Annotated in this window: 102 protein-coding genes and 6 pseudogenes (2 of these 108 only partly in view); 58 read left to right on the top strand and 50 right to left on the bottom strand. The window is 64.6% G+C overall.

Annotation, left to right across the window (positions count from 1 at the left end):
* The 8 genes from OG203_RS11225 to OG203_RS11190 all read left to right on the top strand — a co-directional run.
* A protein-coding gene (locus OG203_RS11225; protein ID WP_405165604.1) for an ATP/GTP-binding protein crosses the window boundary here: on the top strand, positions 1–222 show its 3' end. 1005 nt of this gene lie to the left of the window's left edge; 222 of the gene's 1227 nt are visible here — the last part of the coding sequence; the start codon falls outside the window, past its left edge; it ends in the stop codon at positions 220–222.
* Positions 223–694: 472 nt separating this feature from the next.
* Positions 695–1693 carry a type IV secretory system conjugative DNA transfer family protein gene (locus tag OG203_RS11220; protein WP_405165603.1) on the top strand — a complete coding sequence of 333 codons (999 nt, stop codon included), beginning with the start codon at positions 695–697 and terminating at the stop codon, positions 1691–1693.
* A 42-nt stretch (positions 1694–1735) separates the two neighbouring features.
* Entirely contained in the window at positions 1736–2083 is a 348-nt protein-coding gene (locus OG203_RS11215; RefSeq protein ID WP_405165602.1) for a hypothetical protein, read from the top strand.
* Complete coding sequence (locus tag OG203_RS11210; protein ID WP_405165601.1) at positions 2080–2538, top strand: hypothetical protein; 459 nt, start codon at positions 2080–2082, stop codon at positions 2536–2538. The genes OG203_RS11215 and OG203_RS11210 overlap by 4 nt, the downstream gene beginning before the upstream one ends.
* 105 nt (positions 2539–2643) lie before the next feature.
* Entirely contained in the window at positions 2644–4200 is a 1557-nt protein-coding gene (locus OG203_RS11205; protein WP_405165600.1) for a hypothetical protein, read from the top strand.
* Complete coding sequence (locus tag OG203_RS11200; RefSeq protein ID WP_405165599.1) at positions 4088–5662, top strand: hypothetical protein; 1575 nt, start codon at positions 4088–4090, stop codon at positions 5660–5662. The genes OG203_RS11205 and OG203_RS11200 overlap by 113 nt, the downstream gene beginning before the upstream one ends.
* A 490-nt stretch (positions 5663–6152) precedes the next feature.
* Complete coding sequence (locus OG203_RS11195) at positions 6153–6635, top strand: NUDIX domain-containing protein (RefSeq protein WP_405165598.1); 483 nt, start codon at positions 6153–6155, stop codon at positions 6633–6635.
* Between the two features lie 314 nt (positions 6636–6949).
* A complete protein-coding gene (locus tag OG203_RS11190) occupies positions 6950–7756 on the top strand; it encodes an SDR family NAD(P)-dependent oxidoreductase (RefSeq protein WP_405165597.1) in 807 nt (268 codons plus the stop codon).
* 379 nt (positions 7757–8135) lie between these two features.
* On the opposite strand, the gene OG203_RS11185 is transcribed toward OG203_RS11190, so the two are convergent.
* The 3 genes and pseudogenes from OG203_RS11185 to OG203_RS11175 all read right to left on the bottom strand — a co-directional run bounded on the left by OG203_RS11185 (position 8136) and on the right by OG203_RS11175 (position 10422).
* A complete protein-coding gene (locus OG203_RS11185; protein WP_405165596.1) occupies positions 8136–8540 on the bottom strand; it encodes a hypothetical protein in 405 nt (134 codons plus the stop codon).
* Positions 8541–8705: 165 nt separating this feature from the next.
* Positions 8706–9185 (bottom strand): hypothetical protein, encoded by a 480-nt coding sequence (locus tag OG203_RS11180; RefSeq protein ID WP_405165595.1) that lies wholly within the window; start codon positions 9183–9185, stop codon positions 8706–8708.
* A pseudogene (locus tag OG203_RS11175) lies at positions 9185–10422 on the bottom strand (IS256 family transposase). The gene OG203_RS11180 and the pseudogene OG203_RS11175 overlap by 1 nt, the downstream one beginning before the upstream one ends.
* Before the next feature lie 1099 nt (positions 10423–11521).
* Between OG203_RS11175 and OG203_RS11170 the strand changes: the two are divergent.
* Both OG203_RS11170 and OG203_RS11165 read left to right on the top strand, forming a co-directional pair.
* The gene (locus tag OG203_RS11170) at positions 11522–18157 is read left to right on the top strand and encodes a PA14 domain-containing protein (RefSeq protein WP_405165594.1); all 6636 of its coding nucleotides are present in this window, start codon (positions 11522–11524) and stop codon (positions 18155–18157) included.
* A complete protein-coding gene (locus tag OG203_RS11165; protein WP_405165593.1) occupies positions 18154–18693 on the top strand; it encodes a hypothetical protein in 540 nt (179 codons plus the stop codon). The genes OG203_RS11170 and OG203_RS11165 overlap by 4 nt, the downstream gene beginning before the upstream one ends.
* Positions 18694–18822: 129 nt before the next feature.
* On the opposite strand, the gene OG203_RS11160 is transcribed toward OG203_RS11165, so the two are convergent.
* Positions 18823–19041, bottom strand: a complete 219-nt coding sequence (locus tag OG203_RS11160; RefSeq protein ID WP_405167829.1) for a zinc-binding dehydrogenase — start codon at positions 19039–19041, stop codon at positions 18823–18825.
* On the opposite strand from OG203_RS11160, the pseudogene OG203_RS11155 reads away from it, so the two are divergent.
* The 3 genes and pseudogenes from OG203_RS11155 to OG203_RS11145 all read left to right on the top strand — a co-directional run.
* Positions 19042–19281, top strand: a pseudogene (locus OG203_RS11155) (transposase); the annotation flags it as partial. It lies immediately after the preceding gene.
* Between the two features lie 183 nt (positions 19282–19464).
* Positions 19465–22518 carry a BTAD domain-containing putative transcriptional regulator gene (locus tag OG203_RS11150; RefSeq protein ID WP_405165592.1) on the top strand — a complete coding sequence of 1018 codons (3054 nt, stop codon included), beginning with the start codon at positions 19465–19467 and terminating at the stop codon, positions 22516–22518.
* A gap of 45 nt (positions 22519–22563) precedes the next feature.
* Entirely contained in the window at positions 22564–23778 is a 1215-nt protein-coding gene (locus OG203_RS11145; RefSeq protein ID WP_405165591.1) for an FAD-dependent monooxygenase, read from the top strand.
* Between the two features lie 27 nt (positions 23779–23805).
* Here OG203_RS11145 and OG203_RS11140 read toward each other — a convergent pair whose 3' ends face one another.
* The 3 genes from OG203_RS11140 to OG203_RS11130 all read right to left on the bottom strand — a co-directional run bounded on the left by OG203_RS11140 (position 23806) and on the right by OG203_RS11130 (position 25219).
* Entirely contained in the window at positions 23806–24012 is a 207-nt protein-coding gene (locus OG203_RS11140) for a hypothetical protein (RefSeq protein ID WP_405165590.1), read from the bottom strand.
* A 54-nt stretch (positions 24013–24066) separates the two neighbouring features.
* A complete protein-coding gene (locus OG203_RS11135) occupies positions 24067–24336 on the bottom strand; it encodes a hypothetical protein (RefSeq protein ID WP_405165589.1) in 270 nt (89 codons plus the stop codon).
* A 142-nt stretch (positions 24337–24478) separates the two neighbouring features.
* The gene (locus OG203_RS11130) at positions 24479–25219 is read right to left on the bottom strand and encodes a VOC family protein (protein ID WP_405165588.1); all 741 of its coding nucleotides are present in this window, start codon (positions 25217–25219) and stop codon (positions 24479–24481) included.
* A gap of 414 nt (positions 25220–25633) precedes the next feature.
* Between OG203_RS11130 and OG203_RS11125 the strand changes: the two genes are divergently transcribed.
* Positions 25634–26122, top strand: coding sequence for a DUF4279 domain-containing protein (locus OG203_RS11125; protein ID WP_405165587.1), 489 nt, complete (start codon positions 25634–25636; stop codon positions 26120–26122).
* Positions 26123–26463: 341 nt separating this feature from the next.
* Here the strand turns inward: OG203_RS11125 and OG203_RS11120 are convergent, their stop codons facing one another.
* Together OG203_RS11120 and OG203_RS11115 are read right to left on the bottom strand one after the other, a co-directional pair.
* Positions 26464–26670, bottom strand: a complete 207-nt coding sequence (locus OG203_RS11120; protein WP_405165586.1) for a DUF397 domain-containing protein — start codon at positions 26668–26670, stop codon at positions 26464–26466.
* A complete protein-coding gene (locus OG203_RS11115) occupies positions 26667–27545 on the bottom strand; it encodes a helix-turn-helix domain-containing protein (RefSeq protein ID WP_405165585.1) in 879 nt (292 codons plus the stop codon). Before OG203_RS11115 ends, OG203_RS11120 begins: the two co-directional genes overlap by 4 nt.
* Before the next feature lie 884 nt (positions 27546–28429).
* Here OG203_RS11115 and OG203_RS11110 point away from each other — a divergent pair.
* From OG203_RS11110 to OG203_RS11095, 4 genes are all read left to right on the top strand, one after another.
* Positions 28430–28669 carry a hypothetical protein gene (locus OG203_RS11110; protein WP_405165584.1) on the top strand — a complete coding sequence of 80 codons (240 nt, stop codon included), beginning with the start codon at positions 28430–28432 and terminating at the stop codon, positions 28667–28669.
* A 224-nt stretch (positions 28670–28893) separates the two neighbouring features.
* Positions 28894–29346: a hypothetical protein gene (locus OG203_RS11105; protein WP_405165583.1), complete on the top strand. Its 453-nt coding sequence runs from the start codon at positions 28894–28896 to the stop codon at positions 29344–29346.
* Between the two features lie 285 nt (positions 29347–29631).
* Entirely contained in the window at positions 29632–30423 is a 792-nt protein-coding gene (locus OG203_RS11100; protein WP_405165582.1) for an SAM-dependent methyltransferase, read from the top strand.
* 52 nt (positions 30424–30475) lie between these two features.
* A complete protein-coding gene (locus OG203_RS11095) occupies positions 30476–30949 on the top strand; it encodes a hypothetical protein (RefSeq protein WP_405165581.1) in 474 nt (157 codons plus the stop codon).
* Positions 30950–31069: 120 nt separating this feature from the next.
* Here OG203_RS11095 and OG203_RS11090 read toward each other — a convergent pair.
* A protein-coding gene (locus OG203_RS11090; protein ID WP_405162070.1) for an IS3 family transposase occupies positions 31070–32328 on the bottom strand; the annotation gives its coding sequence in 2 pieces (ribosomal slippage) (positions 31070–32055 and positions 32055–32328; 1260 coding nt in all).
* Between the two features lie 132 nt (positions 32329–32460).
* Here OG203_RS11090 and OG203_RS11085 point away from each other — a divergent pair.
* The 15 genes and pseudogenes from OG203_RS11085 (at position 32461) to OG203_RS11015 (ending at position 48805) form a co-directional block, all read left to right on the top strand.
* A complete protein-coding gene (locus OG203_RS11085; RefSeq protein WP_405165580.1) occupies positions 32461–32892 on the top strand; it encodes a DUF4254 domain-containing protein in 432 nt (143 codons plus the stop codon).
* 338 nt (positions 32893–33230) lie between these two features.
* Positions 33231–33809 (top strand): DUF3558 domain-containing protein, encoded by a 579-nt coding sequence (locus OG203_RS11080; protein ID WP_405165579.1) that lies wholly within the window; start codon positions 33231–33233, stop codon positions 33807–33809.
* A 44-nt stretch (positions 33810–33853) separates the two neighbouring features.
* Positions 33854–34330 (top strand): hypothetical protein, encoded by a 477-nt coding sequence (locus tag OG203_RS11075; RefSeq protein WP_405165578.1) that lies wholly within the window; start codon positions 33854–33856, stop codon positions 34328–34330.
* Positions 34331–34340: 10 nt separating this feature from the next.
* Positions 34341–35546 carry a hypothetical protein gene (locus OG203_RS11070; protein WP_405165577.1) on the top strand — a complete coding sequence of 402 codons (1206 nt, stop codon included), beginning with the start codon at positions 34341–34343 and terminating at the stop codon, positions 35544–35546.
* Positions 35547–35688: 142 nt separating this feature from the next.
* Positions 35689–36462: an ESX secretion-associated protein EspG gene (locus OG203_RS11065; RefSeq protein WP_405165576.1), complete on the top strand. Its 774-nt coding sequence runs from the start codon at positions 35689–35691 to the stop codon at positions 36460–36462.
* A gap of 142 nt (positions 36463–36604) precedes the next feature.
* Positions 36605–37123: a YbaB/EbfC family nucleoid-associated protein gene (locus OG203_RS11060; RefSeq protein ID WP_405165575.1), complete on the top strand. Its 519-nt coding sequence runs from the start codon at positions 36605–36607 to the stop codon at positions 37121–37123.
* The gene (locus OG203_RS11055) at positions 37120–37431 is read left to right on the top strand and encodes a WXG100 family type VII secretion target (protein ID WP_405165574.1); all 312 of its coding nucleotides are present in this window, start codon (positions 37120–37122) and stop codon (positions 37429–37431) included. Before OG203_RS11060 ends, OG203_RS11055 begins: the two co-directional genes overlap by 4 nt.
* 1050 nt (positions 37432–38481) lie before the next feature.
* A pseudogene (locus OG203_RS11050) lies at positions 38482–41268 on the top strand (toxin glutamine deamidase domain-containing protein); the annotation flags it as partial.
* 148 nt (positions 41269–41416) lie between these two features.
* Complete coding sequence (locus tag OG203_RS11045) at positions 41417–41947, top strand: hypothetical protein (protein WP_405168219.1); 531 nt, start codon at positions 41417–41419, stop codon at positions 41945–41947.
* A gap of 242 nt (positions 41948–42189) precedes the next feature.
* Positions 42190–44388: a hypothetical protein gene (locus OG203_RS11040; protein WP_405168218.1), complete on the top strand. Its 2199-nt coding sequence runs from the start codon at positions 42190–42192 to the stop codon at positions 44386–44388.
* Positions 44389–44667: 279 nt separating this feature from the next.
* On the top strand, positions 44668–45159 hold the full coding sequence (locus OG203_RS11035) for a DUF6301 family protein (RefSeq protein ID WP_405165573.1): 492 nt from the start codon (positions 44668–44670) through the stop codon (positions 45157–45159).
* Positions 45156–45605, top strand: coding sequence for a TY-Chap domain-containing protein (locus tag OG203_RS11030; RefSeq protein ID WP_405165572.1), 450 nt, complete (start codon positions 45156–45158; stop codon positions 45603–45605). Before OG203_RS11035 ends, OG203_RS11030 begins: the two co-directional genes overlap by 4 nt.
* 2 nt (positions 45606–45607) lie before the next feature.
* Entirely contained in the window at positions 45608–46135 is a 528-nt protein-coding gene (locus OG203_RS11025; protein WP_405165571.1) for a DUF6301 family protein, read from the top strand.
* A 319-nt stretch (positions 46136–46454) separates the two neighbouring features.
* The gene (gene istA / locus OG203_RS11020; RefSeq protein WP_405160805.1) at positions 46455–48008 is read left to right on the top strand and encodes an IS21 family transposase; all 1554 of its coding nucleotides are present in this window, start codon (positions 46455–46457) and stop codon (positions 48006–48008) included.
* Positions 48005–48805 (top strand): ATP-binding protein, encoded by an 801-nt coding sequence (locus tag OG203_RS11015; RefSeq protein WP_405160806.1) that lies wholly within the window; start codon positions 48005–48007, stop codon positions 48803–48805. Before istA (OG203_RS11020) ends, OG203_RS11015 begins: the two co-directional genes overlap by 4 nt.
* Before the next feature lie 242 nt (positions 48806–49047).
* On the opposite strand, the gene OG203_RS11010 is transcribed toward OG203_RS11015, so the two are convergent.
* Entirely contained in the window at positions 49048–49590 is a 543-nt protein-coding gene (locus OG203_RS11010) for a hypothetical protein (RefSeq protein WP_405165570.1), read from the bottom strand.
* A 73-nt stretch (positions 49591–49663) separates the two neighbouring features.
* On the opposite strand from OG203_RS11010, the gene OG203_RS11005 reads away from it, so the two are divergent.
* Positions 49664–49888 (top strand): hypothetical protein, encoded by a 225-nt coding sequence (locus OG203_RS11005; protein WP_405165569.1) that lies wholly within the window; start codon positions 49664–49666, stop codon positions 49886–49888.
* Between the two features lie 359 nt (positions 49889–50247).
* On the opposite strand, the gene istB is transcribed toward OG203_RS11005, so the two are convergent.
* The 6 genes from istB to OG203_RS10975 all read right to left on the bottom strand — a co-directional run bounded on the left by istB (position 50248) and on the right by OG203_RS10975 (position 58887).
* Complete coding sequence (gene istB, locus OG203_RS11000) at positions 50248–51003, bottom strand: IS21-like element helper ATPase IstB (protein ID WP_405159506.1); 756 nt, start codon at positions 51001–51003, stop codon at positions 50248–50250.
* A gap of 64 nt (positions 51004–51067) precedes the next feature.
* On the bottom strand, positions 51068–52609 hold the full coding sequence (gene istA / locus OG203_RS10995) for an IS21 family transposase (protein WP_405159507.1): 1542 nt from the start codon (positions 52607–52609) through the stop codon (positions 51068–51070).
* A 174-nt stretch (positions 52610–52783) separates the two neighbouring features.
* The gene (gene mobF, locus OG203_RS10990) at positions 52784–57274 is read right to left on the bottom strand and encodes a MobF family relaxase (RefSeq protein WP_405167828.1); all 4491 of its coding nucleotides are present in this window, start codon (positions 57272–57274) and stop codon (positions 52784–52786) included.
* A 644-nt stretch (positions 57275–57918) separates the two neighbouring features.
* The gene (locus tag OG203_RS10985) at positions 57919–58224 is read right to left on the bottom strand and encodes a hypothetical protein (RefSeq protein WP_405165568.1); all 306 of its coding nucleotides are present in this window, start codon (positions 58222–58224) and stop codon (positions 57919–57921) included.
* A gap of 39 nt (positions 58225–58263) precedes the next feature.
* On the bottom strand, positions 58264–58638 hold the full coding sequence (locus OG203_RS10980) for a hypothetical protein (RefSeq protein ID WP_405165567.1): 375 nt from the start codon (positions 58636–58638) through the stop codon (positions 58264–58266).
* Positions 58639–58749: 111 nt separating this feature from the next.
* Complete coding sequence (locus OG203_RS10975) at positions 58750–58887, bottom strand: hypothetical protein (protein WP_405165566.1); 138 nt, start codon at positions 58885–58887, stop codon at positions 58750–58752.
* A 179-nt stretch (positions 58888–59066) separates the two neighbouring features.
* Between OG203_RS10975 and OG203_RS10970 the strand changes: the two genes are divergently transcribed.
* From OG203_RS10970 to OG203_RS10960, 3 genes are all read left to right on the top strand, one after another.
* Positions 59067–60146, top strand: coding sequence for a tyrosine-type recombinase/integrase (locus OG203_RS10970; RefSeq protein WP_405165565.1), 1080 nt, complete (start codon positions 59067–59069; stop codon positions 60144–60146).
* A 4-nt stretch (positions 60147–60150) separates the two neighbouring features.
* Positions 60151–60474 (top strand): helix-turn-helix domain-containing protein, encoded by a 324-nt coding sequence (locus OG203_RS10965; protein WP_405165564.1) that lies wholly within the window; start codon positions 60151–60153, stop codon positions 60472–60474.
* Between the two features lie 422 nt (positions 60475–60896).
* On the top strand, positions 60897–62198 hold the full coding sequence (locus OG203_RS10960; RefSeq protein ID WP_405165563.1) for a hypothetical protein: 1302 nt from the start codon (positions 60897–60899) through the stop codon (positions 62196–62198).
* A gap of 52 nt (positions 62199–62250) precedes the next feature.
* Here the strand turns inward: OG203_RS10960 and OG203_RS10955 are convergent, their stop codons facing one another.
* Positions 62251–62619 carry a hypothetical protein gene (locus tag OG203_RS10955; protein ID WP_405165562.1) on the bottom strand — a complete coding sequence of 123 codons (369 nt, stop codon included), beginning with the start codon at positions 62617–62619 and terminating at the stop codon, positions 62251–62253.
* Between the two features lie 124 nt (positions 62620–62743).
* Between OG203_RS10955 and OG203_RS10950 the strand changes: the two genes are divergently transcribed.
* Positions 62744–63628 carry an IS5 family transposase gene (locus OG203_RS10950; protein ID WP_405165561.1) on the top strand — a complete coding sequence of 295 codons (885 nt, stop codon included), beginning with the start codon at positions 62744–62746 and terminating at the stop codon, positions 63626–63628.
* 353 nt (positions 63629–63981) lie between these two features.
* Here the strand turns inward: OG203_RS10950 and OG203_RS10945 are convergent, their stop codons facing one another.
* Positions 63982–64614, bottom strand: a complete 633-nt coding sequence (locus tag OG203_RS10945; RefSeq protein WP_405165560.1) for a TetR/AcrR family transcriptional regulator — start codon at positions 64612–64614, stop codon at positions 63982–63984.
* Positions 64615–64740: 126 nt separating this feature from the next.
* On the opposite strand from OG203_RS10945, the gene OG203_RS10940 reads away from it, so the two are divergent.
* On the top strand, positions 64741–66375 hold the full coding sequence (locus OG203_RS10940) for an FAD-dependent oxidoreductase (protein WP_405165559.1): 1635 nt from the start codon (positions 64741–64743) through the stop codon (positions 66373–66375).
* 139 nt (positions 66376–66514) lie between these two features.
* Here OG203_RS10940 and ssb read toward each other — a convergent pair whose 3' ends face one another.
* The 8 genes and pseudogenes from ssb to OG203_RS10900 form a co-directional block, all read right to left on the bottom strand.
* Positions 66515–66955: a single-stranded DNA-binding protein gene (gene ssb, locus OG203_RS10935; RefSeq protein WP_405165558.1), complete on the bottom strand. Its 441-nt coding sequence runs from the start codon at positions 66953–66955 to the stop codon at positions 66515–66517.
* A 286-nt stretch (positions 66956–67241) separates the two neighbouring features.
* On the bottom strand, positions 67242–67598 hold the full coding sequence (locus OG203_RS10930; protein ID WP_405165557.1) for a YraN family protein: 357 nt from the start codon (positions 67596–67598) through the stop codon (positions 67242–67244).
* 69 nt (positions 67599–67667) lie between these two features.
* Positions 67668–68027: a hypothetical protein gene (locus OG203_RS10925; RefSeq protein WP_405165556.1), complete on the bottom strand. Its 360-nt coding sequence runs from the start codon at positions 68025–68027 to the stop codon at positions 67668–67670.
* Between the two features lie 3 nt (positions 68028–68030).
* Positions 68031–68207 (bottom strand): annotated as a pseudogene (locus tag OG203_RS10920) (bifunctional DNA primase/polymerase); the annotation flags it as partial.
* Between the two features lie 59 nt (positions 68208–68266).
* The gene (locus OG203_RS10915) at positions 68267–69064 is read right to left on the bottom strand and encodes a hypothetical protein (RefSeq protein WP_405165555.1); all 798 of its coding nucleotides are present in this window, start codon (positions 69062–69064) and stop codon (positions 68267–68269) included.
* 127 nt (positions 69065–69191) lie between these two features.
* Positions 69192–69620: a DUF6262 family protein gene (locus OG203_RS10910; RefSeq protein WP_405165554.1), complete on the bottom strand. Its 429-nt coding sequence runs from the start codon at positions 69618–69620 to the stop codon at positions 69192–69194.
* 544 nt (positions 69621–70164) lie between these two features.
* Positions 70165–70302: pseudogene (locus tag OG203_RS10905) on the bottom strand (hypothetical protein); the annotation flags it as partial.
* 411 nt (positions 70303–70713) lie between these two features.
* Entirely contained in the window at positions 70714–71334 is a 621-nt protein-coding gene (locus OG203_RS10900; protein ID WP_405165553.1) for a TetR/AcrR family transcriptional regulator, read from the bottom strand.
* 83 nt (positions 71335–71417) lie between these two features.
* On the opposite strand from OG203_RS10900, the gene OG203_RS10895 reads away from it, so the two are divergent.
* The 5 genes from OG203_RS10895 to OG203_RS10875 all read left to right on the top strand — a co-directional run bounded on the left by OG203_RS10895 (position 71418) and on the right by OG203_RS10875 (position 77647).
* A complete protein-coding gene (locus OG203_RS10895) occupies positions 71418–72926 on the top strand; it encodes an FAD-dependent monooxygenase (protein WP_405165552.1) in 1509 nt (502 codons plus the stop codon).
* Positions 72927–73168: 242 nt separating this feature from the next.
* The gene (locus tag OG203_RS10890) at positions 73169–74806 is read left to right on the top strand and encodes a flavin-containing monooxygenase (protein ID WP_405165551.1); all 1638 of its coding nucleotides are present in this window, start codon (positions 73169–73171) and stop codon (positions 74804–74806) included.
* A gap of 33 nt (positions 74807–74839) precedes the next feature.
* Positions 74840–75880: an NAD(P)-dependent alcohol dehydrogenase gene (locus OG203_RS10885; RefSeq protein WP_405165550.1), complete on the top strand. Its 1041-nt coding sequence runs from the start codon at positions 74840–74842 to the stop codon at positions 75878–75880.
* Positions 75881–75991: 111 nt separating this feature from the next.
* A complete protein-coding gene (locus OG203_RS10880; protein WP_405165549.1) occupies positions 75992–76861 on the top strand; it encodes an LLM class flavin-dependent oxidoreductase in 870 nt (289 codons plus the stop codon).
* A gap of 177 nt (positions 76862–77038) precedes the next feature.
* A complete protein-coding gene (locus tag OG203_RS10875; RefSeq protein WP_405167827.1) occupies positions 77039–77647 on the top strand; it encodes an alpha/beta hydrolase fold domain-containing protein in 609 nt (202 codons plus the stop codon).
* A gap of 51 nt (positions 77648–77698) precedes the next feature.
* Here OG203_RS10875 and OG203_RS10870 read toward each other — a convergent pair whose 3' ends face one another.
* The 3 genes and pseudogenes from OG203_RS10870 to OG203_RS10860 all read right to left on the bottom strand — a co-directional run bounded on the left by OG203_RS10870 (position 77699) and on the right by OG203_RS10860 (position 80633).
* Positions 77699–78943: a bifunctional DNA primase/polymerase gene (locus OG203_RS10870; protein WP_405165548.1), complete on the bottom strand. Its 1245-nt coding sequence runs from the start codon at positions 78941–78943 to the stop codon at positions 77699–77701.
* 1 nt (position 78944) lies between these two features.
* Positions 78945–79028: pseudogene (locus tag OG203_RS10865) on the bottom strand (hypothetical protein); the annotation flags it as partial.
* Between the two features lie 129 nt (positions 79029–79157).
* A complete protein-coding gene (locus OG203_RS10860) occupies positions 79158–80633 on the bottom strand; it encodes a hypothetical protein (RefSeq protein ID WP_405165547.1) in 1476 nt (491 codons plus the stop codon).
* Positions 80634–80870: 237 nt separating this feature from the next.
* Here OG203_RS10860 and OG203_RS10855 point away from each other — a divergent pair, with 237 nt between their 5' ends.
* Genes OG203_RS10855 through OG203_RS10845 form a run of 3 tightly spaced genes read left to right on the top strand, consistent with a single transcriptional unit; the run spans position 80871 to position 83975 of the window.
* A complete protein-coding gene (locus OG203_RS10855; RefSeq protein WP_405165546.1) occupies positions 80871–81944 on the top strand; it encodes a tyrosine-type recombinase/integrase in 1074 nt (357 codons plus the stop codon).
* The gene (locus tag OG203_RS10850) at positions 81945–82268 is read left to right on the top strand and encodes a helix-turn-helix domain-containing protein (RefSeq protein WP_405165545.1); all 324 of its coding nucleotides are present in this window, start codon (positions 81945–81947) and stop codon (positions 82266–82268) included.
* A gap of 45 nt (positions 82269–82313) precedes the next feature.
* Positions 82314–83975 (top strand): tyrosine-type recombinase/integrase, encoded by a 1662-nt coding sequence (locus OG203_RS10845; protein ID WP_405165544.1) that lies wholly within the window; start codon positions 82314–82316, stop codon positions 83973–83975.
* 278 nt (positions 83976–84253) lie between these two features.
* Here the strand turns inward: OG203_RS10845 and OG203_RS10840 are convergent, their stop codons facing one another.
* The 11 genes from OG203_RS10840 to OG203_RS10790 form a co-directional block, all read right to left on the bottom strand.
* The gene (locus OG203_RS10840) at positions 84254–84562 is read right to left on the bottom strand and encodes a hypothetical protein (protein ID WP_405165543.1); all 309 of its coding nucleotides are present in this window, start codon (positions 84560–84562) and stop codon (positions 84254–84256) included.
* A gap of 236 nt (positions 84563–84798) precedes the next feature.
* Positions 84799–85017, bottom strand: a complete 219-nt coding sequence (locus tag OG203_RS10835) for a hypothetical protein (RefSeq protein ID WP_405165542.1) — start codon at positions 85015–85017, stop codon at positions 84799–84801.
* A 55-nt stretch (positions 85018–85072) separates the two neighbouring features.
* Positions 85073–85834: a hypothetical protein gene (locus OG203_RS10830; RefSeq protein ID WP_405165541.1), complete on the bottom strand. Its 762-nt coding sequence runs from the start codon at positions 85832–85834 to the stop codon at positions 85073–85075.
* A gap of 90 nt (positions 85835–85924) precedes the next feature.
* A complete protein-coding gene (locus tag OG203_RS10825) occupies positions 85925–88204 on the bottom strand; it encodes an XRE family transcriptional regulator (RefSeq protein ID WP_405161545.1) in 2280 nt (759 codons plus the stop codon).
* Positions 88201–88527, bottom strand: coding sequence for a helix-turn-helix domain-containing protein (locus OG203_RS10820; RefSeq protein ID WP_405161546.1), 327 nt, complete (start codon positions 88525–88527; stop codon positions 88201–88203). The genes OG203_RS10825 and OG203_RS10820 overlap by 4 nt, the downstream gene beginning before the upstream one ends.
* Positions 88524–89603: a tyrosine-type recombinase/integrase gene (locus tag OG203_RS10815; RefSeq protein ID WP_405167826.1), complete on the bottom strand. Its 1080-nt coding sequence runs from the start codon at positions 89601–89603 to the stop codon at positions 88524–88526. The genes OG203_RS10820 and OG203_RS10815 overlap by 4 nt, the downstream gene beginning before the upstream one ends.
* A gap of 575 nt (positions 89604–90178) precedes the next feature.
* On the bottom strand, positions 90179–90934 hold the full coding sequence (locus OG203_RS10810) for a magnesium chelatase domain-containing protein (protein WP_405165540.1): 756 nt from the start codon (positions 90932–90934) through the stop codon (positions 90179–90181).
* Entirely contained in the window at positions 90931–91896 is a 966-nt protein-coding gene (gene dprA / locus OG203_RS10805) for a DNA-processing protein DprA (protein ID WP_405165539.1), read from the bottom strand. Before dprA ends, OG203_RS10810 begins: the two co-directional genes overlap by 4 nt.
* Positions 91893–92069 carry a hypothetical protein gene (locus tag OG203_RS10800; protein ID WP_405165538.1) on the bottom strand — a complete coding sequence of 59 codons (177 nt, stop codon included), beginning with the start codon at positions 92067–92069 and terminating at the stop codon, positions 91893–91895. The genes dprA and OG203_RS10800 overlap by 4 nt, the downstream gene beginning before the upstream one ends.
* 377 nt (positions 92070–92446) lie before the next feature.
* Positions 92447–92755 (bottom strand): hypothetical protein, encoded by a 309-nt coding sequence (locus OG203_RS10795; RefSeq protein WP_405165537.1) that lies wholly within the window; start codon positions 92753–92755, stop codon positions 92447–92449.
* Positions 92752–93855: a DUF4192 domain-containing protein gene (locus OG203_RS10790; protein WP_405165536.1), complete on the bottom strand. Its 1104-nt coding sequence runs from the start codon at positions 93853–93855 to the stop codon at positions 92752–92754. The genes OG203_RS10795 and OG203_RS10790 overlap by 4 nt, the downstream gene beginning before the upstream one ends.
* A gap of 482 nt (positions 93856–94337) precedes the next feature.
* On the opposite strand from OG203_RS10790, the gene OG203_RS10785 reads away from it, so the two are divergent.
* Together OG203_RS10785 and OG203_RS10780 are read left to right on the top strand one after the other, a co-directional pair.
* Positions 94338–95156, top strand: a complete 819-nt coding sequence (locus tag OG203_RS10785) for a serine/threonine-protein kinase (protein ID WP_405165535.1) — start codon at positions 94338–94340, stop codon at positions 95154–95156.
* Positions 95153–96553, top strand: a complete 1401-nt coding sequence (locus tag OG203_RS10780) for a hypothetical protein (RefSeq protein WP_405165534.1) — start codon at positions 95153–95155, stop codon at positions 96551–96553. The genes OG203_RS10785 and OG203_RS10780 overlap by 4 nt, the downstream gene beginning before the upstream one ends.
* Here OG203_RS10780 and OG203_RS10775 read toward each other — a convergent pair.
* The gene (locus OG203_RS10775; RefSeq protein ID WP_405165533.1) at positions 96510–97244 is read right to left on the bottom strand and encodes a hypothetical protein; all 735 of its coding nucleotides are present in this window, start codon (positions 97242–97244) and stop codon (positions 96510–96512) included. The two genes, OG203_RS10780 and OG203_RS10775, sit on opposite strands and share 44 nt — an antisense overlap.
* Before the next feature lie 359 nt (positions 97245–97603).
* Here OG203_RS10775 and OG203_RS10770 point away from each other — a divergent pair, with 359 nt between their 5' ends.
* Both OG203_RS10770 and OG203_RS10765 read left to right on the top strand, forming a co-directional pair.
* Complete coding sequence (locus OG203_RS10770; protein WP_405165532.1) at positions 97604–97864, top strand: hypothetical protein; 261 nt, start codon at positions 97604–97606, stop codon at positions 97862–97864.
* A 152-nt stretch (positions 97865–98016) separates the two neighbouring features.
* The gene (locus tag OG203_RS10765) at positions 98017–99345 is read left to right on the top strand and encodes a tyrosine-type recombinase/integrase (RefSeq protein WP_405165531.1); all 1329 of its coding nucleotides are present in this window, start codon (positions 98017–98019) and stop codon (positions 99343–99345) included.
* 53 nt (positions 99346–99398) lie between these two features.
* Here the strand turns inward: OG203_RS10765 and msrB are convergent, their stop codons facing one another.
* The 4 genes from msrB to OG203_RS10745 all read right to left on the bottom strand — a co-directional run bounded on the left by msrB (position 99399) and on the right by OG203_RS10745 (position 103587).
* Positions 99399–99842: a peptide-methionine (R)-S-oxide reductase MsrB gene (gene msrB / locus OG203_RS10760; RefSeq protein WP_405165530.1), complete on the bottom strand. Its 444-nt coding sequence runs from the start codon at positions 99840–99842 to the stop codon at positions 99399–99401.
* Entirely contained in the window at positions 99842–101152 is a 1311-nt protein-coding gene (locus OG203_RS10755) for a glycosyltransferase family 87 protein (RefSeq protein ID WP_405165529.1), read from the bottom strand. The genes msrB and OG203_RS10755 overlap by 1 nt, the downstream gene beginning before the upstream one ends.
* Positions 101153–101236: 84 nt before the next feature.
* A complete protein-coding gene (locus tag OG203_RS10750) occupies positions 101237–102793 on the bottom strand; it encodes an alpha/beta hydrolase (protein WP_405165528.1) in 1557 nt (518 codons plus the stop codon).
* A 32-nt stretch (positions 102794–102825) separates the two neighbouring features.
* Positions 102826–103587, bottom strand: a complete 762-nt coding sequence (locus OG203_RS10745) for a pyrimidine reductase family protein (protein WP_405167825.1) — start codon at positions 103585–103587, stop codon at positions 102826–102828.
* Positions 103588–103622: 35 nt separating this feature from the next.
* Between OG203_RS10745 and zapE the strand changes: the two genes are divergently transcribed.
* The 3 genes from zapE to OG203_RS10730 all read left to right on the top strand — a co-directional run bounded on the left by zapE (position 103623) and on the right by OG203_RS10730 (position 106347).
* Positions 103623–104639, top strand: coding sequence for a cell division protein ZapE (zapE, locus tag OG203_RS10740; RefSeq protein ID WP_405165527.1), 1017 nt, complete (start codon positions 103623–103625; stop codon positions 104637–104639).
* Between the two features lie 76 nt (positions 104640–104715).
* Positions 104716–105504, top strand: a complete 789-nt coding sequence (locus OG203_RS10735; RefSeq protein WP_405165526.1) for a tyrosine-protein phosphatase — start codon at positions 104716–104718, stop codon at positions 105502–105504.
* A gap of 90 nt (positions 105505–105594) precedes the next feature.
* Positions 105595–106347 (top strand): alpha/beta fold hydrolase, encoded by a 753-nt coding sequence (locus tag OG203_RS10730; RefSeq protein ID WP_405165525.1) that lies wholly within the window; start codon positions 105595–105597, stop codon positions 106345–106347.
* Here the strand turns inward: OG203_RS10730 and OG203_RS10725 are convergent.
* Together OG203_RS10725 and OG203_RS10720 are read right to left on the bottom strand one after the other, a co-directional pair.
* On the bottom strand, positions 106344–106883 hold the full coding sequence (locus tag OG203_RS10725) for a GNAT family N-acetyltransferase (RefSeq protein ID WP_405165524.1): 540 nt from the start codon (positions 106881–106883) through the stop codon (positions 106344–106346). The two genes, OG203_RS10730 and OG203_RS10725, sit on opposite strands and share 4 nt — an antisense overlap.
* Positions 106880–108136, bottom strand: a complete 1257-nt coding sequence (locus OG203_RS10720; protein ID WP_405167824.1) for an MFS transporter — start codon at positions 108134–108136, stop codon at positions 106880–106882. Before OG203_RS10720 ends, OG203_RS10725 begins: the two co-directional genes overlap by 4 nt.
* Positions 108137–108363: 227 nt before the next feature.
* On the opposite strand from OG203_RS10720, the gene OG203_RS10715 reads away from it, so the two are divergent.
* The 3 genes from OG203_RS10715 (at position 108364) to OG203_RS10705 (ending at position 112510) form a co-directional block, all read left to right on the top strand.
* Positions 108364–109587: a cytochrome P450 gene (locus OG203_RS10715; RefSeq protein ID WP_405165523.1), complete on the top strand. Its 1224-nt coding sequence runs from the start codon at positions 108364–108366 to the stop codon at positions 109585–109587.
* Positions 109588–109645: 58 nt separating this feature from the next.
* Positions 109646–111337, top strand: a complete 1692-nt coding sequence (locus OG203_RS10710) for a flavin-containing monooxygenase (protein ID WP_405165522.1) — start codon at positions 109646–109648, stop codon at positions 111335–111337.
* Positions 111338–111601: 264 nt separating this feature from the next.
* A complete protein-coding gene (locus OG203_RS10705; protein WP_405165521.1) occupies positions 111602–112510 on the top strand; it encodes a LysR family transcriptional regulator in 909 nt (302 codons plus the stop codon).
* Here the strand turns inward: OG203_RS10705 and OG203_RS10700 are convergent.
* Positions 112503–113636 carry a hypothetical protein gene (locus OG203_RS10700; protein WP_405165520.1) on the bottom strand — a complete coding sequence of 378 codons (1134 nt, stop codon included), beginning with the start codon at positions 113634–113636 and terminating at the stop codon, positions 112503–112505. The genes OG203_RS10705 and OG203_RS10700 overlap by 8 nt on opposite strands.
* Positions 113637–114192: 556 nt before the next feature.
* Between OG203_RS10700 and OG203_RS10695 the strand changes: the two genes are divergently transcribed.
* Entirely contained in the window at positions 114193–115140 is a 948-nt protein-coding gene (locus OG203_RS10695; protein ID WP_405165519.1) for a hypothetical protein, read from the top strand.
* Here the strand turns inward: OG203_RS10695 and OG203_RS10690 are convergent.
* A protein-coding gene (locus OG203_RS10690; protein WP_405165518.1) for a sigma factor-like helix-turn-helix DNA-binding protein crosses the window boundary here: on the bottom strand, positions 115106–115343 show its 3' end. It continues 992 nt past the right edge of the window; 238 of the gene's 1230 nt are visible here — the last part of the coding sequence; its start codon lies beyond the right edge, outside the window — the gene reads right to left on this strand; it ends in the stop codon at positions 115106–115108. The genes OG203_RS10695 and OG203_RS10690 overlap by 35 nt on opposite strands.

The raw sequence follows: 115343 nt of genomic DNA, 5'->3' as shown, positions 1-115343 counted from the left end.
GAGACTGTGCGCCTGTACCGGCTGCCCGCCGGTACCGAGGACACGTTGATGCGGTTGGGGCGCGGGCAGTGCCTGGTCAAGATCGGTACCCGGGATCCGTTCCTGCTCACCCACATCCGCTCACCCCAGGAGGTCCTGCTCACCGACACCGACGCGGCGATCACCGGACGACAAACACCCGATGACACCAACACCGGCATGGTCGAGGAGACAGCGTCATGACCGGGCGCCGACTACCGAATCCGGTTCGCGGCGAACCGGTCCTACCCGCCGGAGCTGTCCTGGCGGTCTATGCGGTGACCACGATCGTGGCCGGTGTGTTCGGCGGCGGCGCGGCCTCAGCCGCGCTCGCCGGGCATGGGATCGGGTTCGTCGCACCCGCGCAGATGATTCCGACACTGGGACTGCTGGTGCGCGGTCCTGGTGACCCCGCTGCGGCGTGGCCTGGCGACCCGGGACCGGGACCAGCTTGGTTGACCTGGATGTGCATCGTTGTGGTCGGCACGTTGTGGTGTGCGGTTGCGGTCATTGGCAGTGACGAGATCGATAGCCGATGCCGTCACCGCCACCGGCCCGGTCTGGCAACCAGGTCCGACCTGCGACGTGCCGGTCTGAACCGGGACGCCGCTCTCATTCGCGCCCGACACGAATTCCCCAGCCTAGTCCGGCGATCAGGGCTTAGGAGGTGGCGGCGATGAGGCATCGGTACTGGTCGTGCACTCGCTTCGCTGATCCGTCGCGGGCAGCGGTCGACCTCGGTGTCCTGGCCGAGCGACACAGCGAGCATGTCTATCTCCAGCACCGCGATGGCGTGATCGTGCATGGGCCTACGGGGGCGGGCAAGACCTGGCGGGTGGCCTACCAACGCGTCTGTGACGCACCAGGATTCGCCCTGGTCACCACGACCAAAGCCGACCTCGTCGCCGCGACTATCACCCACCGTGCTCAACTGGGTCGGGTGGCGGTGTTCGATCCGGAAGGGTTGACTGGCTGGCCCGCCGGGTTGCGCTGGTCGTTCCTGGCAGGGTGCACCGATCCCGACACCGCGATCCGGCGCGCGGACGCCGCAGCGCGTGCGATGCCCCTGGAGGGCACCCGCAACGGCGCCTACTTCGAGCAGAAAGCCGCCACGGTTCTGCGCTGTTGCCTGCATGCCGCGGCGACGGCGAACTACTCGATCCGCGACGTCCGGGTATGGATCTCGGCGCGCACCAACCGAACCCCCGTCGACATCCTGGCCCAGACCCTGCCCGACTGGGCCAGCGAACTCGACCAAATCCTCGCCTCGGGCAGCGAATCCACCGACGACGTCCTCGCCGCCGCCTCACGGCTGCTCGAACCCCTGGCATCGCCGAAACTACTGGCCGCCATCGACGTTGATCTGTCGGAGTCCTTCGATGTGGAACGGTTCGTGCTCTCCGGTGCGAACACCCTGTATCTGGTGTCGCGGGGCAGCACCCGATCCATGGCACCGTTCGTTGCCGCGCTAGCCGCCGAAGTCCATCACGTCGCCGACCGCGCCTCCCAACGGATGCCAGGCAAACGCCTGGATCCACCCGTCCGGCTGGTTTTGGATGAAACCAACAACGTCGCTCCGATCCCGGATCTGCCTCAGATCATGACCGACTCGGGCGGTAAAGGGATCTGTGTGTGGGCCTTCGCCCACAACCAGGATCAGAACGAATTGCGGTGAGGGAGCGAAGGTGGACGCGTCCTAGCTCAGTCCGCGCCGGCGATGCTGATCCTGCCCGGCCTTCGTGGCACCGAGGAACTGGCCGCGATCTCACGGCTGATCGGGGAACGCCGCGGTTGGGAAGCCAGTCTGCACCAAGGCGGACGCACCTACCAACTCCACGACGACACCGTGCTGCGCGCCGATGAAATCCGTGAACTGCCCAGCGACCACGGGCTACTGCTCTACCGCAACGCCCCCGCCTGCCTGCTACGGCTGCCCAGCGTGTGGGAGGTCCCACGCTGGCGCCACGAAGCCCTGTCTTCGACGGCGCTGTTCGACGAAATCGTTGCCAGCGGAACAGTTCCCGAACATCTGCGCCCAACCAGTGAACACGGAGGCTCGCGATGAACATACCGGCCGCCTCGGATGCGGAACCTTCAGTGCCGCAGTATTATCCGTGCCGCTACAGCTGGCGCCACCTGGACCGGGACGAAGCCGCAGCGTTGTGGGAGGAGCTGATCGACTGGGTCGGCTGGCTGCGACAGATCTACCAGCTAGGCTCACGCATCCCCTCCTGCTGGTTCCAGCACGATGGGGTCCGCGAGGAACTGACCGCCCTGATGGCTGCACACACCGCCGCCTATTGGTGCGAGCAGGAAACCGCCGAGCTGCCCCGCGAAGACATGACCGCCTGGCATACCCAATGGTTATGGCCGACCGTCGAACGCCTCACCAAAATCTCGGACTTCTCCGGATGTCAACCCCGCCACTGTCGCTACGTCCGGCAGCCACAACCCACACAGGCCGGTCTCACGGAATACATCGCCACCGACCTCGACCAACGCAACGACGGCACACAGTGACCAGCGGTGACGGCCACCGGCCTCGAGCCCACTGAGATAGATCGATATGAGCAACGAAAGGAGCTGGTACGCAACTAATTTCGTGACCGAGAAGGAGGCGATTTCATGGACGATAAGGAGGCCCGGAACTCGGGACGACCCGAGTTCAGCGAATCGGGGATGCGGTGGGCGTACGAGGATTTCTACCGACTCCGTCAAGACGCCATCACCACCGAGTCCGCTACCGAATACCTAGCGCTCAATAATGAAGCGGCCCAACTGGAACGGGCTTGGCTGACGGGCCCACCCCAATGGGCCTTACGGTGGCGCTCCCTCGACGCCGCGGTCGAGGGATGGGCCAACGACCCAGACTTGGCCCGTCGGATCCACGATGAAGCCGTCCTCGGCTCCGTGGACTACCCGCCCAATCTGAACAAGATCGAACGCGACAGCCTGCATCAAGCCGCATGGCTGGTCCGGCGCAGCACTCTGGCCGAACCCACCGAGACCAGCGCGCTGGCCTACATCGCCACCTACACCCACACCGCAAGCGCCACCGGTGATCTCGGCGTGCACACCAGCTGGTGGAAAACCCGGGAATGGGTGCGCGAGCGCGCGGTAGCCGACGGCGAGGCCGCGGTGGATTTGACCATCGCCGCCCATGACGTCCTCAGCGGACGACGACGCCTGCTGAGCACTGCCACGGCGATTCCCGCGGCTGATTTGGTCACTGAGCTCGACCGCCTGACCACGGTGCTCGGCGGTGCCCGCGAACCCGACGGAAAACCCTTCGTCGACGACCTGCACTACGAGGTCCTCTGCGATGACTACCAGGCCGCGATGGTCGCGGCCAGCCATCCCGACGCCGCGGTCCTGCGCATCGAGCACAAACTGTTGGCCGATGACCTGCGCGACCAGACCCTCGACTTCGCGGCCAGTATCGGTAGACAAGACGCCGTCGCGCAACTGGCCGGCATCGACCGCACCGCACGCCAGGACGGAGCCGACGTCGCTGCGCCGGGCTCGAGCTGGCTCGATCAGATCACCGACCACGCCGAACGCACTCGCGAACAGGTGCGCGGGCAGGGCATCGAGGTCCACTACCCCCACGCCCACGACCCCACCCTGATCGTTCGCGTCGGTCGCAGCCCCGTGCACCAGCTCGACCCCTGGTACAGCGAACAGCTCCGGCTGACACAACTCGGCGGTGAACACACCGGCGAGATACACCCGATCGGGCGATACAGCTCGTGTGAAGAACTGCTCACCGCGCTGGAAAACCACACCACCACAACAAGTCCCGGCCGTGACGCACACCCCGGCGCGGTGCCTGCCGAGGTCGTGGCACGGCTCCGCGAATACGACCGGCAACTGCGCGAACTCGACACCAACCTGGCTACCAGCACCAGCATCCGGACCGCGATCCGATCCGGACAACCGATCGGGTGGACGCGATCGGGACAACACTCGAACACAACAGGATCCGGCTCTCCAGGCGAGCGAGACCCGGCCCAAGGACTCACTGTGCCGGTCACCACTGACAGTCAGCGCTACCGCGAAGGTACCGACAATGCGCGAACACCACCATCGGGGACTGACCCAACCCGTGATGCCGGAAGGCGGCGCCGCGAGCGAATGGCACGCCAACCCAAACGAACTCGGCCTCACCGCCGCCACCCATGACCCAGTGTCGAGGAGGTCTCCTATGGCGCAACCACACCACGACAACACCGCCGGACCGGCCTCCGCCGCGGGCGCGGGCGAAGCAATCCAAACGATCCGAGCCCTGGTCGAGGCCCGCGACATTCGCACAGCCAAACAACAACTCCGGCGAACCCAAACCCACCTCGACGACCCCACCTGGGCCATGATCGGCGAAATCGCCAACACCCTGCGCTACAAAACCCACGACGTCGCGATAACCAAACTCCGCAAACTCTGGCGAGACAACGAACAACACCGCGCACTTATCGAGGCATGCGTACCGAAAACCGATCAACACCAATACATCCCCGACACCCGACCCGCCGCGACAAGGCGAACTGACCCGGCGTGGCGTCGACCTGGACTCGTCGCGCGTCGAGTCGAGGAGACCAAGCGCACCGACCCGCGTCAACGCACCGGAAGCGGGGGCGCTAGCCGCGTGGATGCCTACGAAGACCAACTCACTACCGAAGAACGCCGAGAGCCAGGCACACCCCGCCCCGAACTGATCGTTGATCGCCGCGACTACGACCGCGACGCCGCCGCCAAGGTCACCGATCCCTTGTGCGTGTCATGCCGACTCGAACGCGCCTGCATCGACCGCTGGACCGGCCAAATCACCACCGGCCACGGCGACGACGGCCTGTGCGGAACCTGCCGCGAAGAAGGACGGCCAGGCATCCCCGAACTCCCGCTCGAACACACTCGAAGCCAAGCGATCCAAGTCCGCCTCGACACCATCGCCGCGAACTTCGACAGCCATTCCCCGGAGCTATTCCGTCAGGAGTGGCGCTACGGCGACCGCCTGACCAAGGCAGTCACCGAAGATTGGGTCAGACAACACAACCGGCGAGTAGTCGCAAGGGCGACCCCCACCAAATCAGTCGACCTCAACGGCGAATGCGGCGGATGCCGCGAGTGGAGACAACTGCGTGACGAGCTGTGTGTGGATTGCCACGAAGGCTTGAACGGCGAGGTAGTCATCGCCGGGACACTGGAGCCGCTCACCATCAAAGGACCATTAGCCAGGATCGTCAATGACGACGCCACGCTCCAGACGCCGACGCACCCGCCAGCAGATACTGCTGCAGCAAACAATGCTTGGGACCGAACGGTATTCATGCAGCGACTAAAAACCGGGCCAACAAGCGAGGACTCAATGACCGCGTCGCCTCAAGACCACTCCAAAACCGTGGCAATCGGCGATGACCAGCTACATGAGCCAACTGCACCGCGGACGAAGAGCGCGGACCAGACTCGCACGCGCTTCAACACGTCGACGCCGAACCTGAAGCAACGCAACCAGAAACCCGCCATGGCAACGTCAAACGACCCCAAGACCGCCATATCCGAGCCCGCGAAGGACCCAGCTGTCCGTCGACGGCAGCAACTTCGCAAGCGAGCGACAGTAGCCACAGCGAGTCATAGAAGACGGATCTGACTTAGTAGGGATGAGGAATCGTTGTCCGTAGCGGGTGCGCACTGTTGTGGGTTGCCGCGGTCGCTGCTGCAGACCGGTGTCGAGCCATTTCCGCAGAAGGATCTGTTTGACAGCGATTCCAGGACCGTATCGAACCCACCAGCGGGCCGCGACGAGCAGCACAGGCCACGGTGGCGGCCTCAACACGGTCCTTTGCCACAGTGGGAGGGTCGAGAGGGTGCACCGCTGTGACGATATCGATGCCCCAGGGGAGCCGTCGAGCAATTTCCGCACGAGTCAGTTCTCGACGCGCGACTGCTCACCGATCGAAGTTCGCCGTACCTCAACAAGTCGAGTATCCGGAAATCAGCGTAAGACGTTCTGCATCCCACCTATCCATGTTGAGTTCAGTCAGAGCGAGTGAGTGGTAATGGCAGCCGCATATCGTGCTGACCGGACCGGCCAGCACGAGCCCGGCCGCGGCGCGCGGAAGTGGATAGTGTTGTGTCCCATGGAGTCCGAACGAGCTGAACACATTGCCAGGCTGCCTCGTAAGCGGATGGGGGCGGGGGCACTATTCGTCGATGAGCTGTGCCGCGTGTTGCTAGTTGAACCGACGTACAAGGACTATTGGGAACTGCCCGGTGGCGTTGTGGAGGGCGGCGAGTCGCCGGGCACCGCCGCTGTCAGGGAGGTCCGGGAAGAGCTGGGTATCGGCGTGCCTCTCGGACGGCTGTTGGTGGTCGACTGGGTCCCGCCGGGTCTCTATCCCGATGATGGCCTGATGCTGATCTTCGACGGCGGAGAACTGGATATTGCGCAGACGTCGGCGATCGTCCTTCAGGCCGAGGAGCTTCGAAGTTGGGCTTGGTGTGATGAGACCGAGGCTGCCGAGCGGCTGCCGGATGCGATGGCTCGACGAGTGGCGGCAGCGGTGCAAGCTCGCACCGAGGGCAGGACTGTCTATCTGGAGGACGGGCTCGCGATGGTATGACGCCAGCGCACTACGTCGAGCCGCCGCCGAACGCACTCATCTGCCGCGTTCCGGGCGTTCGAGCAGGCCATAGCTGTTGACCGGCAGTCGATCTCGCGAATGTCTGCCTCTGCCGACGAGCGGATGTTGACGCTGGCAGATTCTGTCCTCCTATAAGGAGATGTACTCGACGGCCGGAGAAAAGCTCGACCGTTACTCCATAAACGGACCCCTGACAGTCACGCGGATTCACATTCACACCGAGTGCCTATCCAACCAACGCAACGGCTGTAATCCGCCAGCGCCGGGGCTGCCCGGGCGGAAGGCTGTGGTGCATGGATCTGGGTTTGCACGACATGGTCGCGGTGGTGACGGGCGCGTCGAAGGGCATCGGGCTCGCCACCGCTCGGACGCTGAATGCCGAAGGCGCACTGGTGGTTGCCGCATCAAGACGCTCCACCCCGGAACTCGACGCACTGGCGGGCGAGCGATTGGTCCATGTCGCCGTTGATCTCGCGACACCAGAGGGCCCGGCTCAGGCGATCGCGAAGGCGAAGGACGCCTTCGGTGGGCTCGACATCCTCGTCAACAACGCAGGCGGACCGCCGCCCGGCGCGGTCCTGCCGCGCTTCTCGTTCACCGCACTCACCGACGCGGACTGGGCCGCGATGCTGGATTTCAACCTCATGTCTGCGGTCCGGGCGGTTCGCGCGGCGATACCGTTACTACTCGCGCGTGGCGCAGGCTCCATCGTCAACATCACCTCGACCCATGCCCTCGTGCCCAGCGGTGTCAACGTCGACTACGGGGCGGCGAAAGCAGCGGTCGGCAACCTGACCCAGGCATTGTCAGAAGAGTTCGGCCCGCAAGGCATTCGGGTCAACACGGTCGTTCCGGGGCCGGTGCGCACACCGTGGTGGACCGATGAGGGCGGGGCAGCCGACATCTTGGCCGCAGCCACCGGCACCGACCGCGATACGATCTTGAACCAGAAGGCCGCCGAGATGATGCGATTGACCACCGGGCGACTCATCGACCCACAGGAAGTCGCCGACGCCATCGTGTTGCTGTCCTCGCCACGCTCGGCAAGCGTCACGGGCTCAGCGGTTCTCGTCGATGCGGGCCTGAGCAAATCCGTCTGACTCTCACCTGGTCGTCTTGGCGATTCCGTCTGGCCGGGCCGGTGTTCAACAACGATTGATTTATCGACACAGCCTTTACGCTCGGACCCCCTAATCGACCCTGCCCCTCTGCGAGTGCCGGAAAAACGCTTTGAGAGGTACGGCGGTTCAGCGCCGTGACCACACTCAAACGAACGTCCGGTCTATGCCGCGGGGCGGGCGTTCTGCGCGGGGAGATCGACTGCGGCGCAGAACGTCCGATATTGCCGATTACCGTGCACTTTTACCCCTCACTCCGCCGCCTCGGGGACAAGCAGCCAGATGTTGCCCGACCAGATGTTGCCCGACCAGGTGCAGCCTGGCGTTCAGTGGTCGTCGTTCAACGCAACTACTCGTGCGATCAGTGCTGCTGGGCCGTGATGTTAAACATCCAGCTGATCCCGAACTGGTCCACGAGCGAGCCCGCCTCGTCGCCCCACACCTGCTCTTCGAGGGGCAGCGTCACGGTGCCGCCGACCGAAAGCTTCTCGAAATAGCCACGGAGTTCGTCGTCGTCGCCACCGACGAAGACCGCAACGTTGTTGTTACCTGGCTGATAGGGCGGGTGGCCGGGCCGGTCGTCGGGGAAGTCCCATCCGATCAGCGTGTAGCCGGCCTGCGTGTCGAGCCGGGCGTGCGTGACGTTGTCAGCGTTGGCGCTTCGGGTGAGCCGAAGTCCGCGACCGTCGCGACCGCCAACTCGCCGCCGAAGACCTCCCGATAGAACTCCAGCGCTTGCCGCGCATTGCCGTTGAACACGATGCACGGATTGACTCCAGAACTCACTTGACACTCCTTCATGACGCGACCGATCGGGCCGTCCGACGGTCGCCAAGTCAGCCTTTCAAATAAATCACGACACCTCCTGCCGTGATTATTTGTAGAACATGGAGAGAGTAATTGTCAATTCCTGTGGATGGGGTTTTTCAGGTCATTTGTTCTTGGTGTTGAGGTTTTGTTTGGCGACGTTGCGGACTCGCCGGGTTCGTCCGGCCTCGGCGAGGATCGTGAGGGCTTGCGGGGAGGTCCTGCTTTGGGATACCTTGCGCTGCAACCAGTCCGACGAATTCAGGAGTGCGTCGGGGTTCCATGGCTCGGCCAGTGTGATAGCGCGCAACAGCGACCACTCGCGGATTCGCTGCACGATGAAGGGATACCCTTCTACCGCGTCCGTCATTGCCTGTGCCCACGCCGAGTATTGAGGTTCGTCGAGCAGGGCCGCCGCCCGCCGGTCGATGTGCCAGACCACTGCCGACTGCGCCATTACCTGGTCCGGGTCCTCGAGAACGGTTGCTACCAGCGCGAGTTCGCCGGCATCGGGAACCATGGTGAAGGCGTGCTGATAATGCATCCAGCGGGCGTGCTCGGCGGCGGGGAGGTCCGGGCTGTCGTCCGATGGGGAAGGGCTCATCATGCGACCTGGTTTCCAGGGGTGACCTCGGATGTGGCGTTGTCCGACTCGGTAGATGTGGTTTTGGCCGTGATGTCGCAGGGTCGTTCGAGCAGCTTGCCCTTGTGGAAGAGCGCCCCGGTGCGGACGAGGGCGACCAGTTCGGGTGCGTTGACCTTGCGCCAGCGGGCCTGGGCGGCCTCGATCAGCTTGTAGGCCATGGCGATTCCGGCCGCGCGCGAGCACGGCCCCTTGGTGACTTTCATCCTCAATCGCACTGTGGCGAAGGTGGATTCGATCGGGTTGATGGTGCGCAGGTGGATCCAGTGCTCGGCCGGGTATTTGAAGAACTCGAGCAACACGTCGAGATCGCCGGTGATTTTCGCGACCGCTTTGGGATACTTTGCGCCGTAGTCAATTTCGAATGCTCTCACCGCAAGTTGCGCCTTGTCGATGTCCTCGGCGTTGTAGATCTCCTTCATCGCTGCGATCGCGCCCGGGTGCGCTGATTTCGGCAGCACGGCAAGCACATTCGCAGATTTATGGAACCAGCAGCGCTGCTCTTTCGTCTCCGGGAACACCTCCCGCAGCGCTTTCCAGAAGCCGAGCGCGCCGTCACCGACCCCGAGCACCGGGTCGGTCATGCCGCGGCGGCGACATGACCGCAGCAGATCCGCCCATGACTCGGTCGATTCGCGGTAGCCGTCGGCGAGCGCGACCAGCTCCTTGCGGCCGTCGGCACGCACGCCGATCATCACCAGCAGGCACAGCTTTTCCTGCTCGAGGCGGACTTTGGTGTGGATGCCGTGTCGACCCACAGATACACGTAATCGGTGCCCGAGAGGTCTCGCTGCGCGAACGCGCGGGCTTCGTCCTGCCACTGACCGGTCAACCGGGTGATCGACGCTGGTGAGAGTCCAGCGCCGGAGCCAAGGAACTGTTCCATGGCCGGACCGAAGTCACCGGTGGACAACCCGTGCAGATACAGCAGCGGCAACACTTCGGTGACTTGCGATGACTTACGTGCCCAAGCGGGCAGGATCGCCGAGGAAAACCGTTGACGCTCACCGGATTAGGCATCGATGCATTTGTCGTTGACCCGTGGCGCTTTCACCGTTACTGCGCCGGCGGCGGTCAATACCTGGCGTTCGTTGTGGTAACCGTGGCGTACCGCCAGCTTTCGCCCGTTCTCGTCGACCTGGTCGGCGAACCTCTCGACATACACGGCGACCTCGGCCCGCAAGGAGGCTTCGAGCATCCGGCGGGCGCCTTCGCGCACGATCTCATCGATCGGTGAACGCGACACCCCGCCCGGCGTTGGCGCGCCGGACTGATCAGCTCCTGGAATCGAAGATCATCCGGGAAGGTACTCCTTCCCGGTCGTCCACAGGTTCTGATCATTGCTCGGTCGTAGTCATCGATGAGGCCGAGCGGACACACACCAATCGGTGCGAATCCGCAGGGATACGCGTCTAGTGAAAGGCGTACGCCGAGCGGTGGCAAGCACCACAGTGAAGAACAACTGACCGCGGAGTCGATTCACACCGTCAGAGCGCAGTCCGTCTGGATGGAAGAATTCATCGCAGATCGCGCATTGCCGTCGTCGTGCCGTCGTCGGCGATGGAGGTACGTCATGCAATGCCCTGTGCCGTAAGACTGTTCTGCTTTCACGGAACTTTCAGTGCCAACGATCTGGGGAGCTTTGGGGAGTACCACCCCATGATCATCTTGAGGCAACATCTTCGATACGACCGGTCAGCTGAGGGATCTCGAGCATGACCTGTCACGAAGCTCGCTGCAGGCGATAGCCATGGCAGAGGTTCCACGTGTCCGATGAGTGACATGTAGGGATAGGAACGAGGGGGGTCTCGATGACGAAGAGCGCATGGTCTATGAGGGGTGCGAAGAGGATTCGCGAGCTGCGGCGACGGTTTGGCCCCGCGCGATGGGGGCGCTTACTGGCGCCCTTACGGGAGATGCGTCGAATCACATTGGGCAACAGGGCTTCTCGCTACGGCGTCTCTCTACTGCCTAACTCCCGATCGCGGTTGTGGTGGCAGGTGGTTGTGGCCGCGGTGGCTGTGGTGTTGGTGGCGACGTTGACACAGGTGATCGTGTCGCACGTCGGTTCGGGGTCCAAATCGCATGAGGTGCCGATGCTTTCGCCGGCGAGTGGGCCCACACTCGAATCCCCTCCCGCGCCTGCGGCTGATTTCGGACCGTTGGTCGGTGCCGCTGGGCGGCGTACGGGTTTTGATCCGAAGACGTCGAAGGAGTCGGGTCGGTCGGCGCGTTCGGTCGAGTACGCCAATGGCGATGGCACGCGGTCGGTGGTGTTGTCCCAGGTTCCGGTGAGCGTGCCTGATACGCGGGGCGGTTGGGTTCCTGGCGATACTCGGGTTGTCGAGGACAAGGGTTCGAAGACGGCGACGGCGGTAACTGCCGGTGGCAGTGTGGGTTTCGCCGAATCCGGTGATGACTCGTCGCTGGTGCGCATCGACCGGAACAACACCGCGGTCACCGTTGCGTTGCAGGGGGCCAACAGGTCTCACCGCACGGTGACGGATTCGACCGTATCGTACGCGGATGTGTTGTCGGGCACGGATCTGACCTACGCAGTGTCGCAGGGCGAGGTCAAAGAGTCGTTGATCGTGAAGTCGTCGGCCGCGGTCGGTGAGGGGCGGTGGGTGTTCAGGATGAACACCGGCGCGCTGACACCGCGGGTGCAGGGCGACACGGTCGTGTTCATTGACGCGTCCGGAAGCGTGATGGCGGGGTTGCCGCCGGTGTCGGTGTGGGATTCCGGCCGTGACGATAAGCCGTCAGCGCGTACCGGCGGCACGTACACGCTTGCAGCCCAGGGTGATTCGTGGCTGATAACAATATTGGTGGACAAGCGGTGGTTGACCGATGCGGGGCGACGGTTCCCGGTCACGGTCGACCCGACCTACACCTATGGGTTCGACACACAGCCGTCGACGATCGCGTATCGATCCGACGGTGCTGCCGAATGTGCGAATACGTGCGGTATCGCGGTGGGTAATTCCCGGCCGAATAACCAGGACTTGGTGTGGCGCTCAGCCTTCCGATTCGATTTCACGCCGGTGGCGGGGAAGACGGTGGTCGGGGCACGGCTGGATTTCCAGCGCAGCGGCACTGACGGGACCTCGAAGTCGTTCACGTCGAACGTATCTGGGGCAGCTAGCCCGCTCGGCTTCGGCGCGACCGGTGACGTCTTGGCATCCGCGCCGATCGGGGACGGCGGGGCAATGCAGTCCAAGGCATTGACCGATTTCATCGCAGGTCGGGTGGCGGCGAACGACAACAACGCCTGGTTCATGCTGACCGGCAGCGAAACCAGCGAGCTGTCCTATAAGAAACTGCAGGTGCGGCTGATCGTCGATTACGGCACCGCACCACCGGGATCGGCGATGGTCGGCCCGGTCGATGACGCGGTGGTCTCAACTCTCACCCCGACGTTGCAGACCACTGCGGTATCGAATCCGTCGGGCGATGCGACACAGTACTGCTTCAAGGTCTCCACCGGGCAGGACGGCCGATCGGGCAGTGTGGTCGACTCGGGATGCCTGGAATCGCCTTCATGGACCATCCCGAAATACGTGCTGCACGACGGTGGGCGGTACACCTGGACGGTCGACACAGCGATCAAGGGCGGGGTGACCGTGACCCCGGCTCGGTGGGTCGGGCATTTCAAGGTGGATCAGCGGATCGGTGAACCGGGCCCGGTGCCGAAAGACACGATGGGCCCGGTGCAGGTGAACCTGTTCAACGGTAACGCTCACACCGAGGTCGGGGGCCCCAGCTTTGCCGCGGTCGGCGGCAGCGCGGGGGTGAAGTTCGTGTACAACTCCCAGGCGGGTGAGGGGCACGGGATGCGGGCGTCGTATTTCAACGATTCCCGCCATAACGGAACCCCCGATGACGCACCGGTGTTGGTGCGCTCCGAGTCGCAGGTGAATTTGAACTGGTCGAACTTCTTACAGAACCAGAACGGGTCGTTGGTTCCGGGGGCGTGGGAATCGCGAACTCGCCCATCGGCGTTGGCACCGGACTGGTATGTGGTCCGGTGGGAGGGCTATTTTCAAGCCGACTATGCCGGGGATTTCCAGTTCACCGGCGCGCATATTGATGGCGCGAAGATCTGGGTCGGTGACAAGCTGATCTATGACCACCCGGACCGCTTCAACGCTGATCAGATCAAGCTCGGATTAGACGGCTGGACCGACAAGATCTCGCTCAAGCGGAACCAGCGTGTCCCGGTGAAGGTGGAGTTGTATCACCGAAGCCTGGATCCGGCGCTGATGCAGTTGTGGGTGCGGACCAACCCGGCCAGGCCGGAGCTGATCAAAACCGATTCGCTGTTCCCGCAAGATGTTTCCCCGCTCCCACCGGGCTGGCTGCTCGCCGCGCACGCCAGCGGCTACACCCACGCGGAGCTGCTCGACGGGGCGGTGGTGTTGACCGACACCGCGGGCGGTGCGCATTCCTGGGTCAAGACCGCCGGTGGCTACGCACCGCCGCCGGACGAGGACGGAGTGCTGGCCTTCGACGCGGACGGCCGGATCTCGGTGACCGAGAACGGTGTGGTGTCGCTGTTCAACACCGATGGCGCCCTGGCCGCGGTGTCCTCGGTGCTCGACAGTAAGAAACCCGCTGCGCTGCAATACCTTTACTTCGGTAGCCCGTCACGGTTGATGCAGATCAAAGACCCGGTGTCCGGTCGCGCGCACACCTTGTTCTACAACACCGATGACAGCGATAGCTGTTACGGCGGCGCGGCCAAACCGACGGGCGCGACGAAAGCACCGCAGGGAAAACTGTGCCGGATCGCCTACTGGGACGGCACCGAAACCCGCCTCTGGTACGACCGGCTCACCTTGCAACGGATCGAGAACCCCGGCGGGGCGCGATCCGACTTCGCCTACCTGCGGATCCTGGAGAAGAAGGTCTGCCACCCCAACCCCACGCCCGGCAAACCGGATATTTGTGAGACCCAAGACCCTGAGGAAGACCGCGACGGCCCGCACGGTCCGATATCGAAGATCCGCACCCCGCTCGGCAACGACTGGGTAGCGGCTCAACCCCCGTTCTCCCTGCACTCCGAGGCTGTGACCAATGTCAGCTACACCCTGACCCCCGATATTCCGGGCGACCTGGATTCGGAGCGGGAGAAGAAGTTCCGAGCGGTGAAGGTGGAACTACCGTCAGTAGGGTCGTTGCAGATCCCCACCCCTGAGCAACACTCCTACGGCTACGACTTTCCCCACAAGCAGGCGGTTGTGCTCGTGGCGGGGTTGAACCCGAAGATCGGGTTCGCCCGCAAAGTAACCTGGGACGACGCGGGCCGCGCACTGGTCAGCACCGACGGCCTAGGTGCCAGTACTACCGCGGAATGGAACCCGAAGAAAGACCTGCCGCTCGCCACCGTCGATGCGGCGGGCCGACGGTCCACGACCGTCTACGACCACGCTGATCGCCCGATCGACAAATACGGTCCGGCACCGGGCTCGTGTTTCACCGGGCAGACACCGACCGCTGCGTGCACAGAGTCGATGCCGCACAACCACACCGATTACGACCAAGGCCTAACCGGGCTGCAGGCGGTCTTCTACGACAACCGGTTCCTGTCGGGAGTACCGAAGGTGTGGGCGACCGGTGTCGGCGCTGCCGACGGGTCACTGTCGGGAGCTTGGGCGAACAGTCCACCGGTGCCGAATTCAGATGGCTGGTCGGGCCGTTTCACCGGTGAGATCCAATTCCCCGCCACCGGCGACTACGGAATCGGGGCCACCGTGGTCGATGGGGTTCGATTGTGGATCGATGACGTACTTCTGATCGACTCTTGGAACGACAAGACAGCTACCGCCGTTCCCGCCAAGTACGCGAATGCGGTTGCGGGGAGCTGGCATCGAGTCCGGGTCGACTACTACAACCGCTCCGGCACCTCGGGAGCGCTCAACCTCACCTGGACCCCGCCGGGCGCGTCGGCACCGATCACGGTGCCCGGACAGTATCTTGCCCCACGCTACGGGTTGGCGACCGGTTTACTCACCGACGACACGTCCGGCGGCAGCGTTGAACGTGCCCCGTCCGGCCATAGCGCGACGAGCTTCTCGGATCCGAACGCAGGGATCGACCCGGTCTTCGGGCTGACGGTCTCGACCACAGCCGACCCCGACGGGCTGAACCTCACCGCGAAACACAGTTACGAGAAACCCGGCGACGGATACCTGCGCAGCCTCGCCGGGGCGTTGCCCGCCGGTGATATCGGATCTGCGGACAAGCGAAGCACCATAACCCACTACGGCGAACACGAGACACGCACGAACCCGTGTGACACGACCACACCGGCGGTGAATCAGGCCGGGCTGGGCAAGACCGTCACCGGAGCCAAACCGGCCGACGGCCCCGCATTGGTCGGGGAATCGGTGTACGACAACGCCGGACGTGTCGTCGCGACCCGGATCGGTGACGGCGGTTGGGCCTGCACCAGCTACGACGCCCGTGGGCGAACAGCGAAGCAGACATCTCCGGAATTCGGTGGCAAACCCGCACGCACCGTCACCTACGACTACGCCGTCGGCGGGGATCCGCTCACCAAGAAGATGACCGACGAATCCGGCACCCTCACCACTGTCGTCGACCTGACCAGCCGCACCGTCCGCTCCACCGACGCCTCCGGAGTGGTCTCCGACAGCACCTACGATCAGGCCGGACGCCTGATCAAGAACACCGTAACTGTCAAAGGCACGACCAGCGCAACCACTTACGCCTGGGACGACGCCTCGCACCTCACATCAGTGGCGCTCGACGGCACCGCGATCGCCACACCCGGCTACACCGACGCCGGTGAACTAGCCAACGTCGGATACGGCAACGGATCTCGCCTCGACTCACTCGACCGCAACGCCTCGGGCACACCGACCACGTTGACATGGAAGGCCTCGCAGTCCACGGTCACCGACACCGTGACCCGATCCCGCGGCAACCGGATCACCAACGATATGGTCACCGCCGACGGGAATGCTGTCGCGTCCTACGCCTACACCTACGACACCGTCGGTCGACTGATCGCGGCGACCGTGCCGCACCACCAGCTGACCTACTCATTCGACGGCGCGAACGGCTGCGGGCCATCACCATCGGCGGGCCGCAACACCAACCGCACCTCGTTCACCGACATCCGCGACGGCGCCGCACCCGCGGTCACCACCTACTGCTACGACAACGCCGACCGACTGCTGTCCACCAGCGGCGCAACCAACATGGCGGTGACCTACGACGTGCACGGCGACGTGGTGAAAGTTGGCGGCGACGAACTTGGGTACGACGCCACCAAACGGCACACTTCCACGAAAAACGCTGCAGGGACACTGATCTCCTACAGTTACGATTCTGCGAACCGGTTGATGACCCGTACCGTCACCGGGGCGGCGAGACCGGAACAGAACGGCACCACGCACTACGGGTACAGCACCAACGGCGCCAGCCCGGACGTGATCCTCGATGGCTCCGGTGCGATGCTGCAACGAATCCTCGGACTGCCCGGCGGGGTGCTGCTGACCAAGACCTATGCCCAACCCGCACAGGGGTTCCCCGCCGCCCGCGCGGCGACCCCGCCCTCGGCATCGGCGACCAACACCGCACCGGCTACCCCGTCGTCGGCCACACCGCACTCACCGCCGACCACCGCCTCACCGAACGCGACGGCGACCAGCACCGTTCCGACGAAGACACCAGCACCACACGCTCCCGCCTCGGCAACGACAACTCACCCGCAGGCACCGACCACATCGGCAACCAAGCCGGCCCCGGCACCACCCTCGACAACCACCTCGCCCCCTACGACCGCGCACCCGGGTTCCACACCGCCCACACGGACACCAGTGGCAGCACCTGTCGCAGCGAGGAACCAGCTACCAGTCACACCCTCATCCCCACCCGCGACGACAGCAACCGGACCGTCGACAGCTCCCGCACCGAAGAAGATCGAAACATCCGCGACGACGGGAACTACTGAGGCTTCGGCGACGACTACCACGCCGCCGACGAAGTCCCCCACGACGACCACCCCCGCACCGGCACCGGCACCGGCACCGGGCATACAGCCACCCTCGCCCGGGCAAACCAATTGGTCGTACCCGAACATCCACGGCGACGTCCTGTTCACCGCGGACAGCACCGCAACCCGCTCTGCCTCTATCTATCTGTACGACCCGTACGGGCAGAACATCGACCCGGGCACCGGCGCGATCGGTGATATTCCGATCCCGTCGACCGCTGAAGGCGGAATGGACTTCGGATGGCTCGGCCAACACGAACTCCCCATCGAACACCTCGGCGGAGTCCAAGCCATCGAAATGGGTGCCCGCACCTACCTCCCGGCGCTGGGCCGATTCCTGCAAACCGACCCCGTCTCCGGAGGCTCAGCCAACAACTACGACTACGCCAACGCCGATCCCATCAACAGCTTCGACCCCACCGGCAACGGCCCCCAGATGAATGGGAACGGCGGCGGCGGACTGCCCCCCGAATATCCCGACATTCCAGAGTGGGCTTGGGAAGAATACAAGGGTGCCCACCCGTCTGGCCGTATAGACCCGGGTAAGGCGGCGGAGGAGGGTGCCGTTGTCGATTACGCGGGCACCCGCTCATACACCCGAGCAGACCTGGATGGTGTGGCCCAGCACCTGTCCAGGTTGGATTACTCTCCCGCGAACGACGCCATGATCGGTCGCATTCGTAAGGCGATGGACAACGGCAGATCCCTGTCGGAGGGAGAGAGCAACTTCATGGCGCACGAGACGACTGAGACGCGGCTGATGGGCCAGGGAATGTCCTATGATGACGCGCATGCGGAGGCTCTGAAGACGCACCCACTGTTCAAGAACTATGATCCTGAGGTCATCGACCAGTTCCCTGAACTGTTCAACAACAACTGGCGAAAGGCATGGGGGTTGCCGCCCAAGTGATCATCAATGAACAAGGACGGAAGGTCGCGGTGCACGCCGACGAACCGTCAGCGGCCTACGTCAGCGGCTCGTTGCTTCGCTTGGCCAGTCCGGCCGAGCCCGCGAGCGAGGACTTGACACCGACGCGGGTAGTCGTGGAGGTGCAGCGCGCCTTTGGTGGCATGATGTCGCGAGCCCTGCTCGGCGGCGAGTTCTGCCCCTCAGCGGGCAGAGAGACCACCTTCGAGGTCCTCGTCGCCATCGAGCCGCTCGGGCTCGGCAATCCAGCAACCTGTGCCAGCAGCCTGAGCAAGCCCCTGGTCCCAGGACTGCCTGACGAGTTTGCCCAAGCCGTGATCGTCGGCCTGTCCGACTCGTCTGAGCAGCCGACGCTTCCAGCCGGAGCCTTGCGGATCGACCGTGCAGGACACGACGAGGTCAACTCGTCCTCGGAGGCGTTCCGGCTCGCGGGCGCGCTACTTCGGGTTGTGCTCACCGCAGTGATCAACGGACAGGACGTGGAGACAGCGGCCCACGGGGCGATACGCGCTTGGTGATGGCGACAGGTTGATGCCGACGCTGACGAGGTCGGATAGAGGAGCTGCTCCCCTATCCTGAGGTCCGCTGACACGGTCAACATGCCCTCCACCTACGAAACAAGAGGGCGTGTCCCTATATTCGCCGGGTTAGTCCGGCTCGACGGCTCGTCCAGGGGGTACACAGCGACGGCTATCTTGCCGCGTGAGCGTCGTGGCCCTCGCCGGCAGAGCCACATTCCAACAGTGGTGCGCCTGTGCGATGTCGGCCAGCGGTAGCACGACGCCGATCACTGGTCGGAGTTTGCCCTGGTCGACCAGCTGTCCGAGGGCCGCGAGCTTCGCCCGGACGGGGCTGACGAAGAGGATACGACCGACGGAAAGCGGCTGAACGACAAGGCATTACCGAACGACGAGGTCCGCCCACGGGCGGTGTTCGACCAACTCGCCACCCGCAGCCCACTATTGACCGTGGTCGACCAGCCCAACACCATGGGTCCCTACCGGTCACCTCGCCCGGGCATGCGGACACGACGTTGCCTACTTCCCGGCCTGTCGATGCGTCGCATCGCCGACCTCTATCCAGGACAACCGAAAACCGACGCCCGGTGAACGTATGAGGGTCAGCGCACCAGCCACACCGTCGAGCAGGTCATCTGAGTTTTCAGACATGCTCTATTGCGTTCGGACAACCAAGACACGGGCATACTGACGCTCGTGCAGTTCGGGATCCTAGGGCCGGTCGAGGTACGGCGGCCTGACGGCAGCCCTGTCGCAGTAGGTGGCCCGCAGGTGCGGTCGCTACTGGCGTTGTTGTTGATCGACACCGGACGGACGGTCAGCAGGGAGCGGTTGATCGACGGCCTCTACGGCACGCACCCGCCCGGCGATGCGGCGCACGCATTGCAATCTCAGGTGTCACGCCTGCGCCGTGGCCTGCAAAGCGGTTTGGCGACAGACGAATTCGTCGAGTTCGGTCCGGCGGGCTACCGGCTCACGGTCGATCCGGACGCCGTGGACGCCCACCGGTTTGCCCAACTCGCCGATGCCGGTCGACGTGCGCTGCACGGCGGAGATCCCGCCGTCGCCGCCGCCCTGCTGGACGAGGCGCTGGGTCTGTGGCGGGGGCCCGCCCTTGCCGACGTGCTGCACGCACCCTTCGCCGAGCCGCAGGCCGCGCGCCTGACCGAAGCGCGGCTGGCGGCGGTGGAGGATCGCGCGGCGGCCGCGCTGGCATTGGGCGAGTCGCACCGCGTTGTCATCGAGCTAGCAGACTTTGTTGCGGCACAACCACTTCGAGAGCGTGCCCGGGCGCTGCTGATGCGCGGGCTGCAGGCGGCAGGGCGGCAGGCGGAGGCGCTGGAGATCTTCGAGCATGGCCGTCGGCTGCTGGCCGACGAATTCGGCGCCGATCCCACCGCAGAACTGGCCGAGGCACATCTGGCGATCCTGCGCGCGGACTCGGTAACCGCACCGGCGCCGCGAAGATTGCCCGCTCAGCTGACCAGTTTCGTCGGCAGGGACGACGAACTGGCCCGACTGCGGTCCTTGCTCGCGCGGGAGCGACTGGTCACCGTCACCGGTCCGGGCGGCACCGGCAAAACCCGGCTGGCGTTGGAGGCCGGCGGCCGGGCCCGCGGCGAGGTCTGTTTCATCGACCTCTCGCCGCTCGCGGACGGCAGCCGACTGGCGCACGCATTCGCCACCGCGCTTGGAGTGCGCGATGCACGCCCGGCACGCGACCTGACGGATGTAGCGGCCAGACTACTGGCGACGCTGGCCGACCGGTCACTGCTGATCATCGCCGACAACTGTGAACACGTCGTCAGTGACGCGGCATCGCTCATCCATCGGCTACTGGTGTCCTGCCCTGGGCTGCGAGTACTGGCCACCAGTCGAGAAGCGTTGAGTATCACCGGCGAAGCGCTGTTCCCGCTCGGTCGGCTGAAGGTGGCGGGTCCGAAGGACGGACCTGCCGATATGCTCACCAGCCCGGCCGTTCGGCTTTTCGGTGACCGGGCGGCGGCGGCACGTCCGGATTTCATCGTGGACATCGCGACCGTCCCGACCGTTCAGCACATTTGCCGCAGCCTCGACGGGCTACCGCTGGCCATCGAACTTGCGGCCGCCCGACTGCGCACCCTCACCCTGGGCCAGATCGCCATGCGGCTCGACGATCGATTCCGACTGCTGTCACGCGGCGATCGCACCGCCGCACCCCGGCACCGAACCCTGCGTGCAGTCGTCGAATGGAGTTGGGACCTACTCGATCCCGACGAGCGGACGCTGGCCAGTCGGCTGACGGTATTCGCCGGTGGATCTACCGGTCATGCCGCCGAACGTGTCTGCGGGCTGCCCGACACGGACGAACTATTGGCCGGGCTGGTGGATAAATCACTGGTGGAGGCCGTCGACGGCCGGTACCGGATGCTAGAGACGATCCGAGAGTTCGGCGCACAGCGGCTCGCCGAAAGTGGTGAGCACGAGTGGTTGCGCCGCACGCACGCACAGCACTTCCTGGAACTCGCTGAGTCGGCCGAGCCGGGTCTGCGGCGCGTCGAGCAGCTCGACCGACTGGTCGAACTAACCGCTGAGAGCAGCAATCTGCAGGCCGCACTGCGGTGGGCGGTCCGGGCCGATCACGACATAGCGCTGCGGCTCGTGGCCGCACAATCATGGTTCTGGTGGTTGAGCGGCCGGCGCGGCGACGCCGCCGAGATCGCGACCGAGCTGCTGGACAACCTGGATTCCGTTGCGCCAGTGGAGGATTACGCGCTCTGCGTCGTGGCAGCCGCACGCGGCAGCGCGGACCTGCACTCCCGGCTCGATGATGCCGCCGCGGCGATCACCCGCGCGCAACGGCCATTGCGTCGGCCTTACGTGGTGTTCCTACTGGCCATGGCGGGTGTCACCTTCGATGCCGACCGAACCCGGCAGCATTTCCTGTTCGAGCCGGACCCGTGGTCGCAAGCGTTTGCCCGGATGAGCGAGGGGCTCCAGCTGCTGTACAGCGGCCAGACATCCGGCGCCGAAGTCGAATTCGCCACCGCGCTAGCCAGTTTCCGATCCATCGGTGACCGCTGGGCGATCGCCAGCGCCCTCGACAAGCTGTCCGCCATCGCAGACTGGCGGGGCGAACTCGATCGCTCGGTCGCGCTGGTCGACGAGGCGATCGCGCTCACCGCGGAACTCGGCAGCGTCGAGGACACAGCGGATCTGCTCAACCGCCGCGGGGATGCGCTGGCCCGACGTGGCGGACGCGCGGGCCCAGACGCTGCCGCGGATCTGACGTCGGCCCGATCGGATTACGAACGCGCAGCAGAACTTTCCCGCGACGCCGGGTTCCCTGCCATGGTCGCCAACGCGCGCCGCGGGCTGGGTGACCTCGAATGGCTCGCGGGCGATCCGGCGTCCGCCCATGCACAGTATTCGGCGGCGTTGGCTCAGTGCCCCGACAATTCGATCGACGCGCACGAGACCCGCGTCCGGATCTTGACCAGCATCGGACGCGTGGCACTCGCTGAAGGTGATGCGGTGCAGTCGCTTTCGTCGCTTCGCGCGGCACTGCGGGCGGCAGCACAGCACGGCCAGCTGCCTGCGGCGGCGGGCGCGGTGGATGTCATGGCCGCGGCGGCATTGTCCGCCGGTGACGCCGAGTGGGCCGCAGAGCTGCTAGGCGCTTCGGTAGCGCTGCGCGGCACACCTTTCGGAGACGGGCACGATGTAGGGCGAACAGCCATCGAGGCCGCTCGGATCCTGGGCGAACACCGCTACGCCGCGGCCTATCACCGGGGCGCCGAGCTGACTCCTGAACAAGCGTTGGCCTGGGCCGGTGAGCGACGGTGAGTTCGCGGTGAGCGGTTGGTGAGCGGTACCACCGACCTTTGTCCCATGCCGACAACGCAGCAGTTCACCAACAAGACCGTACTCATCTGCGGAGCCAGCGTGGCGGGCCCCGCTCTCGCCTACTGGCTGCACCGGTACGGCTTCACCGTCACCATCGTGGAGCAGGCGCCTACCCTCCGCGGCGGCGGATACAAGATCGACATCCGCGGTGTCGCAATTCAAGTCATCGATCGGATGGGGCTGCTGCCCGAAATTCGGCAGGCGAGCACCGCCATGCGCGGCGGGGCCTGGGTCAACCGGTCCGGCAAGGTCCTGGTTCCCCTCGGTCCCGACCTGATCGGCTTCCGCGCGCCCGGTGACGACGAGGTGTTGCGCGGCGATCTCGCGCAGACCCTGTATCGCAAGACCAAGGGCCAGGTGGAGTATCTTTTCGCCGATTCAATCACCGGCCTCGTCCAGGGACCGGACGGTGCCGAGGTGACCTTCCAGCATGCGGCCCCACGGATTTTCGACCTGGTGATCGGCGCCGACGGATTGCATTCGACCGTGCGCAGGCACGTCTTCGGTCCGGAGGCACAGTTCGTCCGCGACACCGGCATCCATGCCTGTGTGTTCACCGTGCCCAACCACCTCGACCTCGACCACTGGGAATTGAGCCTTCTGACGCCGAGCCGGATCGTGCAGCTGTACAGCACTCACGAGTCCGCCGCGAAAGCGCAGTTCATATTCCGCACTCCCGCAGCACTTCCCGATCGCCGCGACATTGCCGGGCAACAGCGCCTGCTCGCCGACGCCTTCGCCGACGCAGGCTGGCAGACGCCGGAACTGTTGCACGCCATGCCCGAATCACCGGACTTCTACTTCGATTCGGTCAGTCAGGTCCACCTGGATCGCTGGTCGGACAATCGAGTCGCGTTGGTTGGTGACGCCGCCTACTGCCCGTCTCCGCTGTCCGGTCAGGGCACCAGCCTCGCATTGGTCGGAGCGTATGTGCTTGCCGGCGAACTGAAATCAGCCGCCGGCGACCACCGAATTGCGTTCGCCAAGTACCAAGACAGGATGAGCGAATACGTCGCGCTCAACCTGACACTCGGCTGGACCAACGCGAACCGAATGGTCGCGAGCAGTGCGAGCATGATCCGGATGCAGACCACCATGATGCGGATGATGAGTTACTTGCCATGGAAGGGGCTCGCCATGCGCTCGATCATGAAGCCGGTCATCCATGCTACCAATGCCATTGCCCTAGAGGACTATTGAGAAACTCAAGCGGGCACGTGGGGTCCGTCACGTCGGCTGAACGAACACAGAAGCCTGGCCGTCCAGCAGGCGGCGGATCTCCTCGTCCGGATACGGGATGCTCAGGCTCGCCTGCTGGAACGCACGCATGAACGCGGACATCGCCGCAGCGACCGGCGCCTGCCGGGTGAGGACCGCGGCGGCTCCCTCGGGGATGCCCTCCGGCGCCTTGCCTTCGGCGATGGCGCGCACCATCGCGGCGCGTGTCTCCCGGTCTTCGCGCCGGAGCCCGTAGAGGGCGGTGAGCAGCTAGTTCACCAGGTAGGTGGCAGTGAAGCCGCGGTCATAGCTCTGGTTCTGGTCGAAGAACGCGGCTTCCTGCGGCGAGAGGTCGAACCCGGAGGAGAGCGCGAGGCCGTAGTCGGCGAAGTAGAGGCCTCGACCGTCGGTGAGGATGTTCTGGAAGTGCGCGTCGAGGTGCAGGAGCCCACGGCTGTTCATGAACGCGGTGCCGGCGGCCAGTTCCCGCTCCACCATGGCGCAGGCCCGTGCGGTCAGTTGGCCGTGCTGGTCCGCCATCACGATCGCACCGAGATGCGCTCGCTCAACTGACCGCTTGAACCCGCACCGCCTACCGTGCCGACCAGAACTGTCACGACGGTGGCCTGCCGAGAACTATTGCAGTACAACGCATTCTGTTAGATTCTCGCCGGGCCCTCGGTCAGCGCCCCGGGCCGAGGACGCAGAACTCGTTGCCCTCCGGGTCGGCCAGGACTGTCCACGGCACGTCGCCCTGGCCGATGTCGCTGTCGGTGGCGCCCAGAGCCCGCAGCCGGGCCACCTCCGCCGCTTGATCGTCACCGGCGTACGGCAAGAGGTCGAGATGGACGCGGGTCCACACGGTCTGCACGCCGGGCGTACGGCGGAACTCCAGATAAGGGCCGACACCCTTGGCCGAACGCAACCTCGCGTGATCATCGGTCACCTCGTGCAGGGTCCAGTCCATCGCCTCGCCCCAGAACCGGGCCATGGCCCGCGGATCCGCGCAGTCGACCGCCACCGCGGCGATAGGCCCGGTGTCCCGGTAGATCTCCCGAGGCTCCAGCACACGGAACATGTTGCCCTCCGGGTCGGCCAGGACCGTCCACGCGACGTCGCCCTGGCCCACGTCGGCGGGCCTCGCACCGAGATCGGCGAGGCGCGCGACCAACTCCGCGTGATGGGCCGCGGAGGTGGTGGCGAGATCGACGTGCACCCGGTACTTCACCGTTTCGGGGTCCGGGACGGTAACGACATCGACGCAGACAGCGACGGGGTCCGGCCAGACGAAGCCCACGGGCTCAACGTTGGTCACGCCGGGTCCCTCGCTGGAAACGCCCCAGCCGAGCGCCTCCGCCCAGAACCGGCCGAGCGCGGAGTCATCTCGAGCCTTGATGTTGATTTGAACAAGCCGTGTCGCCATGCGGGTGATCCTATGCACGTTGTCCTGCAACGACATACCCAAATTTCGTCGCCGAGCAGAGATCAACTCGCTCGCCAACCGCGACGCTCACCTCGCTCAGCACAACCTGATGAGACCCCGAGCGCGGGGCCGGAACGTGCTAGCAACCGAAGAACGTCCTGAAATCAGCGTAAGACGTTCTGCATCGCACTCGTCCATGCTGACTTCAGTCGGGACGAGTGAGCTATGCCGCGACCCGCGCGTTGGTCAGTCGCCCAGATTGGTTGGTTGGCAACCCTGTCGTTCGCCAGATCAGTTGAGACGAGGATGGTTTCGGAATCTCAATAAACCTGGCGAGAGCAGGGCGGCTTGGTGGCGTGGTGAACCTGCGGACAGATAACCGGTCGCGTGCCCGTCGGGGTGTGTGGTCGGATCGTGCTCGTGAAGACCCGCCAGTACTGCTATTTCGCGTTGAAAAGTGTGACGCTGTCCGCTGCGGATATGACCGTGCGGCTGGGGATGGAGCCGGACGAAGTGCTCGTGATGGGCAGCCGGTCACCCGAATGTGTTGTTCCGCGCTGCCATTCGTGGAAGATCGTTCGCCGTAGCGATGAGAGCGTCGATGAGCAGATTCAGCATCTGGTGGATCGGTTGGATCCGATTCGTGCCGGATTGGTCTCACTCTGCGCTGACGACGAGATCAGCCCGGTGATGCAGGTCGTGCGTTATTTTCATGATCTAGAAGGGGTCCAGGCTGCGCCTGGTGGGACCACTTGGGAGCAGGCACGGCCTTGGCCTCGGCCGCTGGGATGGCATCTATCGATCTCGGTGATCGATTTCCTGTCATCGACCCGGACCGGGCTCGACGTCGACGAATACGACTTCAGCGATGAGGATGACACTCCTCACCATCAAGTCCAGTAACGCCCGACTCCCTCAACACCTTCAGGCCAATCGGTGCGCGCTTTGACGAGCAGATCGAGGTGTTCATACGGTGTCTTCTTCGAGTTACGAAGTAGATATCTGCCAGCGATCAGTGCGCCGGCACAGGCGGCGATCACCGCTCCGCCGCCCTGGACGAAAGGCCCGTAGTCCTTCTCGCGAGAACCGTTGCCGCCCCGATGTTCACGCCGTCATCCTGGCAGTCTCACCGGCTACTCGCCATGGTTCTCCCGCAACCGGTCGAGGACACGCCCCCGGTACGCTCTACACGCCAACGGCCCCGCTCCGACGCACGATCGAAGCGGGGCCGTTGGCGGTTTGGCTTATGTGCGGTCGAACTCGCCGTCGTTCACGCCCGCGGTGAAGGCCGCCCACTCGCTGGGGGCGAACACCAGCGCCGGGCCGGTCGGGTTCTTAGAGTCCCGCACGCCGATCTTGCCCTCAGCGAGGAACGCGACCTCTACACAATCTTTAGCTCCGGTGCTGCGGCTGCTCTTGAACCACTGGGCACCGGTCAGGTCTACGTTCACGTCGCGTACTCCTTCGCAATTTTGCTGATGAGGGAGTGGCTCTTGGCCTCATCCAGTGCCAACCTCTGGAGGTCGGCGCAAGCTTCACGATACTGCCGAACCTCCTCGGTCTTCTCAAGGTATAGGTCGCCAGTGAAGCCTTGCACGTAGATTATCGGCGGCATGGTCAGTTCGGCCTTGGGGTGAGCTGGGAACTCCAGGATCACGAACGTGCCCACCATCAACGCGCGGTACGTGCCCGCCGACGCGGGGATGACCCGTATCGACAAGTTGGGCAGTCGGCCGACTGCCGCCAGGTGCTGAAGCTGTGAGGCCATGATCTCCGTACTGCCGGTGACTCGGCGCAGCGCGAATTCGTCCACGAACACGTCCATCGCGATGGGGTTGGACTCGTCGGTAAGCCGGTCTTGGCGCTTCATCCCGACCACTAGCATTCGCTCCACATCCTCCGGAGGCTTGTGAGGGAACTCGGTCCAGATCAAAGCTCGGCGATACTCCGCGGTGTGCAACAGTCCAGGCAGGAACGTTGTTTGGTATGAGATCAGGCGATTCGCTGCGTCTTCAAGACCAACGAACAACCCGAAGTCTTTCGGAATCGAGTCCGTGAACGCCTGCCACCAGCCCTTGGCCTTGGTTTCCTCGACCAGGCCGAGCAGAACCTTGGTCACCTCTGGCTTCGCCCCGTACAGGTCGCAAAGGTGGCTGAGCAGGACCGGGTTGAGCCTGACGGACTGACCGGTTTCGATCTTCCACAACGTCGATTTTCCGATGGATATGGAGTCGGCTGCCGCTTGCATCGTGATGCCCTTCGCCTCACGAAGTGCCTCAAGTTGGAGACCTAGTAGCCGCCGAGCGACTGTTGAGTCGGTTGCCATCTGCGACCTTTCGGAGGATGCGGTTTCAACTGAAACCAGAATGCGCCGCGAACTAAAACTATGCACGTTTTTTCTGAAACGTTTCTGTCGAAACCTTGAGGGTTTGGAGGTCTCGGGTGTGTGCTGAGTGTGCGCCCGGAGCGACGGCTCCGCTTCCGCTACCCGGAGCTCTCAAGGGCTGGGCGCACCTAACTTCCATCGTGAACGAGGGGTGCTGATCGTGAAACCATCACTACTGCAACAAATCTCGATGACCCTGCAATCGCGCGCGGTCATCGGCGCATTAGCCATCGCTATTGCCTACCGCAGCTGTGGACGGGGGAGGTCATAGCCATGTCTGTACGGGTAGTCGGCTCGACTCTGGTCAGCGATCAGACTGAGCATCAAGCAAAGAGCGTCGGCCTCGGTGGGTGGGTGGTGTCGTTCCTGCCGGGCCGAACCATCACGAAGGGCCAAGCCTCAGCGGCGATGGAAGTCGCCGATGCCGTCGCGAAGATCAACGAATTCGCCGACAGTGTCGGGCTCACCACCTTGGAAACTGTGTGGTTTGCGCTCCAGGACTCGTCATGGACGGAGTTGGCTCGAGGGCGGCGCTGCCCTCTGTGGCCATTACGACGGCGATGAGCCGCGATGTTGTCCGTGTACGTCTGGGGCGTACGACGAATCGGGGTTGCGCAGAACAATGGTCCGCCGACCAAGGAACGGGTCGTACACATCCGGTTCGTCTACACGCCCAAGGGCACGGACACGCCCGTCATCGTCGAGGACCGCAGCGCCCCCGAGGGCATGGCAAACGAGTTCCTGACGGCTTTCAACCAGAGCCACAACCCGCGCCTAAGCGCATTCCTGGTCGACGACGACCAAACAGATCACCATCCATTGAATTGCGGGACCTTATGGACACCCTGGCCTTCGTCGTAGTCATGGCCGTCGTCGTCGCACTCTTCGCCGCCATGGAGGTGTTGCGGCGCCGCGATGAGCGCGAGTTCGCCCGACTCCAGCGAACCTGGCGTACCCGACGGCGTTTGGCGCAGGAGGACTGGGCGGCGAAGACCATGCCACTGCCGAAACTCGATCCGACCAGGCTGTCCGCCCCGCGTCACATTGCCAAGATCGCGAGCTAGTCAGCAAGTGCGTCGCCAAATCAATTCCTGCACACCACATCTCAAATTCGAAGGGGCTTGTCAATGTCTCTACTCATCCCTGTGTGCGCACTACTTCTACTTGCCGTTGTTGTGGCGGTGATGCATGGCAAGTACGGCTTCGGAAAGCGGGGCGAAGGCAGTTCACCCCAGCCGGTTGAGGCCAGTCGGCAAGGCTCCGAGCATGGTGACGGGGAAGTCTGACAGTGGCTACCTCAACCATCGATTCAGTGAATACGCCTGTACTGCGGGCGACTTCGCAACGCCGCGACCTATATCAGAGTGAGTTCGGGCTGAATGCGTTCTTCGATCGACAAGATCGCATCGTTTTCTACGGTGGTCTGGATGCCGCCGCGCGGGTGGTGGCGATGCCCAGGCATCTTGGCGTGTGTGTCCGCAGTGCATTGCTGGCGGACCGGATGCAGATGCCGATCATCTCGTCGCTGACAAGCCGATGGTTGTTCCTGACCGGGTCAGCGCCAAAGGATTCCGCGCTGAGCATCTTGTTCGGTCCCGGATCGAGATTCGCCAAGAACGACGTCGTGCTCATGCAGGGGGTCCTTATCACCCTGCCGACGCCGGGATGTCCTGATGCCACCTGGATCTCCGCGCCGTCGGGCCGCGATCGTCCGCCTTTCAATGAATTGTTCGCATGCTGAGCGAAGTACTCGCCCTCCGCACGGTAGAGGGTGGGCGCTCATGATCGACCGAATCGTTCGTGCCCTGTCTCTAGTCGCGAGCGTGCTGTTGTTTCAGCAGGTATTGGAACTCCGGCGTCGGCTCGATCAGCTGTATCACCCAGGAATTGGATGTCCGCACTACAGCCGTCGACGCGATCACGTCCAATTCCCTTGCGCGCGTGGCGATGATCCACGATGAGCCTCACTGCGACAGGGGCCGTCACCGAATTGCTCACGACCACACAATGATTGGACGAATCAGTCGTGTCAGATCTGGACCGCGTTCCCGGTCTCAATCCGAATGTACCCAGTTCGGCACGGATCTATGACTACATGCTCGGCGGCAAAGACAACTACGACATCGACCGCGAAATCGCGCACCGCATGCTAGCCATCGCGCCCGACACCAAGACACTGGCGTGGTTCATCCGCCAGTTCCTGATGAAGGCGGTCGAGATGGCCGCTGAGGCCGGTGTCCGGCAGTTCATCGATCTCGGTGCTGGCATCCCGACCTTGCCCAACGTGCACGAGACGGCGCGCAAGATAGAGCCGTCGGCGGACGTGGTCTACATCGACAACGACCCGATCGTGCACTCGCATTGCGATGCGCTGCTGGCGCATTCGCCCGGCGTGACGGCGTTGAAGGCCGACCTTCGCCAACCCGATGACATCATCGACCAGTTGAAGACCGGATCGCTCATCGACTTCGACGAGCCGGTTTGTGTGCTGATAGTCGGCGTGCTCCATTACGTGATGGACGACGAAGACCCGTGCGGGATCGTCGCCAAGTTCTGCAAGGTGATGGCACCGGGCAGCTACCTCGCGATCACGCATAGCTCCAACGACACCCATCCCACCTTCATCGCCCAGTCGCAGGACGACACCGACAAAAGCCCATCCCAGGTCGTGTACCGATCGCTGGGGCAGGTCGAGGCGTTCTTCGACGGCTTCGACCTCATCGAACCCGGTGTGGTGCCTGCTCAGGAATGGCTCGACGACGATCTGCCCGCCACCCGACTGGTGATCTACGGCGGAATCGGCACCAAGACCAGCTAACACCCCCGCAGTGCGTGTCCGGTGCAGATATAGACGAAAGGACAAAATGAACATGAAACAACAGATCGCTACACCTCACAGCCAGCAGGGGCGTCGGCGTCGCTCAGGCAAGAGCATCAAGTGTGCGACCTTCGAACTGGACGGCCACCCCGGTATCGAGTACGAAGCCACCATTGTCGAGAAGACCTCTGGTGTATGGAAGCTCGTCGACATGCGGATCTCCTCGCGAGACGGTGTGCTTATTGATTGGAACTTCAAGCCCAGCGTCGAGAGATTGATTCACAACGCGAGGCACGGCTGCGATCTCCTTCCGTCAGCGGGTGAATTCGAGCCCAAAGGTGAATTCGACTGGATGACGGAGACGACAGCAAATCGCCTGCGTCGCCATGGAATTCGCACCATGGCAACCCTTGCCGAGATGTCAGATGATGACCTGCTCAGCCTGAACTGGATCGGCCCTCAACGCCTCACCCTCATACGTAGGGGTATCGAGGCGTGGAAGGCCAAGCTCCCGCAGACCGACTGATTCGGCCGACCTCGCACGAAAGTTACTGACAAGCGAATCGATGAAATCCGCGCTGCTGACATGTTTTTGAGAGAGGCTATCGATGGTATGCACTGAACCGTCCCCACTTTCCGGCCGGCTTCATGGTTGAGTCATCACCGGCTGGGATGGCTGTTGTTGAGCGTAATAGGCGGCTTCGTACTCGACGGGTGGGATATGGCCGAGCAGGCTGTGCAGCCGCTGGTTGTTGTACCAGTCGACCCATTCCATCGTCGCGTACTCGACATCGTCGAGCGCCCGCAGTGGCCCGGTGAGAAACGGGCTGTCACGGGCGAGGGCTTCGGTCTTGAACAGCCCGATCGTCGACTCCGCCAGGGCGTTGTCGTAGGCATCGCCGATACTGCCGATCGAGGCCGCAATCTGTTCTGCGGCAAGGGTTTCTGCGAATCTTATCGAGGTGTATTGCGATCCCGCGTCGCTGTGATGGATCAATCCATCCTCAACGGCGTGACCATCGTGATCGCGCCGCCACAGCGCCATTCTCAGTGCGGTGGTGACCATGGCAGTGTCCTTGATCGTGGCGGCCTGCCAGCCCACGATGGAACGGGAGAAGCAGTCGATCACGAACGCCACATACACGAACCCCGACCAGGTGGGCACGTAAGTAAAGTCGGTGACCCACTTGCGATTTGGCTCGGTTGCGGTGAAGTCGCGGTCGAGAAGGTCCGGGGCGCGGCGATGACCGGCGCCTTTCCCGCCGATCGTGGTGCGGTGTTTGCCGCCGCGGACCACGCCCGACAGACCTTCGTCACGCATGAGTCGGTCGACGGTGCCGATCCCTACCTGGAGGCCCTGGCGGCGCAGATACGGGGTCATCTTGCGGCGCCCATACATTCCCTCGGGCGTGCCGATGGTGGCCAGCAATGCGTCGGTCAGGCGCGCGTCGGTCACTGTCCGCGCCGAAGCCGGCGCGGTTTTCCAGTTCCGATAGGTTCGTCCGGCGACCTGCACGCCCTGCTCGGTGAGCACGCGACAGATCGGATCGACCCGGAAACCCAGCCCCCGCATCTGATCGATGAACGCACAGATCACCGGCGGCGCGGGTCGATCTCCCGCGCGAAGAAAATCGAGGCAGCTTTCAGAATCTCGTTGGCCTCCTTCAGATCTCGGACTTCGCGTTCGAGTTCTTTGATCCGCGCCTGCTCCGCACTCGTCACACCGGGAGCCTTCCCGGTGTCAATCTGGGCCTGCTTCACCCAGACCCGCAACGACTCCGGGTGGACACCGAGCTTCGGGGCGAGCGCCTGGCAGGCGGCATACGCCGACGGATACCCGTCGAGGCGGTCCAGCACCATCTTCACCGCACGCTCACGCTGCTCGATCGGATAACGCTTGGGCATGGCCCACATCCTTCACAAGGAAAGAAGCGGCCGAAAAGCCGGGGCGGTTCACACTGACGCCGAACCAACGGTGAATCTGTCCGAGACTCGCGTGAGTTGTCCGAGCCAACACGAGCGACATGGTGGTCGGCAGTGAGCGCCGAAAGCTCGTTGCCGATGAGGAACCTTGTCCTTGCCGCGTGCCGCGGAGTGATTCACGAGGACCACCCGCTGTTGGTGTCAGCATGGGAGCTCACCAATCTGCACGATCGACGGTTGACAGCGGATACGGCATCGTGGAAAGAGATCGATGAGGAGCGCGCCAAACTGGTCGAAGGCATCGACCGCTGGGTAAATGAACAGTTGCCACCAGCGCTCGGGGCCGCATACCTACACACCGAGACCGTGGGTGCAGTCATTGATCGTCTGGCTCAGTTCACGGCTTGTGCCTATACCGCGCTCGTGAGCATGTCCGATTGGGACTTGTGGAATGCCTGGGAGCGACTGGCTGAGTTGGCAGTCGGGTATGAAGACCTGAGAGCGGAGGTATCCGCGGGACGACGACGGCTGCCCCGCGGGCGATAGGGATCCGAAAGGGGGCAACAGCATCAGCTCGAACCTCACTTACGAGCATGAGGATCTGCGGGCTGGCCTCCGACTAGTCGGCAGTACGGACGCTGCTGCCATCGGCGACAAGGTGGCGCCGAAAACAAGGGCTGAGCTCGTGGTTGAACGCACCTATTGGATGCGCGGTGCGCCGAAAAACGCCCCGATCGCATGCAGGTCTCAGGCCGATTGAACCCACGAGCGCGCCGCTTGCGAGCTGATATGGCTGACGGTACGGTCACAGCAGCTGATTAGGGGGCGGAGAAGCCGGTCCGACCCTGTGCGGGACTCCGAGGCACCGGCCGCGAGGGGACTGAATGACAAGCTGTGGCAACACAGTTCGTGCCGCGACCTTCATATTCGGAACTGTCATGCTCCTCGCCGCCTGTGGGCCCTCGGATAACGGCGGGACTGGTTCTACAGGCAGCTCGACAAGTTCGGTTGGGACCTCGATTGCGGCCGATGTGCCGCGGGGGTACGACCCGTGCAAAGACATCCCTGATGCTGTGCTGGCCTCGGAGAAACTCACCGCGAGGGGGCAAGCCGACTCGGACGCTGATGGCGGGATCAAGTGGCGTGGGTGCCGATATGGTCGATCGAACGGATACGTGGCGAGTATCCGGACGACAAACTTGACCATCGATATGGTGCGAGCCAAGAACTTCCCAGAGACCCAAGAGTTCACCATCGCGGGGCGCCGGGCAATCTCCAGCCGTCAGTTCGATGGCGCCCACATCAAGGAAGCGTGCACGGTGGACGTGGAGATGAAGGGTGGCAGCCTCGAGTTCAATCTCAACAATCCGCCGTCGAACCGAGACACGGGGAGTATCGACTCGTGCGAGCTCGCCCGCTCTCTAGCGGAGAAAGTCGCGTCAACTCTGCCTGCGACGGCGTAGCCGCGGCGATGCGGATCGAATCTCATTGGGAGGGAACGTAAACCATGAGCGATGAGGAGAAGCCGCCTCGTCCGCTGGCCAATCTTGTCAGCGAGGCGCGCGAGGGTCGGCTCAAGGTGCGGATGGATCCCGAGCAGTTCGTCTACGTCGACCGCGACTGTGAGTTCTTCAAGGACAGGATCAGGGACATCCAGCAGACGATGACCGATATCGCGCAGCAGGACACGTGGGGTCTCGGCGAGCACTACCAAGGCAACGGTGGCAAAGATCTGGTCTCGGGGAAGACCATGGTGAAGCGCTACCGCGAGAAAGCGCGAGGCTCGCAGAACGGCGTGTACGAGGTGATGGAGTCTCACTACCAGGTCGTGGAGGATATCCAGGACATGTTTCGTGCGATCCGCGATCGCTACAGCCAGCAAGACGCCGAGTGGGGTGCGCGTTACCGCGAGCTGGAGGCGACATTGCCGCCCCAGCCCCCGTCTCCGCAGCGGGTCTTCTCGATGCCGTTCGCGAAGGAGTGAGGGCCGTCGGATGCAGCAGAACGAACCGAAACAGATCCCGGGCAGCGGGGAGTACACGGGCGCTTGGTCGCACCAGGAGATCAAAAACGCTTTCGAGGGGCTGAACACGCACAACAGCTATAGCGCGGCGGTGCAGTACTCGAATGCGGCCACCGCGTGGGACCAAGGTGTGGAGACATTCGCGCGTTCGGTGATCAGTTCGATCTCCCAGGCGTGGGAAGGTCCGGCGGCCGACGCCGCAAAGGACGCATTGAAGCGATACACCGATGACGCCCGCAAGCTGGAGCCGACGCTGACGCAGCTGTCGAACAACATCAACGACTCGGCTGGCGCGATCGTAGACACACGGAACGCGATCCCGGGCTATGCCGACCACTCGTGGACTGCCAACATCTGGCCTCCGCGCGCCGCGGAAGAAGAGCGCTCGCGCAACGATGCCGAACACGGCGCCCGCGACGCTATGAACAACATTTACGTGACCCGCTTCTCCGGCTATGACGCCCAGGTGCCGGTACTGCCGGTTGGCGTGAATCCGACCCAACCGCTGGATGTTTCGACACCCGGCCCTGGAACGAACCCAAGCATCGACACCGGCGGCAACCCATCGAATCCTGCGAATCCCGGTACGTCGTCGAATCCCACAGGCACTGCTGATCCCAACGATAAAGACGGCGACGGTAAGCCGGACCAGCCCAGTACGCAAGACAAGCGCGCTGACCAGCTGACATCACTGCAGAACCCTGCCAACCCCCAAACCGCACCGAGCGGCTACAACCCGACGACCACGGATCCAAGCACGCCCCATCCCGGCGAGCAGCCCAAAACGGTGCCGAGCAGCACCACCTCCGGTACTTCGCATACCCCTGGACTCGGAGTTCCCGTCGGCCCTGAAAGTCGCACTGCCGCACCGGGACGCAGCATGCCAGGCACCCCTAGCCCAAGTTCGAACCCGACTGCCGTAGCTGCGGCTGCCGCGAGCCGCAGTGCCAACGGTATGCCGGGGATGGCACCTGGAATGGGCGGAGCCGGGCGCGGCAAGTCCGACGAGGAGTCAACACACAAGATTCCCGAGTACCTGATCAACCAAGCGAATACCGATGAGCTGCTGGGGGAGACACCGAGAACCTTGCCAGGAGGGTTGATCGGCGTAGACCCCGAGTACGCAGAGGACGAGCACACGAGTGCTGACTCGGCAGACCAGTCGACTGACATCTGATTCCTACTTGCCGAGAGCCGTACCTGAACCAGGCTACGTACGTCGCTGTCGATGACCGGCACATATGCATCGGTGGTTATCGGAGCGACAGTCGATCGCATGCCCCTCGGCCGGAACTCCAGCGTGACTGAATGGATCTTGAATGCATGAATGGACTTGGGACCCCGATGACTTCGCTGCTCTCTGGTACAGCGACGCCAACGACCGCTTCCCCAATCCGCTGCACTATCAAAGCAGCTTTGTGCTGCGCGACGAGTTCGCGGCCCATGCCGTTGCGGTACGGAACCGCTATTCCCGCGATGAGATGGAGCGGATCCAGCTCGCCGTGCACACCCTGACCACTTCGGACATGCGTATTGAAATCCTTGGTGGCACAATGAAACACAAAGGACGCGACGGCAGGGTGCGGATGTATCGAATCGTCGGCGCCCGAAACCCCTATCACGCAGTCACGCTGACTCAGACCGCCACCGTCGATCTGGACGGTCCGATCAGGCTCCGGATGTGTCGGCCCGCGGATCTACCAGGGCACATCGCGAAGTCGATCCCAGCTCGTGAACCCGGCCGGGAGAAACCCGCCACCTTCCACGTCGGAGATCTCCAGCCTCGTCGCACTGGTCATTTCGAGGAAACGTCGCGCGGCAACCCTCGCGAACAGTATCAACGGTTGCTGCAGCGCCCGGCCGACGGAGGCGGCAGCGCCGGTCTGCTGACAGGCCCCATCAACACAGTCTCGCAGCCGTGGAATGTACTGCAGTGGCACGACATTACCGATGACGGCCGCTACCTCGAACGGCGCAGCGGAGATCAAATCAGCGTCCGTCCCGTCACGGCACAGGAGCTGTCGGCTCATTTCACCGCGTGGATCGACCGTGCGCTGCAACGCCTTCGTGCCGACGAGGACGAGACCTGGTAGGCGCCCGTGTCGACGGCTGCCAGCCACGCCGGAACCTGACGACACGCGGGCGCACGCCAAAATAAATGAGCCAGAACGGAACCGAATGCGGCTCGAGTGCGTCGAGTAGATTGACGGACCGAATCTCGGAACGGGAGCGCAGATGGACGCCAGTGAGAAGGCCGGGTTAGAGGCACGTAGCGAAGGGTTGGGCGAGCAGGTCCAGTCGATGCTGGCGACCTTCGAGCAGCAGCGCCACGATTTCGCCGATGTCCAGGCCCAGGTGGCGAAGATGACGGCCGAGGCATGGTCGTCGGACAAGCTGGTTCGGGTAGTGAGCAACACCGCGGGTGTTCCGATCGAAGTACACATGGTTGCCGATGCGTTCAGACGTTCCACACCCGAGAAACTCGGTAGATCAGTAGCCGAGGCCGCCCAGATCGCGGCCAGACTGGCCGCCGAGCAGTCGCGACGAGCTTTCGCACCGATCACTGGTGCCGCCGACAAAATGCCTGACCTCTCCGACCTCGTTCCCGGCGCCCCCAGCATCAAAGATCTGTTCGGCTCAATGCTCTCCAAATCCGAGAACCTCTCGCCGCCCAAGCCGAAACGACGGGTGCTAGACGAGGAAGAAGAGGACGAGTACTACCGCAATCGCTCCTACCTGGATGAGCGTCCATGACGGACCTGAGGGCAAATCCAGAGGCGTTGCGTGCCACCCATCCTCGGTTCGATGACATCTGCGACAGAGTGAAAACCGCAGCAGCGCAGTTGCATCGAGTGATCGATGCGGAAGGAAAGTGCTGGGGAGCCGACGAGATCGGCGAGTCTTTCGCCAAAGACTATGTGCCCGGTGCGGAGTCCGCGCTGAAAGGGACTGATCGGTTGGCTGAAGTGATCGAGCGTGTCGGTGACAACGTCGTGATCACCGCCAATACCCTGGAGGCCCGAGACCTGGCCAACGCCGCCAAGACCAATCAGATCACCTGACGCATGGGTATCGAGATTCCGGGCGAGCTGCAGTGGGTCGCTAAATGGGTTGTCGGAGCGGGTGATTGGCCGCAGGGCGATGAAACCGCCATGCGAAGGATCGCCAGCGCGTGGAGTGATCTCGAAGCAGCTCTCGGTGAGGTCGAAGGTGACACCGAGCATGTGATCCGCGATGTCCTCACCGCACTCGACAGCGGCCAGACCCACGATTCGATAGCGGATTTCTGGACGCAGCTGGACGGGCCCGAAGGTGCGTTGCCTGGGTTGATCAAACAGAGCAAATCTCTTGCCAGCAGCCTCGATGACGGTGCGAACGACATCGAGCACACCAAGTACATGATCATCGCCGCGCTGGTTATCTTTGCCGCGCAAATGATCTGGGCGTTGGCGGCCGCGGCGTCAGTGGTCCTCGCACCGGTCGCGGCTGCGGCCGAAATCGGAGCGCGAGTGGCCGCGCAGGTCACGATCCGGATGATCATCCGAGAGTTGATTCAGCGGATGCTGACCCGTGAGGCGGCCAAAGCCGCAGCCCGAGCCGCATTGAAGGGCGCGGGACTGGGGCTTTTGCAGACCGGCGGCGTGGATTTGGGTGCTCGAGGACTTCAAGTCTTAGAGGGTCATCGTGACGGTTTGAATGCGAAAGACTGGCAGCAGATCGGGTTGAGTTCGCTGACTGGCACCGTCGCCGGCGGACTTGGCGGAGGGCTCGGTGCCGGTGGGGTTGGATCGCAGGCCGTCGAGGCCGCCGGTTCCAAAGTGACCAAAGCTACGGTAGCCGCCGGGGTCGACACAGCGGTCGGCACAGCTGCTTTCACCGCAGGCACCGCGGCGACCGTCCCGTTCGGCGGGAAGTTCGAATTCACACCCAACATGATCACGGCCTCGGCGGCCGGTAGCTCTATGTCCGCCTTGCACGTGAGTCACGCACCGGAAGCCAAACCCGACACCGCGACTGCGCCGCGCGACAGTGACAAGAAGCCGACGACAACGACCAGTGCGGACCGGCCGACGATCAATACCGACAAGCTCATCGGCCCTGAAAAGTCTGATGTGCCCGAAACTGTGGCCGATACCAAATCGACAGACAGCAACCCCACAGTCGATAGCTCTGCTCCAACTCAGCACGACAACGCACCAGCTTCAACGACCTCCCAAAACCTTTCGGGCACCACACACGAAGGCCCGGCTACGACATCGGTTGGGACCGAACATGATTCGGCACTACAGCCGAACACGCACAGCGACAGCCATTCCAACCATCCGGACTCGCCGACCCCGGCGCCGACCGATCACGGCGTTACTCCAACTGCATCTTCACACGAGGCGTTGCCGCCATCGACTTCTGATGCCCCGATTCATTCCGACGGCCTGCGAACCGAAGTTCTCCCTGATGGCTCGACGAAGCTGACCGGCCACGGCTCGCTGAACATCGAAACCATCCTCCACCCACCCAACGCCGAACCACCACGTTCACTGGACCCGGCAGCGGACAACACCAACGCCCAGACACAGAGCCCGAGCGCTTCGACCTCGACTCCGCACGAAACTGTCGCCAACGCAACGAGTATCGAGCAAACGACCGCGCCGACTGTCGGCACACCGTCGAGCCATCCAGATCCCTCCGCGGCCCCGACAACCCCACCCGAGAGCTCGACCTCGACCGCCGCCGCTCCCTCAACACTTGCAAATCCAACATATAGTGCTCCATCGGCCGCGAGTCTCGCCACGCCGACGTCACCCCATTCTGAAGGGGCTCACCGGTCTAGCACCCCCAACCACAGCCTCCCCTCCGACCAAGCTCCGCCCGGCTTGTCGACCCCGGCCGCAACCCCGCCCACCCCTGCGCGTCCGGAAACGCCTCCTGCCCCAACGCGACCCGAGCTGAATCAGCCCGTTCGCACGGAAACCAGAACTAGCACGCGACCAGATCAACCGCAGTCCGCACGCCCGGACGTGACACAGCCCGCTCGACCCGAACCATCCGACACGGTTCGCCCGGGCCCAACGCCGCCGAACCGCTCACCTGCCCGAACCGACGCCGTGGCGCCCATACGTCCCGAGGCCGACCGCGCCCCACAAACGAATACCGATCGGCCACAGCCACATTCCGACAGACCCTCGTCCGGCCCTCACCATGCTGAACCACAGCCGAACCAGCGACAGCCTGTACCGAACGAAACCGGTAGTACACGTCCGGAGACCAGCAGAGCAGGCCAAGACACTGCTGTGCGCCACGGCCCCGAAATAGGGCGCCCCCCAACCGAACACGTCAGTTCCCTGCGCCCGGATGACCCACGCGTGAACTCGCCTGTCGCGCCGGGACGCTCGGCGGACCACCCGCGCGAGTCGCAACTACCCAAGTCGTCTAGCCAACCGCGTCTTCCGGACGGGCCCAGCATCCGCGAGTTGCCCCGAGAGCGAACTCCGGAGATTCCAGCCAGTAATCGGCCGGATCAGCTAGGTCCTGACCGCCCGCATGTAGACGACAGTCCGGTTGAATACGATCCCACCGCCGTGCTGCCGCCAGATCCGTACACGGGCACGCAGCCACTGCTGCCCAGCTACCTCGACCCCAATTGGCACGTACGAAACTCCCGTCCGCCCGAGTGGTTTACCAACCCGCGCGGAACTGCTCCACACGAGACGGGCCCAACGCCTTCCCGGAGCGTCGCACCCGACGCTGCAACACCCGGTGCACACCCGCCGCACGATCCCGGCCGTCCGCCGCGGAATCCCGGCGCTCCCATCGAACGCCAACCGGCTGACCCAGATTCGCCGCAGGGGACCGAGGCGCGCGACCAACGCGAGTTCTACCGGCACCAAGCACCTGAAGACGGATTGATTACGCCAGTCGCCCCGCGTGGCCGCGCCAACGCGACTCCGGCCTACGAGATCCGTCGGTTCACCGACCGCCCCAATGACCCGCTAGCGGTGGTCGCGGTCCGCGTGCACCTCTCAGCAGGCGACCACATACCCCCGCAGGAACTACGCCACGTACTCGAACGCGCGCAGGTGGGTGTGGATCATGCCTTCAACAACGGTCAGCGACTACTCAGCGGTGATCGACTATTGGTCGACGTCGTCCATACCAACAATCCTGCCGACGCCCACCTCCACATAAACGTCGACCACGGGCCAGCCGGTCCGACCACCTGGCACCCTGAGGCCCACCCCGAGACACTCGCCAACCATCTCCGAGACCAGCTCGGCCTGCCCGCTGACACCGGTCACCCGCCAGGTCTCGACTCGGCAGACCTGCGACAGATCAGCAATGACATCGCCCGCGCAAACACCGCCGCCCGATTCCACGACCTACCCGAAACTCGTGAGATCGGCATCGGACGGCTCAAGGCCCTGGAGGATCCAGCATTCCAGGCGGCGGTCGAGGACGCGCTGCGCGACGGCAATCGATTCCTGGTCGCCGCCGACCCACGCACCAACCCTTACGGTCAGCTGATCAACGACGGCGGACCCGGCGAGCCCGGCCGCAGCAACAACTGCATTGAAGACGCTCTGGCTGGTCTGTCCTCCTTCCACGGTGATCCACAAGTCGGTGCGCCGAGATGGCCCGATGTGCTCCCCGACGGAACCCTCGACCGCACAGACGGCGAGGAAGGCGGTATCGAGCGAGCCACCGACTGGCTGGGCGGTGAATGGCAGGACTTCGACAACCAGGGCAAAACCATCTCGGAGCAGTTCACGGCACTGCACGACTGGATTGCACACCTGGGACCGGGATCGTCGGCGTTGATCATCAATGAATGGCACGCCCGCGACCTGAACACCGGCGACTTGCTCTACCACCCCGACGGATCTCCACAAATCGACGGTGGGCACGCGACACTGATCGTCTACCCGCGCGACGCTAGTGGACCCGTATGGTGGGATCCGCAACAGCGGCTGATGTCGGATACGCCGCCAGCGAATCTATCCGAGAACTCAACGTCGTTGTGGTTCATGGCAAATGACCCTGGAGGTACGAGCAGTGCCAGAACAGCTTCACACCAAGGAGCAAGTGGAACAGTATCTGGCGCGCATCTTCCCGACGACTCGAGAGTTCCGGATACTGAAGATCGAGCACGGGTGGGTCTGTCGGAAGGTGCTGACACCGGAGGAGACCGCCAAGGGGAGGGGGCTCGGCCTTGGGAATTACGTGATCAACGCCCAGACCGGAGTAGTGACAGCGCATTCGAGTCTGCCACCGCACGTGATCGGGCAGATGTACGACGAGGCGATACGGACGGGTCAGCCGATCCAAGGCGACCAGGTGTACCCGCCGAGGTGGCGCGTGAACATCCAACGGACACAGGAAGACCCACAACAGATCGAATACCAGATCGAAGCGCAATCGATGACGCAGCCACCAGAACCGAGCATCGAACACCGGCTGCTGATCAACAAGCAAACCCTGTCCTACCAACCGACAGACACCACCTCAGCGAACGCAGTCGCCTGGGCGGAGATGCGCAGCCGCGTGGACGGGACCTGGCCGGACCAGGGGACCCTCGAGTACTAGGCCAACAGAGGCCCACACCCGATGGCCCTGCGGCACCTTCGCCATCACACGCACCGGAAATTGCGCCATCAGGCCGCGACAGCATTGGCGAACCCGATAGAACTGGTGGCGACCCCCACGACCCCTCGAACGAATCAGATCACAGACAACAGCCCGACAGCTCGGGGAGCACGAATACGCCTGGGCAATCTGCACCGGATTCGTCAAGTCCCGCACACGGACATCAGGCCATCCCACCGGGTATGCACCGCGGCGATGACGGGCTGCTGCACAAGCCAGGAGATCGCGCCGACTCGTACCGAGACCCTGATGGTAAGTGGCATCGCCTCGGCGATCGAGACGGTACGTACCGGGACAAGACATTCCAGCTGAGAGAGGGGCGCAGCTGGGTAACCGATCCTGCGGTCAGGGAAGATATCGCCTTCCTGTCGGACAAGGGCCCGGCCGAGCCGTATGAGGTGGTCGACCCGAACAGTCGAGGCAAGCTGGACGAATTGGTGGGCCAGGCGGCACGACAAGAAATTGATCGTGCAGCCGCCAGTGCTGCGGCAAAAGCGCACATGAAAGAGTTCGGGCTCGAAAAGATCGATCAGTTGAGCGAAAAGAAGATCCCCGGGCTCATTGAAAACCGAGAAACGGCCATAGCCAACGATCCGTCACTTAATGACCAAGCGAAGCTTGCCAAGCTCGAGCGGCTGTACGAAATGACGGACAACGCGAGCAAATACAACCTGCTTGGTACCGAGATGGTGAACACCTCAAAAGAATTGGGGGAAGTGGGTGGAATCGCGCATGCGACCGACCGGCCGGACGCTGTGCTGCTGACGCCGTTCGAAGGCGCCTTTGACGGGCGTGACACGTTTGATGTCATCTCGTTCACCGACAACCCGCACCCCACGCTCATACTCGAAGAGTGCAAGGGCGGTTCATCGCCGTTAGGTGCTGCCGACACCGAGAAAGGGCGCGCCCAGCAGGGCACACCTGAGTATGGCGAGCGCACTGCGGCAATAGAAAAGAATCTCGCGCGCCTGCTGTCGGAGACACCCGAGCAAATGCGTGCGCGCGGCGTTGACCCCAACGGCCCGGAAGGGCAGCAGCTGTTGAAGGCTCGCGATCAGCTGCTGCGCGCCCACGCTGAGGGCACTCTTCGAGTCGAATACAACCTGGTCCACGTCTCTCGCGACGGAACGATCACCGTCTCGCGGTTCAACCTCGAACGTGACGGACAGTCGTTCTCACTTGATGTCATCGGTGGTATCGATAAAGCTCGAGCGCAAGACCTCGTTCGAACCCCCGAGGCGCAAGCGCTGGAACAAGCCATGGCACGAGCGATGGAGGACCAGCGAGCAAGACTATTGCAAGCATTGGACCCGCGTGACCGTGAAGCTGTTCTCAAAGCTGTCGAATTCGCGAGGGAGATGGCCGTCACGGGCAGCAAACCGGCGGAGCTGCGAGCCCAGGCGCTCGAATTGATGGAAAGGGCTAGAGAAACTCTCGGACAGGATCCTGGCCAGGCAAGCAAGGAACTCCTCGCGGCAGGTCAGCATCTAGGTAGGGCGGAGGACTGGGAATTCCAGCGTAGCCTCGATATCTTGCAGAACCTTAACATTGACCCGCAACTGAAGGAAGTCGCTAAAGATCTTTTGACGGTCGAAATAGTCGACCGTGATCGTGCAATTGCGGCGAGCCTGGAAGTAGGAAATCGGGAAATAGTTGCCGCTGTGGCTGAGAAGGTGCTTGCGACCAGAGACCCGCAGCAGGTGCAGGACCGTGAAAAGCTTCTGCAACAGGCAGTCGATAAGGTCATGCAGTTGGAAGGAGAGCGGGAGCAAGGGGCGGGAACCGATCTGGTCAGACTGCTCGAAGCTCATCAATCGGTTGAGCGTGCTGAGCAAGCGGTAGCAGCTGAACGCGAACGCGAAGCACGCGCGATGAAGGCTATCGGATTGACGCCTGAACTGGGGCAAGAGGTTGCCCAGTCTCTGGATGTTGACCGTGTACAAGCCATAGAGCAGGCCAGGGAAGCCGTTTCGCGGGAGGTCGTACAGCAGCATAATAATATCGTCGAATATAATCCTGCATTGAGGGTTCCGCAGGGCCGAGAGGGCGCCTTTGACGCTCGCGCATATTTATTGAGGCTGGAACATCAACCGAGTAGGTTCGACAGGGAGAGGGGTGCATTCGTTTTTGAGCTGCCAGGTCGAGAACCTGTACTCGTTCCGTACAACTCGGAGGCTGTGCGCCTAGCGGCTGCCGCAAAAAATATCCAACGGGGTCTGTCGATCGAGAGCGCGGCAGTGGTTCGATTGGCTCAAATTGGGCAGGGCGTACCTGCCCACGAAGTTGTTCAAACACCACCCACTGCTGAGGAGTTGCGGATGCGTGGCCGTGGTCCAGAACTTGATCGGGCACGCGAACGCGACCAATATCGAGAGCGTTGAGACTGAAATGCTGATGCGGAAAGAGGCAGTGTCCACGATATCCTCGATAGGCGCCGGGCAGCGCCGCTATTCGGTGGCTGATGTGTTGTGCCCGCTCGCACCATGTGGCACAGTCGATCTCGTAATAGAAATGGTTGGAATGCACGTGGATTCGAGAGGATCTTCTATGCTTTACAGAAAGGAATCGGTCCGGCCTGCGGTCAGCTCGGTGACGGCAAGTGCCTTTCGGATCGTACGAGGAAGCGGCTACTCGGATTGTGTTGAACGTAAGGTGATGTCATGACAGAGTGGCGAGCGCTGAGTGACGCCGATATCGTAGAGCTGGCGAATCGGCTGCTTTCGCTGGACTGGTCGTGGCAGATGTCGGATGTACCCGAGCTAGCCAGCCAGTTTGGTTGGCAGATACAGAGTGTCAGGCCCCAGTCCGTCATCCTCGACGCCGGACTCGGGATGGCTAGCGGCCGGGTTCACGGCCGCGACAGTCGAGCGGAGATCGTCGAACTGGCCATCACCACGCGGGCGGCAGAAGACGCCGCTGGTCGAACATTAGTGCTTGATATGTTTGCCTGGACGACTAGCGTTTTGACCGCCGCGTTAGGCGAACCCTCGAGCCGGATCCCTGGCGAGCTTCCCGAGATTCGTTGGGCTGCTGAGGAAACAACGCTGCGGTTGATGTGCCTGTCAGCCACAGTCCGACTGTTCCTGGTGACCAACGCATGGCTGACCCTCCACGATGAGACGGTCGAGCTGCAGGAACAGGGATTGATATGACTAGTTGGGTGGAGTTCGAGGAAGGCCTGACCGAGCATCTGAAGTCGCTGCCCGCTGGAGTTGTGGTGATCATCGACGAGATCGAGCGACAGAAAGAGCGTCGGCGGTTTGCACAGTTCCGGCAACTGGATGACATGATCTGGGCCGAGTTGCCGGGTGACGACTCACTGGACCCGGACGTGCAGGTCCGAGTTGCCGGAGCGCGACTCATAGCAGACGCTGGCTGGCAGCAGCCGGACCCCGACCACTGCGACAACTGGTGGTATGAGCTGCGGTGGCCCGCCACCTCGGATGCGTATCGGCGACTGGCGTCGATGATCGTGACCGGACTGCGAGATGCCTATCGGGTCGCGACCCCGGACCACCTTGTATACGACGCGTGGAACGAGCACGCCGGTAATCGAAAATTTGAACTGCCGCGCACCGGCTTGATACGGGAGAGCTGACGATGGCAGGTTCCGATTCGGGCAGCGACGCTTCTGTGGCTGCATGGCGAACGTATAGCGACGTAGAAATTGTCGATCTGGCCGCTACGCTGCAATCACTGGTCTGGTCATGGCGCATGGACGACCTTATGAACCTGCTGGTGGATTTTCTCTGGCGGGATCCGATCATTGAGTCGACCGACTGGGTCCGATTCGATGCTGGGCTCGGTGCGGGCACATGCGACGTGATCGGTAATAATGGGGATGCTGAGCGCATCGAGGTCGCAGTGACCACCCTGTCGGCCGATAACGCGGCTGGCAGGGCCGAAGTGCGCAATGTGTTTAATCATATGACCGCGGTGCTGACAGGCTCGCTCGGTGAGCCTAGCCAGCGGATCGAGGATGCGATTCCCGAGATCCGGTGGACTGGCGAAGAAACGACGCTTCTGCTCACGGATCTGTCGCTAATGGTGCGACTGTGCCTTGTCACTAACACTTGGCTCGCCGAATATGACGATACAAACGGATTCCACGGCCAGCGAACGACCTGACAGTGTATGTGTGCGGAACAACGTGTCTGAACAGCGACCCGTGAGGCGGTCTAGCCCAAGTTGTCCTCCCTTCGCGCCTGCTCTGGAGGTTCAACCGGGCGGGTTGCTGGGTCCTCGGTGGCGTCGAAATGCCACATGAACGGCGTTCTCGCCGTTGTCGGCTGCCAGGGAGAAGGGACCACTTCAGAGACGGTTTTGCCATGAGTATGGGACCGCTTGTTTGCCACTGATGGGACCACCTGGGTAGGGGTTTTGCCAGTTATGGGACCACCCGGCGTGGCTGCGGGGTTCCCGGTCGTTCGGCCGCTGTATTGGCCCAATGAGCTACCGGGAGGTTTCGGTGATCGAGATCGTGGAGATGCTGCGGCTGTGGCTGCAGGGGCTGGGTTTGCGGGAGGTGGCCCGGTTGTCGGGGACCGACCGCAAGACGGTGCGCCGGTATGTGGAGGTGGCGCGTTCGTGTGGGCTCGATCGTGAGGGTGATGCAGCCCAGTTGACCGATGAGCTAGTCGCGGCGGTGATAGCCGGGGTTCGGCGCAAACGCCCGAACGGGAAGAGTGATGCGTGGGAAACCATTGCCGCGCAACATGATCAGATCAAGGCGTGGCTCGATGAGGGCCTGACGTTGACGAAAATCCATATCCTGCTGGGACGCCGTGGTGTGGTGGTGTCATATCGGACTTTGAACCGTTATGCGACAACAGAATTGGGGTTCGGGAAACGCCGGACTACAGTGCGGGTTGCCGATTGCGAACCCGGTGCTGAGGTGCAGGTCGACTTCGGCAGGCTGGGGATGCTCACCGATGCCGATGATGGTCGGCGTCGGGTGGTGCAGGGGTTGATCTTCACTGCGGTTTATTCGCGGCACATGCTGATCTATCCGAGCTACCGGCAGACCCTCAACGATGTGATCGACGGGTTCGAGTCGGCGTGGGTATTCTTCGGTGGCGTGTTCGCGGTGGTGATCCCGGACAACATGAAAACGATTGTGGACAAAGCAGATTCGACTGATCCGAAACTCAACGACGCGTTTCGTGAGTATGCCCAGACGCGTGGGTTCGCCATCGATCCGGCCCGCATCCGCAGCCCCCGCGACAAACCCCGCGTCGAACGCTGCGTGCCCTATGCGCGGTCTAATTTCTTTGCCGGAGAACAATTCCGGGACCTGTCGGACTGCCGGTCCAGAGCCGCCAAGTGGTGCGCGGAAACGGCGGGGATGCGGATCCATGGCACGACCCGGCTGCGCCCGGCGGAGGTGTTCGCCGCCGAGGAGGCCCCGCAGTTGAAACCACTCTCGCAGGAGCCGTTCGACATCCCGACCTGGGTTCGACCGAAGGTGGCTCCCGACAGGCATGTTCAGATCGCCAAAGCTCTCTACAGCGTTCCCGGTGAACTCGTCGGGGTCCGCCTGGATGCCCGCCTTGATTCGACCACGGTGAAACTGTATTGGCGCGGAGAGCTGATCAAGGTCCACCCGGTCATGGCGCCGGGCCGCCGGCACACCGATCCCGCCGACCTGCCCAGTGAAGTCAGCGTCTATGCGATGCGGGACTTGAATACCTTGCAGCGCAAGGCATCCGAGCATGGCGCTCATGTCGGGATCTACGCCGCGGAGGTGCTGGAACATCCGCTGCCCTGGACGAAGATGCGCCAGGTTTACCGGCTGCTCGGGCTGGTTCGCCGTCACGGCGCCGCCGCCGTCGACGACGCCTGCCGCCGCGCCCTGGACGCTGAGGTCGTCGATGTCGGCGTCATCGATCGCATGCTGACCCGCAGCGCGGTCGGCCAGCAGCTCAGTCTGTTGCCACCACCGCCGACTCCGTCCCGGTTCGTCCGCGCGACAACCGATTTCGAGATCAGGAGGCCGTCATGACCACCCGCCGACCCGCCGCGACACCGGCGGTCAAACCGATCGATATCTCACCGGAACTCAAAACGTTGATGCGCCGGCTCAAGCTCGGGCAACTGCTCGACACCCTGCCTGAACGCCTGGCTTTGGCGCGATCGAATCGGCTGCCGCACCACGACTTCCTGGAAATGCTGTTCTCCGACGAGGTCACCCGCCGCGACCGCCAATCCGCCCAACGCCGCGCGAAATCCGCGCATCTGGACCCGCAGATGCAGCTGCAAGCCTGGGACGACACCACCGCAGTCAATTTCGACTCCGAACTCTGGGCGGAGCTGACCTCGCTACGGTTCCTCGCCGACGCCTACAACATCCTCATCATGGGACCGGTGGGCGTCGGAAAAACGTTCCTGGCCAACGCATTAGGACACATCGCGGTCCGCCGCCACCATTCGGTTCACACCGAACGCAGCGATAAGCTGTTCAAACGCCTGCGCGGGGCACGCCTGGACGGCAGCTACGAAGACGAGATGCGCAAACTCCACCGCGTCGACCTGCTCATCCTCGACGACCTGGCCCTGCACCGGCTCGAAGCCACCGAGACCAACGACTTCTACGAACTGATCGTCGAACGTCACCGCAAAGCTTCCACCATCATCACCAGCAACCGGGAACCACCCGAAATCCTGACCATGATGGCCGACCCGCTGCTGGCCCAATCAGCGATGGACCGACTGCAATCAGCCGCCTACGAACTCGTCGTCGAGGGCGAGTCCTACCGGCAACGCCAGAAGCCACGCCACGGCAAGCCCGCAACCGATTGACCAGCGACTCGGTCGTCAGTCACCATCAGCACACGGCCCGCGACCGGGTCCAACCCGGTCCCATGCTCATGGCAAACCGGTGGTCCCATCACCCTGGCAGGCGACATCGCCGTCCAGCCAATCGGGGGAACCCCGCTTCCCCGACGCGGCCTGGTTTCTACCAGTCTTAAAGCGGTGTCACCCTCAAGGCCGGCGTGGCATCGCCTTCGCATCACATAGAATCTATGACACCAAACTCTCATTCACTGGGCGACTGCCGCGTAGCCACGCTCCGAAAGATCGAGCAGCTGCTGGGCCAGTGCCTGCATCTGGCTAGCCAGTTCATCAACCTCGGATACTGCCCACGCCTGCTCTACCGCGTACTTGCGATAGCGGCTGCGGACGACGTGGAAGACGAATTCAGGATGGTCGTACGTTCGCGCCGAACGAGGGGAGCACATATCGGCATCTGCGGGCGGCCAGCCGCAACGCGTTTGCCACCGTCCGTGGATCACGGTGTTCCGCGCATTTTTCAGCTGCTCGGCTCGCTCGAACAGTTCACGGAGCGCAGGGCCTCTAGGGTCACTCCGAGACATAGCGTCGTCGGAGACAAGCATCTTTCCATTCCCGATCAACCAATCTGCGGACTGTCCTTCTAGCAATAGCGAGCCGCCATCGTACGCGGTTATGCCTGCCAAGCCTGCAACGAAATGTCGTAACACATGTTCGAGATCAGCACTCGCGACCGCCACTGTTCCGATCGCCAGTAGCAGGGACTCGGGAATTCGGGCCGCATCTGCGTTCATGTCGCCATTCTGCTGACCAGGAGCGACAGATGCATGTCATTTTCCTCAGGAGTCGGCATCAAGGACTTGAGCGATGTTGGGCGCGAGCACAGCGGGGGTGCTGGAAGCGTTCGACGATCTCGACGCCCCCGACGCGTTGGAACTGCTGGCCAAAGCACCCGCCCCGGGCCAGGCCTCGCGGCTGACGATCGCTGCGATCAGCGCCGCGCTCACGGCAACTGGGTCCAGCTCAACCTTATTGACACCGGACAAGGTCATCTCGGCTCCGGCCACACCTCGTATTTCCGAGCCAAAGTAGTGAGGGCGACTTGGTCTGGATCGGGGCCTGGAATGGCAGAGTTTGCCTGATCGAACGCAGGAGCGCGGCACGGTGAGTATGACGACGCGCGTCAGGGCCGAGGGATCACATACGGGGTCGTCGGATCGGGTGTGGCTGGGGGCGAGGTTGGCGGCGGGGATTCTTTTGTCGGGGTTTGTCTGGTCGTCGAGCTGGCTGCGGTGGGTTGGATGGTGACGCCGGTTGGTGGTGGTTCGCGTCCTTCATTTGGGTGGAATGGTTGGCTGTGTCGACCGTCAGGCAATTCCCCCAGGCTGCCGTCACGGAATTCCTCCAGTAGACGTGCCTCGCTGCGAGCGTAGCGAGCCGCTTCGAGGTGGTCAGCTGGCGGGTCGGCCTGGCCGTTTGCGGGGCCGGAACGAGGGTCCGTCCATCAAGACCTGATGGCTGGTGTTGATCAGTCTGTCGAGCAGGCTTTCGGCGACGACCGGGTTCGGGAACAGGGCATACCAGTCCTTCGGAGCGCGGTTGCTGGTCAAGATCAGCGGCTTGGCGCTGAGCGCGCGTTCGCTGATCAACTCGTAGAGGTCATCGGCGTGCAGGGCGGTGTGCTCGCGCATCGCGAAGTCGTCGAGGATCAACACGTGCGGGCGAGTGTATTCACGAATCCTTTTGCCCCAGGACCGATCCGCGTGACCACCGGCCAGATCAGCCAGAACGCGACTGGTCTTCGCGAAGCGGACGTCACCGCCGCGGCGGGCGACGGCATGGCCCAGTGCTTGTGCGACATGGGTTTTCCCGACTCCGACCGGGCCGTAGAGGATGACCGATTCCCCGGAATCGAGCCAGCGCAGCGCGGCCAGGTCGCGGATCATCGCCGAGGGGAGTTTCGGGTTCGCGGCGAAGTCGAAGTCCTCGAAAGTGGCTTGTTCTTCGAACTTCGCTCGCCGGATCCTCCTTGTCAGGGCATTGGTTTCGCGGCGGGCGATCTCGTCTTCGCAGAGGACCTGCAGGAACTCGAGGTGCCCGAGTTTCCCGTCGCGGGTTTGGGCCAGGCGGGCGTCGAGAGTGTCGAGCATGCCGGTGAGTTTCAGCGCGCGTAGAACATCGCGCAGGGCGGGGTCGCTGATGGACATGAGTGTGTATTTCCTTGCTGGAGTGAAGAATTAGGAAAGAATTGTTGGCCGGGTGGCGGGCGGGTCAGTTATTGGCGAACTGGTCGGGACCGCGCAGGAACGCCGGGACCTCGGCGATATCGCTGGTAGCGGTGCCGCCGAATGGGTCTTCGGTCTCGGTGCCGACCGCGAGGATGCCTTTGACGGTGCGGTAGGACGGGTCGCCGACCTCGATCGCGCGTGAGCAGGCCGCTTCGAGGCGGTCGAGACCGTATTTCTCGCGTAGCCGAAGGATGCCTTGCGCGGCGCGTAGATGGTGGATCGCGTTGGGTGACAACAGATCACCGATCACCAGCTCGCAAGCCGGGCCGACATCGATGGCGATCTTGCGGCACCAGGTCGGGCCTTGCAGGTGGAACGCGATGGTCTCGGGCGGATAGTGCTCCATATTCGTCGCCCGCCCCGCCAGGCGGCGGACATGGGTCGCGACGACGTGCTGGTCGCGGAAGATCTGCACGATGTCACCGCTGGTGCGGGCGTGCAGGGTTTGCCCGATCAGCCGCCACGGCACCGAATACAACGCTTTCCCGATCTTGATGTGGGTGTCGAGCCCGACTTTCCCGGTCGACCACACCGACAACACGAACGGCGCCGCCGGCAATGGCATCAGCGCGTCGCGTTCTGTCGCTTCGAACACCGGCAACGGTTGCCCACCGTCGAGCGCCCGCGAATTCCGCAACCCCGCGACGTCGCAGCACCACCGGATGGCTTCACCTTGCATCTGGGCCAGGGTGCTGAATTCCCTTCCACGCCAGAAGGAATCGCGAATGTACTGCATTTGACGTTCGACGCGTGGTTTATCCTTCGGTTTGCGGACCCGAGCCGGGTCGATCAACGTCTGGTAGTGGACGGCGAGTTCGGCGTAGGTGCGGTTGAGTTTCGGGTCGTAGAGATCGGGTTTGTCGACGCCGGTGCGTAGGTTGTCGATCACGAGCCGGGCGGGGACTCCGCCGAAGAACTCGAATGCCGCGACATGGGAAGCGCACCACGATGTTTGATCCATCGACAGCACCGGTTGCAGGAACGGCATCCGCGAGCACGAGAGCACCATCACGAACGCCTGCACCGTCACCCGCCGCCCCGAGGTCGGATCGAACCACGACCCGAGCCGGCCGTAATCGATCTGGGCTTCGCTGCCCGGTGGCACCGGCGGGCGCATCACCGTCACTTTGGCCCGGGCGGCCTCGTCAGCGAAATGTGTTGCTATCCAACGGCGTACAGATGATTCCGATACGTCCACCCCGTGGTCGTCGCGTAAGCGTTGCGCGATCGTGGCGACCGTGACACGGTGACCCAGCCAGGACTTGATCCGCTCAGCGTGCGGGTCGATCAACGACCATGTCACTGCCCGCGCGCCCGGATCATGCAGTGCGGGAAACCATTCCGCGACTCGCTCGGCCCACTGCTCAGCAGAAAGGGGTGGGCTCGCGCCCGGTGTTATGCCAGCGGCAACCGCTGGCGCGACGTACTTCCGGATCGTTTTCCGGTCGATCCCCAGCGATGCCGCCAGTTCGCGTTGTCCGCGACCGGCCTGCCAGTGGGTGTAGAGCTCGACAAGATCGAACATCGAGAAACTCCTCCTCGCCATCTCTTTCTCGCTCTCCTCGCCGGAACAACCGTCGAGGACAAGCGAACATGTGTGCGAGACACGCCGACCGGCGACACACCGCCAGGTGGGGGAATTACGTGACGGCCGGTGGAGGAATTGAGTGACGGACAGTGGGGGAATTCCGTGACGGAACTACCCCTCACCTGGGGGAATTACTTGACGGCTGACAGCTGGCGTGGTTTGAGCGTGGGGTGGTGTGTTCAGTTCGTGTTGGATTCGTTGACGTAGTTCGTGGGCGTAGTCGGCGAGCTGGTTGTCGCGGTCTGGATAGTTGGGTATGGGGCGGAATTGGCTGTTGTAGGGGTAGTCGGTGAGTGCTCGGAAGCCGTGATCGGGGTGGATGTCGTCGTGGGGTGTGGTGTGGGTGTTGATCCATGTGTCGGTGCGGTGGCGGAGTTCGTGGGCGGGGTCGGGGACGAGTAGGAGGCTGGCGCCGAGGTCGCGGTAGTTGTTGGTGGCGATCACGGCCACGAGCGTGGTGGTGTCTAGATGGTGGGCCTGGGCGAGGGCGATGGTGTCGAAGAGTTCGTCGTAATGGCGGGATTTCTGTGTCTGTTTGTAGAGGACGGCGGGGAGCGCGCGGTAGAGGAGCTGGTCGGTGCGAGCGTCGGCGAGTTCTTTGACGTAGTGGTGGTAGTCGCGCACCATGCGGTTGATGCGGTCGGCCCGGTTGATGTGGTGGTAGTCGGCGAGATCGCCGCTGTGGGGCTCGGTGACGGCATCGACTGTGTCCGAGTGGGACGACACGGCAGTGATTTCCGGGTCGTGCGGGGTGTTGCCGGTCGGTGTAGTTGTGGATTGAGCCAGTGGTCCGCTGAACTCGCTGCTGGTGTCAGCTTGGGCGACACCAGGACTGGATACATCGCTGCGCGGTGGCGCTAGTTGGTCGGCTGTGGGGGTGATGAGGCGGTGCCGGAGTTGTTCTGCGTGGTGGGCGAGTTCGAGATCCATTGTTGGATGGCGGGTGGGGACAGGTCGCAGTGTGCCGGTGTAAGGGCTGTCGTGGAGTGCGCGGAATTGTTGGCGTGGGGAGGCGAGTACCGCGGTGGTGTTGAGGCGGCCGCTGAGCGTGTTAGCCATCTGCGGGGTCAGGCTCGCGAGGGTATCGACCGCTGCTGTGGTGATGGCGGGCGGTGTGATGGGGTGGTGAGCGTGGATCCAGGTGTCGGCGCGTGAGCGCAGCAGGGCGGCGGTGTCTGGGGCGGTGGTGAGTGATTCGCCGAGGTCGCGGTAATTGTCGGTGGTGATCGCGGCGACGAGTTCGCAGGTATCGAGGCCGTGAGCGTCGGCCAGGGCGAGGGTGTCGAGCAACTGCTGACAGGTCGGCGAACCCATGGTGGCGCGATAGAACACGACCGGCAGGGCGTGAGCGAGCAGATAGGTGCCGCGTGCGTCGGCGAGCAGCTTGTAGGCGTGGGTGTAGGTGATGCGGGTTCGGTGGTCGGCGGCGGTCTGTTCGGCGCGCATGATGTCGATGGCGGAGAGGTTGTCGTCTTCGCGGGCCAGGACGCGGGCGAACATGGTGTGGGGTTGGGTGGGGTCGTCGGGTTGTTGGTTGCCGGTGGGGTCGATAAGGGTGTCGGTGGCCAGGAAGATGCGGTTGAGTTCCCAACCGCGGGTCAGCCCGACATAGGCCAGTGCTCGTCCGAGGATGTGGTTCATCAGTACGTAGGCACGGCGGACGGTGATGCCTTGGGCGCGGTGGATGGTGGTGGCGTAGCCGAGTTCGACGTGGTGTCGGATGTAGTCGGTGGGCAGGTGCACGCTGCCGCGGTGGCTGGTACCGATCACGGTGATGGTCCCGTCGTGATGGATCGTCCGGATTCGCCAGAGGTCGCCGTTGTCGATGTGGGTGGTGTGGCGGATGCCTCCGGTGATGCGCAGGCGAGGGTTGTTGAGTCGGGTGACGACGACGTCACCGACATAACCGGTGTGGCTGTCGGACAACAAGACTCGACCCTTGCCTGTATTGATGCGGCCGGTGAGTGCGTGGTGGGCTTGGGTGGCGGCGTTGAGTGCGGAGACATCGGTGAGGGTGGCGGCGATCATGATCGAGGAGATACCGGCGGCGGTGTCCTCGAGGTGTGTAGCAAGGATGGCTGCCCGGAGTTGATCGCTCATCCCGCAGGTGACGCGGTCGTTGCTGTTGTAGAACTCCCATGCTTGTTCGAGGTTTCCGTCGCGGATGGCGAGGGTGGCGTCGGCTTCGGCGGGGTCGGTGAAGCGCACCACGTGGCGCAGTTGGGGTGCTCGGGTGTCGCGGGCGAGGGTGCGGAAGATCCCGCCGGCTTCCACAGCGGGGAGTTGTTCGGGGTCACCGATCCCGCGTAGGACCGCGCCGCTGGCGTGGGCTAGGGCGCGTAGCGCGTCGAAGTCTGCGGTGGCGGCCATCGAGGCTTCGTCGATGAGCAGCATTGTGCCGGGGAAGACTCCGGTGGGAATGCCGTATGCGGCTTGGGTGAGGAGCCGGTCGATGGTGTGTGCGGGGATGGCGAGGTGGGCGGAGAGTTCACGTGCCGCCGATGCGGAAGGTGCGAGAGCGATAACCTCGCGGCCTGAGGCTTGCCAGGCGGTGGCGACAGCTTTCATCGCGGTGGTTTTCCCGGTGCCAGCGGGCCCGACCGCGACCGCTAATTCGGTGGCACAACAGCACAAATAGCGGGCGATCTCGCGCTGTCCCTCGTTGAGAATGAGCTTCGTATTCGTCCTGATTCGTGTGATCGCGGCGTCGACCAGCTGCGGTGGGATCGCTTCAGGACTGGGGGTCCGTGCGGATTGGAGGAGTCGAGTTTCGGCGTCGAGGACCGCGTGGGAGGTGTAGCGGGTGGCTCCGGTGACGGTGAACACGCTCTCGCCGTCGCGACGAGCCAGCGCGGTAGGGACGGGGTCGGGGTGGAGGGTGAGTTGGATGCTGTGCTGGTCACGGACCGTGGCGGTGATGTGTTCGACGGCAGCGCGGTGAGCGGCGTCGGTGGCGAACTCGATGACCGCGAGGCGATCTTCGACTGCGGAGCGGATGTTGGCTTCGGTCCAGGTCGCCCGGCGCCGTGCGACCGTGTCCACCACATCCTGGGCGATGCGGGCTGGTGTCCAGATCGCGCGCAGGCGCGCGGTGTGCGCGATGGAGATGCGGTCCAGGAGTGCGAGTTTCGGGTGCTGGGATAGCAGTAATTTGACTGCTTCGGCGGTTCGCGCTCGTGCGGCGGGGGTGGTGAAGGGCGCGAGGTTGAGGTGGTGTTCGATGCAGTGGTCGAGTTGGCCGCGAGTGCAGTCGATGAGAGCGCGGGGGCCGCCGAGATCAACCCCGACCGCAATGGCGATCTGTTCAGGATCGGTAGGACCGTGTGCGTCGGGGTGGGTGTGAGAGTGCAGCAGGTCGCGGGCGAAACGGACCGCGTCGCGGCCGTCGCCGAGGAAGCGGTGGGTGCGGGTACCCCATTCGGTGACCATGTCCCGCAAGGTTTTCGGGAGTGGTTTGGCGTGGCGGGTTTGCAGGGTTGCTTGTTGGGCGAGCCGGTACTGGACGATGGTGCTGGGGTTGCGGCCGTGGCGAGCGCGATAGTCGGCGACGAGTTCTTCGGTGCGGGCGATGATGTCGGGCGTGCGGGAGAACTCGGCGATCATCTCGTCACTGGCGCCCACGACTTCCAACACGGGCTGTTTGCCTCGGCCACGAGGGCGTTCCTCGAAACGAAACCCGACCTGGCGCCGGACCTTGCCGATGATGGTGGCGTTATAGCGCGAGGAGAACGACACCGCCGACGCATACAGTGGCCGCGCGTCCAGCGCCGACCATTTGCCGTCGGAACCGAGCACCTTGTTCGAGACGACGGCGTGGGTGTGCAAGTTCGGGTCACCAGATCTGTTGTCGAAGTGATCGAACGCCACGATCACAAACCCGTCGGCATCGATCTGCCGGATGCCGTTGTGACCGCGGCGCGTGACCGCGCACTGGGATTGGGTCCATGCCAGGACTTCCCGCACCGCTTCGGTGTGACAGCGCCAGATCATCGCGCGGAGCTCGTCATCGCCCAGGCCCCACAGGATCGAGATCGACTTCGGTGGTGTGAACACCAGATCAAACCCGGCGACAGCCTTGCGGCTCTCGGACTTCTCCTCGGCTAGAGCGGCTTCGATCTCGCTGCGTTCGGGTTCGCGACCGAGGGTGGCAGTGAGGTGCTCGCGGGTGGCGTCGCTGCGCAAGATGGTGCGTTCATCCCAGGTCGGACGACGTTGATAGGTCTGGATGAATGTGTCGATGTTTCGCGCGAGGAGATCGGTGATCGGTGAGGATTTGTTGGTGAATTCGTAGAAGCTGGCACCGAGCCCAGTGGCTTTGACGGCCTGGGTAGCGGTCTTGCCGGCAGCGATTCCAGCGGCGATGATCGCATTCGCTTGCGGATGTAATCCTTCACCGAACAACGCTTGCATTTGCGCCTCGGTAACGTTTCCCGAAACGCCTAACCGGGCTGCGCCGGTGCCGAGCCATATACCGGGCGGGGTGCCGCTCTCGAGGTAATAGTCGGTGAGGTCACGTGTGCGATCCCGCAGGCGATCGCCGCTGGCCACCTGCCTCGTAAGGTACTGGTAGCCATCGCCTGCATGGAGTCGATGGATCGTCATCACACAGTCGAAGATAAGCGCGTAATCGCACTCTAAATTGGTCATTACTGGCCGGTAGCATCACGATGCAAGAGGTGTGTCAGTGTGAAGAAATAAAACCCATATGGGAAGTGCAGAGGAATAGTGGCGAGGATTGCATTGATAACAATTCGGTGAGATTGTGGAAATGGATCAGAGAATGATCAGATGAGAAATCCCGCACGTCGCCGCGCGCAGCGCGGCAGACACGGGTGAAAGGGAGGTGCGGTATGGGTGCACAGGAGGTGTCGGCGCGTAAGCGGGCGCGCAACGCGATCGCGGGTGTACTGGAAGCGCAGATGCGGGCGGCGAGGGCTGCAGAAGCGGACCTGGTCGAGTTCCACAAACAGGCGGGCCGATTACGGCGCGCGGCGCTGCGGCGCGACGTGGTGATCGCGGACGCGGTCACCCGGTATGAGGGGACCGCCGCAGAAACAGAAGCAGCGCAGGCTGCAGTGCTGAAGAGGTTGGAAGAGCGCGGTATGCAGGAGGCACAACTGCGGGCGGTGACCGGAGTTGATGTGGCGGAGTTGAAAAGGTTGCGTCGCGTCGTCGCCGCCGAGGCCATCGCACACGACGGCCGTGGACCGACCCGGAAAAGGGCGCGGCGCTCATCGCCGCGAAAGTTAGCCGATCAAGACCGAGCGGGGAACCAGGTGCCGCAATCCGGGGAGTTGGAACAGGGCGCGGGCGAGGCGCGATCCCCAGGCACCGTGTTTGGCGGCCCAGGCCCAGTGCCCGGCCAGCCATAGCACGAATCCCCCAGCGAGCCAGGGGAGACGGGCGGGTAGGGCGTAGTCGGGAAACAGCACGATGCCTAGTAGGGCGTCGAGGACGATGAGGAATCCGAAGATGCGGGCGAGCATGGGGAACAGCCACCAGATCGCTAGCAGTACGAGAGCGATGAGTGCTACGAGCCAGATCAGCGACATCGGTGGACCTCCGATCATGTGGAACATGTAGCGGGGGAGTCATTTCATTGCAGCGCGATACCGGTCGGTATGGAAGCGATTCCGGGGAACTGGGTGGTTGGCAGACGGGTGCGGTGTACCCAGGCGTTCGTGCTGTGAGCACAGCGCGTGAGCGGATTCGCGATCCAGCGAATCGTCAAGCGCGACGGTCAGCTGCCGAACGTGATCGCGCAGTAGGTGAATGTCGGAAGCCAGAGTGCGGATGCGCGACTCGAGCATGCCGATCAACGTGAACTGGGCGGCGGCCTGCGTCGCGGGGTAGCAGACTGACGAGACATACGTCGGCGACTCCTCGAGGGGCGCAGGCAGCGCGAGGTCGTGTGATTCGTCGTGCTCACGTGGGAGAGGGAATGGGATGGTGTCCTGAGCGGACATGATCAGTCACCTCCAACAGGGAGAGACGTAGTACGAAACGGCGATCGGGGAGCGCCGTTCTGCGACGAAGTGGTGGCCGGGCGGGGCACCAGGGGTGCCCCGCCCGGTGGGTCAGAACGGCGGTTCGCCGTCGGCGCCGACACCGGCGAGTTCTCGGTCCTCGGCAGGTGCGTCGTCCGTGCCGGGAGACGATTGCGGGTCGGAGTCGTTGTCCCGGGGGTCGACTGCTCGGCGGTCGAGCTTGGCCACCTTGGCTATCCCGAATCCCGCAGGTTCGCTTTCAACCTCGTGCTGTCGGAATAGCCCGTGGTCAGGGTGTTTTCGGTCGCCCGAGGGCCTTGAGGGAATTCTGATCATTGTTCGAGATTCCTGACGGTTCTGTGATATTCATGTCCGATGCCTCCTTTCGGTGAACTCTGGTGCGGACGGTGAGCTTTGCTGTTGTGCGGTCGATCGGCTCGCCGCGGCAGCTGCGGACGACCCAGGACGAGGAGGACTACGAGCAGGAGCTGGTCGACCAGTTCGCCCTCGCGCAGCTGGGTGCGGGCGCCACCGATGGGTTCGTGGGCACCGAACGGTCGGTGATCTTCGAATTCATCCGGTTCTTGGGTCGGCCGGTATGGACGACCCAAGCGGCGGATGCCGACCGGTTCTTGGTGCACCTGCGCCAAGAACGTGATCTGGCCCGCTCGACCCGCGAAAGCAAAGCGGGCACCTTGGCGCGGTTCTTCGAGTTTGTGATCGCCCGCTATCAGGGCGATATCCACGCTCTGACAGGCTTTGTCGTCGCTCAGCCGATCGATGAGTTCAACCGGCCTACGAGTTCGGGCATGTCAGTGGTGCGGGTGCCGCCGAGTGCGGACGAAGTCGAGACGCTGTTCGCGGGCTGGCGTGTAGCGTTGCCGACCGCGCGCAAGTATTTGCCTGCGGCGCGGGACTACGTCGCCGCGTCGTTGTGGCGCCGGGCGGGGCTGCGGATCAACGAGTCGGTGATGCTCGATATGCGGGACTGGCGACCGGATCTTGGTGAGCACGGCAAGCTGCACGTCCGTTTCGGTAAGGGCAGCCGTGGTCGGGGGCCGAAGGAGCGTCTGGTGCCGGCCATCAACTCGGTGGACGCGTTGCTGGGCTGGTGGATGACCGATGTTCGACACCAGTTCGGTGATGACTGGTCGGATCCGAACGCGCCGCTGCTGCCCAGCGAACGACGCGATCGTCATACCGGTGGTTGCGCCCGCGTCGGCGACGACGCCCTGCGGTCTGGTCTGAAGAAGGCAGTGGCGCTGTGGCTGCCAGCATGGGGCGACCGTCTCAGTCCGCACGGATTGCGGCACTTCTGCGCGTCGTCACTGTATGCCCGTGGTGTGGACCTCAAGGCCGTCCAAGAATTGCTCGGCCACGAGTGGCTCTCCACGACGACCCGATACATCCACGTCCACACCGACCACATCGAGCACGCATGGGCCAGCGCGAACGACCGCGTCACTGCCCGCTTGATAGGAGAGTGAACCGATGCGCTGGAACCTACGAATGGTTGCCGCCCAACACGGCATCTGGAAGTCCACGGAACTACGGCGACGACTCGCCGACGCTGGCCTCGAGGTCAGCGCCGGGAAGATGTCGGGCCTGTGGACGGGCACGCCGACCACCATTCGACTCGAGGACCTCGACGTGCTCTGCGCTGTACTGGGCTGCGCGCCAACGGATCTGCTGATCTGCGAACCCGAGCAGGTCGCGGCCCGCAAGCCGCGCAAAGCCGCCAGCGCCGAATCGTCGAGAACACCGACACCGCTGACACCCCGACTCGGGCGCAACCGCTCGGAGCCGCCGGTCTGAGCGGAGCCCATCCACCGCGACCATGCGCCCGATGCCGCAACCGCCCGGTTGCCTGGAGCACTTACCCTAAGACCGACTTCTGCTACGACTGCATGCCCGGCAAGCGGGTGGTCCCGCCGCCCTGTCGTCGATGCCGACGAGTCGGCGGTTACTACTCCGCCGGTCTGTGCGACCGCTGCCATCGCCATGCTCCACAGTCGGCGACCGCCTGCCTGGACTGCAACGCCTGGGGCGTGTTCCGGACGACGAGGTGGTTGTGCTCCGCGTGCATGTATTGGCGAAAACATCACAGCGTCGGGACCTGCCGGATCTGCGGCGCCTTGCTCGCGGTCAATGACGAGAGTGCCTGCCGATTGTGTTGGCGCGAATTCCTCGACCATGGCGGCCGAAAAGGCACACTCGGCTTGGAGGAAGCCAATCGCTTGGGCCAACAACTGTTCCTGGCGAACCTGCACCACGCGAGCGCCGGACGCCCCAGGGGAACCCGCCGCAACGACGCCACAACAATTCAAACGCGCGGGTTGGTCATTGCGGCAACGAGTTTCCGCCCCGTCGGACATAGACAGCTGCTGCTGTTCACCGTCGACCGAGACCTGCGCAACGGCCGGGCGAGCGGATTCGATGAACCGGCGCATCCGTGGATGGCCGCCTTCCTCAAGCAGTTCCTCATTGATCACGCCGCTCACCACGGCTGGAGCAAGTCCTCGATCAAGATATCCCTGCAAGGGCTCGCGATTGTGCTCAGCCTGCAAGACACCCCCGGCGCGCCAGTGCGGGCCTCGGAGATCCTGGCGTTGCACCAGATCCACTTGACCACGCTGCGCCTGCTCGAGGTCTGCCAGGCTGCCGACGTACTGGAAGACGATCGAACCCCCGTGTTGGACAGCTGGTTCGCCGACATCACCGCTGAGTTGCCCGAGCCGATGCGCAGCGAGGTTCGTCGCTGGTTCGCCATCATGATCGAGGGCAGTAAGACGCCACCTCGCAGCAGAGCCCGATCCGAAACGACCGCTCGGCTGTATCTGCGTTGGTGCATGCCCGCGCTCCGATATTGGGCGGGGTCCGGACATGTGTCGTTGCGCGAAATATCCCGTGAGGAGGCCGTGGCGGTGTTGCCCGATTCGGGTAACCCTCGTGCCGGGATGGGACAGGGCTTGCGATGCCTGTTCCGGGTACTCAAGTCTCATCGGGTCCTGTTCCTCAATCCGTTGAGGAGCGTCAGTACGGGAACCCACGAACGACGGCTCCCGATGTCGCTCCCAGCGGTCGTAATCCGCGATGGCCTCAACTCGCCGGACCCCGCCAGCGCTGCCGTGGTCGCGCTGACTGCGTTCCATGCGTTGAGATCGGGCGATCTGCGCAACATCCGGTTGACCGACATCCACTCCGGCCGACTGCATCTTGAGGGCCGCGTCATTCCCCTGGCAGAGCCCGTCCGCGTTCGTATCCAAGCCTGGCTGTCCGAACGCACACAGCGCTGGCCCAATTCGGCCAACCCGCACTTGTTCATCAGCAAGCGGACCGCGATACGTGCGAAACCCGTTGGGGTGGAATGGGTCACGCAGCGACTCGGATTGACTGCCCAAGCGATCCGCGAAGACCGCATCCTCGACGAATTGCACGCCACTGGCGGCGACGTCCGACGCATCTGTGATCTGTTCGGGCTCAGTATCGCTGGCGCAGTCCGATACAGCTCGGCACTCGACCACTCAGAGCGCGTCTGAAAACTCCGGGTGGCTCCGACTTCCGCGCCGCCGCCGGATTTGGGGATTCTGATTACGCTGTCCGTTGCCAGCGCAACCGGGCCGTGACCCCAGCAGCGGGTGCGCTGAGGCAGAGCTCTGTGCGATCGGCCGAGAGATCGGCGTTGCGGGCAAGCACGCTGCCCGCGCCGAATGGCGTCGTACCGACGCTGACGTGATGGATCACGGTGTCTGCCTCGACGGTGACGGTGCCGGTGTAGGCGCCCGAGAGCAGGCCGTCCGGTTGATGGTCGGGAACGTGCAGAATTACCCACACCTGACCATCTGCGGTGTAGCGCAGCATTCCGGACGCGCTGGGCTGGTCAAGGATCCGAACCCCAGTAGCTCCGGTGATCTCGATCCGGTGCAGTGTCCACGTTCCCACCAAGTCGGCAAAGCGCATGGCTGGCCCTCTCGGTCAATCAGGTCTGTTTCTATGAGAACTCGGTGCTGGTCGGCGTGTGATGGGAGGAGCTCCCGGTAGGAGTTGGGGTTACCACGCCATCAACTGCATACCGAAAGCTCCTGTGTCAGTGTCGCTTATCTGCTCATGTTCGTCGTGTCCGGCCCATGGCGAGTCGTCCGCCACGCCGTCGTGCCCGTTCTACCCGTCGTCCTCGCTGACCGCCGCTGAGTGGGCGATCCTGGAGCCGCTACTGCCACCGCCGGGTAACACCACCGGTAAGGGCGGACGACCGGAGAAATGGCCGCGCCGGCTGGTGTGCGATGCGATCTTCTACCTGGTCCGCGGCGGCATCGCCTGGGCTCAGCTTCCCCATGACTTCCCGCCCGCGAAAACCGTGTACGACATCTACCGGTGGTGGACGAAAACCGTTGTGTGGCAACGCACCAACGACTGCCTGCGGGACCGGGTGCGTATGCGTGCTGGGCGTGCGCCGCAGCCGAGTGCGGCGATCATCGACTCGCAGACTGTGCGCGGTGCCGACACCGTTCCCGCCAGCACTAGCGGCTATGACGCGGGTAAAAGGGTGAAAGGACGCAAGCGGCACATCGCCACCGATGCGACCGGGCTACTGCTGGCCGTCGTGGTCACCGCCGCCTCGATCCAGGACCGCGACGCCGCGCACCGGCTGCTGGCCGCGATGGCGGCCCGCTTCTGCGCGGTGTCGATCGTGGTCGCAGACGGCGGCTACGCCGGACGCTTCGAGAGGTGGGCGAAATCCGTTCTGGCCGTAGCGATTCAGATTGTCAAACGCGGCCACACCGCGACCGGGTTCGAAGTCCTGCCACGCCGTTGGGTTGTGGAGCGAACCTTCGGCTGGCTGGTCAAACACCGCCGCCTGATCCGCGACTACGAAACCCGCCCCGACGACCACGAAGCGATGGTCTTCCTCGCCGCCATCCACACCCTCACCCGCCGACTCGCCCGCACCGACCATCAGGGCACCTGAGTTCTCAGATGCCCTCTCAGAGGTTTTTGAACCTGGGCTCGGGCGCTGAGAGGCCCGTCGGCCGGTATTCGTCTGTGGTCCAGCGGAATTGGCTGGCAGCTAGGACGTGCGCCGGGAATGTGGCGCGAAATCGACCAGGGCATCGAGCGGCGTTGTACTTCGCTTCGGGAAGCGTCGGACGAGGGGGCCGTCACGCCGTGATGGCTTCTCTCGACGAGAACACGACCGCACAAGGATGACCATCGCCAACAAGAGACCGGTCAGCGGATCACTGGCAGGAACAAGAGTATGGGACCCGCCACGGCCGGGCGTTTCGGCAGTGGACGCGTGGCGCCAGGCCGATCGACATCGATCTAGTCGCTGTCGCGTCCAAGGAGCCGGACGAGCAGGGCGACCTGTTCGGCGTAGTGGGCGATGAATTCAGGTGAGCGCGGGTCGATCCCGCAGACACCCTCGATGACGTGCGGCAGCGTGGTGGGCGCCATGGCCGCCGCCATCAGCATGACCAGCAGTGAGGCCGGGTCCAGTTCGGCGGGCAGGCGGCCTGCGGCTTGCAGGCCGCGCAGTTCCTCGACGCTGTGCTCGAGCATCTTCGCGCGCGGCGCGTGGTCCGGATCGCTGTCGGGGCCGGTGTATTCGAGTCCGCCCCACGCCATCAAACGGACACCGTCCGGGTTGTGCCGCGCCTCGAGCGCGTAGCGGCGGAACTGTTCGGGCAGCGGGGTTTCCGGGGGGACGAGGTCGCGGCGGCGTTCTTGCCAGCGCTGTGACATGGCCTGGTACAGGCCCTCTTTGCCGTCGAAATAGTACGAGATCAGCTGCTGGTTGACCCCGGCGCGGGCGGCGATCGCGGCGGTCCTCGCGCCCTGGAATCCGTGGGCGGCGAACTCGGCTTCGGCCGCGTCCAGGATGAGCTGGCGGGTGCGTTCAGGGTCGCGCTGGCGCTCTTGCGGCTTGGGTGACCTGCGGGGCTTCGACGACGGCACGAAGCGATTGTACATACGCATAGCAGTTTCAGGCATGAAGACAAGTTAATCAACTACATGATTGACAGAGTACTTCGTACGATTGATGATAGGCGGACAGTTCGACCACTAGAGGAGAAGTCCGTCGTGAACACACATCCAGGCGCCCAGCAGACCGCGGTCCTCATCGTGGGAGGAGGTATCACCGGCCTGTCCGCCGCACTGTTCCTCGCCCGTCTCGGGATCCGCCCGATTCTGGTCGAACGGCACCCGACGACGGCGATCATGCCCCAGGCGCGGGCATTCAACCCGCGCTCGATGGAGATCTACCGGGCCCTCGGCTTGGAGTCGGACATCCGGAATCATCAGTCGATGCTGGTGGACTTCCCAGAGATGATCGGCGCGGACACGTTGTTCGGCCAGGAACGCTTCCGAGTCGACCTGTTGGCCCACGTTCGGCCGCCGGAGTGCCTCAGCCCCACCGACTGGGGCATGATCGATCAGGACGAGTTGGAATGCATCGTGCGGGCCGCTGCCGAAAGCAGCGGCGCTGACGTGCGGTTCGGCACCGAACTGTTGTCCTTCGACTCGCACGACGCAGGTGTGACGGCTCTCGTGCGCGAACTCGGCAGCGGTGCCGAGTACCGCGTCCACGCCGAATATCTGATCGCCGCCGACGGCCACCGCGCAGGCATTCGCAACCGGCTCGGTATCGGCGTGGACCATCCTGATGCTTCGGGCACTGCGGTGTTCTTCCTCTTCGACGCCGACCTCGACGCCGCACTGCGGGGACGCCGATTCCTGCTCGCCTACCTCGACCGCCCGTCGACGGGCACGGTCCTGGTGCCGCTACGGAAGTTCGGACGATGGATGCTCGGAGTGCCCTACCAGCCGGAGCCCGGTGAAAGCGCCGCCGACTTCTCTGAGCAGCGCTGCATCGAACTGGTCCGCCACGCGGTTGGGATGGAAGATCTCGACATCACCCTCATTCCCCCGGTACCCGGACTGCCCCACAAGGTCTCCTTCGTTACCGGTGGTGGGTGGGTCGCAAACCAATACCGAGCAGGGCGGGTGTTCTTCGCAGGCGACGCGGCCCATGTCGTACCGCCCTCGGGCTCCTTCGGCGCGAACACCGGCATCGCCGACGGGCACAACCTGGCATGGAAACTCGCCGCTGTGCTCAACGGCCAAGCCGGAGACGCACTCTTGGATACCTACGAAGACGAGCGCCGCCCGGTTGCCCAGACCACGCTGGACACTGCGATGCAACTCCTTCACGACCGACACCAAAGTACCGGTGACGACGTCACGAAAATCGACGACCTCACCATGATCTTGGGATATCGATACCGCTCCACAGCCATCCTCGCGGAAACACCCGCCTCGGACAGGCCCGTCGAGGATCCCCGCACCCCCAGTGGGCGTCCAGGCTTCCGTGCACCACACGTCTGGTTGCACCGGGGCGGAACGAAACTGTCCACCGTCGACCTGTTCGACGGTGCGTTCACCATGCTGGTCGGCCGGGATAGTGCGGAGTGGACCACAGCGGCCGAAAAGACAGCCACCGCACTGAATCTCGACGTGCACATCCACCACATCGGTACCGACTTCGACGACCTCGACAACCACTTCCCGGCCGCCTACGGCATCACCCACACCGGTGCGACGCTTGTCCGACCAGACGGATTCGTCGCCTGGCGCGCCGCCGACCTGCCCGCGGAGCCCGACCGCGAACTACTGCAGGCACTGACCCGACTGCTTGCGCGGGGGAACCACGGATAGACCCCAACAATTTTCGTACTGACACCCGGGTTTAGAGAGACAGCTTGCTCTACCGAACAGACGCGGCACGGTGGCCCGCAAGTCGGACGCTGCTGCGGGCCACACGCCGTTACTACTGCCGGTTGCGTGAACCCAAGCATCAGAACGGAGCCGGCTCTGCCTCTGAGCTAGGGCTCTCCGTCAGGGGCCATGGGTCCTCGGTTGAAGAACCCCGGGTTTTCCTGAACACGCCGGAGACGACGGCGTAGCGCAGGTCAGGACCGATGCTGTCGACGATCAGCTCGTTGACCCAGCGCTTCTCACCTTCGGCGGTGTCGTAGGTGCGCTGCTTGAGCTTGCCGTAGGCGATCACCCGCATACCGCGCCGTAGGCTCTCGACGGCGTTTTCGGCCATGTCCTCCCAGATAACGCAGCGCATGAACACGACGTCGCCGTCTTTCCATTCACCGGTCTGGCGGTCGAAGATCCGGGTGTTTTGCGCGACCGAGATGGTGGTCACCGCTTTACCGCCGCGGGTAAAGCGCTGTTCGGGGTCCTCGGTGACGTTCCCGACGACGGTGAGGAGAAGGTCTCCAGCCATGACAGCTCTCCTAACAGTGGGATTGCTCGGAAAATGGAATGGACCGACAACCCCAAACCGGTCGGTGACCGGAAGGGGCTGTCGATCTGCGGCCGTGCCATCAGAGGTGGGGTCGGGCCCGCAGGGCCGGCGAGGGTTCCGCGCCGCGGGTAGGGGGATCGCCGGAGGCGACCTGAGCGCAGCGAAGGCTTGTCCCCTCACCCGTCGCGGCGCGGGTTCATCGCCGGTTTACCCGACCCGGCTCTGATCCCCTTGGGGGCTGATCGACAGCCACTGCGGACACCGCTCAAAACGCGGCACGGAAATACTGGACTTCGGGTTCACAGCCAGGTTCGAGAATCACTGCGGCAACATCGAATCGGACTCGCCACCACGGCCCTTCTTGTTCGGCCAACCACAACAACGACAGGCGGCGCAAGCGTTGCTGTTTAGTGAAGCTGACCGCTTCGGGTGGCACTTGGAAAGGCGGTCTGGTGCGTGTGCGTATGTAGACGAATACGGTGGTGCCCGCGTCTTGGGCGATGAGACTGATCTCGCCGTAGCGACAGCGCCAATTGCGAGCGAGGATCTGCATCCCCGCACCAATCAGGTATCGGGCAACGAGTGCGTCGGCAGGAATCTCCGGTGTCGGATCGGGTTTCATCTCGCGGGTCCTTTCTGCCCAAGGCGAGCGATTGGATGGGTGCTGTTGCGGGCGTGTGCTGTTAGTGGTTCAGGGGTCGGAGATGAGGTGGCGAGGTCGGCGGGCGCCGTAGGCGAGGCCGTTGGTGATCGCGCGGTCGAGTTCGTTGTGGGTGAAGCCGTCGATACCGACGTGTTCGACCGCGGCTGCGGTGAGTTCGGCGCGGACCTGTTGTTCGGTGAGTTCGCCAGCGGCGACGAGTCGTCCCAGCACCAGGGCGGCGCGAAAGAGGGTGGCATTGCGGGTACGTGGCGCAGCATTAGCGACACCTCTGGCCTCGTCGGCCACGATCGCGGCGAGGTAAGCACTCGGATACCCAGGTGAGCGATCCGACGAAGGCTGGGGTTGGGGTGGCGGCGGAGCCAGCAACTCGACCAGTGCAGAGGGCAATTCGGCTACCGGGCGTGCATCGATGAGCCGATAGGTTCCTGCTCGTGTGCGCGAACCGGCGGCGACGACGTATCCACCACGTCCACGTGAATCGATCAGAGACCCGATGCGCCCGACCGAGCAGCCGAGTTCCGGGACGGTCGGCGCGCGATAATAGAAGTGCGCGCCGCCCGACGTTATCGGCGGTTTGAGCGAAAGATGGCTCTATCTATGCTGGTAGCGACGATATTGCGATCGCATCAACGACTATCGGTGGTTAGGTCTTGGTGGAGTCCGGTGTCAGACCGCCAGAGAGCGTCCGTGCCAAAGTCGGAGCTGATCGGGGTCTGCGACGCGCGGCCGAGGAGCAACGGTGCCGGCCAGCCAGATCGGGGGCAGCCAGAGTTCGTTCGGATTGTCGAACTCCGCCACTTCGGAGATTGTCCGGATCGTCTGGTCGGCGAGCTGTAAAACAGCGTGAACGCGGAGCGGGCTGTCCTTGTGTTGATCGTTTGGCCGTCGTGGGCATCCGTTTTCTCGAGCCAGGTGAGCAACTGCGGCAGCCCGCGGTGGGCAACTTTGTGCCGGACCAGGACCCACCAGTCAACAAGTTCGGTCATCAGCGGATCGAGCCCTTCGGCGGTGTAGCCGAATTTCAGGAACTTGCCTTGACTGCGGCTTGTGATACGGATTCGCCACCTGTCGGGGAGTTGTTGCCCTGATGCCACAGTTAGTGTGCTGATGGCCATCGAGGGTCCGCCGTTGGCGTCTGCGCCGAGGGTGTTGAAACCTTGGCTTCCAACCGTGCCGGGAGCGACGGCGGACGGGTCGATCGACCGTGCCAATAGTCCGATGTCGGCAACGAGCCGTTCCCAGGCCGCGACGCTCAGCAACGCCATGAAAGGGTTCAGTGTTGTCCGTGGCTGGGTGCCGCGCACGACCCTCTCGTTGTGGATGAGGATCAAGTCGATGACTTCGGAGAACCCCTTCCGTGTGTCGTCGCAGATCAGGGCAAATGCGGCTCGCTGGTGGTGACCTATCTTGCGCGCCTTACCCACAATTCCCCCGGTGTCCGCTGCTGTGCCTGATTGCGTTCGGTTTCGAGGAACGGTAGCAGCCCGGAGCCAGGCGCGAATCTGATTGGGGCTCTTGCGAAATGGCGAATGAACGCAAGGTGTGAGCTCGTTAGCGATGTTGTTGGCCGGTCCAGCCGCGCCGGGCGAGTTCGCGGCGGAGGTCGAGGTTCTCGCCGTGGGCCTGTGTGAGTGCGCCGCGGAGCTCGTCGACCTGTTGGCGCTGCTGCTGTTTGAGCTGTTTGATCTGGATGGTGAGGGCCAGGACGAGGGAGCTTTCGGAGTCGGGCGGGGGCGTGGAAGCTGTGGGTTTGGGTTGAGACTTGCTGCGGAGGGTCTCGATGCGGCCGCGGAGTTCGGGGTGGTTGTAGAGGAAGGCGTGAGACACGCCGGCCTCGCGTCCGACGCCTTGGAAGGTGATGGGTTCGTGGCGTTTGATCAGTGTCCGGATCGCTTGTTCGGCGGCGCGGGTTTTGTTGTGGGACTTGGTTTTCGCGGCTGTGGTGAGCACGGCGATGCGGCGGTCGCGGGCGCTGGTCATGGTCTGGTCCTGCGGTGGCGGGTGAGGTCGAGGTCGATGCGGGTCGGGCCGTGCGCGGGGGCGGACCCCGCGCCGCATCCGCCCCTTCGAGTGCGCGCCCGTGTTGGTCGGGCAGCTTGGTCAGCAACTGTGTCAGCGCTGCCTGTTCGGCTCGCCGGTGGGCAAGCCAGACATTGTCGTCGGGCATGGGCGTGCCGTGGCGGTCCTCGAACGCTGTGGTGGTGCGGGCAATGAGTGCGCTGGTGTCGGTGAGTTGCTGCTCCAAGGTGGCCTGGTGGGTTCGGTCGGTGACGAACACCGAGCAGGTCAGGCAAGCGTTTCCCCTGTCGCAGGTTTGCAGGGGCGGTAGCAGGCACCATCCGTGCGGGAGAATGCGGTCGGCGCGGTCGAACAGTCGCATGCCGTCGTGGTCCTCGCGGGAGAAGCTGATCTGGGTGCCGTCGGCTTTGAACTTGACCGTAGCCAGAAATGCCTGTTCAGCGTGTTCCTCGCGTTGGGCGATGTAGTGCATCGACATTGTCGGGGTGGCGTGCCCGGCGTAGCGTTGCAGAACCTTGATGGGGAGCCCGAGTTCGGCCAGACGGGTCAGTTTGGTGTGACGGAATCGGTGGGTGTGGCCCAGCCGGACGAGTCGTGTCTTGCTGTCGCTGATCTGGACGATATCGCTGAATTTGTTCAGCATCCTGTTGTAGTTCGCTGCCGCACCCTTTGTGACCAGCTGTTCTTTAGCGAAATGAGGTCGTGCGTGGCGAATGCGTTGGCAGTGCAGCCCTCCTCCGGGCAGCGGACCTGGACGGTGCTCGATTGTTCACACCGCACGGTCGGTTCGGTCGAGGAGTGGGTGGAGGCACACCGCCATCTTTGGTCGCCGAACACCGTCCGGGGCTATTGCACCGCGCTCGCTCAGTGGTGGACGTTCCTTGAACAGCGTGGCGAGACCGACCGGTGGGCTACGCACTCACCGACCTACAAGGCGGACCTGAACCGGTTCGCCACCCTGCTGGTACGACCGACCATCCTGCGTGACGGCCATCTGGTGCCGGCGGGCGACGTCGGATACCTCGTCAGGCATCGCTGATCCGGTGCCGAGGCTTCAGTTCGTGCGGTGGACCCGTATGAGTGGTAGGAAAATCTGATCGACGATCGAGTGGATGCGTTCGATGCGCAGAGGTTCGAGGTCCATGAGCAGGTCGTGGCGCACGAGGTCGAAGGGCAGGGCCAGTATCGCGGGCGCAACGTTTTCGAGGTCGAGTTCGCCCCGCGCCGCGGCCTGCCGGTAGATGGTTCGCGCCTGTGGCGGTGCTTGCTCGCCCATGGCCCGTTCGCGGATTCGCGCGGGCGACAGGCTGGTGGCGGCGAGCAGCCCGGAGAAGGCCGCGCCTGCGGCGATAGCGAAGAACCCGGCGAGGGAGTCGCTGAGCGCGGTCAGGTAGTGGACCAGATCGGTGCGCAGATCGCCGGTGTCAGGCACGGCGACCGGATGGGTGTCTCGGTAGCGGTCGAAAATGGCAAGCGCGAGTTCATCCTTGTTCGCCCAGCGCCGATAGAGGACAGGCTCGCTGGTCTGGGCGCGCCTGGCAACCGATCCCATGGTCAGACGCGCATAGCCGACCTCGGCCAGCTCATCCCACCCGGCGTCGAGGATCGCCGCCTCGAGCGCCGCTCCGTGCCGCCGGTTCACCGACTGCCCGGGATTCGTCTCGGATATGGCCACCGCCCCATCTTAGAAAGGTTTGCCTTTCTTAGCAACGAGAGCTACGCTGCAAGAAACGTTTTACTTTCTTATGGAGAGATTCGATGGAGCAATCGAGCACCACGGTGTTGATCGTCGGCGCCGGGCCGACAGGGCTGACGCTGGCAGTCGAACTCGCACGCAGCGGCGTCGCGTTCCGGCTGATCGACTCGGAGCCCGGTCCGCATCCGGGTTCGCGCGGCAAGGGCGTGCAACCGCGCACCCTCGAGATCTTCGAAGACCTCGGCATCGCCGAGCGGGTGATCGCCAACGGCCGGATGGCCATGCCGATGGACTCCATCGATCCCCACGGCCGGGTGGCACACGGTGGTGCGATCCCGGAGTCGCTGGCGAACCGGCCCGACATCCCGTACGCGGCGAGCCTGATCACGCCGCAGTGGCGAGTCGAGGAGGCACTGCGGCTCTTGCTCGAAAAACTCGGGGGCACTGTCGAATTCGACACCGCGCTGGTCGGCTACACGCAGGCCGATGACGCCGCCGCGGCCGAGATCGTCACCGGTGGCAGGACCACGACCATCGCCGCGCGCTGGCTCGTCGGCGCAGACGGCGGGCACAGCGTCGTCCGCACACAGGCAGGGGTAGCCTTCATCGGCGAAACGCGCGACGACGTCCGAATGGTCTTGGCGGATCTTCCGGTTTCCGGCGCGAATCGTGATGCGTGGCAGAGCTGGACTCACTCGACCGGCTTCCTGAGCCTGTGCCCACTGCCCTCGACGGATCTGTTCCAGTACTCCGCCAGCCTTGCCCCGGGCGAGCAGCCCCGACTCGGCCTCGCGGCCCTTCAGGCGACCCTCGAGCAGCGAACGGGCCGCACTGACATCCGCCTGCACGCCCCCGAGTGGAGCTCGGTGTGGCGCGCCAACATCCGTCTGGCCGACCACTACCGTGTCGGGAACGCGTTCCTCGCCGGCGATGCGGCGCATATCCACTCACCTGCCGGAGGGCAGGGCATGAACACCGGAATTCAGGACGCGCACAACCTCGCCTGGAAATTCGCCGCCATCGTCAACGACGGTGCCCCGCTCACCCTGCTCGATTCCTACGAGGCCGAACGTCGCCCCATCGCCGCGCACGTCCTCGCGCTCTCCAACACCCGCCTGGCCGAAACCGTTCGCACCCGAGCGATCCCGATCGAGCGGGACGCGAGCACGATCGAACTCGACGTGGGATACCGCGGATCTGCCCTGGTCAGCGACGACCGCGACGAGCAGGCGGTCCTGCGCGCCGGCGACCGCGCTCCCGACGCGACCGACTTGGCCGCGACCGACGCAATCCATCGCCTGTTCGACCTGACCGGTCGGGGCTGCTTCACCCTCCTCCATTTCGGCCCCCGGCTGGCCACGACATTTTCCGGACCCCAGCCGCGGATACTCCACGTCGTCGCCGAGCCGACCGGCGACGACGAGATCGCCGACACCGCAGGCCATCTCGCGGCCGCCTATCATCCCACCGACACAACACTCGTCCTGATCCGCCCCGACGGCTATATCGGGCTGATCTCCGATGCCGGTGACCTCGGTGCCGTCACGAAGTATCTCGCCGCGTTCCACTGATTCCGCCGTCGGCAGCCCGCTGCGAACCTGCTTGTCCGGGTCTCGACGCCAGCGGGTGCGAATGGACACGCTCGCCGTATCGGCCGCGCTCGGTTCGGCGCGGGGCAGGCTGCCTGCGACGGAGCAGGTGGTGGCCCGATGTTGAACATCCGTGGCCGATGGCAGGCAGCGCATCCGTCGCGCGGTGCTTGAGAGTTCGGTCATGAGTGACTTCTATTTCCATGCGCACGAACGGAGTTCCCATGTCCAGCAACCTCGCCGGAAGCAGAGAGGCCACGGTGCCGACCCGGGTCGACGCCGTGATCGTCGGCGCCGGATTCTCCGGGCTGTACATGCTGCACAAGCTGCGCGAAACCGGCCTGAACGCGGTGGTCCTGGAAGCCGGCGACGGAGTCGGGGGCACCTGGTACTGGAACCGCTACCCCGGCGCACGGGTCGACGTCGAGGGCTTCGACTATTCCTATTCTTTCAGTGCGGACCTGCAGGAGTGGGAATGGAGCGAACGCTACCCGGCGCAGCCCGAGCTGCTGCGCTACCTCGACCATGTCGCCGACCGCTTCGGGCTGCGCCGCGACATCCGGCTGAGCACCCGCGTCACCAGCGCACACTACGACGAGGCGGCGACGTTGTGGACGGTGTGCACCGAGCGGGGCCAGGCGTACCGGGCCACCTGGTGTGTCATGGCCACCGGCTGCCTGTCGTCTGCCCAGCTGCCCGCCATCGACGGCATCGGCGACTTCGCCGGCGAGTGGTTCCACACCGCGCACTGGCCGGTCGGTGGAGTGGACTTCACCGGCAAGCGGGTCGCCGTGATCGGCACGGGCTCCTCCGGTATCCAGTCCATCCCGATCATCGCCGAGCAGGCCGCCCGGCTCACCGTCTTCCAGCGCACCGCCGCCTTCGCGATTCCCGCCCGCAACCGCGACCTCGAGCCCGGTGAGCTCGACGAGCTCAAGGCGCATTACCCCGAGCTGCGCGACAGGGCCCGCCACGGCATCGTCGGCATGTCCAGGATCGCCGAGGGCAGCACCAGCGCGCTGGACGCGACTGCTGACCAGCGGCAGCAGGTGTTCGAGGAGATCTGGGCGGCAGGCACGCTGTCCGGCCTGACCACCAGCTACCGCGATGTGATGACCGACCGGACGGTCAACGATCAGGTCGCCGACTTCGTCCGGGGCAAGATCCGCGAGATCGTCGACGACCCGGACACCGCCGAGCGACTGTGCCCGCGCGGCTATCCGTTCGGGGCCAAACGCCCCTGTCTGCACACCGGCTACTACGCGACCTACAACCGCGACAACGTCCGTCTGGTCGACGTGAGCGAGAATCCGATCGAGCGGCTCAGCGCGCGCGGTGTGGTGGTCGGCGGCACCGAGCACGAGGTCGACGCGATCGTATTCGCCACCGGGTTCGACGCGATGACCGGCAGCCTGGCCGCCATCGACATCCGCGGCCGGAGCGGACGCACCCTGCGTGACAAGTGGTCGGCAGGGCCGATCACCTACCTGGGCCTGCAGAGCGCTGGTTTCCCCAACCTGTTCTTGGTCGCCGGGCCCGGCAGCCCGTCGGTCTTGACCAACATGGTGATGTCGATCGAGCAGCACGTGGAGTGGATCGCCGACTGCATCGGCTATGCCCGCGAGCGGGGCGTGGTCGCGGTCGAGGCGACCGAGCGGGCCGAGCGGGATTGGGTGCACCACGTCAACGACGTGAGCAATGCACTGCTCTACTCCGAGGCCAGTACCTGGTACCTGGGTGCCAATGTGCCGGGTAAACCGCGCGTGTTCATGCCCTACGCCGGGGGCTTGGGCGCGTACCGCAAGCGGTGCGACGCCGTTGCCGCGGCGGGCTACGACGGGTTCGTCCTCACCGCCGGGTGACCGGCGGCTCCGCAAGACGAAGGCGAGATTCTCATGAAGGCAGTTCAATACCGCAGCGTCGGCGCGGCGCCCGAAGTGGTCGAGATTCCCGATCCCGAGCCGGGCCCAGGCCAGGTCGTGGTGCAGGTCACCGCGGCCGGCCTGTGCCACTCCGACCTCACCCTGATGAACCTGACCGCGGAGCGGCTGAGGTTCCCGCTGCCGTTGACCCTCGGCCACGAGGGCGTTGGCACGGTGGCGGCGCTCGGCGCGGGCACGACCGGGGTGCGGATCGGCGACAGCGTCGCCGTCTACGGGCCGTGGGGCTGCGGTCTCTGCGCCGCGTGCGCGGCGGGTCGGGAGAACTACTGCCCGCACACCCGACGGCTGGGCATCGGTTCTCCAGGGCTGGGCGCTCCAGGCGCCCTCGCGCAGTACCTGCTCGTCGACGACGTGCGCCACCTGGTGCCCTTCGACGGGCTCGACCCGGTGGCCGCCGTGTCGCTCACCGACGCCGGCCTGACGCCGTACCACGCCGTCAAGTGGGCATTGCCCGCGCTGGTACCGGGCTCGACCGCGGTGGTGATCGGCGTCGGCGGCCTGGGTCATGTGGCGATCCAGCTGTTGCGCGCGCTCACCCCGGCGCGGGTCGTCGCACTCGACGTGAGCGAGGACAAGCTGGCCCTCGCCGGGGAGGTCGGCGCGCACGAGGCGCTGGTGTCGGACGAGTCCGCGCCCGCGGCGATCCGCGCGCGCACCGGTGGCCTCGGCGCCGAAGCCGTGTTCGACTTCGTCGGGGTGGAAGCGACCGGCCGCATCGCCGTCGCGTCCGCCGCTGCGCAGGCACGGGTGCTCAATGTCGGACTCGGCGGCGGCGCGATGCGGATGGGTTTCATGCTGGTCCCGCCCGGCATGAGTGCTTACGCCCCGTATTGGGGTACCCGTGGCGACCTCATCGAGGTGATCGCCCTCGCCCGAGCGGGTGCGCTGTCCGTTCGCACCGAAACCTACACCCTCGACGGGGCCCCGCTCGCGTACGAACGGCTGCGCGCGGGAAAGGTCACCGGCCGCGCGGTGGTCCTGCCCAACTGCTGATCGGCCGACGCAGCCCCGCGCATTCCGGAAAACACCGCCGGCCTGGTCCGCGGGTCGTGCTCGAACCGGCGGCGCAACACCGAAAAACGTTCAACCACAACACTATCCGAAGTGAGTGACACCATGAGAATCGGTATCGGACTGCCGAACCAAGTTCGTGACGTGCGCCCCCGGGTTATTCCGGCCTGGGCGCAACGGGCCGAGCAGGCGGGCTTCCGCAGCCTGGGTACGGTCGGCCGCAACGCCTACCCGGGAGTCGCCGACACCGTCGCGCTCAGCGCGGCCGCCGCCGTGACCAGCCGGGTCGAGCTGATCAGTAACGTATTGGTCGCTCCCACATGGCCTTCGACCTTGCTGGCCAAGGAACTCGCCGGCATCGATGGTGTGTCCGGCGGCCGACTGACCGCCGGACTGGGTGTCGGCGGCGCGCGCGAGGACGATTTCATTGCCGACGGGTACGGCCCCCGCGGTCGAGGCGCACGGCTGGATCGGGACCTAGAGACGTTCCGCTCGGTCTGGCTCGGCGAACCGGTCGGCGGTGGCCCGAACCCGGCGGTGCCGGCGGGCACCCGTCAGGTGCCTTTGTTGTTCGGCGGCTCCGCACCGGCCGCGCTGAACCGGATGGCGCGCTGGGGCGAGGGCTACATCGGCTTTTCGCTACCGGTGTCGTCGGTGCGCCCGAGCTTCGACGCGGCCCGCGACGCCTGGCAGCGGGTCGGCCGCGCGGGCGAACCGCGACTGGTCGCGCTCGTGTACTTCGCCCTCGGAGACGGTGACGCGGGCAAGCGGAACATCCACGACTACTACATCGCCAAGGGCGCGGAAACAGCCGCCTTGGTCACCGGCACGGTATGCGACTCACCGGAGAAGCTCGAGCAGGCACTGTCGTCGTTCGCCGATATCGGAGCCACCGACATCATCTTCAACACCGGCACCGACGACCTCGACGACATCGAACGCCTCGCCGACGCGGTCCTCTGAGCTGGGCGATCTATCACAATGCCGACTTGCGCTGGGTACTGGTCGAACCGGCCACGCCCCCGCGACCCGGGACAATCCTGTACTTTCACGGCGGCGGCTGGGTTTACGGCTCCCCGCAGACGGCGACGTCACTGACCGCGAACCTGGTAACCCGGACCGGATTCCGGCGCCTTCTCGCTGGACTACCGGCTGGCCCCCGAACATCCCTTCCCGGCTGCGATCGAGGACACCCTGAGCGCGTACCGCGCCCTGCTCGACAGCGGCGAGGATCCCTCGGCCATCGCGTTCGCCGGTGATTCCGCCGGGGGCGGCCTGACCATCACTACATGCCTCGCAGCGCGCGACGCGGGATTGCCGCTACCCGCCGCCATCGTCGCGTTCTCCGCGGGCTTGGACACGACTCGCACCGGCGAGAGCATCGACACCAAGGCTGGCATCGACCCGCTGTTCACCCGCGAGAGCCTCGAACGCACCGCCGGCATGTACCTCGCCGGGCAGGACCCCCACCAGCCGCTGCTCAGCCCGGCGGTCCTCGCCGATCTCAGAGGCTTTCCGCCGATACTGCTGCTGGCAGGCGCCAACGAAATGATGCTGGACGACTCGACGCGCCTGGCCGCCCGCGCCCGCGCAGCCGACGTGGATGTCATCCTCGACATCACCGCCGACGTGCCCCACGTGTTCCAATCCTTCAACGGCGTACTTGATGAAGCCGACCAAGCCCTGGACCGCGCCGCGCTCTTCCTCGGTCAGCACCTCCGCAGCCCGGGCACCGCCGACGCACCATAAGTAGCCGCATATCGTGCGTTCGTTCGGTCGCTGGCGAGACACTGCTGGAGGTCAAATGTTCGACCTGATTCTCCGCGGTAGCCGCTTGCCATAGGCGATGGCATCATCGATCGTGCGTTCCACCTCACCGGTGGTGTAGCCGGCGGTGCCGACATGCGGTGCCGAAGCCGCGATCATCGCGTTCCTGGCGTCGTGCTCGGTCAACTCTCCGCCGCCCACTAATCGGCCAAGGGTGCGTGCCGCCTTCAGCAGGATGATGTGGCGCGTACCGACTTCGGCGGCCGTCACGGCTCGTGTTTCGCTGTCGACGATCGCGCTGACATAGGCAGCGGCTTGGGTGCTGGGCAACCGCAGTGGCTGACTGGGACCGGGAGGCGCGGGCAGTGTCAGCGCCTCGGCAAGCCACCCGGGCAGCTCAGCGACAGGCTCTGCGCGAACGACCCGGTAGTTGCCGTTCCTGAGGACCGAACCGGCCCCAACGACATAGCCGCCGTGGGCGCGGGTGTCGATCCGCCAACCCAGCTTGGCGGTCGTGTTGCGTAGCGCAAGCCCGGTCGGTGCCCGGAAGTACAGGTGAAGCCCCGTCGGTGTGGCCACAGTGAAGGTATTGGTCGGTACTTCTTCGCCAGCACGAGCAGCCAGCAACGCTAACACATCTCGACCGTGGTGCGCACCGGCGAACCTCTTCGGCGCGTGACCGCCATGGTTGTCATCGAGGTCGATGACAACCAGGCTCGACTTTCCGGTCACGATGCCGATGTTGTTGCGCGCGCCGTCGGCCCAGTACCGGTGGATGCGATCGGGATCGGTGGTGGCCCGATCTTCCCAACCGCGTACCGCAGGAGTCTTCCCGAGTGGGATCAATGGGATAACGCTCCAACCACGGCCTGCCGCAGCCAAAGCCGCGTGGAGCAGAGCGGAATTCCTGATCATCGATCCTCCGATCCTGGTGGCGCGATGGGTTCGGGATTCGTTGTTGCATACCCCCTGATGGCAATGAATCAACGAGGCATAGACGCATTGGCTCCAGTCGTTGATGACGTTGAAGAGATCTCGAACCAACCCGTTGATAACCGACGGAGTCCGCACCGCGAAGGTGTGCACAGCGGACGGATCACCCGTGATAGCCGCCAGTCGGGCCAATAGCTGCTGTGCGGTGGGCACGGCCGACGCGGGATCGGCCCGGCCGATGTCGATGTCGATGACCAGCAGGCCGCTGAGGCCGGTGGCGATGGCGGTTGCGGCGCGGGTTCTCGTTCCACCAGCGCCGGATCTGGTCGGGATCGGTGGTGGCATGGCCTGACCAGTCGCCTTGGAGGGCTGGGGTTTTGGCGTTGGGACGCAGCGGGAAGACGTACCAGCCGCGCCCTGCGGCGCGCATCGCCGCTTCGCGCAACGGATTGGCCGCAGACACGGGAATCCTCCTGGGAAAGTGTGGGTGCGATGAAAGGCAGCGGCGCGCGCCGTGGTGGCCGTGCGCCGCTGCGAATGTGAGGGTGGGGTGGGTCGGTCAGATTTCGATGCAGTCGGGGTCGCGGTCGCCGACCGCGACTTGCTCGATGGGGGTGAGGGTGTGCCCGATCTCGGCGAGGAATCGCAGGTAGCGCTGGACTCTGGGGTCGTCGTAGCGCCAGGCCTTCTTGCCGGTGCGCTGCTCACAGGCGGCGAGCACCAGCGCGAGCAGCACGACCCGGCACCGCGGGGGTCGGGCGTTCTCGATGCTGCTCAGCAGTTCTGAACGCCATCCCTTGACGCCCAGTAGATCCATCGCGAGGACCGTTGCGTCGTGGCTGTCGAGTAAGCCGGGCTCGGTGATGACGGAGGTGACGACGAACGACGACGCTTGTTGGGGAGGGTCGTTGTTGCGGGACAGCAGCTTCTGCAGGAAGTCCCGTCGTGCTTCCATTGCTGCTTTGCCGAGTTTGTCGAGCTCAGTCGCGCGCTGCTCGGCGAGTTCGCGTTGGCGGCGTTCTTCCTCGGCCCGGGCTCGCGCTTCGGCTCTCTGTTGGGCGAGCGCCTCCGCGCGTGCCGCAGCGTCAGGATCGTCCTCGGCGGGCGCGGTGTCGCTCGAGTCGGCCTCGTGACGGTCGCTGAGATCGGTGACCGTGTCGGGTTCGATGGTGTCGGTGAGTTCGTGGAGCCCGGCGGCGTCGAGTTGGTCGGTGGGTAGGTAGTAGTAGGCATCCCACAGGTCGTGTTGTTCGACTTCGCGAGCGTGGCGCATGCCCTGGGTGGGTGTGGCATCGGGATAGCGTGCGGTGGCCCAGTCGACCGTGTCGGGATCTACTGGTTCGCCGGTTTCGCGGTCGAGGGTCGCGACGTCTTCGAGCAGATCGCAATAGACCGCCCACCGCTGCGGTTCGGCCTGAATCTGGGCCAAGCTGACGGGCTGATCGTCGGCGGTGTACAAGCGCGTGGCAGAGAGGAATTTGGGGTCGGCGTAGTCGAGGTCGTGGGTGAGGATGGTGAACCCGGCTGCGGCGTAGGGCAGTGAGGCCTGCAGCAGTTTGCGGCGTTCCTCGCGTTGGTTGGCGATGCGGCGTGCTTCGAAGGTGAACATGCTGGGTGGGGTGTTGAGCAAATGCTGCACCGCGTCGGTGTCGCCGACGACGTCGTAATCGGCCAGGATAGCGGCCTGCTCGAAGTCGAGTTGCCCTTCGTCCACGATCTGTCGAGCGGTTGGCGAGTGGCCGACCTTCTCGGCGAGTTTGACCTCTTCGCGGTCGGTTTGCAGCTCACGCGCGACCCGGGTGACCGAGGCGCCGAAGTCGAGCATCTGGGCGATGCCGGCGGCGCGATCGCCATCGGTGAGCGGGATACGGCGGTCGTTGACCGTGATCTGATCGCTGATGCGGGTGATCTCGGCTTCCGCGGTGCCGGGATCGGCAGCCGTAGTGATCCACACCGGCACCCGTGTGAGCCCGAGCTCGAGCGCGATCAGGGTCCGTAGCTGGCCGTCACGGACCTCGATAGTGCCGTCGGGCATCCGTTCTGCCTTGATCGGCAACAAGATGCCGCGCTCGCCGATCGATGCCTTGTATTTGGGATGGTCGAATACGACATCACTTGAGTTCGATTAGGTTCCGCGGGTCGGGGGAGCCACGGGCCGGGGGTTTGCTGGTTTCTGCAGCTTGGTCGGTGTGTCGAAGTTGCTTCGGGATTTCTGAAGTGATCTCATCAGGGTCGATCTCCTCTCGCATGTTCCGAAGGCAAGGAGCGTGGGTTGGCTGTTGCTGTGGTTCAGGATCTACGGGTGCATCGACCGGCGGCGTCGCCGGAGGAGCTGGAGGCGTTCGAGACCGATGTGCTGGCGGGGCTGGTGCTGGCGCGGTCGGCGGCGGGGCTGACGGATGCGACGATCCGCGGTGATCTGAGCAATCTGGGACAGATCCGCGAGTGGTTCGGGCGCCCGTTGTGGGGGATGGAGCCTTCGGACGCGGACGGCTATTTCGGCCGCGAGCTGCGCGGCGCGCCGACCGGGACGCGGTTGGCACGCGCGGCGGCGCTGTCGGTGTATTTCGAGTTCCTGGAATTGCGGCACAAGGTCGAGCTGCACGCGATGACCGGCCGGGTTATCGAGTGCCCGCTCGATGAGATGAACCGTCCTCGCGGCCGCAAGGACGCCAAGTTACGGATCCCGCCGTCGGAAGCCGAGATCGGGACCTTGTTCACTGGGTGGGCGCAGGAGCTTGCGACATGCCGGAAGTTCGCGCCGGCCGCGCGCAATTATGCGGCAGCCCGGTTGATGGCTGATGTGGGGGTGCGGGTCAACGAGGCCCGCCATCTGGACTTGGCCGATATCCGTTGGGAGCTGGGGCGATTCGGCAAGCTCCACGTCCGGGTCGGGAAAGGCGCCCGCGGGTCGGGGCCGCGGGAGCGGATGGTGCCGTTGATCAACGGTGCCGACCGCACCCTGCGCTGGTATGTCGAGGACGTGTGGGGTCAGTTCGGCGATGACCCAGCCCGCCACGGCGTGCCGTTGCTGCTGTCCGAACGCGCGTCTGCGACTGGAGGGCGGTGCCGGGTCGGCTACGACACACTGCGGGCGGGACTGGCCGAGGCGACCGCGACGCACCTCCCGGGATGGGCCGGGCGGCTGACTCCCCATGTTCTGCGGCATTTTTGCGCCAGCCAGCTTTATCTGAACGGGATGGACTTGTTTTCGATCCAGGAGCTCTACGGGCACGCCTGGGTGGCTTCCACGATGAGGTATGTCCACGTGCACCGCAGCCGGATCGAGGACGCTTGGATCGCCGGTCAGCAGCGAGCCGCGACGCGGCTGGAAGGACTGATGTGAATGCGCTGGAACCTGCGCCTGGCCGCGGCTAACCGCGGTATCTGGCAAGCCTCCGAGTTGCAGCGTCAGCTGGCCCAGCACGGCCTGGTGATCTCGGCAGGCAAGATGTCGCATCTGTGGTCCGGACAGCCGGCCTCGATCAAACTCGCCGACCTGGACGTCCTGTGTGCGGTGCTCGGGTGCCAGGTCGGTGAACTGCTGATTCCGGAGCCCAGCGCGGTAACGCGCCCCAACGCTGGGGCCGATGCGGATCCGGCTGTGGTGAACGCGCCACCGCGCGTGGTCCCACGCCGCCGCGACGGACGTTCGATTCCACCGCGGTAACCGGTGGTCACACGAAACGGCAGCGGGCCGAGGATCGCCCGATCGGTGACCAGCTGCGTCGAATGTCTGGCCTGGGGCCTGACCTATGCCCAAGGGGTGTGCACGGCCTGCTACAACTTCTCCGCCGACGGGCGGCACCCAGTCGGCGACTGCGGCGCCTGCCACCGGCGGATGCCACTCAAAGACGACTACTGCCGGCTGTGCTGGTGCCAGGCCGTCGAGGACCGCGCGGTCACGGCCGACAACCCTCGCGACAAGGCTGTGCTGGCTCCCTATCTCCCGCAGGTGCGCTATCACCAACTGTTCCTCGCCGACCTGTATCACCGACACAAACCACCACACATACCCGCGCGGCGCGGAGCGAAAGGGCCCCGGCTCGAGCCGGCCGCGTTCGCAAGCCGTCTGCGCCCTGACGGGGTGCAACTGATCATGTTCACCGACCTGCTACGTACCTACCGCTACGGCACCATCGATCTCAGATCAGTTGCACCACCGAATAATTCATGGCTATCGTGGGCGCTGCACCTGTCCGAGGCTATGAGTGAGACACACGGATTCTCACCGGCGACGCGTCGGGCGCTCAATCGGAACCTCGTGATGCTGCTGGCCAACCACGTCGACGGCGACACCGTGCGAGTATCGGAATTTCACGATGTGCTGCGCGGGCGGAAGGCTGGTTTGGTCCACGTCATCGATGTCCTGTCGAGGATGGGCGTGCTCGTCGACGATCGACCGAACGTGTTCGACACCTGGCTCGAGACCAAACTCGCCGATCTTGCCCCTGGAATCGCCGCCCAGGTCGAGCGCTGGGCCCACCTGCTCCGCCACGGCGGACCCCGCCGCCCGCCGCGTCGGCCGCACACCGCACTCGGCTATGTCTACGGAGTGCGTCCCGCGCTGCTGGAGTGGTCGAGCCGCTACCAGCATTTGCGCGAGGTCACCCGTGACGACGTACTGGCCCACCTCGACACCGTGCGCGGAAACCAACGCCATCTGATCATGGTGACGCTGCGGTCGCTGTTCGGCTGGGCCAAACGCGACGGGGTGATCTTCCGCAACCCGTGCGCCCGGATACGCATCACGAAACCGCCACCGCCGATCTGGCAACGACTCTCGCGCGAGGAGATCGCCGCAGTCCTCGAGGCCGCAACCACTCCGCACGCGAAGCTGTGCATCGTGTTGGCTGCAGTGCATGCTGCCCGCCGCGGCCACATCCAGGCCCTGCGACTCGACGATGTCGATCTCGGCAACCGGCGCATCAGCATCGACGGGCGGACCCGCCCGCTCGACGAGCTCACCCACCAGGTGCTCATCGAATGGCTCGACCATCGGCGGCGCCGCTGGCCCAACACCGCCAATCCGTATGTGCTCATCAACAAGTCCACCGCACTACGGACTGTCGCGGTCAGCCCGAACTTCTTCAGGCGCTTGGGCGTAGTACCCGCGAAGCTGGAGCGACTGCGAATCGATCGGCAACTCGACGAAGCGATCACCTGCGGCGGCGATCCGCTACACATGGCTGCCGTCTTCGGGCTCGCCGAACCCACCGCCATCCGCTACGCCACCAACGCCCAGCAACTACTCGCTCACGATCATGCCACCGCACGGCCAGGTTCCTTGCCAACCCAAGTGCCCACACCCCAGAATGAGGTAGATCCACACTTGGGTTCGACTCGAAAACACTTGGGTTCCAACGAACTCCGGTAAGTTTCGAGGGTGAACGTGAGCCGCACGTTCTCGGCGATCACCAAGTCGGTCGGATTCAGGAAAGCCGCTTCGACTTGCGGGCTCGGTGCGGACGAATCGGTGGTGTCGGGCTCGGTGCCTGCCTGAGCGGTGTCGGCAGGCAGGTCGGTGTTGTCGCCGGGATCGGTGCCCTTCGGGGTGTCGATGGTGGTGGTCATTGCGGGGTGCTCCTATCGTGAAAGAGGTAGGCACCGGGCAGTTAGGAGCTGTCCGGTGCCTACTTCAAGGGGTGGACGGTTTTAGATGGCGCGGCTGATGGCGAAACGTGGCTGTCGTCGTCGGCGGGCGACGAGATCGGCCAGCAGCTGGTCGTAGCTGAGCGCGAGATCAGCCAGCGCGGTGTCGAGCTCATGGATTCCGCTAGAGCGATCACCAGCGACCGCGAGGACGCTGTGGGTGATGGCGAGTGAGACCAGTCGGTCGATGACCATGGCCAGTGGTTCGGTGTGCACTTTTACCCGGCGCCGACGGCGGTGCGGAAGCCGATGGCGAATGCGCCGATCGAGCCCCACCATCAAAGTGTCGTGAGTGAGCTCCGAATCGGTCACGACATCTGCACCGGGCTCCGCTCCGGGATAGTCGAAGTAGTGACTGTGCCAGCCAATGGCCGCCAAATCCCTTATCGAACGCAAGATTTCGGGATCACCGACAGTGACGGTGCTGAGCGCATGGGAGCTGATACTGATCACTTGGGCGGCACTGGGCAGTGCCGACCCGAGCACTCGGCGCCGTGTGCGCCGTCGACGCGCTCGTTGCTCGTGCGCAAGCAGGCCCGCGCGGCGATTCATCGCCGAGCCTTGAGGCGGGCGGCGACGTTGACCGGCTGTACACGCAGCAACCGGTCATCGTCAGCGACGGGAGAATATGACCAGTATTTGCCCTTCCAGTCCGGATACTGCTCGCGCCAGCGCGCTAGCTCCGCCTCGTTGAGGACGGATGTGGTTCCGGCGTCACCGAAATGGGCGCGGCGATCGAATTCCTCGCGGGTGATGGTGTCGGTCATCAGTTGTTACCTCCTGTGTTGGTGATGGTTGAAAAATGGAGAGCCGCAGTGGGTTTCAGGCCAGGCTCATGGCCTGCACGGCCAGATCGTCGAGGGAGTCTGCGCGGTCCGGGTCGGCGACGGTTTGGCTGTAACTGGTGACCGCGTTGGCGATCCCTGCCGCGGTGAGCTGGCCGCCGGCGATGAAGTGCGACAGGACCCCGCTGCGTTCGGCCTCGGTGAACCCGAGCTTCTTGCCCAGGACCTCGATCGTCTTGTCGGGCTGGGTGACTGGGGCCCCGGCTTGGGCTTCGAGTTCATCGATGCGGGCGTTGAGGAAGTCCGTGGAGAGCCATTCGCTGACCTTGTCGCGGGTCTTGGCTGTGATGACCGCGAGTTCTTTGCGGTAGGTGTCCTGCGACCAGCTGATGGTGCCGGTGTCGAGTTTCTCGCCGATGTGGTTCTTGCGGTAGGTGAACAGTGGCAGCGTTAGTCCGTTACCGCAGATCTGGACTACTAATTCTGGTTTCAAGGTGATGGCGTGGTGGCCGGTTTCGGAGTTGGAGAACCGGAACCCTGCGGTGATGACTGGCTCGTGGCCGGGGGCGTAGCCCATACCTTCGCGGGCGGCGATCGGCCGCCATCGATCCAACTCACCGGCGACGCGGCGGCGGTCGGCGTCGAGGTCGCTGTTGGCGAACGGGTTGCGATAGTTGGCCAGGAAATGCGGTGCCAATGTCGCGACCTGCGGTGAGTAGACCTTGCAGCGCATCGATGAATCGCTCAGATCACACGAGCGGATATCGACATCGACGTCGACTTGGCGGATGCCGTCCATGACCGCGGTCCCTGGGGGACGGCAGATATTTGAATCGTGCGCTATTCCCGGCCATCTTGAGGTCTGCTGCGGTGGAGTGGGCTGGCGGGTTCAGCCGTTAAGTGAGCGGGCGGCCAGGTAGGCGGCCCAGCTGTCCTGGGCGTAGCGAGCCCAGGCGGTGGCGGTGTTCGGGTTCAGGCCGAACAGGTCGCTGACCACGATCGGGGGGAGCTGGGTGACGGCTTCGATCATGGCGGTGTTGCGTGCGGCGATGGTGGGCAGACCGTATTGCCGGAGCATCGCGGTCAGCGCCAGTGCCTGGCGGGGATGGTTCGGGATGTGGCCGGGCAGCAGGTAGTGAGTCGACCCGGATGGGTGATCGATCAGCGACCGAGGTCGTTGTGCTGCAAGGGTTTCGATGAGCTGGGCCAGTTTCGGAGGGAGCAGGACAGGGTGGCGATCGATGGTGAGGTAGGCGTTGTTCTCCTCTCGTCGGTATTGGTCGACGGTCAGTTCGACGATGCGTGATACCGGCATGGCGTAGAGACGGATCAAGGTGCCGGCAACTCGGAGCGCAATCGGGAGTTTCTCGTCGGTGAGGCAGCGGTGCAGTTGTCGACGAAGTTCGGTGTCGTCGACGAATTGTGTTGGCTCAGTCCGCTTTCTGATCGGAACTTCCAGTTTGGCGGTGACTCCTCGGGCGACGATCCAGCGGGCGAACGACCGCAGGGCTCGCTGCTTGGTCGGGTTCGCGCTCAGCCAGGTGTCGAGGTGGGCTTGCTCGAGATCGGCCAGCGTCAGGTTCTGCGCATCGAGCCACTGCAGCAACAACATGGCGGCGCGGATATCGGTGCGGTCGCCGGAGGCGGCGTGCTCGGTGTAGGTTCCGCGGTCGGCGCGGCGTCGGGCATCACGCAGGACGTGCCATTCGGCGAAGGGCCGCAGCAGGCGGGTGTGGTGTGCGGGCAGGCCGGTCAGCGTCGTGTCGACCCATAACCGCAGCTGTGCCAGGTTTTCGTTGCGGGCGGGCAGGATTCCGGTGGCCACCAAGTGCGCGCGAACGTAGCGGGTGCCCCGATCCTGGGCGAGTTCGTCGAGACTGTCGTGGGTGATCTCGGTGTGCTGGCGCGCCAGGCGTGCCAGCAGCGTCGCGGAACGGCTGCGCGCGAGCCATGTCAACATCTCGAACGGCCGGTCGGTGCCGGCGAGTACCCGTGCCAGTGGCCGCAGTTGCTCGTTGATGTATCCGTCTGTGCCGCTGAGTAATTCGTTGACGCGGTCACCGACCACGCATGATGCGCAGCTGCCGGTGGTGTGGATGTTTCCGGCCTTGCCGCATCGGGGACACAGGTAGTCCAGGTCGACGCCCGAGCAGGGCCCGCAGAGGCCGTTTCCGGTCGCGTCTGTGCCGATGAGCACGCGCACCGCCCCGCATCCCGTGCAGGGCTTCGGGTTACGCAGGCGCAGGTTGTAGCAGCCGGCGCAGACCGGGCCGATCGGCCAGGCGCTCGTCTTGACCGGCGCGTCTTTTCCGCAGTCGGCGCAGGTGCGGGACGTGCGGGGCCAGCAGGTCGCGCAGTGGAACTCACCGCCGCGGTAGCGGCCTCCGTTGCGTTGGTGGCCGCAGACGACGCAGCGGCCGATGTTGCGGTAGCACTTGGTGCAGGTGTCGGGCCGGTCCGCGGTGGCGCGCGCATGGATCGAGGCGATGTTGCCGCAGATCCCGCATCGTCGTGGCGGGGAGTCGTGGCATCGAGAACACAACGGCCCGTTCATTGTTCGCGCCAGGACCGGCGCGACCCGGCCGCAGCCGGCGCATTCCTCCCGCGGTCGCCCGCAGATCTCGCACAAGTATGTGCCGTCGTCGCGGCGCTGCCGTGCTGGTCGCCGACGTCCGCATTGCACGCACGTCCGCTGGGTGGCGGGATCACGCCGGTAACAGCGCGAGCAGATCCGGCCCTCGGGTCGGCGCGCCACCAGATTGCCGACGCGACCGCACCGGTCACACGGGTGGCGGGTCCGGCGCAGATGGCACTGGTGGCAGCAGCGGCCCGCATCGGTCACCAAGGGCAAGGGGCGGCCCTGGTGACCGCAGGTCACGCATGCCGGCAGCGTGATCAGATGCCCGTGACCGGCGGCATCGAGTAGCCGCATGAGCGTGTCCAGGCAGGCGGGGTGATGTGTCGGCGAGGTGGTGAAGGCGTCCGGATTGGCCGACAGATAGCTCTCGAGCCTGCGCGCCGATCCGGGAGCCCACGCACGAGCCTGCTGCAACAACGCCGTCGCCGCATCGGCGGTGACCGCCGGGCCGAGGAGACTGCGCAGCCGTGCGACCAGAGCGGCTCTGGTCTGGGCCAGTTCACGGTGAGCACGCTCCCCTCGGCGCTTCACTGCCTACCCGGCCGTTTCACCACCGACCGGCGCGGCGTGATCGGCGCCGGGTCCGATTGTGCACCAACAGGTTTAGAGATCTGCTGACTGACCACCGCAGGTTCGATCAGATCATTGGGGGTGCAGTCGAGGATGTCACACAACGCGACCAGGGTGTCCATGCTCAACCGTTGCGGCGGCGCAGTGACCAGCCGATACACCTGCTCACGCGAGAGCACCACCCCCCGTTCGGCCAGCAGCGGCACCAGATCGGTGGTCGCAAACATCTGCCGGTCGGCCATCAGATCCCGCAGCCGCCACCGATACCCCATCTTCCGCATCATCGCCCACCATCCCAATCCTCGCCGAGACGATCCCGTAATGCCGCCTCCAGCAACGTATTTCGAAATTCGTCGGAGACGCCGGTATAGATCGCGGTCGTCGATGCGTGTGAATGCCCGACCTGTTCTTGGACAAACCGTGCCGGATAACCGAACTCGATCCAATGCGTGACCGCCGAATGCCGCAAGCAGTGCAGATCCAGCCTCGGATCGAGCCCGGCGTCGACGCGGGCAGCGACGAACGCCTCGTTGATCGAGCGCGGCGACAGCCTGCCCACCCGCTCGGTGACCCACAACGCCGGATGACTGCCCGGATGAAACCGCGGCCGCAACTCGGTGATCCACTGCTCGAGGGTGTCGATCACCCAATCCATCTCCGGCACCAGCAGCACCGTGCGCCGCTTGGGTGGAGAACCCTTCGGCGCTTTCCCGAACCGCACCATCACCGACCCGAAATCCTTGAACTGCGGCGCTTTCCGATTCCGGCGCAAATCCACCACATCCAGACGCGAGGTCTCGGTCCGCCGCATCCCGAAGGCGTAGATCGTCTTCAACACCGCCGCATCCCGGGCCGCGCACAACCCGCCCTTGACGCCACGCCCGACGATCCTGCCCGGACGTGCGTCCGCGGCGTCGAACAGCATCTGCACCTCGTCGTAGGTCAACGGCCGCCGCCGCGGATCGCCCTCGTAGTCGAGCTTGTGCGCAATCGAGTTGCCCTCGTGGAAGATCGCCTGCGGAACCTGCCCGAACCGCTCGGCACACACCCCGGCCCATCCATAGCGAGGATCGAGCAGAAACTCCACGAACAGACTGATCGTCACCTCGTAGGACCGCGCCGTCGACACCGCCTTCACCGTCGACCCGCGCAAATGATCGATGAACGCCTCGCCCTCGGCCGGAGTCCACTGCCACGGATACAACCCGGTGAACCGCTCCAACCGCCGAATCGTGCGCACCCGTGACCCGATCGTCGACGACCGTAGAAACCGAGCCGACTGATTCCGTCGCCACCCCTCCAACATCGCCTCGAACATCGCCGGAGCCGGATCGAGATGAACGACGTTGTCGGCCAACACAAGCTGCACCGAACCCGGAGCACCAGTCACCGGACTGTTGTATCAGACGCAACAATGATGCGGCAGGGAAACGAGCCCAGATCAGCAGATCCATCCACACTCGTACACCAGGCGACCAGACCGCCCCCACCCAGCGGATACGGTGATCCACGCCCTCGGCGATATGTTGCATCAAATGCAATTCCGCCCATTTGAGCAAGTCGAGGTTGTCGACGATGCCGTAGCGATTGGAGAGGCAGGCCCGCAGCACGCCCGGCCGGTTCGGGTGCCCGGAAGTGAACAGCCGCAACAGAAATGGTTTGTCATCGGGATCAGGTGCGAGGTCCCGGCCGAGGGGGCCGTGAAGGAGGCCGTTGATGTTGGCGTCGTAGAGGTCTAGGCGGTCTTCCTCGCGGAGCCATCGCAGATAGCCCCCGAGGATTTTGAGTTTGGTGCCGATCTGGGAATCTGCCGCGAGCGTGGGCAGATAGAGCCCGGCGACGTCGGTGACGCCGTTGTCATCGATGACCGGCGGCACATCGACCAGTTCGAGCATGCCGTCGCGGGCACGCATCGAGGCGGCTGGTGCGACGACATCAATCTTGCTCGCTTGCTGCTGTTGCAGCAGTGCGACCATGTCGCCGAAATCGGCATGACGAACGAACTGTGGATTCGACACAAGGAGGCCTTTCCGAGAGAGAGGGGGACGGCAGAAACTTTAACGGCCGCGAAATATGTTGCAGAGCAACCTTGTTCAGCTGGTTTGGCGACGAGGTCGGTATCGGCCTGACACGAAGTGCCGCGAGGGGTACTACGGGGGTCCAACGGTGGGTGCCTGCACAGGGGAGTGCGCGGGTGCCGCGTAACCAGGCGAGCACGGCGGTCAGGGTCGGCGCGCCGACAACGGTGACTCCAGTGCACACGCCGAACTCGGGAAGCAGCGGTTCCGGCACGACAGCATGGGTGATGCCCAGCGCCGGAGCAGGATCGAACGCGGCCCAGGTCCCCTCGACCGAGCGCAGCGAACCGTCGAGACCGAACTCGGCTGCGAACATGATCTTGTCCAAACAGGGTGAACGCACTGCCCCTGTGGCTGCCAGGATCGACACACCCACTGCCAGATCAGCGATACCGCCAGGCCGCGGCATACGAGGAATCGACAAGTGCACCACGGTATCCGGCCACACCTCGCCGCTATTGAGCAGCGCGGCCCGCACGCGATCCCGGCACTCCGGAGCCAAGTTCGTACACCGCGAGTCGGCAGGGGAGGAGGCACTGAGAGTCGCTGTCACCGGTAACGGCTCGGCGCGCTCACCTGCCAACGTGACCGACCACACCACTGCCCGGTTCATCGAAGACCCCGCTCTACGGCCAGAGGTTCGGTGGCAGTGGCTGATTGATGCGCGGCCGACGGTGAGGCAGGCAGAGCGGCGGTGACATCGTCGGCGCACGTCAACAGACGGGCACGCCCATCGACGATCATGCGATGGCAACCCACGGATGCCGCCGAGGTGACCGGTCCCGGCACCGCCCATGCCGGGCGCTGGAGCCGGTTGGCCCAGCCGATGGTGTTGGTGGTGCCGCTGCGGAGCCCGGCTTCGACCGCGATCACGGCGGACGAGAGCCCGGCGGTCAGCCGATTCCGCGCCAGAAAATGGTCCTTATAGGGGATCGTCCCGGGTGGGTATTCGCTCAAGATCAGCCCTGACTCGGCGATCTGGGCAAGGAGCCGCTCATGGGCGGCGGGATAGGCACGGTCGACCCCGCACGCGAGGACCGCGATGGTCGCGGTATCGGTGGCGAGAGCGCCACGATGAGCGACGGCGTCGATTCCGAAGGCGGCGCCGGAGATGATGGTCCAGCCGCGTGCCGCTAGATCGCTGGTGATGTCGGAGGTGACTTGGTTTCCGTACTCGGTGCTCGCTCGGGCTCCGATGATCGCGATCGCGCGGTTGGTCACAACGCGCAATGGCAGTGGTCCACGAGCCCACAATGCCACCGGGGCAACGAATTCCGGGTTATCGCTGTCGGTGTCGAATGCGCGTAGGAGATCGGCCGGCCACTCGTTATCGTCCGGGGTGATCAGACGGCCACCGAGGCGATGTAGGTGATCCAGATCCCGCGCCGCGGTGTCGAAGCTGCTGCCACGCTCGAGAACGCGACGGTCGAGCGCGACCGGGACATCGCCGGCCACCACTGCGGTGGCGGCCTGCTCGACGCCCAACTGTGCGATCAGGTTCTGTAGCGGGCGGCACGGACCTGATGCCGCCCGCGACAATAGTGCCCAGGCCTGGCGCCGCGCATCGGTGCTCATCGCCACGCCTTGCCGCACAACGAGAACCGGGCACGGTAGCGCTGCCCGGCACCGAAACGGATACTGAGCCTGCGCCTGGCTCGGCGACGATCGGGTGAGGTGCGGTGGGTGACGGTACTGGTCAGGCAGATTCGCCCTGATGCCGAAAGATGAACGAACAACAGCTGATTCATGGCGTAGCTCCTTGTGTAGTAGCCCGGTGGCGGGCCTGGACCGATGGGGCAACTAGCCCGACGGGTTTTCGCGGATGCGGTGACGCGTTCGAACACCTCTAGGCGATGCGCCTACCGGACCAGTAGGTCCACCGCAGCGGTGAGAGAGAGTAAAACCGTTGATGCAGAAGCAAATTGGACAGTGGCCATCTGGCACTGAGCGCGGTGAACGAAGCAGCTGCTGTGCGAGCCGGTGGGGCGGTGGGCGCACTCAACCGACACCGGCGGCGCAGTAGCGGGGTCAAGCGGAGCTTGACCCCGCGGCCGCCGGTGTAGAGTGCGCCGGCCCACCGACCCGACCGGCAAGCCAGCGAGAAACCAACGATCAATCTCGCGAATTACGTTGGAGTCGAACTCTTTCCGGAGGGATCGAGAGAGCTCTGGGGTTCTGGTTCTGCGTAGGCCGATATGGTGGCGATGTCGAGGCCTGCTTGCCAGTTCCGCCACGCGCCCTCAATCGAGGGGCGTGACCTGTGTGAGGCGACCAAGACCGCGTAGGCACGGCCGAAATCGATGGCTTCACCGGAGCCGATGCCGGCGGCGTCGCAATAGCCTCGTGCGTAGCCGATCGCTTCGAAGCACATCACGTGAGCCTGATGGTTTTCGATCGCCTGTAACCACTGCTCGTCGGTCGGTATCCGGTTCATGACGAGGCCTCGGGCGTGTCGATCTCGATGCCGAGTCCTCGCATGAGCTCGGCGCCAGATCGACCGAGTCGACGCATGGTCAGCGGGTCCATGCCCGTTGCCAGCGACGCGTCGAGCAAGATCGCGAAGTGATGATAGGGAACGGCATCCAGCGCAGTCTGCAAGGCGATCCCAGCGAGGGGGCCTTCGCCGCGAACGTAGGCGCTGTAGGCCAGCAGCGTCGCGGCTTCGGCGCGTTCGGGACTAGGCAGGGTTCGGGTCAGATGTGACCACAGGGATTCAGCCGGACGCGCGTAGTTGCTCAGCGCAGTAGCAAACAATCCATCTCGGACACGGCGATCAGCCAACAGCGCGGCGACCTCGGCGGTTCGATAATCCGTTGGCAGGCAACCTGAATCGAGTGCAGCGATCACCTTGAGCACCCGTTTGAGCGCCCACCGGGTGCCGCCATCGGGATCTCCGTCAAGTCGTTTCGCTGAATACCGGTGCTGCACTGTGGCCCTCGCCGACGGCAACAACCGGCTGACCTGTTCGGCCTTTTCCTGATCCAGCTCCACCAAGGCGACCAGCTCAGCACGGGAAGCGAAGACCTGTTTGTCCACGGCGCTCAGGGCCACTGCGGCTACCGAGGTTTCTGGGTCCGGAATCAAACCCCGGTCAGGGTGCCCGAGCACACTCCACCACAGCTGCCCTTCCTCGATCGCAGCTGTCGCCCAGCTGCCCTCCAGGCCGATCTCGGCATCAGCGAGATGCTGGGCAACGGAAGCGATCAGCGCGACGTTTCCTCCGCGCTCATCTGTGGCCCCGGGAGGGGGAGGGGTGGTGACTCGGTCATCGACAATGACTGCCAGGACCTCGGTGGAGTCGGCAGAATCACAGATCCTGATGACAGCATCGGCAATGATTTCAGCAAGATCGCCGGTGAATTCAGGAGGCAGTTCGAGGTCGAATCGCAGAACCGCAGACACGAATGCTGAACCAATCTGGGGCTCACACGCGGAATCTGTCAGCACCACCACGAGCAGGGACCGCTCAGGAACAAAGCCGAGCATGGCCGGAACTGCGGCGACGAGATCGCCGGGCTCATCAAGATAGGACACGGGAACTCCTTTGCTGGAGAATAGGATTGGAGCGAACAAACCGAATCCATCGGTCCGCCGCCGCCCGCCGACGGCGAGCGCTCAACCCACCCCAGGCCTCGCTACGAGTCGTTGGGCGGTGGGCGCACTCCAGCTACGCCGGTGGCCGCCCACGGGCGTCAAGGCGCACGCCCTTCGCGCCTTGACCCCGTCGCCACCGGCGTAGAGTGCGCCCGCCCGCCGCCCAACGACTCAGCGTGATGTTGGGCTACAGGCCAGCCAAGGTGCACCGGTTTCGGCGGTCGTCCTATTCAGGGGTGCCAAATCCTGATTCATTAGTATCGGCGGCATATTACGCCCTGCAATTGATATGGGCATCCGACCAGTTAAGGGATGGCAGTGAACTCCAAACGCGGTAAACGTCAGCGTGTTTGGCATTCCTGTCTTCTGTATCCTGACAAGGTGCTGCTCAACGCGTAGTATCGCAAATAAGGAGCAAAGCAATGGTGCCGCGTTATGAGGCTGCCGCGGTGGCTGCCGCATTGGGTTTACCCGCCGTCGAGTTTCTGGCTGCGGGAGCGTTCGGAGATACGTGGCGCGCCGATGGGCGAGCGGTGAAGATCATCTGCGACGACGGCTACCCACCAGAACGCGTTATGCGTGAGGTCGCCGGATTGTCTCGCGTGGACAGCCCGTATGTGGTGAAGCTCCTTGAAACCGGAGTCGTCCATCTCGGCGGAACCGACCGGCCCGCACTGACATTCGAGTACATTTCCGGCGGCGATCTCGGACACAAGGTAGCAGCAGGAATCCGGCCTACGAGTGCGGAAGCTCTGGAACTATTGCGTGGACTGCTGACCGGCCTGCGCGATCTCCATGACGCTGACGGCACGGTTCACCGCGACATCAAGCCCGAGAACATCGCCTTACGGCACGGGAACTGGAACGCTCCGGTAATCCTGGATCTTGGCCTCGCTAAGTCGGTGTCGGAGAAGACGGTGACTGTGTACCCCGGCTTCTTGGGGACGTGGCCTTGGGCGTCTCCCGAGCAACACGAAGGCAAGCCAGCGCGGAAAACCTCGGATCTGTTCTCGGTCGGTGCCACCGTGAGATACGCGATCACCGGCGAACATCCCTTTTTCGAGGCCGGCCGGAGCTACACGATCGATGAGGTTCTCGCCGCGATCGAGGCGGGGCCCAAGCCGTTGCCGTCGTTCGTCTCTCCGCAGGTCGGAACGGTCCTGGACCGTTTGGTCCGATTCGTTCAGAACGAGCGCGGCAGTACCAGCAGCAACCTCAAGAAATTGGCGGGACAGTCATGAGTGATCCCCAGGATGATGCGCAGGAAGAAGCTCTGCTGGACTGGGACGATCCGGAGGACGACGAAGATGCGCAGGAGGAGGACGGCTCGGACCTCGACGACGTAATCGCGGATTCTCAGGGACCGCGGGTCGTCACCGAACTTCCCGGCGGCGTGGGTGCGCTCGTGCTGACAGGACGCGGAGCTGGCAGAACCGTGGTTCCGCCATCCTCCGCGACCGGCAACACGACACAATCCGCCAGCGGGCTGCCGACCCGAGACGAAGCGCTCAGCGGTAGTAGACCTCTGATGATCGTTCATTGCCCGCACCGAGATCGACGTGACATCCCCCACCTGCTTGCGTCGATTCTGACGGCGACGTCAGGAAATGTCGGGCTGGGCGCAGCTGTGCGGCTGCCGACAGCGACCGCCACTGCCCACACAAACTGGTTAGATGACTGCGCGGCAGCAGTTCTCCGCATTGCCGATCCCGCGTGCTATCTCCTTGATCCCTCGATCGTCCGGGTGAAAGCAGTCTCGACGCGATCGAAAAAATGGTGGCCGTACCTTGCGAGTCCATCGCCATCCGTCGACGAGGTGCTGGATGCCCAGCGCGCCGTCGGCGCCAATCTCTTGCTTTCTCCTGGTCGGGCAGTGGATCCGTCAGGCGGGCAGAAGGCGCTTGATGATGCATTCGACGAGGCCACTCGCGCTCTGGAATTATTGGCTGGTGGAGAACGCCTCGCGTTGAACCTCACCCTGCCAGGGCAGTGGTTGAGCAGCCCGACGGCGCGGAACATGCTGCTCGATCAACTGCTGGATCAAGATCAGTTCCGTGTATGGCACATTCGCGTGCAGTGGCCAGCAGCGCTGTCGCCCTACCAACAACCGGTGGATCTGAATCTCCTGCGCGGATACAAACGCCTGGCGCAGATCGCCGAAGACGAAGAACGGATCCTGCTGCTGCCGCAGACTGGTCTGACGGGATGGCTACAGCTTGGATTTGGTGCAACCGGGTTCGGTGCCGGACCCTGGAGTTCCAGCCACGCATTCAAAGAAGAGAAAGAGCAGGGTGGCGGAGGGGGAAACCCTGAGGTGCAGCGTTATTTCGAGCCGACATTGCTGCATACCATCGAACGAAGCGTGCACGACGTGCTGAGCTCAGACCCGGAGTATGTCACCTGCAACTGCCCGTTTTGCCCCGTTTTGCTCTCGGGTGGAGTCTGGAACCATCGCCTTGCGAAGCAACACCAGCTGCATTGGCTTGGTCGCCTGTCAGGCGACGCAGCGTTGAATGGCAGGACCCTGGCATCGCAGGTGAGACACACCGTGCAAGCAGCCCTATCTGAGCGGAGCCGGTCTCTCCTGTCTGGACTCAATGTGCCGGCGCATCTGCAAGCCTGGGATCAGATCCTGTAGTGGCGAGGAGAGTCTTGCCGAACACTTGTGGAATATCGCCAGATACGCGACCGGTTAGGTACAACCCGGCTGTTCGTTCAGCGAGCAGTTCCCGCTCAACAGGGCGAGGCCGTGGCTCACTGGGCTTTATTAGAGGCAGAACCGAACCATCGGACGACACTGTCGCGAGGCCGACACCGTAGGTGAAAAACCACTGCGGGTTGTTCGCAGCTGCTCGGCCGGAGGCCGCATCGATCGCAACCCATGCCGCATCCGCCACCGAGGTGTGCCGAGATGCCTGTGCGACAGCTCCTCGCCAATCACGCAATTTGGCCTCGACAGTCACAATCCGCTTGGCTAAAGACCGAAACCGGTACGTCGTCCTCCAGTCCGCACCGGTTTTTTCGAGATGCCCGCCCGCGACGAGTCGCGGCAGTACCGACCGTCGAAGGTGAGTCGGCGTCAGATCGACTACTGTCGCCATGTCATCGACGGTCCAGGTCTTGGTAGCCCAACTTCTACTCTGCGCGGCTGCCATCATCACACGGACCTCTGCGAGGTCAGCCAAAGTTGACCGATCGGCGCGCTGAGTGAGGGCCACATCGTCGAAATGGACGAAGACGACATCAGGCACCCCGGCTGTGCAGGGGACCTCGAAAAGCGTCTGCATCCGTTTGCCGAACAGCGTCGACTTGGCCAGGTGGGTGAGCATGTCGGCTTCCGCCCGGAAACGGGATGGCCGCGAGGGCGCTGTCACAATAGTCACTCTAGTCACGTTGCCTCTCGCGGAGGACCAGGTCAGAAATGCTGACTGTATAGGTCATACACGTCGCGATGTCCTGAAGGTCGTAGAGCCGAACGACTGTTCCGACCGTGAAGGCGGCGCGTGTGTACGCCTCGTTCTGAAACTGGATTCTGCATCCGCCATATGGAGTGTTCTGGACCTTCTTGTGTAGTCATTGCTTCTGTTGGGATCCTTGAACCACTTATTACCGCACAATTTTTCGGTTGATCGTAGGGCAGCGCCAATTTCGTGAGGTTCAGCGAAGTCCGGCGGGAGGGGGCGTGCCGATGGATGGCGATGTGGAAGTTTCTGGCGAGAATCCACCGAGGAAACTTGGGGTCGAAGACGGGGTGGCTATCCGAACGGATGTGTGCGAGTTGGCAACTCCTGCGGAGGCGGCCGCCTTTCTTCGGACGACCGTAGCGAAACTTGCCAACGACCGTTACATGGGTGTCGGCCCGGGCTACCTGAAGTATGGCCGCAATGTGCTGTATCCATGGAAATGCTTACGGGCGTTCGTCGATGAGCATACGGTCCGCGGCCTGTAGGCCGGCGCAGCGTACTCGCTGGCAATTGTATAGCTACATTTAGCGCCTTCCGCTCATCCGATGGGTTCCATACGCTCTCCGCCGCACGGCAAAAGCCGAGTGACGGTCCCGTCGCGACGGAGCGGACGGGCGGATGGAAGAGGGTGACGCGTATGCCTCGAAGAGCGTTGAAGCCGGGCGAACCGGGAGACCCGAGTGAGCCGGAGTGGAACGAAGATCGGCAGGTTTTTGAAACCCATTGCCGGATTGGTGAACCCAAGCCGTTCAAGCCGAGCCTGGTGCGAGCGTCGGGCAAGACCAAACGGCAAGCCAAGGACGCGCTCAAGGCCCGTTGCGCCGAGTGGAAACCGAAAGTTACCTGGGCCGGTAGTTACGACGAGAAGTGCACGGTCGCCGAGGCGGCTCGCGCCTGGCTCGGGTCGTACGAGAAAAACCCCGGGAAGCGTCCACAGAACGGTAAGTCGTACCGCAACGAGATCGAGCGATCGACGAGTGCTCGGGCCAAGAAGGACAAGTTCGTGATCGTCGGTTCGACGCTGGGGCGGATGAAAGCCGTGGATGTCAAGCCGTACCACATCCGGCTCCATCTCGAGCAATTGAACTGGAGCACAACGAAACAAGAGGTCCACAAGGCGCTGCTGCGCATGACGTTTCAGATGCTGGTGGAGGACGGGCTGCTGGATTTCAACCCGGTTGCCACGGTGAAAATCCATGGACGCGCGGGGCATCGACGGAAGACAGGTCGGGCCGGAGCGGTCAACCCGTACTTCCCGGACGAGCCGCAGCCTTTGACACCCGAGGAGATGTGCCGGTACTGGGAACTCGAAGCGGCGCGCTTCGCGGATCGCACCCGTCGAACACCGAAGCAGTATCGGGACTACACGATGCTGGCGTACGGGCTGGCGGCGCGCCCGAGCGAAGCGGTGGCGCTGCGGTGGGACGATGTGGACTTCACGTCCGGGACGGTGACGATCGCCGGAACGATCGTCGATTGCTCGCTACGGGTCTGGCAGGTCCACAAGATCATCGACCACTACGAGCTCGCTGAACACGAGATCGTTGTCCGCGGCGACTGGCGAGAGCTCGACGAGGAGGACGTGGTGACGGTGGCGTTTCGCCAACCGTTCACCAAGACTCGCGGTTCCATGCGGACGATCAAGGTCGACGCGGAGTGCCTCGCCATGTTGCGCAAGCGGAAGCTGGCAGCGGCGCCGGGGCAAGCATTGGTCTTTCCGAGCCGGGTCGGCAAGATCTTGCGCACGAACAAGATGTCGATGGTGTGGCACCGGATCGTCAAGGACACCGAGCTGTCGTGGTCGACGCTCAAGACGCTGCGCAGCACCCGCGCGACCAGGGTCGCGGAGGGTCACGGAGTCCCGGCGGCACGGCTGATCCTGGGCCACGAGGAGAACTCCGCTATCACCACGCAGGCGTATGTGAACCTGGAACGACCGGTGGTCGACTTCGCGGACGCCTGGTGAAAACGTTCGCAAAACGTTTACCTGGCGTCTGCGAGCGACTGAGCTCCGGTGTTCTAGCTGGTAGAACCCTCCGCAGGCTGCAACCGCAGCGAGATGGAGTTGATGCAGTAGCGCTTGTCGGTGGGCGTGTTGTATCCCTCGCCCTCGAAGACGTGGCCGAGGTGGCTGTGGCAGTTGGCGCACAGCACTTCGACTCGGTGCATGCCGAGGGTGTCGTCCGATTTCAGGATGACCGCTTCGGATTTCGACGGGTCGAAGAACGACGGCCACCCGCAGTGTGAGTCGAATTTCTCTGTGCTGCGGAACAATTCGGCGCCGCAGGCACGGCATTCGTAGACACCGTCGGTCTTGGTGTCGGTGTATTCGCCGACGAAGGGACGTTCGGTGGCGGCCTCGCGCAGCACCGCGTACTCCTCGGGGTTCAGCTTGGAGCGCCATTCCTGGGGCGTCAGCTGGATCCGCGGCGCGGGCAGGGACGTATCGGCTTCGGAACTCATCACTCCACGCTAATAGGTTTCGCGACCGTCGGCGCGGAACCATTCGCTGGCCTGGGCGAATCGGGCGTGGCAGCCGCGGCGGTCGGCACCGGCTTGAACCAGGTGGGATCGATGCCGAACGCCAGCCGACCTTCGCGCTTCGCGGCCAGATACCGATCACCGAGCACACAGAACACCACGATCAGCAGCAGCCCCCACCCGAAGGTGATGCGCAGATACTCGAGGTCGCGGCCGAAGTGCTGCCAGCCGGGACGTTCGGAGAGCCACTTGTCGTAACTCATGAACCCGAAGATCGCCAACCACGCGGGCCAATTGCGCAGCACCGAATTGCGCAGCACCACCGTCATCAGGAACGGGAACAGCGTCATCGAGTAGTACATCTGACCGAGCGAAGGCAGTAGATACGACGCGGTCAGCAGCACACCGGACGCGGTACACACGAAGAACAGCTCGTCCTCGCGGTAGTAGCGGTACAGCAACCACAGCGAGATGGCGACCAGGACGCCCATGCCGAGTCGCATGCCCCAGATCAGCCACGGCGGCAGCCCGTAATACTCACCGTTGCCCGCGATCGCGCTGTTGAAGTAGTCGCGAGTCTCGAAGATGTAGGGCGCGGTGTGGCTGAGGAACTTCTCCGGATCCTTCGACAACGGCCACGCGATCGCGGTCAGCACCACCGGCACACCCAGCGCGGTGATGAACACCTTCCACTGCCCACGAACAAGCGCGATCAGAAGTAGCGGTACCAGTGTCGGTTTCACCGCGATACTCAACCCGAGCGCGACACCGGCCCAGAGGTCTCGTCGTTTCAGCAGCAGATGCAGGAACAGCATCTCGGCCAGCAGGATGCAGCCGTTGACGTTGGTGAAAACCAGCGTGTTGGTGACCGTCTCCGACATGAACATGGCGAACAGCAACACCGGCGCGACAACCGAATTCAGCGTGAAACGGAACAGCCGCAGCAGCAGGTACCAGGCGAGGATGATCGCGGCCGCGTTCAGCAGGATGAACAGCCAGCGCGCCTTCTCGTAGTCGTGCACCCAGGCCACCGGCGCGATGAGCAGCGTGCCGCTGGGGTAGTACAGGTAGTGCGGATCGACCGAGTCGAAGTTGGCCGTGTACACCGGTCGCCGGTTGAGGAAATCCAGCGATGCCTGGTAGACCGGCCGGAAGTCGTCGGTGATGTAACCGTTGACAGCCTTGATGAAAACCCGGTTCAGCACAGTCATGACCGCGAACGGCCAGAGTGCGAACTTGATCACCTCGGCGGTGGTGCGAGCACTGCGGGGCTCGAGCTGTCGAAGTAACACTGGGGCACGGTACACCGGATCAGGTTCCGTCGGTTCTCCGGACCTGTTCGACGCGCCGCTAGAAGCGCTATTCCGACCGACCGGTCAGGCCGGACAGACGGTCCCGTCGGCGGGCAGTTTCGCGTCCTTCAGATAGTCGACCATGCTCTGCTGCGCGCAACTCGAGTGGGTGGACACCGGGTGACCCCAGCCCTGCCAGGTGAGTCCCGCGTGCCGCGCCCCGGCCGCACCGAGCGCGCCGGCGACCGACGCCTGCCCGGCATTGCCGACCACCGGATCGGCGATGCCGCCGAGCACGAGCACCGCGATATTGAGCTTGTCCGGCATCGCGGGCGCGGCGGACACCGGCCAGGCCGCGCATTCCATCAGCCCGATCGCCGTGTTCTTGCCGAACACCGGGTACTTGGTACCCCAGGTGCCCATCAGTTCCTTGGCCTTGGTCGGGGTCGGCGGTTGCTGAGTGTCGGTGCAGCGGTTGACGAATTGGCCGTCGCCGCCGGTGGCCGCGGACTCGCGCATGATCAGGTTGTTGAGGGCAGTGCGGTCGCCGCGACCGGCTGCGGACAGCGCGTCGGCGAGTTCGCGGATCCGGTCGGCCTGGTCGGCGCGCGGGCTGCCGAGGAAACCGGAGACCGCCGTGAGCACCGCGTTGGCCGAGATGTCGCCGAGCCCACCGGATCCGGCCCTGGTCACCAGATCGATGATCGCGGCGCGCGGGTCAGCGCCGAGCGAACAGCCGATTCCGGTGCAGCGCTGGGCGAATGCGGTGACCGCCGCCTCCGCGCCTTCGAGTTGCTGCTCGGCCCTGGTGACGGCGTCCGCGCCGACGGCCTCGGGGGAGTCGACGACGAGCCGGGCCAGGTGGTCGCCGTACTTGCGGGCATAGCTGAGCGCGACCTTCGCGCCGTTGCCGGAGCCGAGCAGCGCGACGTGGTCGACCTGCCATTGCTTGCGCAGCTGGTCGATGTCGTCGGCGGCGTGCTGTGCGTCGAAGACGCCCTCGTAGGGCTGCAGGAAGTCGCGGCAGGCGATGGTGCCGTCCTGGCTGAACGTGGTCATCGCTTGAACGGGATCGTTTGCGCCAGGCCCGAATTGAGCGTTGTCGGCCAGTCCCTTGCGGACGTCGGGGGGCAGGCAGTCGATCGGCTGCGAGCTGCCGATGCCGCGCCGGTCCACCGCCACGATTGGGCGCGAGGCGAGCAGGGCGCTGGCGGGTCCGGCGGCCAGTCCGGCGAGGGTGGCGGTGGAGGAACGATCCGCGCCGGAGGTGAGGATCAGCGGGGCCGCGTCGGCCGGGGTCTGTGCCAGCCTGGCCCGGATCGCCGCGGTGCGGAAGTTGCCGATCACGCCGCCGCTGGCGTCGATGGGGGTGGTGTACTCCGCGCAGTCGAGGACGAGTCCGGCGGGGGCAGGGCCGAGGCCGAGCAGATCAAGCGTCGGTTTCGTGCAGTCCTTCCACGCCAGGTCGGTCTTGGGCAGCTCGGCGCTCGGCGGCGGGGCCGGAGCGACCGAGGTCGGGGCGATGCCGCCGACCGGTTTGCGCTCGACGGCAACGCCGGGACGGTCCGAGGGGCCCGCCCCACATCCGGCGATCATGATCGAGAGTGTCGCGGCCAGCACGACGGCCCGAGTCCAGCGCATGCGCTACAGCCTGCCAGGTTCGGGCAGTTGTTTCATGCACGGGCCCATCGGGTCAGCATCGTGCCGTCGTCGTCGAGCAGGATATGCGCGCGGGACATGGGCCGGTCGAACTCGTGCGCGGACAGCGAAATTCGCCGCGCCGTGCCGCCGACCAGCAGGGGGGCGGTGGTCAGGCAGAGCTCATCGACCGCGTCGGCGGCCAGCAGCTCGCCGAACAGGTGGGGGCCGCCCTCACACAGCACGCGGTGCAGCCCGCGTTCGGCGAGCACGCGCAGCAGTGCCTTCGGGGTCACCGCGACGTCGCCCGCCTCGATCACGTCTGCCCCCGCGTCGGCGAGTTGTTGTTTGCGGTCCGCGGGGGCGGTGGTCGTGGTGATGATCAACGGCGCGACGGTCGTATCGGTGAGCAGCCGGGCGCCGACATCGATCGCCGCGCTCGCGGTGACCACGGCGATCGGCGGTGCCGAGCCGTCCGGGTGACCGCCGATGCCGCGCTGGTGCAGCGATCGGCGGTGCTTCGGATCGGTCCTGGCGCCGCCGTAGTTCTCGTCACGGGCCGTGCCTGCGCCGACGAGGACCACGTCGGCCAGTTCCCGCAGCATCAGGAACACGGCTTTGTCGGCGGGCGTGCCGAGGCCGGCGGATTGGCCGTCGCTGGTGGCGGCGCCGTCGATGCTCGACACGAAGTTCGCGCGCACCCAGGGTTCGCGAAGGTCTGCCGGGTACGCGTACAACTGCGCGAGGTCGTCCGGTCTCAGGTCTGTGAGCTGGATCGCATTGTGGATACGCTGCATGAACGTAGATCTCACCACGTCATTAGGCTCTGCACATGCAAGAACGCCTCGTCGACCGCCACCCTGAGGTTCCGGCCGACCAGCTCGTCGCCCAGATGGTGCCCCCGCCGATGTTCGACGATGTCAGCTTCGCCTCCTACATTCCAGATCCCAAGGAGCCGAGCCAGGCGGCGGCGGTGCGCAAGGCCGAGGAGTTCGCCGGTGCGGTCGCCAAGATCCATCAGGCGGTGAACAAGAAGAGCCTGTTCGGCAAGAAGAAGCAGATCTCCGGCGCTGGGCTGTATCTGGACGGCGGATTCGGTGTCGGCAAGACCCATCTGCTCGCCTCCATCTTCCACAGCGCGCCGGCGCCGAAGTCGTTCGGCACCTTCGGTGAGCTCACCAATCTCGTTGGCGCCCTTGGGTTCACCAATGCGGTGGAGCGGCTGTCGGCGAACAGCGTGCTGTGCATCGACGAGTTCGAACTCGATGATCCCGGCGACACCATGCTGGTCTCGCGGCTGCTGACCGAGCTGTCCGCGAAGGGCGTTTCGATCGCCGCGACCTCCAACACACTGCCCGGCCAGTTGGGCGAAGGTCGTTTCGCCGCACAGGATTTCCTGCGCGAGATCAAGAAGCTCGGCGCCATCTTCGAGCCGGTGCGCGTCGACGGCCCTGACTACCGGCATCGCGATCTGCCGCCGGCGCCGGAGCCGACCTCGTCGGCGTTGCTGACCGAACGGGCCGCTGCCACACCGGGTTCCACGCTCGACGACTTCGACGATCTGCTGAAGCATCTGAGCACGCTGCACCCGTCGAAGTTCGGCGCGCTGATCGCCGGGGTGTCGTCGGTGTTCATCGCGAACGTGCATCCGGTCACCGATCAGGCCGTGGCGTTGCGCGTCGTGGTGCTGGCCGACCGGCTCTACGACGCGAGCATTCCGGTCACCGTGTCCGGTGCCAAGCTGGACCAGATCTTCTCGCAGGAGATGCTCGACGGCGGGTATCGCAAGAAGTATCTGCGGGCGATTTCGCGCCTGCTCGCCCTGTCCCGCTTCGAGGTCGTGGCGTAAAGACCCCTGGTTTGAACCGTTGATGTTTCATTTGGTTTGCTGTGGTCTCGGGGGAACCGATGATTGGAGCACTCGCATGACCCGCTCGCTTCGCACCCCGATCGCGCTGGCCGCCGGACTGGCCGTCGCCTTCGGGCCGGTGACCGGTGCCGCGCTCGCCGAGCCGACCGCCGCGTCGGCGGTCGCGTTCGACCGTTCGCTGAACCTGCAGGGTGTGCAGAATGCCCGCGATATCGGCGGATACCAGACCGCCACCGGCAAGACGGTCCGCGCGGGCCTGGTCTATCGCACCGGTCAGCTCAACAACGCGACCCCGGCCGACCTCGCCGAGCTGACCGGCCGTCAGGTCCGCGTCGTCGACGACCTGCGCACCGTCTACGAGCGTGCGATCGGCCCGGACAAGGTGCCCGCGGGCGCGGCCGCGAACTGGGACGACGTCATCGGCCAGGCACCGCCCGCGGTCATGGCGAGCACCCTCACCGGCGGCGACAGCCTCTACCGCGCGTTCATCACCGCCCCCGGCGCCAACCAGGCCTTCGCGTCGGTGCTGCGCGACATCATCACTACCGATGGCGCGGTGCTGTTCCACTGCACCGCAGGCAAGGACCGCACCGGCTGGACCGCCGCCGTCCTGCTCACCGTCCTCGGCGTCGACCGCGACACCGTCAACCAGGACTACCTACTGTCCAACCAGTACCGCAACGCCAACCCCAACGATCCGGTCAACGGCGTCCAGCAGCCGTGGCTCGACGCCGCCTTCGACCAGGCGAACCAGACCTACGGCAGCTTCGACAACTACGTGCGCGACGGCCTGAAGTTCTCCGACGCCGACATCGCCGCACTGAAGGCCAAGCTGCTCGCCTGATTCAGGCGCGGTGCTCGTCGTACCGGCGGCCGATCGGTGCGGCAGTTCTTCGCCCATCGACCTCGGTTGGGCTGCCACTACGATCCGGTCATGACGAAGTTCAAGACGTGGGACGGCCTGGAGCTCAACTATCGGGTGTGGGAGGGCGAGGGCGTTCCCGTCGTACTGCAGCACGGGGTGGTCGCGGATACCAACGCGAACTGGATGAGCAGCGGCGTGGTCGGCGCGCTGCAGGCGGCCGGGCGCACGGTGGTTTCGCTCGACGCGCGCGGGCACGGGCGCTCGGCCAAGCCGCATGACTCGGCGCAGTACTCGTGGGAGTTCATGGCCGACGATGTGCGCGCGCTGTACGACGAACTCGGCTTCGATCGTGTTGTGCAGGTGGGTTATTCGATGGGCGCGATCATCTCGCTGCTGGTCGCCGCCGCCGACGAGCGGGTCGAGCGGCTTGCCATCGGCGGTGTCGGCTCGGGCGTGCTCGACTGTGGTGGCGTCGACCTCCGCGTCATCGAGTTGACCGATCTGCAGACCGCGATGAGCGACGACAACGACGGTGCGCCGCAGTCCGCCATGATGTTTCGGATCCTCGCGGACGCGGTGCACGCCGACCGGCAGGCCATCCAAGCGCTCGCGATCGGCCTCGACTCCAGGCCGATCAGTGGCCTGTCCGATGTCACCGTGCCGACGCTGGTGCTCGCGGGCGACAACGATCCGTTCGCGGCCGAGCCCGAACGCCTCGCCGGCGCACTGCCCAACGGAACGCTCACCGTGGTTCCCGGCGATCATCTGATGGCCGTGATCGCGCCGACGTTCCACAGCGCGCTGGTGGACTTCGCGACCTAAAAGGCCAACCACATCACCACGTCATCGAGCCGCTGATTGCCGACGGTGTTGGTCTTGGTGCCGACCGAGGTGAACCCGTGCTTGCCGTAGAACCGCTGCGCCCGCACGTTTTCCTGGTTGACACCGAGCCACACCCCGGCGAACCCGTCCTCCCTGGCGCGCTCCAAACACGCGTGCATCAGCGCCGTCGACACCCCGCTGCCGTGATGGCCGGGCACCACATACATCTTGTTGATCTCCACCACCGGCCGCGGCCGCACCGCCTCGGCGACCGCCGGATCGACCGGGTCGCCCGCGATGAGCATCGCGTAGCCGACGATATCGTCGCCCGCGACGGCCTTGAGCACGGTTTTAGCCGGATCGCTCAGATACTCGCCGAATCGTTCGCCGGATAACGCCTCGGTGATGAAGATGTCGATATCGTCGGCGGTCGCCTCCGGTGGGCAGGCGAGCGGAAAGGTCGCCGCCGCAACGTCACTGAGTTCTTCGGCGTCCCACAGACCGGCCCGGTCGACGGTGACTGGGATGTTGCTCATAGATCCAGTAGAGCATGGTCCCCGGGAGAGGTGGGATGTTTGTCCGCTTCAGGCCGGGTGTGGAACACCCGCGCCAACCCGATCAGCGCCGCCGCGAACACCAGCGGGATCACGAATCCGATCCGATGCCCGAAGCCCGCCGCGACCGCGCCGACCACCCCGCCGCCGACCAAAGTGCCCGCGTAGTTGAACAGATTCAGCCGCGCGATGAGTGCGTCCAGACCGCGACCACTGGTCAACTGCCCGGCCTCGCTGAAGCACAGCGGCGCAACCACCGGCAAGCCGACACCCGCGATCAGGAATCCGGCGATCGCGACGATCGGCCCGGGCGCGGCGATCACGACCGCGAGCCCGACCACCCCGATGGCCGCCGCCGTCCGCACTACCCGCCGCGGCCCGAACCGCCGGACGAACAGATCACCGGTGAGCCGCGCGATCAGCGAGGTCCCCTGGTACGCGGCCAGCCCCAGCGCCGCGGTCGCCGAACTGGCGAGCAGATCGTCGGTCAGATACAGCGCCGACCAGTTGCCGACCGCCAGGTCGATCGCGAACACCAGCGCCATCGCGATGCCGAACACCAGATACGCGCGGAACGCGACCGGCGCGGGTTCGGCGACCTCCTCGGCCGGACCCGCTTCCGCCTCGTGCGGCCCTAGCAGCCGCGGTCCGAGCACCAGCCCGACAACGAGCACGATGCCCGCCGCGCCGAGCAACGACTCCCGCAGCGTCACCCCCAGGGCCTCGCACCCCGACACGAACAGCGCGCCGATGATCGAGCCGGCACTCCACGCGGCATAGAACGACGACAGCACGAACTTCCCGTACCCGTGCTGAATGAACACCGCCTGCATATTGGTGCTCGCGTCGACGATGCCGACCGCGATCCCATAGCAGCTGAGCGAGATCAACAGCACCGCCGTGTTCGGCGCGAACGCGACAACGGTGCCGGTGATCGCGATCAGCAGCAGCCCGATCCGCACGGTGACCCGGCTCGACCAGCGCAGCGCCAACTGTTCCGCGGCCACGCTGCCGCCGCCGGCGAGCAGCGACACCAGCACCACCGAGCCGACGATCAGCCCGTCGGACAGGCCGAACTTGTCCTTCTGCTGCGGCAGCTCGGTCAGCACCACGGCGAAGAAGAACCCCTGCAACCCGAACGCGAACGAGTTCGCGATCCGGGCGCCCCGCAGGATGGGCGCGATCGAACTCATCTGCGCAGGGTAGCGGGGTAACCGGGGTCGTGCGCGCCGAATCCATCGGCCCGCCGCGGCAGTGATCGACGACCGTGATCGCGTCGAACGAATCGGGTGTGCGGGCAACTGGCAGCCGTGATCGGGGCGGATCAATCGGCGTCGTGCCTCGGCGATCGACAACCGCGATCGGCCGGATGATCACGGTAACGGCACTGGTCGCGAACCGTGGCGCATGTCACCATCGAAGGGCCGCAACGTAACTCGCGAGTGTCGGAGGACCGGTCCTGATGAGAGAGCTGCCAGCGGACTTCTTTCGCGCACCATATGCCTTCTATCAGGAATTGCGGTCGGACGGTCCCGTGCACCAGATCCGGCTGCGCAACGGTGTCCGCGCCTGGCTTGTCGTCGACTACGACGCCGCCAAGGCGGTGCTGCGCCATCCCGACATCCACAAGGACCCGCACTCGGCGACCGGCGCGCGGGCCAGGCAGGTCGGCGCGGGTGCCAGCGGCGTCACCTCCGCCAACAACCGGTTGAGCCACCACCTGCTCAACGCCGATCCGCCGAGGCATTCGCGCCTGCGCAAACTCGTCACCCCGGCCTTCGCCCCCGCCAGGATGGACGCCCTCGCGCCGAGGGTGGCCGCGATCGCCGACGAGCTGCTCGACGGCATCGCCGACGCCACCGGACCGGTCGATCTGCTGGATGCGTACGCCTTTCCGCTGCCCATCACGGTGATCTGCGAGCTGCTCGGCGTGCCGGTCGAGGATCGCGCGCGGTTCCGCGCATGGTCGGCCGCCGTGGCGGACATGTCGATGTCGACCCCGGAGGGCATGCGGGCCGCGACCAACGCCGTCGTCAACTACTTCGACGGCCTGGTGGCACTGCGCCGCACCAACGGCCTCGGCGACGACCTGATCTCCCAGCTGCTCACCGTCACCGACGACGGCGATCGGCTCAGCCACGACGAACTGATCTCGACGGCGTTCCTGATCCTGGTCGCCGGGCACGAGACCACGGTCAACCTGATCAGCAACACCGTGCTCGCCCTGCTCACCGACCCGCCTCGCTACCGCGCGCTGCACGACGACCCGACCGGCATCCCCGCGCTCGTCGAGGAGATGCTGCGCTACAACGGTCCGGTCAACATCGCGACCCTGCGCTACTCGACCGCCCCGATCGCCCTCGGCGGCACCGAAATCCCCGCGGGCGAACTGGTCCTGGTCGCGCTCGCCTCCGCCAATCGTGACGAACGTCATTTCGCCGACCCGACGGCCCTCGATCCGGACCGGGCGAGCAGCCACCTCGCCTTCGGCCACGGCATCCACTTCTGCCTCGGTGCCGGCCTGGCCAGGCTGGAGGCCCGCATCGCCCTGACCCGGCTCGTCGCGCGCTTCCCTCGGCTGCGCCTGGCCGTCGAGGACGACGACCTGCGCTGGCGTGAGAGCATTCTGATCCGCGGCCTGCTCGATCTGCCGGTCGATCCGGCCGGTGCTCCGGCGATGCGCTGAATCGCCGATTAGGGCGACCGACTTTGCTGCGCGCCTTAAGAGACGTAATCTCCTGCGCATGACGAGCGGAAACCGCATCGCGATCGTTGGTGCGGGTATCGCAGGTCTTGCCTGCGCGAAAGTGCTGATCCAGAAGGGTTTTCCGGTCGAGATCTTCGACCGTGCGCCCGATGTCGGTGGCGTGTGGAGTGCGACCCGCAGGTACCCGGGGCTGCGAACCCAGAATTCCAAGAACACCTATCACTTCTCCGACTTCCCGATGCCCTCGGACTATCCGAAGGTGCTCGACGGCGAACAGATGCAGGCGTATCTGGCCGCCTACGCCGACCACTTCGGTCTGCGCGAGCACCTGCGGCTCAATACCGAGGTCGTCGCCGCGGATCCGGTGGACAGTGGCTGGCTGCTGGAGATCCGTGATCAGGGCGGTATACACCGGACCTCCTGTGATCACCTGGTCATCGCCAACGGCGTGTTCAGCGATCCCGCGATCCCGGACTTCCGCGGTGCCGAGCTGTTCCGTGCCGCGGGCGGTCAGATGGGTCACGTGTCGGAGTTCCTCGATGTCGAGGCGGTGCGCGGTAAGTCCGTCGTTGTCGTCGGCTACGGAAAGTCGGCCTGTGACATCGCCGAGGCGGTGAGCGACGTCGCCGCTTCGACCACGGTGGTGGCGCGGCGACTGCTGTGGAAGATGCCGCGCAAGATGGCCCGCGTCATCGACTACGAGCGGTTGATGCTGACCCGCCTGGGTGAGGCGCACTTCCATCACCGGGAACCCGGCCGGATGGACCGTTTTCTGGACGGCCCCGGCGTTTCGTTCCGGGTCAGCAATCTCGACCTGATCCAGGAACTCGCCACCAAGCACATGAACCTGCGCGAGCTGGGTCTGCTGCCGGAGGGTCGGTTCGAGCAGATCGCCGAGAGCACCGTCAGCCTCGCCACCGAGAACTTCTACGAGCAGGTCGCGAACGGCCGGATCGTGGTGCAGCGCGATACCACCATCACCGAGATGCGCGGTGGCGGCGGCGAGGCCCCTGCGGTGCAGCTGGCCAACGGGCACCTCGTCCCGGCCGACATCGTGGTGTGCGCCACCGGCTTCCAACAGCGGGTGCCGTTCCTGACGCCGTACGTGCAGCGCAGGCTCACCGACGAGCACGGCAACTTCCGCCTGCACCGGCAGATCTTGCCGCTCGAGGTCCCGAATCTGACCTTCGCCGGCTACAACTCGTCGGTCATCAGCACCCTCAACGCCGAGGTCGGCGCGCACTGGACCGCCGCACTGCTGACCGGTCGGCTCGACCTGCCGCCACGCGACGTGCTGAGCGAGCAGATCGATGCCCGACTGCGCTGGATGGAGGAACGCACCCACGGCCACCACGCGCACGGCACCGCGATCACGCCGTTCTCGATCCGCAACGTCGACGAGATGCTGGCCGACCTGAAGTTCCGGCTGCCGCTGCGAACCCGTGCGGCCCAATGGTTCCGCACCGTTCGTCCCGAGGCTTACCGTGGGCTGGCCACCAGGCACGAGTCCGCGCCGAGCGCCACGCCACCGGCGTACCCGGTCACTCAGCACGCCGATGTCGCGGCACCGGGCCCGAGCCTCGGCGCGCCAGGAACGCCCGACCCGACCATCGGCGTACCGAGGGCGCTCGATGCCGGAGCGCACGACCCGAGCGCCGGAGTACCAAGGGCGCACGACCTAAGCGTTGGCGTACCCACCGATCTGCTGTACGGATCACAGGGCAAGTAGCTCCCCAGCCGCGCACCTTTCTCGGGGCCGCCCGCGTTCTAGGCGCCCGCAATGGGTGCAGACCCGGGGAGGTCCATGCCCTGCGCGCTGAACGGCCGGGGCGATCCTACAGACCGCGCGTACCTTTCACCGGGGCGGAACATCCTGTGAAAGGTACGCACGTTCTGTGAATCCCGGTGTCCGGCGGACTGTTTGCGCGACTCGCCGGGGGTTATCGGCAGCGCAATGTTGGTAATCGACCATTCCGCTGGTGATAATCCAGGGATGGAGGCGCTGGACATGAATCTGCTGGTAGCCCTCGATGCGTTGCTGGAGACGAACAGCGTTACCCAGGCGGCCGAACGACTGCACACCTCGCCTCCGGCGATGAGCCGGACATTAGCCAAGCTGCGTGCGGTGCTCGATGATCCGCTGCTGGTTCGGTCCGGTCGCCATCTGGTGCCGACGCCGCGCGCGCTGGAAATGCGTTACGAGGTCAGCACTCTGGTCGAGCAGGGGCGGGCATTGCTGACGCCGCGCGGGTCGATCGATCCGGCCGTGCTGAAACGGAACTTCGCCGTGCAGGCGGGGGACACGGTGCTCACCGAGCTGGCCGCACCGCTGCTGGCCGCTGTGCGCGCCCAGGCGCCGGGGGTGACGCTGCGCTTCCTACCCGACACCGTCGAAGGCACAGCGGGATTGCGCGACGGTCGCGTCGATATCGAGGTCGGCGTGATCGACCACGCCGATCCGGAGACGACGGTGCGGCGGGTGCTCGGCGATCGGATGATCGGGATCGCCGCCGCCGATCATCCGCTGATCACCGAGCGGGTCACCGTCGCCAGGTTCGCGGCGGCGGCGCATCTGAGCATCTCGCGTAATGGTCAGGCGCGCGGGCCGATCGACGACCGGTTGGCACTGCACGGCCGCACCCGCCGGGTGGTCGCCACCGTGGCGAACCTGACCACCGCGTTGTTCGCGGTGCACGGCAGCGACCTGATCTGCCCGGCACCCGCGTTGCTGAGCAGGTCGGCCTTGCCCGCGCTCGGGTTGTGCGCGTTCGAGATTCCGCTGCCGCTGCCGGAGGTCGCGATCGGCATGGCCTGGCATCCGCGCAATACCGCCGACAGCGGGCATCGCTGGCTGCGCGAGCTGATCGAAACGATCCTGACCCGGTCGGCCGAACCTACTTAGGCGGGCTCGACAGCCGGTAGTCGCGCGGGGTTTCGGTGCTGCGCTCGGGTTGGTAGCTGTTCGAGTTCAGGTCCGTCGCAGGCGGTCCGAAGACGTCGGAGCGGCCGATCGGCGCCGCCGCGGTCTTCTTCAGCTCGTCCAGCATCGCCTGCAGCTTGTCGACGTGGGAGTTGTCGACCGGGATCAGGTCCTCGTCGGCGCGGTGCGCACCGGTCAGCGCGGTGCCGTTCACCGCCGGTGCCGAACCGTTCGTGGTGCCGCGGCCGTAGTCGCCGCTGTCGGACGGCGGGACCATGCTCTCGTACGGATTGTCGTGCGGGGTGGTGAAACCCGGGTAGGTCGATTCGGCCGGTTCCCGCGGCGTGGTGAAGCTCGACTGCCGGACAGGCAGCGGCTCACGTGGCGTCGGCGCGGTGAAGTTCGACGACGGCGCCGGGCTCGGCTCGCGCGGTGTCGGGGCCGTGAAGTTCTGTGCGGGCGCCGAACTCGGCTCGTAGGGCGCGGGTTCGCGGGGTGCGCTGAAGGTGCGTTGCGGCAAGGAGTTCGCCTCGTGCGCCGCGGAGTCGCGAGCCGGTGCCGCATCGCGGGGGGAGTTGTCGTAGCGCCGGGAGACACTCTCCCGGGTCGCCGTGGCGTTCTCCCTGGTGGCCGCGGCGGTTTCGCGCGCGGCCGCGGTGTTGTCGCGGGCCGTCTTGGCGAGCTCGTGCGAGGTGCCGATGCTTTCCCGGACGGTGGGAGCGGTCGCGGCGGAACCGGATTCGCGCTGGGGCGGGACAATCGGCTCGACCGCCACGGAGTTCCGGCGCGACGCGGCGCGCGGTAGTGGCCGGTCGGCGCGCTCGTTGTCCGGCGCGGCATGGGACGGACCGCCGCCGGATTCGACCTTCGCCAGCCGCCCGTCGATGCCCGAAATGTCCTGCCCGGCACGGAAAGCCCACGCCTCGAGCTTGGCCAGTCGCGCCTCGACACTGCGGTCAGCGGGCACGACGGTAGCGACATCGACAGAGTCGACACCGTCGACCCGAGCCGCCACGGCGTCCAGCTTGTCGCTGACCTCACGGAGAACCGCCGCAATGCTCGACAGCATCGCGCCGATCGACTCGCCGGTCTCTTGGCCGTGCTCCATCCAGTACCCACTTCCCCGTATCGGCCCAGCTCGCACTCGGCCGGACGATTCTATCCGCCCGATTGGAAATACGCGGTGTACAACTGCGCTCGCTCACGAGGACCGGCTTGCCAACCGGCCCCTTGGATCTGATCGAAGCAGCGTAGGCGGGCGGCCCCACACCGATGCAGGCGGAGGTCGGCGCGATCCGGTTTGTCCGGAACAGTTCTGCTTACCAATCGGCGACCAACCGAGGCACACCCCGTCGTAGCCTAAACGTTATCTCGCTCCGGCGGCAGTCCGAAGGTGTGCGACGGCGCACACGAGCGCGTGGCGCGGCGAAGTCGCAGGATGGCGGCTACTGTCAATCTGCCGACATATGCGTGTCGTTGTGGCCGCCAACCGCGGCGAAATTCCTTGCGGCGCAGCCTACACCAGGCGTTCAACCGGAAATCTGACGGTGTGGCGCACCCGGGCGCGGGGTAAAGGGGACTGGCGAGGTTCGCGAGTCTGACGCACTCTTGATCTATGGCGTAGGTCGCCAGACCTGCGGTGGTTTGGGCAGGGGAGTGGTCGCGTGAGAACGAAGCAGCGGGCGGAGATCGCCTGCGGTCGCAGGGCGATGCTCGCCGAGTTGGGTATAGCGGACGGTCCGGGCCGGGCCCGCAGGCGCACCGGTGGGTACGGCTGTAAGTGTCCGGAATGTGACGCCGCGCAATGGGATATGCGGCGGTTGAAGTATTGGGTGTGTGGCAGATTGCTCGCGTATGGCGCCGATGTGGCCGAGGTGGATCGGCGGGTGGATGGGCTGCCCGTTGACATCTACTGGCGCAAGGGCGATCGCGAGTTCGTCATCGAGGTGCGCAGCGGTTCGCTGGAACGTGCTCTCGCGCAAGAACATACGGAGCGGTTGCGGGCGGCGGGCATCGAGGATGTGCTGTGGTTGTGCCCGCCCGGCTACTGGGTCGATCATCTGCACGCGCTCGGCGTCGCCGATTTCGCCCCGCCCGCATGCGATTACCAGACGGTGACCGGTGTGCTCGACACCGCGCACAGTGCGGTCGCCTCGCCGCGTAGGCACCCGCTCGAGCTGCGTGACTTCATCAACGGCTGGGTCAGTGGCGACATCGTCTGGGGATATCGTGATGTCACGACAGGAGGTTGGGCCACCGTGGCGGATTGGCAGCACCACACGAAAACGCAGGCGATGATCATCGCCAGGCAGCGTCAGGAGCTGGTCAACCAGCGCACCACGCTGGCCCTGTCCCGGAAGTCGGTGCGCGACAAGCAGAAGCACCTGATGAAGCTGACCGCCCGGTTGGAGCGGGCCGAGCAGGAGGCCCAGGATCGGGCCGATTCACTCGCGCAGGCGCGGCGCAAACTCGACGACCATCACCGCCTCGACACGTCGCTGCGCGCCACCATCAAGACGTTGCAGCAGACCATCAATCACTGGCAGCTGGTGACCTGCTGCGCGATGATGCTGATCGTCACGTTCCTCGCTGGCGCGATGGTGGTGCGCTGAGCCGGAACGGGCCACGGTCCCAACGCCATTCGTTACGCAGCACCAGCGCGATGAAATCGAGCAGCTCCAGGCCGGTCTCGTCGCGGACCTGCCGGATCGCGGGCCACGCCGCCGGTCCGTGCTCGACGAGTTCGGTCAGCGCGGCCGCGCTGCGTGCGTCGACTGTGCGGGCGAGCAGATCGGGGATGCCGAGCAGGCTGCCG

The organism is Nocardia sp. NBC_01499, assembly GCF_045040275.1.
Taxonomy (GTDB): Bacteria; Actinomycetota; Actinomycetes; order Mycobacteriales; family Mycobacteriaceae; genus Nocardia.
The sequence above is the reverse complement of the archived record's forward strand: the minus strand, read 5'-3'. Positions and strand labels throughout refer to the sequence as shown.

What these genes read in the sequence shown, in the direction of transcription:
- OG203_RS11220 (WP_405165603.1), top strand. Translation starts at nt 695, where the DNA reads ATGAGGCATCGGTACTGGTCGTGCACTCGCTTCGCTGATCCGTCGCGG.
- OG203_RS11215 (WP_405165602.1), top strand. Translation starts at nt 1,736, where the DNA reads ATGCTGATCCTGCCCGGCCTTCGTGGCACCGAGGAACTGGCCGCGATC.
- OG203_RS11210 (WP_405165601.1), top strand. Translation starts at nt 2,080, where the DNA reads ATGAACATACCGGCCGCCTCGGATGCGGAACCTTCAGTGCCGCAGTAT.
- OG203_RS11205 (WP_405165600.1), top strand. Translation starts at nt 2,644, where the DNA reads ATGGACGATAAGGAGGCCCGGAACTCGGGACGACCCGAGTTCAGCGAA.
- OG203_RS11200 (WP_405165599.1), top strand. Translation starts at nt 4,088, where the DNA reads ATGCGCGAACACCACCATCGGGGACTGACCCAACCCGTGATGCCGGAA.
- OG203_RS11195 (WP_405165598.1), top strand. Translation starts at nt 6,153, where the DNA reads ATGGAGTCCGAACGAGCTGAACACATTGCCAGGCTGCCTCGTAAGCGG.
- OG203_RS11190 (WP_405165597.1), top strand. Translation starts at nt 6,950, where the DNA reads ATGGATCTGGGTTTGCACGACATGGTCGCGGTGGTGACGGGCGCGTCG.
- OG203_RS11180 (WP_405165595.1), bottom strand. Translation starts at nt 9,185, where the DNA reads ATGAGCCCTTCCCCATCGGACGACAGCCCGGACCTCCCCGCCGCCGAG.
- OG203_RS11145 (WP_405165591.1), top strand. Translation starts at nt 22,564, where the DNA reads ATGCCGACAACGCAGCAGTTCACCAACAAGACCGTACTCATCTGCGGA.
- OG203_RS11140 (WP_405165590.1), bottom strand. Translation starts at nt 24,012, where the DNA reads ATGGTGCGCGCCATCGCCGAAGGCAAGGCGCCGGAGGGCATCCCCGAG.
- OG203_RS11135 (WP_405165589.1), bottom strand. Translation starts at nt 24,336, where the DNA reads ATGGCGGACCAGCACGGCCAACTGACCGCACGGGCCTGCGCCATGGTG.
- OG203_RS11130 (WP_405165588.1), bottom strand. Translation starts at nt 25,219, where the DNA reads ATGGCGACACGGCTTGTTCAAATCAACATCAAGGCTCGAGATGACTCC.
- OG203_RS11115 (WP_405165585.1), bottom strand. Translation starts at nt 27,545, where the DNA reads ATGGCAACCGACTCAACAGTCGCTCGGCGGCTACTAGGTCTCCAACTT.
- OG203_RS11095 (WP_405165581.1), top strand. Translation starts at nt 30,476, where the DNA reads ATGAAACAACAGATCGCTACACCTCACAGCCAGCAGGGGCGTCGGCGT.
- OG203_RS11080 (WP_405165579.1), top strand. Translation starts at nt 33,231, where the DNA reads ATGACAAGCTGTGGCAACACAGTTCGTGCCGCGACCTTCATATTCGGA.
- OG203_RS11075 (WP_405165578.1), top strand. Translation starts at nt 33,854, where the DNA reads ATGAGCGATGAGGAGAAGCCGCCTCGTCCGCTGGCCAATCTTGTCAGC.
- OG203_RS11070 (WP_405165577.1), top strand. Translation starts at nt 34,341, where the DNA reads ATGCAGCAGAACGAACCGAAACAGATCCCGGGCAGCGGGGAGTACACG.
- OG203_RS11065 (WP_405165576.1), top strand. Translation starts at nt 35,689, where the DNA reads ATGCATGAATGGACTTGGGACCCCGATGACTTCGCTGCTCTCTGGTAC.
- OG203_RS11060 (WP_405165575.1), top strand. Translation starts at nt 36,605, where the DNA reads ATGGACGCCAGTGAGAAGGCCGGGTTAGAGGCACGTAGCGAAGGGTTG.
- OG203_RS11055 (WP_405165574.1), top strand. Translation starts at nt 37,120, where the DNA reads ATGACGGACCTGAGGGCAAATCCAGAGGCGTTGCGTGCCACCCATCCT.
- OG203_RS11040 (WP_405168218.1), top strand. Translation starts at nt 42,190, where the DNA reads ATGCACCGCGGCGATGACGGGCTGCTGCACAAGCCAGGAGATCGCGCC.
- OG203_RS11035 (WP_405165573.1), top strand. Translation starts at nt 44,668, where the DNA reads ATGACAGAGTGGCGAGCGCTGAGTGACGCCGATATCGTAGAGCTGGCG.
- OG203_RS11030 (WP_405165572.1), top strand. Translation starts at nt 45,156, where the DNA reads ATGACTAGTTGGGTGGAGTTCGAGGAAGGCCTGACCGAGCATCTGAAG.
- OG203_RS11025 (WP_405165571.1), top strand. Translation starts at nt 45,608, where the DNA reads ATGGCAGGTTCCGATTCGGGCAGCGACGCTTCTGTGGCTGCATGGCGA.
- istA (WP_405160805.1), top strand. Translation starts at nt 46,455, where the DNA reads ATGAGCTACCGGGAGGTTTCGGTGATCGAGATCGTGGAGATGCTGCGG.
- OG203_RS11015 (WP_405160806.1), top strand. Translation starts at nt 48,005, where the DNA reads ATGACCACCCGCCGACCCGCCGCGACACCGGCGGTCAAACCGATCGAT.
- OG203_RS11010 (WP_405165570.1), bottom strand. Translation starts at nt 49,590, where the DNA reads ATGAACGCAGATGCGGCCCGAATTCCCGAGTCCCTGCTACTGGCGATC.
- OG203_RS11005 (WP_405165569.1), top strand. Translation starts at nt 49,664, where the DNA reads ATGTTGGGCGCGAGCACAGCGGGGGTGCTGGAAGCGTTCGACGATCTC.
- istB (WP_405159506.1), bottom strand. Translation starts at nt 51,003, where the DNA reads ATGTCCATCAGCGACCCCGCCCTGCGCGATGTTCTACGCGCGCTGAAA.
- istA (WP_405159507.1), bottom strand. Translation starts at nt 52,609, where the DNA reads ATGTTCGATCTTGTCGAGCTCTACACCCACTGGCAGGCCGGTCGCGGA.
- mobF (WP_405167828.1), bottom strand. Translation starts at nt 57,274, where the DNA reads ATGACGATCCATCGACTCCATGCAGGCGATGGCTACCAGTACCTTACG.
- OG203_RS10985 (WP_405165568.1), bottom strand. Translation starts at nt 58,224, where the DNA reads ATGTCGCTGATCTGGCTCGTAGCACTCATCGCTCTCGTACTGCTAGCG.
- OG203_RS10980 (WP_405165567.1), bottom strand. Translation starts at nt 58,638, where the DNA reads ATGTCCGCTCAGGACACCATCCCATTCCCTCTCCCACGTGAGCACGAC.
- OG203_RS10965 (WP_405165564.1), top strand. Translation starts at nt 60,151, where the DNA reads ATGCGCTGGAACCTACGAATGGTTGCCGCCCAACACGGCATCTGGAAG.
- OG203_RS10955 (WP_405165562.1), bottom strand. Translation starts at nt 62,619, where the DNA reads ATGCGCTTTGCCGACTTGGTGGGAACGTGGACACTGCACCGGATCGAG.
- ssb (WP_405165558.1), bottom strand. Translation starts at nt 66,955, where the DNA reads ATGGCTGGAGACCTTCTCCTCACCGTCGTCGGGAACGTCACCGAGGAC.
- OG203_RS10930 (WP_405165557.1), bottom strand. Translation starts at nt 67,598, where the DNA reads ATGAAACCCGATCCGACACCGGAGATTCCTGCCGACGCACTCGTTGCC.
- OG203_RS10910 (WP_405165554.1), bottom strand. Translation starts at nt 69,620, where the DNA reads ATGACCAGCGCCCGCGACCGCCGCATCGCCGTGCTCACCACAGCCGCG.
- OG203_RS10895 (WP_405165552.1), top strand. Translation starts at nt 71,418, where the DNA reads ATGGAGCAATCGAGCACCACGGTGTTGATCGTCGGCGCCGGGCCGACA.
- OG203_RS10890 (WP_405165551.1), top strand. Translation starts at nt 73,169, where the DNA reads ATGTCCAGCAACCTCGCCGGAAGCAGAGAGGCCACGGTGCCGACCCGG.
- OG203_RS10885 (WP_405165550.1), top strand. Translation starts at nt 74,840, where the DNA reads ATGAAGGCAGTTCAATACCGCAGCGTCGGCGCGGCGCCCGAAGTGGTC.
- OG203_RS10870 (WP_405165548.1), bottom strand. Translation starts at nt 78,943, where the DNA reads ATGCCACCACCGATCCCGACCAGATCCGGCGCTGGTGGAACGAGAACC.
- OG203_RS10860 (WP_405165547.1), bottom strand. Translation starts at nt 80,633, where the DNA reads ATGCCCGACGGCACTATCGAGGTCCGTGACGGCCAGCTACGGACCCTG.
- OG203_RS10850 (WP_405165545.1), top strand. Translation starts at nt 81,945, where the DNA reads ATGCGCTGGAACCTGCGCCTGGCCGCGGCTAACCGCGGTATCTGGCAA.
- OG203_RS10835 (WP_405165542.1), bottom strand. Translation starts at nt 85,017, where the DNA reads ATGACCGACACCATCACCCGCGAGGAATTCGATCGCCGCGCCCATTTC.
- OG203_RS10830 (WP_405165541.1), bottom strand. Translation starts at nt 85,834, where the DNA reads ATGGACGGCATCCGCCAAGTCGACGTCGATGTCGATATCCGCTCGTGT.
- OG203_RS10820 (WP_405161546.1), bottom strand. Translation starts at nt 88,527, where the DNA reads ATGATGCGGAAGATGGGGTATCGGTGGCGGCTGCGGGATCTGATGGCC.
- OG203_RS10810 (WP_405165540.1), bottom strand. Translation starts at nt 90,934, where the DNA reads ATGAACCGGGCAGTGGTGTGGTCGGTCACGTTGGCAGGTGAGCGCGCC.
- dprA (WP_405165539.1), bottom strand. Translation starts at nt 91,896, where the DNA reads ATGAGCACCGATGCGCGGCGCCAGGCCTGGGCACTATTGTCGCGGGCG.
- OG203_RS10800 (WP_405165538.1), bottom strand. Translation starts at nt 92,069, where the DNA reads ATGAATCAGCTGTTGTTCGTTCATCTTTCGGCATCAGGGCGAATCTGC.
- OG203_RS10795 (WP_405165537.1), bottom strand. Translation starts at nt 92,755, where the DNA reads ATGAACCGGATACCGACCGACGAGCAGTGGTTACAGGCGATCGAAAAC.
- OG203_RS10785 (WP_405165535.1), top strand. Translation starts at nt 94,338, where the DNA reads ATGGTGCCGCGTTATGAGGCTGCCGCGGTGGCTGCCGCATTGGGTTTA.
- OG203_RS10780 (WP_405165534.1), top strand. Translation starts at nt 95,153, where the DNA reads ATGAGTGATCCCCAGGATGATGCGCAGGAAGAAGCTCTGCTGGACTGG.
- OG203_RS10775 (WP_405165533.1), bottom strand. Translation starts at nt 97,244, where the DNA reads ATGCTCACCCACCTGGCCAAGTCGACGCTGTTCGGCAAACGGATGCAG.
- OG203_RS10770 (WP_405165532.1), top strand. Translation starts at nt 97,604, where the DNA reads ATGGATGGCGATGTGGAAGTTTCTGGCGAGAATCCACCGAGGAAACTT.
- OG203_RS10765 (WP_405165531.1), top strand. Translation starts at nt 98,017, where the DNA reads ATGCCTCGAAGAGCGTTGAAGCCGGGCGAACCGGGAGACCCGAGTGAG.
- msrB (WP_405165530.1), bottom strand. Translation starts at nt 99,842, where the DNA reads ATGAGTTCCGAAGCCGATACGTCCCTGCCCGCGCCGCGGATCCAGCTG.
- OG203_RS10750 (WP_405165528.1), bottom strand. Translation starts at nt 102,793, where the DNA reads ATGCGCTGGACTCGGGCCGTCGTGCTGGCCGCGACACTCTCGATCATG.
- OG203_RS10745 (WP_405167825.1), bottom strand. Translation starts at nt 103,587, where the DNA reads ATGCAGCGTATCCACAATGCGATCCAGCTCACAGACCTGAGACCGGAC.
- zapE (WP_405165527.1), top strand. Translation starts at nt 103,623, where the DNA reads ATGCAAGAACGCCTCGTCGACCGCCACCCTGAGGTTCCGGCCGACCAG.
- OG203_RS10735 (WP_405165526.1), top strand. Translation starts at nt 104,716, where the DNA reads ATGACCCGCTCGCTTCGCACCCCGATCGCGCTGGCCGCCGGACTGGCC.
- OG203_RS10730 (WP_405165525.1), top strand. Translation starts at nt 105,595, where the DNA reads ATGACGAAGTTCAAGACGTGGGACGGCCTGGAGCTCAACTATCGGGTG.
- OG203_RS10725 (WP_405165524.1), bottom strand. Translation starts at nt 106,883, where the DNA reads ATGAGCAACATCCCAGTCACCGTCGACCGGGCCGGTCTGTGGGACGCC.
- OG203_RS10715 (WP_405165523.1), top strand. Translation starts at nt 108,364, where the DNA reads ATGAGAGAGCTGCCAGCGGACTTCTTTCGCGCACCATATGCCTTCTAT.
- OG203_RS10710 (WP_405165522.1), top strand. Translation starts at nt 109,646, where the DNA reads ATGACGAGCGGAAACCGCATCGCGATCGTTGGTGCGGGTATCGCAGGT.
- OG203_RS10705 (WP_405165521.1), top strand. Translation starts at nt 111,602, where the DNA reads ATGGAGGCGCTGGACATGAATCTGCTGGTAGCCCTCGATGCGTTGCTG.
- OG203_RS10700 (WP_405165520.1), bottom strand. Translation starts at nt 113,636, where the DNA reads ATGGAGCACGGCCAAGAGACCGGCGAGTCGATCGGCGCGATGCTGTCG.